At 67.9% G+C, this 115,343-nt stretch carries 101 protein-coding genes and 4 tRNA genes (2 of these 105 cut by a window edge); 32 read left to right on the forward strand and 73 right to left on the reverse strand.

Translation table 11 applies throughout. From position 1 onward, the window contains the following. On the reverse strand, positions 1–484 hold the 5' portion of the coding sequence (locus ABD770_RS03170; protein WP_344818048.1) for a hypothetical protein. The gene continues 428 nt to the left of window position 1, outside the view; the window shows 484 of its 912 coding nt (coding positions 1–484); the start codon lies at positions 482–484; the stop codon falls past the left edge of the window. Between the two features lie 63 nt (positions 485–547). After that, positions 548–835 (reverse strand): hypothetical protein, encoded by a 288-nt coding sequence (locus ABD770_RS03175; RefSeq protein WP_344818049.1) that lies wholly within the window; start codon positions 833–835, stop codon positions 548–550. 76 nt (positions 836–911) lie between these two features. Here ABD770_RS03175 and ABD770_RS03180 point away from each other — a divergent pair, with 76 nt between their 5' ends. Next, a complete protein-coding gene (locus tag ABD770_RS03180) occupies positions 912–1,787 on the forward strand; it encodes an AraC family transcriptional regulator (RefSeq protein ID WP_344818050.1) in 876 nt (291 codons plus the stop codon). A gap of 9 nt (positions 1,788–1,796) precedes the next feature. Here ABD770_RS03180 and ABD770_RS03185 read toward each other — a convergent pair whose 3' ends face one another. Both ABD770_RS03185 and ABD770_RS03190 read right to left on the reverse strand, forming a co-directional pair. Next, complete coding sequence (locus ABD770_RS03185; RefSeq protein WP_344818051.1) at positions 1,797–2,846, reverse strand: PqqD family peptide modification chaperone; 1,050 nt, start codon at positions 2,844–2,846, stop codon at positions 1,797–1,799. Further along, a complete protein-coding gene (locus tag ABD770_RS03190; protein ID WP_344818052.1) occupies positions 2,843–4,348 on the reverse strand; it encodes a tyrosine-protein kinase domain-containing protein in 1,506 nt (501 codons plus the stop codon). Before ABD770_RS03190 ends, ABD770_RS03185 begins: the two co-directional genes overlap by 4 nt. Positions 4,349–4,540: 192 nt before the next feature. On the opposite strand from ABD770_RS03190, the gene lepB reads away from it, so the two are divergent. Both lepB and ABD770_RS03200 read left to right on the forward strand, forming a co-directional pair. Beyond that, complete coding sequence (gene lepB, locus ABD770_RS03195; RefSeq protein ID WP_344818053.1) at positions 4,541–5,257, forward strand: signal peptidase I; 717 nt, start codon at positions 4,541–4,543, stop codon at positions 5,255–5,257. Positions 5,258–5,412: 155 nt separating this feature from the next. Beyond that, on the forward strand, positions 5,413–6,921 hold the full coding sequence (locus ABD770_RS03200; protein WP_344818054.1) for a sugar transferase: 1,509 nt from the start codon (positions 5,413–5,415) through the stop codon (positions 6,919–6,921). 228 nt (positions 6,922–7,149) lie between these two features. Here the strand turns inward: ABD770_RS03200 and ABD770_RS03205 are convergent, their stop codons facing one another. The 5 genes from ABD770_RS03205 to ABD770_RS03225 all read right to left on the reverse strand — a co-directional run bounded on the left by ABD770_RS03205 (position 7,150) and on the right by ABD770_RS03225 (position 11,719). Next, positions 7,150–8,199, reverse strand: coding sequence for a hypothetical protein (locus tag ABD770_RS03205; RefSeq protein ID WP_344818056.1), 1,050 nt, complete (start codon positions 8,197–8,199; stop codon positions 7,150–7,152). A gap of 234 nt (positions 8,200–8,433) precedes the next feature. Then, positions 8,434–9,495 (reverse strand): MauE/DoxX family redox-associated membrane protein, encoded by a 1,062-nt coding sequence (locus ABD770_RS03210; RefSeq protein ID WP_344818057.1) that lies wholly within the window; start codon positions 9,493–9,495, stop codon positions 8,434–8,436. Continuing rightward, positions 9,495–9,710: a hypothetical protein gene (locus tag ABD770_RS03215; protein WP_344818058.1), complete on the reverse strand. Its 216-nt coding sequence runs from the start codon at positions 9,708–9,710 to the stop codon at positions 9,495–9,497. Before ABD770_RS03215 ends, ABD770_RS03210 begins: the two co-directional genes overlap by 1 nt. Beyond that, positions 9,707–10,567, reverse strand: coding sequence for a hypothetical protein (locus ABD770_RS03220; protein ID WP_344818059.1), 861 nt, complete (start codon positions 10,565–10,567; stop codon positions 9,707–9,709). The genes ABD770_RS03215 and ABD770_RS03220 overlap by 4 nt, the downstream gene beginning before the upstream one ends. Positions 10,568–10,576: 9 nt before the next feature. Continuing rightward, the gene (locus tag ABD770_RS03225) at positions 10,577–11,719 is read right to left on the reverse strand and encodes a glycosyltransferase family 4 protein (protein ID WP_344818060.1); all 1,143 of its coding nucleotides are present in this window, start codon (positions 11,717–11,719) and stop codon (positions 10,577–10,579) included. Positions 11,720–11,854: 135 nt separating this feature from the next. Here ABD770_RS03225 and ABD770_RS03230 point away from each other — a divergent pair, with 135 nt between their 5' ends. From ABD770_RS03230 to ABD770_RS03245, 4 genes are read left to right on the forward strand one after another with little or no spacing between them, the layout of a single operon-like run. Next, positions 11,855–14,014 (forward strand): glycosyltransferase, encoded by a 2,160-nt coding sequence (locus ABD770_RS03230; RefSeq protein ID WP_344818061.1) that lies wholly within the window; start codon positions 11,855–11,857, stop codon positions 14,012–14,014. Continuing rightward, positions 14,014–15,135 carry a glycosyltransferase gene (locus ABD770_RS03235; RefSeq protein WP_344818062.1) on the forward strand — a complete coding sequence of 374 codons (1,122 nt, stop codon included), beginning with the start codon at positions 14,014–14,016 and terminating at the stop codon, positions 15,133–15,135. Before ABD770_RS03230 ends, ABD770_RS03235 begins: the two co-directional genes overlap by 1 nt. After that, positions 15,132–16,178: a glycosyltransferase family 4 protein gene (locus ABD770_RS03240; protein ID WP_344818063.1), complete on the forward strand. Its 1,047-nt coding sequence runs from the start codon at positions 15,132–15,134 to the stop codon at positions 16,176–16,178. The genes ABD770_RS03235 and ABD770_RS03240 overlap by 4 nt, the downstream gene beginning before the upstream one ends. Next, on the forward strand, positions 16,175–17,287 hold the full coding sequence (locus ABD770_RS03245) for a glycosyltransferase (protein WP_344818064.1): 1,113 nt from the start codon (positions 16,175–16,177) through the stop codon (positions 17,285–17,287). The genes ABD770_RS03240 and ABD770_RS03245 overlap by 4 nt, the downstream gene beginning before the upstream one ends. 168 nt (positions 17,288–17,455) lie before the next feature. Here the strand turns inward: ABD770_RS03245 and ABD770_RS03250 are convergent, their stop codons facing one another. Further along, on the reverse strand, positions 17,456–18,016 hold the full coding sequence (locus ABD770_RS03250) for a hypothetical protein (RefSeq protein WP_344818065.1): 561 nt from the start codon (positions 18,014–18,016) through the stop codon (positions 17,456–17,458). A gap of 205 nt (positions 18,017–18,221) precedes the next feature. On the opposite strand from ABD770_RS03250, the gene ABD770_RS03255 reads away from it, so the two are divergent. Next, positions 18,222–20,018: an ABC transporter ATP-binding protein gene (locus ABD770_RS03255; protein ID WP_344818066.1), complete on the forward strand. Its 1,797-nt coding sequence runs from the start codon at positions 18,222–18,224 to the stop codon at positions 20,016–20,018. 57 nt (positions 20,019–20,075) lie between these two features. On the opposite strand, the gene ABD770_RS03260 is transcribed toward ABD770_RS03255, so the two are convergent. Next, positions 20,076–21,092 carry a glycosyltransferase family 2 protein gene (locus tag ABD770_RS03260; RefSeq protein ID WP_344818067.1) on the reverse strand — a complete coding sequence of 339 codons (1,017 nt, stop codon included), beginning with the start codon at positions 21,090–21,092 and terminating at the stop codon, positions 20,076–20,078. A 95-nt stretch (positions 21,093–21,187) separates the two neighbouring features. On the opposite strand from ABD770_RS03260, the gene ABD770_RS03265 reads away from it, so the two are divergent. Both ABD770_RS03265 and ABD770_RS03270 read left to right on the forward strand, forming a co-directional pair. Further along, a complete protein-coding gene (locus ABD770_RS03265) occupies positions 21,188–22,252 on the forward strand; it encodes a glycosyltransferase family 4 protein (RefSeq protein ID WP_344818068.1) in 1,065 nt (354 codons plus the stop codon). 51 nt (positions 22,253–22,303) lie between these two features. Further along, positions 22,304–23,536: a hypothetical protein gene (locus ABD770_RS03270; protein WP_344818069.1), complete on the forward strand. Its 1,233-nt coding sequence runs from the start codon at positions 22,304–22,306 to the stop codon at positions 23,534–23,536. A 5-nt stretch (positions 23,537–23,541) separates the two neighbouring features. On the opposite strand, the gene ABD770_RS03275 is transcribed toward ABD770_RS03270, so the two are convergent. The 4 genes from ABD770_RS03275 to ABD770_RS03290 are packed head-to-tail and all read right to left on the reverse strand — an operon-like array spanning position 23,542 to position 28,694. Continuing rightward, positions 23,542–24,441, reverse strand: a complete 900-nt coding sequence (locus ABD770_RS03275) for a polysaccharide pyruvyl transferase family protein (protein WP_344818070.1) — start codon at positions 24,439–24,441, stop codon at positions 23,542–23,544. A gap of 11 nt (positions 24,442–24,452) precedes the next feature. Continuing rightward, entirely contained in the window at positions 24,453–25,631 is a 1,179-nt protein-coding gene (locus tag ABD770_RS03280) for a glycosyltransferase family 4 protein (protein ID WP_344818071.1), read from the reverse strand. Continuing rightward, a complete protein-coding gene (locus tag ABD770_RS03285) occupies positions 25,618–27,252 on the reverse strand; it encodes a tyrosine-protein kinase domain-containing protein (RefSeq protein WP_344818072.1) in 1,635 nt (544 codons plus the stop codon). Before ABD770_RS03285 ends, ABD770_RS03280 begins: the two co-directional genes overlap by 14 nt. Further along, positions 27,249–28,694: an O-antigen ligase family protein gene (locus tag ABD770_RS03290; RefSeq protein WP_344818073.1), complete on the reverse strand. Its 1,446-nt coding sequence runs from the start codon at positions 28,692–28,694 to the stop codon at positions 27,249–27,251. Before ABD770_RS03290 ends, ABD770_RS03285 begins: the two co-directional genes overlap by 4 nt. 211 nt (positions 28,695–28,905) lie before the next feature. Between ABD770_RS03290 and ABD770_RS03295 the strand changes: the two genes are divergently transcribed. The 7 genes from ABD770_RS03295 to ABD770_RS03325 all read left to right on the forward strand — a co-directional run bounded on the left by ABD770_RS03295 (position 28,906) and on the right by ABD770_RS03325 (position 37,304). Next, complete coding sequence (locus ABD770_RS03295; protein WP_344818074.1) at positions 28,906–29,556, forward strand: ligand-gated ion channel; 651 nt, start codon at positions 28,906–28,908, stop codon at positions 29,554–29,556. Between the two features lie 121 nt (positions 29,557–29,677). Continuing rightward, complete coding sequence (locus tag ABD770_RS03300) at positions 29,678–30,985, forward strand: UDP-glucose dehydrogenase family protein (RefSeq protein ID WP_344818075.1); 1,308 nt, start codon at positions 29,678–29,680, stop codon at positions 30,983–30,985. After that, positions 30,985–32,085 carry a glycosyltransferase gene (locus ABD770_RS03305; protein WP_344818076.1) on the forward strand — a complete coding sequence of 367 codons (1,101 nt, stop codon included), beginning with the start codon at positions 30,985–30,987 and terminating at the stop codon, positions 32,083–32,085. Before ABD770_RS03300 ends, ABD770_RS03305 begins: the two co-directional genes overlap by 1 nt. Then, entirely contained in the window at positions 32,082–33,131 is a 1,050-nt protein-coding gene (locus ABD770_RS03310) for a glycosyltransferase family protein (protein WP_344818077.1), read from the forward strand. Before ABD770_RS03305 ends, ABD770_RS03310 begins: the two co-directional genes overlap by 4 nt. Before the next feature lie 74 nt (positions 33,132–33,205). Next, complete coding sequence (locus ABD770_RS03315) at positions 33,206–34,333, forward strand: glycosyltransferase family 4 protein (protein ID WP_344818078.1); 1,128 nt, start codon at positions 33,206–33,208, stop codon at positions 34,331–34,333. Between the two features lie 243 nt (positions 34,334–34,576). Next, positions 34,577–35,989, forward strand: coding sequence for an O-antigen ligase family protein (locus tag ABD770_RS03320; RefSeq protein ID WP_344818079.1), 1,413 nt, complete (start codon positions 34,577–34,579; stop codon positions 35,987–35,989). A gap of 85 nt (positions 35,990–36,074) precedes the next feature. Further along, complete coding sequence (locus ABD770_RS03325) at positions 36,075–37,304, forward strand: oligosaccharide flippase family protein (RefSeq protein ID WP_344818080.1); 1,230 nt, start codon at positions 36,075–36,077, stop codon at positions 37,302–37,304. Here ABD770_RS03325 and ABD770_RS03330 read toward each other — a convergent pair. The 3 genes from ABD770_RS03330 to ABD770_RS03340 form a co-directional block, all read right to left on the reverse strand. Next, positions 37,260–38,441 carry a glycosyltransferase gene (locus ABD770_RS03330; protein WP_344818081.1) on the reverse strand — a complete coding sequence of 394 codons (1,182 nt, stop codon included), beginning with the start codon at positions 38,439–38,441 and terminating at the stop codon, positions 37,260–37,262. The two genes, ABD770_RS03325 and ABD770_RS03330, sit on opposite strands and share 45 nt — an antisense overlap. A 94-nt stretch (positions 38,442–38,535) precedes the next feature. Next, entirely contained in the window at positions 38,536–39,429 is an 894-nt protein-coding gene (locus tag ABD770_RS03335; RefSeq protein ID WP_344818082.1) for a glycosyltransferase family 2 protein, read from the reverse strand. Positions 39,430–39,438: 9 nt separating this feature from the next. Further along, positions 39,439–40,446, reverse strand: a complete 1,008-nt coding sequence (locus ABD770_RS03340) for a stealth family protein (protein ID WP_344818083.1) — start codon at positions 40,444–40,446, stop codon at positions 39,439–39,441. 366 nt (positions 40,447–40,812) lie between these two features. Between ABD770_RS03340 and ABD770_RS03345 the strand changes: the two genes are divergently transcribed. Next, positions 40,813–42,294 carry a sugar transferase gene (locus tag ABD770_RS03345; RefSeq protein WP_344818084.1) on the forward strand — a complete coding sequence of 494 codons (1,482 nt, stop codon included), beginning with the start codon at positions 40,813–40,815 and terminating at the stop codon, positions 42,292–42,294. Between the two features lie 94 nt (positions 42,295–42,388). Beyond that, the gene (locus ABD770_RS03350) at positions 42,389–43,450 is read left to right on the forward strand and encodes an acyltransferase family protein (protein ID WP_344818085.1); all 1,062 of its coding nucleotides are present in this window, start codon (positions 42,389–42,391) and stop codon (positions 43,448–43,450) included. Positions 43,451–43,472: 22 nt separating this feature from the next. On the opposite strand, the gene ABD770_RS03355 is transcribed toward ABD770_RS03350, so the two are convergent. The 17 genes from ABD770_RS03355 to ABD770_RS03435 all read right to left on the reverse strand — a co-directional run bounded on the left by ABD770_RS03355 (position 43,473) and on the right by ABD770_RS03435 (position 60,709). Beyond that, on the reverse strand, positions 43,473–44,309 hold the full coding sequence (locus tag ABD770_RS03355) for an alpha-1,2-fucosyltransferase (protein WP_344818086.1): 837 nt from the start codon (positions 44,307–44,309) through the stop codon (positions 43,473–43,475). Further along, positions 44,309–45,199, reverse strand: a complete 891-nt coding sequence (locus ABD770_RS03360; RefSeq protein ID WP_344818087.1) for a glycosyltransferase family protein — start codon at positions 45,197–45,199, stop codon at positions 44,309–44,311. Before ABD770_RS03360 ends, ABD770_RS03355 begins: the two co-directional genes overlap by 1 nt. 10 nt (positions 45,200–45,209) lie before the next feature. Then, a complete protein-coding gene (locus ABD770_RS03365; protein WP_344818088.1) occupies positions 45,210–46,223 on the reverse strand; it encodes a hypothetical protein in 1,014 nt (337 codons plus the stop codon). Between the two features lie 195 nt (positions 46,224–46,418). After that, a complete protein-coding gene (locus ABD770_RS03370) occupies positions 46,419–46,841 on the reverse strand; it encodes a VanZ family protein (RefSeq protein ID WP_344818089.1) in 423 nt (140 codons plus the stop codon). An 18-nt stretch (positions 46,842–46,859) separates the two neighbouring features. Then, entirely contained in the window at positions 46,860–48,224 is a 1,365-nt protein-coding gene (glmM, locus tag ABD770_RS03375; protein WP_344818090.1) for a phosphoglucosamine mutase, read from the reverse strand. Positions 48,225–48,242: 18 nt separating this feature from the next. Continuing rightward, entirely contained in the window at positions 48,243–48,728 is a 486-nt protein-coding gene (gene rpsI / locus ABD770_RS03380; protein WP_344818091.1) for a 30S ribosomal protein S9, read from the reverse strand. 26 nt (positions 48,729–48,754) lie between these two features. Next, positions 48,755–49,201 (reverse strand): 50S ribosomal protein L13, encoded by a 447-nt coding sequence (gene rplM, locus ABD770_RS03385; protein ID WP_344818092.1) that lies wholly within the window; start codon positions 49,199–49,201, stop codon positions 48,755–48,757. 186 nt (positions 49,202–49,387) lie between these two features. Further along, a complete protein-coding gene (locus ABD770_RS03390; protein WP_344818093.1) occupies positions 49,388–51,148 on the reverse strand; it encodes a DUF4012 domain-containing protein in 1,761 nt (586 codons plus the stop codon). Between the two features lie 298 nt (positions 51,149–51,446). After that, a complete protein-coding gene (locus ABD770_RS03395) occupies positions 51,447–52,163 on the reverse strand; it encodes an IclR family transcriptional regulator (RefSeq protein WP_344818094.1) in 717 nt (238 codons plus the stop codon). 128 nt (positions 52,164–52,291) lie between these two features. Next, on the reverse strand, positions 52,292–52,813 hold the full coding sequence (locus ABD770_RS03400) for a DoxX family protein (RefSeq protein WP_344818095.1): 522 nt from the start codon (positions 52,811–52,813) through the stop codon (positions 52,292–52,294). Continuing rightward, a complete protein-coding gene (locus tag ABD770_RS03405) occupies positions 52,788–53,969 on the reverse strand; it encodes a branched-chain amino acid ABC transporter permease (protein WP_344818096.1) in 1,182 nt (393 codons plus the stop codon). Before ABD770_RS03405 ends, ABD770_RS03400 begins: the two co-directional genes overlap by 26 nt. Further along, positions 53,962–54,855, reverse strand: coding sequence for a branched-chain amino acid ABC transporter permease (locus tag ABD770_RS03410; RefSeq protein ID WP_344818097.1), 894 nt, complete (start codon positions 54,853–54,855; stop codon positions 53,962–53,964). The genes ABD770_RS03405 and ABD770_RS03410 overlap by 8 nt, the downstream gene beginning before the upstream one ends. A gap of 1 nt (position 54,856) precedes the next feature. Next, complete coding sequence (locus ABD770_RS03415) at positions 54,857–55,657, reverse strand: ABC transporter ATP-binding protein (RefSeq protein ID WP_344818098.1); 801 nt, start codon at positions 55,655–55,657, stop codon at positions 54,857–54,859. After that, positions 55,654–56,451: an ABC transporter ATP-binding protein gene (locus ABD770_RS03420; protein ID WP_425562725.1), complete on the reverse strand. Its 798-nt coding sequence runs from the start codon at positions 56,449–56,451 to the stop codon at positions 55,654–55,656. The genes ABD770_RS03415 and ABD770_RS03420 overlap by 4 nt, the downstream gene beginning before the upstream one ends. A gap of 86 nt (positions 56,452–56,537) precedes the next feature. Then, a complete protein-coding gene (locus tag ABD770_RS03425; protein ID WP_344818099.1) occupies positions 56,538–57,761 on the reverse strand; it encodes an ABC transporter substrate-binding protein in 1,224 nt (407 codons plus the stop codon). A 105-nt stretch (positions 57,762–57,866) separates the two neighbouring features. Continuing rightward, entirely contained in the window at positions 57,867–59,504 is a 1,638-nt protein-coding gene (locus tag ABD770_RS03430) for an FAD-dependent monooxygenase (RefSeq protein WP_344818100.1), read from the reverse strand. Beyond that, positions 59,501–60,709: a hypothetical protein gene (locus tag ABD770_RS03435; RefSeq protein ID WP_344818101.1), complete on the reverse strand. Its 1,209-nt coding sequence runs from the start codon at positions 60,707–60,709 to the stop codon at positions 59,501–59,503. Before ABD770_RS03435 ends, ABD770_RS03430 begins: the two co-directional genes overlap by 4 nt. Before the next feature lie 148 nt (positions 60,710–60,857). On the opposite strand from ABD770_RS03435, the gene ABD770_RS03440 reads away from it, so the two are divergent. After that, a complete protein-coding gene (locus ABD770_RS03440) occupies positions 60,858–61,379 on the forward strand; it encodes a VOC family protein (RefSeq protein WP_344818102.1) in 522 nt (173 codons plus the stop codon). 29 nt (positions 61,380–61,408) lie between these two features. Here the strand turns inward: ABD770_RS03440 and ABD770_RS03445 are convergent, their stop codons facing one another. Both ABD770_RS03445 and truA read right to left on the reverse strand, forming a co-directional pair. Beyond that, positions 61,409–62,077 carry an endonuclease/exonuclease/phosphatase family protein gene (locus tag ABD770_RS03445; RefSeq protein WP_344818103.1) on the reverse strand — a complete coding sequence of 223 codons (669 nt, stop codon included), beginning with the start codon at positions 62,075–62,077 and terminating at the stop codon, positions 61,409–61,411. Positions 62,078–62,112: 35 nt separating this feature from the next. Beyond that, positions 62,113–62,955 (reverse strand): tRNA pseudouridine(38-40) synthase TruA, encoded by an 843-nt coding sequence (gene truA / locus ABD770_RS03450; RefSeq protein ID WP_344818104.1) that lies wholly within the window; start codon positions 62,953–62,955, stop codon positions 62,113–62,115. A 59-nt stretch (positions 62,956–63,014) separates the two neighbouring features. On the opposite strand from truA, the gene ABD770_RS03455 reads away from it, so the two are divergent. Beyond that, positions 63,015–64,871, forward strand: a complete 1,857-nt coding sequence (locus tag ABD770_RS03455; protein ID WP_344818105.1) for an acyltransferase family protein — start codon at positions 63,015–63,017, stop codon at positions 64,869–64,871. 262 nt (positions 64,872–65,133) lie between these two features. On the opposite strand, the gene ABD770_RS03460 is transcribed toward ABD770_RS03455, so the two are convergent. The 11 genes from ABD770_RS03460 to ABD770_RS03510 form a co-directional block, all read right to left on the reverse strand. Continuing rightward, on the reverse strand, positions 65,134–66,669 hold the full coding sequence (locus ABD770_RS03460; protein WP_344818106.1) for a bifunctional 3-(3-hydroxy-phenyl)propionate/3-hydroxycinnamic acid hydroxylase: 1,536 nt from the start codon (positions 66,667–66,669) through the stop codon (positions 65,134–65,136). A 2-nt stretch (positions 66,670–66,671) separates the two neighbouring features. Continuing rightward, positions 66,672–67,733 (reverse strand): nuclear transport factor 2 family protein, encoded by a 1,062-nt coding sequence (locus tag ABD770_RS03465; RefSeq protein ID WP_344818107.1) that lies wholly within the window; start codon positions 67,731–67,733, stop codon positions 66,672–66,674. After that, on the reverse strand, positions 67,730–68,932 hold the full coding sequence (locus tag ABD770_RS03470; RefSeq protein WP_344818108.1) for a VOC family protein: 1,203 nt from the start codon (positions 68,930–68,932) through the stop codon (positions 67,730–67,732). The genes ABD770_RS03465 and ABD770_RS03470 overlap by 4 nt, the downstream gene beginning before the upstream one ends. After that, the gene (locus ABD770_RS03475; RefSeq protein WP_344818109.1) at positions 68,925–69,905 is read right to left on the reverse strand and encodes a fumarylacetoacetate hydrolase family protein; all 981 of its coding nucleotides are present in this window, start codon (positions 69,903–69,905) and stop codon (positions 68,925–68,927) included. Before ABD770_RS03475 ends, ABD770_RS03470 begins: the two co-directional genes overlap by 8 nt. Before the next feature lie 22 nt (positions 69,906–69,927). Continuing rightward, the gene (locus tag ABD770_RS03480; RefSeq protein WP_344818110.1) at positions 69,928–70,833 is read right to left on the reverse strand and encodes an MBL fold metallo-hydrolase; all 906 of its coding nucleotides are present in this window, start codon (positions 70,831–70,833) and stop codon (positions 69,928–69,930) included. Further along, a complete protein-coding gene (locus tag ABD770_RS03485; protein WP_344818112.1) occupies positions 70,830–71,723 on the reverse strand; it encodes a fumarylacetoacetate hydrolase family protein in 894 nt (297 codons plus the stop codon). Before ABD770_RS03485 ends, ABD770_RS03480 begins: the two co-directional genes overlap by 4 nt. Then, entirely contained in the window at positions 71,720–72,784 is a 1,065-nt protein-coding gene (locus ABD770_RS03490; RefSeq protein ID WP_344818113.1) for an ABC transporter ATP-binding protein, read from the reverse strand. The genes ABD770_RS03485 and ABD770_RS03490 overlap by 4 nt, the downstream gene beginning before the upstream one ends. Beyond that, positions 72,781–73,773, reverse strand: a complete 993-nt coding sequence (locus ABD770_RS03495; protein ID WP_344818114.1) for an ABC transporter ATP-binding protein — start codon at positions 73,771–73,773, stop codon at positions 72,781–72,783. The genes ABD770_RS03490 and ABD770_RS03495 overlap by 4 nt, the downstream gene beginning before the upstream one ends. After that, entirely contained in the window at positions 73,770–74,633 is an 864-nt protein-coding gene (locus tag ABD770_RS03500; RefSeq protein WP_344818115.1) for an ABC transporter permease, read from the reverse strand. Before ABD770_RS03500 ends, ABD770_RS03495 begins: the two co-directional genes overlap by 4 nt. Further along, the gene (locus ABD770_RS03505) at positions 74,630–75,565 is read right to left on the reverse strand and encodes an ABC transporter permease (protein WP_344818116.1); all 936 of its coding nucleotides are present in this window, start codon (positions 75,563–75,565) and stop codon (positions 74,630–74,632) included. Before ABD770_RS03505 ends, ABD770_RS03500 begins: the two co-directional genes overlap by 4 nt. A gap of 133 nt (positions 75,566–75,698) precedes the next feature. Continuing rightward, the gene (locus ABD770_RS03510) at positions 75,699–77,204 is read right to left on the reverse strand and encodes an ABC transporter substrate-binding protein (RefSeq protein WP_344818117.1); all 1,506 of its coding nucleotides are present in this window, start codon (positions 77,202–77,204) and stop codon (positions 75,699–75,701) included. A 120-nt stretch (positions 77,205–77,324) separates the two neighbouring features. Between ABD770_RS03510 and ABD770_RS03515 the strand changes: the two genes are divergently transcribed. Then, complete coding sequence (locus tag ABD770_RS03515; RefSeq protein ID WP_344818118.1) at positions 77,325–78,074, forward strand: FadR/GntR family transcriptional regulator; 750 nt, start codon at positions 77,325–77,327, stop codon at positions 78,072–78,074. A gap of 553 nt (positions 78,075–78,627) precedes the next feature. Here the strand turns inward: ABD770_RS03515 and ABD770_RS03520 are convergent. Next, on the reverse strand, positions 78,628–79,290 hold the full coding sequence (locus ABD770_RS03520) for an FMN-dependent NADH-azoreductase (RefSeq protein WP_344818119.1): 663 nt from the start codon (positions 79,288–79,290) through the stop codon (positions 78,628–78,630). A gap of 81 nt (positions 79,291–79,371) precedes the next feature. Here ABD770_RS03520 and ABD770_RS03525 point away from each other — a divergent pair, with 81 nt between their 5' ends. Next, positions 79,372–79,722 (forward strand): winged helix-turn-helix transcriptional regulator, encoded by a 351-nt coding sequence (locus ABD770_RS03525; RefSeq protein ID WP_344818120.1) that lies wholly within the window; start codon positions 79,372–79,374, stop codon positions 79,720–79,722. 150 nt (positions 79,723–79,872) lie between these two features. Here the strand turns inward: ABD770_RS03525 and ABD770_RS03530 are convergent, their stop codons facing one another. After that, on the reverse strand, positions 79,873–80,457 hold the full coding sequence (locus ABD770_RS03530; protein WP_344818121.1) for a TetR/AcrR family transcriptional regulator: 585 nt from the start codon (positions 80,455–80,457) through the stop codon (positions 79,873–79,875). A gap of 108 nt (positions 80,458–80,565) precedes the next feature. On the opposite strand from ABD770_RS03530, the gene ABD770_RS03535 reads away from it, so the two are divergent. Then, complete coding sequence (locus ABD770_RS03535) at positions 80,566–81,648, forward strand: aldo/keto reductase (protein WP_344818122.1); 1,083 nt, start codon at positions 80,566–80,568, stop codon at positions 81,646–81,648. Next, positions 81,641–82,366 (forward strand): SDR family oxidoreductase, encoded by a 726-nt coding sequence (locus tag ABD770_RS03540; RefSeq protein WP_344818123.1) that lies wholly within the window; start codon positions 81,641–81,643, stop codon positions 82,364–82,366. The genes ABD770_RS03535 and ABD770_RS03540 overlap by 8 nt, the downstream gene beginning before the upstream one ends. Before the next feature lie 183 nt (positions 82,367–82,549). On the opposite strand, the gene ABD770_RS03545 is transcribed toward ABD770_RS03540, so the two are convergent. Further along, entirely contained in the window at positions 82,550–83,653 is a 1,104-nt protein-coding gene (locus ABD770_RS03545) for an MFS transporter (protein ID WP_344818124.1), read from the reverse strand. A 116-nt stretch (positions 83,654–83,769) separates the two neighbouring features. Between ABD770_RS03545 and ABD770_RS03550 the strand changes: the two genes are divergently transcribed. Further along, positions 83,770–84,096, forward strand: coding sequence for an ArsR/SmtB family transcription factor (locus ABD770_RS03550; protein WP_344818125.1), 327 nt, complete (start codon positions 83,770–83,772; stop codon positions 84,094–84,096). Positions 84,097–84,155: 59 nt separating this feature from the next. Here the strand turns inward: ABD770_RS03550 and ABD770_RS03555 are convergent, their stop codons facing one another. Beyond that, positions 84,156–84,851, reverse strand: a complete 696-nt coding sequence (locus ABD770_RS03555; protein WP_344818126.1) for an alpha/beta fold hydrolase — start codon at positions 84,849–84,851, stop codon at positions 84,156–84,158. 66 nt (positions 84,852–84,917) lie between these two features. Between ABD770_RS03555 and ABD770_RS03560 the strand changes: the two genes are divergently transcribed. Then, positions 84,918–85,490, forward strand: a complete 573-nt coding sequence (locus ABD770_RS03560; protein ID WP_344818127.1) for a TetR/AcrR family transcriptional regulator — start codon at positions 84,918–84,920, stop codon at positions 85,488–85,490. 252 nt (positions 85,491–85,742) lie between these two features. Here the strand turns inward: ABD770_RS03560 and ABD770_RS03565 are convergent. From ABD770_RS03565 to ABD770_RS03625, 13 genes are all read right to left on the reverse strand, one after another. Continuing rightward, positions 85,743–85,816: transfer RNA gene (locus ABD770_RS03565), tRNA-Met, on the reverse strand. Between the two features lie 243 nt (positions 85,817–86,059). Then, positions 86,060–88,612 carry a S8 family peptidase gene (locus tag ABD770_RS03570; RefSeq protein WP_344818128.1) on the reverse strand — a complete coding sequence of 851 codons (2,553 nt, stop codon included), beginning with the start codon at positions 88,610–88,612 and terminating at the stop codon, positions 86,060–86,062. 4 nt (positions 88,613–88,616) lie between these two features. Further along, entirely contained in the window at positions 88,617–89,612 is a 996-nt protein-coding gene (locus ABD770_RS03575) for an AAA family ATPase (protein ID WP_344818129.1), read from the reverse strand. Positions 89,613–90,122: 510 nt separating this feature from the next. Next, positions 90,123–90,196: transfer RNA gene (locus tag ABD770_RS03580), tRNA-Met, on the reverse strand. Between the two features lie 32 nt (positions 90,197–90,228). Continuing rightward, a tRNA-Thr gene (locus tag ABD770_RS03585) sits at positions 90,229–90,300 on the reverse strand. Between the two features lie 217 nt (positions 90,301–90,517). Continuing rightward, the gene (locus ABD770_RS03590; RefSeq protein WP_344818131.1) at positions 90,518–91,492 is read right to left on the reverse strand and encodes a M23 family metallopeptidase; all 975 of its coding nucleotides are present in this window, start codon (positions 91,490–91,492) and stop codon (positions 90,518–90,520) included. A gap of 303 nt (positions 91,493–91,795) precedes the next feature. After that, positions 91,796–92,587, reverse strand: a complete 792-nt coding sequence (locus ABD770_RS03595) for an inositol monophosphatase family protein (protein WP_344818132.1) — start codon at positions 92,585–92,587, stop codon at positions 91,796–91,798. Continuing rightward, positions 92,584–93,651, reverse strand: coding sequence for a hypothetical protein (locus tag ABD770_RS03600; protein ID WP_344818133.1), 1,068 nt, complete (start codon positions 93,649–93,651; stop codon positions 92,584–92,586). Before ABD770_RS03600 ends, ABD770_RS03595 begins: the two co-directional genes overlap by 4 nt. A 74-nt stretch (positions 93,652–93,725) precedes the next feature. Next, a complete protein-coding gene (locus ABD770_RS03605; protein ID WP_344818134.1) occupies positions 93,726–94,553 on the reverse strand; it encodes an enoyl-CoA hydratase/isomerase family protein in 828 nt (275 codons plus the stop codon). A gap of 110 nt (positions 94,554–94,663) precedes the next feature. Further along, positions 94,664–95,155 (reverse strand): FBP domain-containing protein, encoded by a 492-nt coding sequence (locus tag ABD770_RS03610; protein WP_344818135.1) that lies wholly within the window; start codon positions 95,153–95,155, stop codon positions 94,664–94,666. Positions 95,156–95,254: 99 nt separating this feature from the next. Next, positions 95,255–97,972, reverse strand: coding sequence for a multicopper oxidase domain-containing protein (locus ABD770_RS03615; protein ID WP_344818136.1), 2,718 nt, complete (start codon positions 97,970–97,972; stop codon positions 95,255–95,257). Continuing rightward, the gene (locus ABD770_RS03620; RefSeq protein ID WP_344818137.1) at positions 97,969–99,198 is read right to left on the reverse strand and encodes a hypothetical protein; all 1,230 of its coding nucleotides are present in this window, start codon (positions 99,196–99,198) and stop codon (positions 97,969–97,971) included. Before ABD770_RS03620 ends, ABD770_RS03615 begins: the two co-directional genes overlap by 4 nt. Further along, complete coding sequence (locus ABD770_RS03625) at positions 99,195–99,890, reverse strand: helix-turn-helix transcriptional regulator (protein ID WP_344818138.1); 696 nt, start codon at positions 99,888–99,890, stop codon at positions 99,195–99,197. The genes ABD770_RS03620 and ABD770_RS03625 overlap by 4 nt, the downstream gene beginning before the upstream one ends. Positions 99,891–99,948: 58 nt before the next feature. Here ABD770_RS03625 and ABD770_RS03630 point away from each other — a divergent pair, with 58 nt between their 5' ends. Continuing rightward, positions 99,949–100,263: a DUF2249 domain-containing protein gene (locus ABD770_RS03630; protein ID WP_344818139.1), complete on the forward strand. Its 315-nt coding sequence runs from the start codon at positions 99,949–99,951 to the stop codon at positions 100,261–100,263. A gap of 52 nt (positions 100,264–100,315) precedes the next feature. Then, entirely contained in the window at positions 100,316–100,711 is a 396-nt protein-coding gene (locus tag ABD770_RS03635; RefSeq protein WP_344818140.1) for a dihydrolipoamide dehydrogenase, read from the forward strand. A 163-nt stretch (positions 100,712–100,874) separates the two neighbouring features. On the opposite strand, the gene ABD770_RS03640 is transcribed toward ABD770_RS03635, so the two are convergent. The 4 genes from ABD770_RS03640 to rpoB form a co-directional block, all read right to left on the reverse strand. After that, a tRNA-Tyr gene (locus tag ABD770_RS03640) sits at positions 100,875–100,955 on the reverse strand. A 156-nt stretch (positions 100,956–101,111) separates the two neighbouring features. After that, on the reverse strand, positions 101,112–102,032 hold the full coding sequence (locus tag ABD770_RS03645; protein ID WP_344818141.1) for a PfkB family carbohydrate kinase: 921 nt from the start codon (positions 102,030–102,032) through the stop codon (positions 101,112–101,114). A gap of 344 nt (positions 102,033–102,376) precedes the next feature. Further along, the gene (gene rpoC / locus ABD770_RS03650) at positions 102,377–106,252 is read right to left on the reverse strand and encodes a DNA-directed RNA polymerase subunit beta' (protein WP_344818143.1); all 3,876 of its coding nucleotides are present in this window, start codon (positions 106,250–106,252) and stop codon (positions 102,377–102,379) included. 39 nt (positions 106,253–106,291) lie between these two features. Continuing rightward, positions 106,292–109,792: a DNA-directed RNA polymerase subunit beta gene (gene rpoB, locus ABD770_RS03655; RefSeq protein WP_344818144.1), complete on the reverse strand. Its 3,501-nt coding sequence runs from the start codon at positions 109,790–109,792 to the stop codon at positions 106,292–106,294. 333 nt (positions 109,793–110,125) lie between these two features. Between rpoB and ABD770_RS03660 the strand changes: the two genes are divergently transcribed. From ABD770_RS03660 to ABD770_RS03670, 3 genes are all read left to right on the forward strand, one after another. After that, positions 110,126–110,995: a spermidine synthase gene (locus ABD770_RS03660; protein ID WP_344818145.1), complete on the forward strand. Its 870-nt coding sequence runs from the start codon at positions 110,126–110,128 to the stop codon at positions 110,993–110,995. Positions 110,996–111,149: 154 nt separating this feature from the next. Beyond that, positions 111,150–111,680, forward strand: a complete 531-nt coding sequence (locus ABD770_RS03665) for a hypothetical protein (protein WP_344818146.1) — start codon at positions 111,150–111,152, stop codon at positions 111,678–111,680. An 87-nt stretch (positions 111,681–111,767) separates the two neighbouring features. After that, entirely contained in the window at positions 111,768–112,256 is a 489-nt protein-coding gene (locus ABD770_RS03670) for a SprT-like domain-containing protein (RefSeq protein ID WP_344818147.1), read from the forward strand. Between the two features lie 21 nt (positions 112,257–112,277). Here ABD770_RS03670 and ABD770_RS03675 read toward each other — a convergent pair whose 3' ends face one another. The 4 genes from ABD770_RS03675 to ABD770_RS03690 form a co-directional block, all read right to left on the reverse strand. Further along, positions 112,278–112,652: a DUF3054 domain-containing protein gene (locus tag ABD770_RS03675; protein ID WP_344818148.1), complete on the reverse strand. Its 375-nt coding sequence runs from the start codon at positions 112,650–112,652 to the stop codon at positions 112,278–112,280. A gap of 102 nt (positions 112,653–112,754) precedes the next feature. Beyond that, positions 112,755–113,417, reverse strand: a complete 663-nt coding sequence (locus ABD770_RS03680; protein WP_344818149.1) for a 2-phosphosulfolactate phosphatase — start codon at positions 113,415–113,417, stop codon at positions 112,755–112,757. Between the two features lie 25 nt (positions 113,418–113,442). After that, positions 113,443–114,951, reverse strand: a complete 1,509-nt coding sequence (locus tag ABD770_RS03685; protein WP_344818150.1) for an ABC transporter permease — start codon at positions 114,949–114,951, stop codon at positions 113,443–113,445. Then, positions 114,948–115,343 carry the 3' portion of an ABC transporter ATP-binding protein gene (locus tag ABD770_RS03690; protein WP_344818151.1) on the reverse strand. 366 nt of this gene lie beyond the right edge of the window, so 396 of the gene's 762 nt are visible here — the last part of the coding sequence; its start codon lies beyond the right edge, outside the window; the stop codon is at positions 114,948–114,950. Before ABD770_RS03690 ends, ABD770_RS03685 begins: the two co-directional genes overlap by 4 nt.

Consider the following 115,343-nt stretch of genomic DNA (forward strand, 5'->3'; position numbering starts at 1 on the left):
GACGCGCCGACTTCGAGTAGCGCACGGCGTGCAGCGCGGCGATCACCGCGCTCGCCCCGCGGGAGGGGACGTCGATGTCGACGTGGGCCACATCCATCGTGGACCTCGTGCGCCACAGCCGTTCGAACACGGTCTGGTCATCGGCGAAGAAACCGGGGAATCGCACGTGCACGTCGATGTCATCCGGCCAGTCGTCACGGATGAAGGTGACCGAGTGCGGGCCGAGCAGCGACGGCACCTCGCGCTCCACCCGCAGATGCCACCCATGAGCGGCCACCAGCGTGCAGAACTCGTCGAAGCGCGAGGGGTCGACGATGACATCCGCGTCCGCCGCCACGCGCGGACGGCGCAACCGGTAGCGGTCGGCGACCAGACCCTTGATGGACAGGAGCCGGATGCCGGCATCCCGGCCGATCCAGGACAGCAGGGCGTGCGCCAGTTGATTGGCCTCATTCAGCGAGAAGCTCGCCGATCGCTGCTCCACAGCATCCCTTCCTCAAACCCTGACGCGCATCGATGACCGCGCTCGGCGCGCAGCCCCGCCCCCTCACACGGTGAGCAGGCGAAGATCGGCGAGCTCCGAGATCAGGCCGTCGACGTGGACGCGGATGTCCCGGGCCTCGACGCCGAAGACCTCGGAGAGCCGGCCGAGCAGTGTGCTGTGGGCGAGAGGGCCGTCGGCGGCGATCCGCCCCCAGATCACCGCGGCGCTCTCCTCGAGCACACGGGGCACCGCCCCGGGCGTCGCCAGGCTCATCGCGACCACCCGGGAGTCCGTGCCCGTCCAGGCGACATCAGCGGCGATGGCCACTGTCGAATCCCCCCGCACGCTCACGATTGGTAGCCTAGCGAGTATCCGCCGTCCCCAGCGCCGGACACCACCGTCGCACTGCACACTGATGATCCCCAACATGACTCGCTCGAGCGTCGCCTCCCTGCTGGCCGCACATCTCGGCCTGCCCACGCATGTCGCAGGACTCGTCGCCACGCGCTCCTTCCGCTCGATCACCGTCACCTACCACCGGGTGCGGGACACGACATGGCGCTGGGCGCCCGCCGCGACCGGCGCCCACAGCACCGCCGTGCTGTTCTCCGCGGACGGCGCCGAGCCCCGCGCCCCGACCGGGGACGCCGACCACCCGGCGGCGCCAGTGGGACTGTTCCTCTCCCCCTCCTCCGAGCGAACGCTGCCCTGGCGGCCCCGCTCCGAGGTGCTCGGGGTGTGGGTACCCGAATCGCTGCTGCAGGACTTCACCGAGGGCATCACCCCCGACGCCGTCGACCTGGCCCCCACCCCGCTGACGATCGGGTTCCGCACGTTCGCGCAGGCGGTCGTGCGGCACGGCGACGAGGGATCCTCGATGTCGCAGTACGCGATCGAACGGCTGTTGGCCGAGATGACCTTCGGCGCGCTGGTGGAGCAGCAGTCCGTGGAGACCGGGCAGCGCCCCAGTTCGCTGCTGGAGCGGGCCAGGTCCATCATGCTGATGCGTCGGGAGGATCCGAACTTCTCCACCCCTCAGCTCGCCGCGGAACTGCACATCTCGCAGCGCCAGCTGCAGCGCGCGTTCGCCCGAGCCGGCATCCGGCCGGGCGACATGCTCCGGCGGATGCGGGTCGAACTGGCGGAGTCGATGCTGCGGAACCCGCTCTACTCGGGGCTCACTGTGGATGAGGTGGCCCACTACGCCGGATTCACCTCGGCCCTGCAGCTGCGCCGCGCCCTGCAGGTCGAGGGCGTCCCCTCGCCCACCGCGCTGCGCCGCTCCGAGACCCCCTCCCGCTGACGCGCATCGTCAGCGACGCCGCAGCACTCCCGCCTCGATCAGCTCCTCGAGCGCGCTCCGGACCAGCGCCGCCGCGTCGCCCTGCGGCGGCGGTCCGTACTCGGCCAGCACCCCCGCGACGATGCCGTCGATGTCCTCACCGCGTGCGCAGGACAGCCACACCTGCGGGGCGATCCCGTCCAGGACATGCAGGGTGGCCCCCACCATGACGATCAGGAACCCGTCGGTGAGGATGGCGTCCGCGGTGCCGTCGGCGATGAGGGGCGCGTCCGGGACCGGCTCCGGAGCCGGAGACCACCCCGATGCATGCGTCTGGGAGGTCAGCAGCTGCGGCAGCAGCGCGGGCACGGTACCGGCATCCGGGTAGCGCAGCAGGCGGATGCCGCCGACGGCGTCGGCGAGGGAGGCGACCGCCTGCAGGGGCCTGTCCAGGAACCGGAGGTAGCTCATCTGCGGCACGAGCTGCGGCAGCGCCTCCGCCAGCGGGATCGACGTGACCTCCGGGGCCGCCAGCCCCGCATCCCGCTCGATGAGCACGAGCGCTCCCAGCCGGAGTGCCGCAGCGGGGAGGTCTTTCAGCCCCGCCTCCTGAGCGGGCACTTGGCGCTTGGGTGCGCCCGGGCGCACCACCGACAGCGGCTTGCGATAGGGAGACACGCGCAGATCGGGCTGCACCGCGATCGTCTCGTCGGACACGTAGCCCCACTGTCGGCCGAGTTCGCGGCTGAGGGTCGTCTTGCCGCGGCCGGACGGACCGACGAACGCCGCCACGGTTCCCCGCTCGTCCGCGACCCCGGCGGCATGGAACATCAGGGCCCGACCACGCAGCGCCTCCAGGGCGGCGAGGGTGACGTCGACCGTGAGCCGCTCCATCGCCCTGTCATGATCGGCCCCCGCGGGAAACGGCACGGTCAGGTCGGGGTCTCCGTCACCGGTGCTCAGCGCACCGGACCACGCCTGCCGGACCCGTCGTCGCTGCGCACCGTCGAGCCCGGCGCCGAGCTCGATGCGGACTCTGAGTCCCAGCGCATCGACATCCAGGGCATCCCCGGCGATCATCGGTGCGTGCTTCGACGGCGCGGCGAATTCCCGTCATCGCCATCGACGACGACGGACGCCTGTCCGAAGATCCCGACGGCGTCCTCGGCGACGTCCTCCTTCTTCTCGGTCCGGTAGTAGTCGCCGTGATACTGGTAGCCGTAGTATGCGGCGCCACTGCCGCGACGCGGCACACGGTTGAGCACGATGCCCAGTGCGCGCGCATCCGCGCGTTCGAGGTTGCCGAGCGCCTTGCCGAGCACCTCGAAGGTCGTCTTGCCGACCGTGGAGACGACGATCGCGCCGTCGGTGCTGTGCGCGAGGACGGCGGCATCCGTGACGGGGATGAGCGGGGGCGCGTCGATGATCACGATGGCCTCGCGCGCGATGGCCTCGAGCAGCTCCCGCATCCGCACCGAGCCCAGGACCTCGCTGGGGTTCGGCGGGATCTTCCCCGCACCGATCACCAGCAGACGGCCGTTCCCGCCGACACGATGGGCGACGTCGACCAGCTCAGCCCGCCCGGCGAGCACATCGGAGAGGCCGGCCCCCTTGGGCAGTCCGAAGATCGTGTCGATCACCGGGCGGCGCAGGTCGCCATCGATGAGCACGACCTTCTGGCCGCTGGAGGCCAGCGTGATGGCGAGGTTCGAGGCCGTCGTCGACTTGCCGTCCCCGGGCAGGGGACTGGAGATGACCATGACGCGCGGCGGGTTGTCGACGTCCATGAACTGGATGTTGGTGCGCAGCTCCCGCATCGCCTCGGCGATCGCGAAGAGGTGCGCCTTGGCGCTGCCGACGGAATTGCCGCCGTCGAACGGGATCAGCCGGTCGTCCGCCGTGAAGGACTTCTCCTCCGGGACGGTCCCGACCACGGCGACGCCCGTCTCGCGCTCCACGGCCTCCACGCCGCGGATGCGCCGGTCGAGCGTGTAGCGCAGCAGTCCGTATCCGACCGCGAGAGCGAGCCCGCCCAGGGCCCCGACGGCGATCGCGAGCTTTGTGTTCGGCGAGGACGGGCTGCTGGGCAGGCGCGCCGAATCGATGGGACGGAGGAACACCGCACCCTGCTCGGCCGCATCGCCCGACTCGATGTCGTTGACCTCGGCCGCCATTCCGCGCACCCAGGCTTCCGCGATGTCACGGGCGTCCTCCGGCGTCGACGCCTTCGCCGTCACGCGCAGCGAGGTGGTGTCCAGCGGGTTGGTGACATCGATCGACGAGACCAGGGCGTCGGCCGACTCCTTGAGGGACAGCTCGTCGATGACACGGGTGGCCACGCTTCGGGAGCCGCCGAGCTCGACGTAGGTCTTCACCTTCTGTCTGGCGATGTTGTTGCCGAGGGACTGCATACCCAGATCATCCGACCCGGTGTCGGCCTGCAGGATCGCCGTCGCATCGGCGGAGTAGAGCTTGGGCTGCGTGAGCGTCCACCCGAACGCGAGCACCACGCCGGCGACGATGACGGCGAGCATGCCCAGCCAGTGCGCACGGAAGATCAGCAGGTAGTCCCTCAACTCCATGTGCGTGTGCACCCCTCAGTCTCACCGACGCAACGACCTCATCGAATCTAGCAGTCGAGGGCGGCGCGGCCGCGCCGGAATGCCGCCGATCGGGCTTCCAGGGCGGGCCGTGGCGCGTCACCCGCGCCGGCACGGGGCCGCCCTGCCCCCACCTGCTCCCGGCTCGACGCGTCATGGGCGAAGATGGAGGGCGTGACCCCGCACGAGACCACCGCAGCCGCCCCGCGTCCGTTGTGGCGGCGGATCACCGGCAGCACGTGGTTCCACCTGATCGCCGCGTTCGTCGTCGTCGGCGCGCTGCTGTCGTTCGTCGCCAAGCCGTACTCCGTCCCCTCCGGTTCCATGGAGCAGACGCTGGAGCCCGGCGACCGGGTTCTGGTGAACCGCCTGGCGTACGTCGGGTCCGCGCCGACCACCGGGGACATCGTCGTCTTCGACGCGGATGAGACCTGGGGCCCGGACGGCTCTGCCGACGACGGCCCGCTGAAGTCGGTCCTGCGCTGGGTGGGGGAGGTCACCGGCTTCGGTCCGTCGGGGCCGCACACCCTCATCAAGCGCGTGATCGCCGGCCCCGGGCAGACCGTGTCCTGCTGCGACGCCGAGGGGCGGATGCTCGTGGACGGCGTGCCGCTGGACGAGCCGTACATCTTCGAGGACTTCCCGTTCACCGCAGGTTCACTGGACTGCACCACCGCGCCCGTCTCACTGCGCTGCCTGCCGGAGGTGACGGTGCCGGCGGGCTCGTACCTGATGCTGGGAGACCACCGCGCGGCATCCGCCGACGGGGCGATGTCCTGCCGCTCCCCGGGCACGGATCCGGCGTCGTGCTGGCGCTGGGCGCTGCGCGACCAGATCGTCGGGAAGGCGGCCGTGATCCTCTGGCCCGTCGATCGCTGGACGGGACTGTGACACGCACTGTACGCGGCGGCGGTTCCGGCCTAGACTGAAGTCGTGTTCTTCTGTGGGAGAAGAACGTGTCGCTTGCTGGGGCAGCGACGACTCATCATCCATGCGTTGGGATCGCATGCGTGATGTGACGGATGACAATCCTCTGGGGAGGGATCGTGGCCGTTTCCGAGCCATGGGGGGTGCAGCTGGGGGCGATCTCGCCCAGCCGGCTCATCGACGCGCAGCACAGTGCTTCCACGAAGCAGGCGGACTGGCAGTCGGCGTATCGGCGCCGACTCGCGGTGACCGATCTGATCGTCGTCGTGGTGGCCGTCTTCGGGGCGCAGCTGCTGCGCTTCGGAGAGGACTCCGCGAGCCTGTTCATTCCGGGCGTCAGCGGCGCGAACTTCACGATCGCGTACACGGCGGTGTCGGTGATCTTCTCCGTCGCCTGGCTGCTCGCCCTGCACGGGTACGGGACACGCGACGCGAAGACGATCGGCACGGGGACGCAGGAGTACCGGAAGCTCGCCGATGCCAGCATCCGCGTCTTCGGCGTCCTGACCATCGCCGCCTTCCTGCTGCACATCGAGGTGGCACGCGCCTACCTGCTGCTGGCACTGCCGGCCGGTCTCTGCCTGCTCATCGCCGGCCGCTGGCTGTGGCGGGGCTGGCTCAGCCAGCAGCGCTCGCAGGGCCGCTTCCTCACACGCGTCGTGCTGGTGGGCGAGCACGGCAAGTCCGTGCACGTGGCCCGGGAGGTACAACGCGACCACGCCGCGGGATTCCAGGTCGTCGGCGCCGTCACCGAGCGCGGCAGCGGGCAGCTGCTGCCCGGCATCCCTGTCATCGGCGACCTGGACGAGCTCCTGCCGTCCATCGAGGCCGTCGAAGCGGATGCCGTCGTCTACAGCGGCTCCGACCAGATCAGCCCGCCGCGTCTGCGTGAGTTCGGGTGGGAGCTGCAGTCCCGGAGCATCGACCTGATCGTCGCCGCCGCGCTCACCGACATCGCCGGCCCGCGCATCCACGCGCGTCCCGTCGCGGGCCTGTCGCTGATCCACGTCGACTACCCCGAGTTCACCGGCATCCGATATGCGACCAAGCGCGCCTTCGACGTCATCGCCTCGGCACTGGCTCTGATCGTGCTGTCCCCGGTGCTCGCGGCCGTCGCCCTCGTCGTCCGCGGCGATGGCGGCCCGGCGCTCTTCCTGCAGGAGCGGGTCGGTCTGGACGGGCGCCGTTTCCGGCTCGTGAAGTTCCGCTCGATGGTCGAGAATGCCGAAGATCTGCTCGACGATCTGCTGCCCTTCTCCGACGGCAACGGGCGGTTGTTCAAGATGCACGACGACCCGCGGGTGACCCGGGTCGGTGCGTTCCTGCGTCGGCACAGTCTCGACGAGCTGCCGCAGCTGTGGAACGTCCTGCGCGGGGACATGTCACTGGTCGGCCCCCGCCCGCCGCTTCTGCGCGAGGTGCAGAACTACGAGCAGTGGGATCAGCGCCGACTGCTGGTCAAGCCCGGCATCACGGGGCTCTGGCAGGTGAGCGGCCGCTCCGACCTGTCCTGGGAGGACAGCGTGCGGCTGGACCTCTACTACGTGGAGAACTGGTCGCTCACGGGCGACCTGGTCATCCTGTGGCGCACGGTGCGCGCACTGCTGCACGGCCACGGCGCCTACTGACCCCCTCTCTACCTCTCTCCCTCCCCCCTCTCTCTCCCCGCCCCTCTCTCCCCGCCCCGCACCGCCGCGTGCCCTGCTCACCCCGCCGAGCCACCATCCGACCGCCGAGCCACCAGGCGAATCACACACATCTGCGTGGTGGCTCGCGGATCGCGTGGTGGCTCGACGCTGAATCGGCGGCGCACGAGTGTACGGAGCGAGCGCGGCGGACGCGGCGGGCGCGGGCGATCAGCGCCTGGCCAGGCGGAAGTCGCCGGTGATCGGCACGTTGAACGCGGCGAGACGGGTGGCGAGGGCGCGGCGGCTTCCGATGTGAGCCGCGCCCCATCGCAGCACGGGGCGGCCTGTGCTGCCGCGGATCCAGTCCTCCCGCCGCTTCTCGTCGAGCACGACGTCCTCGATGTCACGGCCGCCGCGCAGTGCGGGATCGATGTACTTGCCCTCGCCGTCGTACTCCCCGTACGCCTGGATGTCGTCGAGCCCGAAGTCGACGAACCAGCCGGATCCGTACAGGGAGGGCACGGGCACCTGCAGCTCGACCCTCCGGAAGCCCATCTCCTGCAGACGCAGCCTGCTCACGCTCTCCCCCGGCAGCTGTGCCCGCCCGTCGGCGAAGGCGACGACGGCGCGGGCCTGACGCACGCCCCGCGCCCCGACCAGTCGTGCGAGGCGCCTCTGCATGCCGTCGAACCAGATCCCGGCCCGCTCCTCGTCGAGGAGCTGATGGTGCACGCTGACGGCGCGCAGGGCGGCATCCGCGACGCTCTGCGCCGTCTCTCGTGAGCCCCTGCGGGCGATATCGATGACCGTCCGGGACGCGCTCGTCAGGCGCAGCCCGTCGATCTCGACGATGTCGGCGGCGCTCAGATCCGCCTCGTGACGCAGCAGATCACGCACGCTTCCTGCATGCCGCGGGTTCGGGACGATGACATGCACACGGTCCGTCGAGAGTCTGTAGAGCGGGAGGGAATGGGCCACCGCCGCAGAGACGCCGGAGAGGACCGGCGGCACCTCGGCATCCTGCACCACGGCCAGAAGGTGGATGAGATGCTTGCCCTCGGGCCACAGCCGATCCCAGTCCTCACGTGCCACGAAGTGTCCACGGCGGACGCGGTGCAGTGCGCCCTCACTCACCCGCGCCCGGATGTCCCGATCGTTCAGGCCGCTGTCTCGAAGGTCATCGGTGGTGCGGAGGAGCTCCCGCCCTTGACCGATCGTGATCCGGCGTCTGGCGGGCGGGCGGCGTCCGCCACCGTGCTGCGAAGCTTCGGTGCACATCCACCAACCCTGACGCCGCAGCGTGCCCTGTGCGGCCCATCCACAGCCTTCCCGTACGTCCACACAGATCCCCCTCATCTGTGGAGAGAGGTCGAGAACGCCCTCCGACAGCCGCCGAGCCACCACGCAATCCGCGACCCACCACGCAGAATCACGACAATTCGATGGTGGCTCGAGGATCGGATGGTGGCTCGGCGACAGGTCGGGAGGGAAGGGAGAGAGGGGACGCCGGCGTCAGGCGGGCGGACGGACGCCGTGCAGCGACTCGTACACGTCGCCGATGAAGTCCTCGATGGCCTCCACCCCGGTGACCGGGCCGCCCGCGAGGAGGCCGTCCACCCCCAGGAGGACCGCGGTCGGCGTGCGCCACTCCGCGATCGAGCCGCGCACGTAGTCATCCGGATCGTGCAGCGTCTGCGGTTCCTCGGCGCTGGTCAGCGCGCTCTGGTCGGGGCTGCTGCGCAGCAGCAGTCGCACCGAGACCTCCGGCAGCAGCTCCCGCCAGCGCGGAGCTCCCTCGATGACCGGCTCGCACGCACCGCAGGTCTCGGACACGGCGAGCAGGAGGATCGGCTCCCGCCCGGCGAGAGTGCGCAGGTTCTCCGTGGTTCCGTCGCCCAGCTGCACCGGCACGGCGGGTGTGCGGGTGCGGATGTAGTCCGCCAGTCCGTCATCGTCCACCGCGATGCCGTCACCGGCGGCGACCCCGGCGGAGGCGCCGCCCCCTGCGGCGGCCCCCGTTCCGCCGTCCGCCTCCTCCACGGCACCCGCTGCAGACGACGACCGCCCGGTCAGCACGAACGTGACGGCCACACCGGCGAGCGCCAGCAGCCACGGCCAGACGACGGGCAGGTCTGCGAACGCCGCGGCGACCGCCCCACCCCACAGCGGCGCCGCTCCGATGCCGACGAGCACGAGGGCAGACAGCAGCACCAGCCAGCCGTTGCGCAGCAACGTACGGGTGGTGATGGGCGTGCGTTCGCCGAAGCACGCGCACGAGGCATCCGGCGTGCGCCGTCTGGCGAGCCAGACCATCACGAGGTAGACGAGGAACAGCACGGTCGACACGGCGGCCGCGAGGACGCCGAGGACCCCGCCGAGGAGTAGGAGACACGCCGCCAGGACGATCTCGGCGATCGGATGCAGCCGGATCAGCCAGGCGCGTCGAAGCGCGGCGGGCACCCCCAGCTCCGCCCACCCGGCCTCGTCATCGGGGGTGCGCAGCTTGGCGACCCCGCTCACCAGCAGCACGGCGGCCACGATGAGGGCGGGGGCGATCGTGAGGGCAGTGGGCATCAGTCATCCTTCTCGATCGTGAGCAGTCCGGCCTCGATGAAGGCCGCGACGTAGTCCTCGGTCTCTCGGTCGCTCCCCGCCGCAGCGCCTGCCGCTCGCCAGGCGGCGGCCGCGTCGTCGGAGAGCACGAGGATCGGACCGTCCGGCAGCGTGGCGACGTACACGAGCCCGTCCTCTTCCACGACCCCCACGTTCTCGGCGATCGCGACCCTCATCCGGGCCTCCCGCCGGACAGCAGATCGCGCAGCGCGATGCGGGATCGGGTGACGGCCGCGGTGAACACGTCCCACCCGGTCGGGGTGCGCCCGAGCTCGTGTCTGAGCCTGCTGCGGTTCACCCGTGGAGCGCGCAGGACCACGCCCAGGGCCTCGGAGGCCGATCGCGCGGCGCGCACCCGACCCCACCACTCCTGGGTGCGGGTGCCCCCGGCCGAGATGACGTGCCACAGCCGGTAGTCGGGGCGATGACGCCACTGCTCCAGCTCCCCGGTCACGACCGACGCCGCGACCTCGGCCTCCAGCTCGGCCAGGAGCGCGTCGAGCTCGCGGTGCTGCTCCGTCGGCATCCGCTCGCACTGATCCCGCGCCGCCTCCCGCTCCTGTCGCGTCCCGCGCGCGGCGTTGAGCAGGAACAGCGCCCGCTGCACGCCCACGCCGGGGACGACGATGGCCCGACCCGCGGCCGAGCTCATCGCATGGCTCCGCCACAACACGTCGAACGCCGCGGCATCGTCCAGACGGATGCCGGGGAACCGCCGATGCAGGTCGACGTACCCCCAGTCCGGGTGCCAGTACGTCTGCGCGTGGCCGAACGGCGACCCTTCGTCGAAGGTGCTGTACACCTGCCATCCGCCGTCGAGGAGCTGCGCGTGCAGCTCGGCCACCCGCCCCGGATCGACGATCACGTCGACATCGCTGCCCTCGCGCACGTCGGGACGGATGCTCGGATCGACGGTACTCCCCTTGATGTGCAGCATCCGGATGCCGAGTCCGTCGGCCCGCACCTGCAGACCGGCGCGGCACAGCTCGATCCGCACGGACAGCGGAATCGGCTTCTCCTGCAACGCTCCCACGGCGTCAGCTTAGGCCAGGGCGTGCTGTCCGGCGCGCTCCAGCACCTCGCCGTACGCCCGGGCGTGCGCATGCGCGACGGCGATGTCGTCCATGAGCCCGGGGGTGCGCACGGCGGCATCCGCCAGCCGTTCCCGCAGGGCCGCGTCGTCGCCGAGACGGCGGAGCGCCCGGCTGAGCTGTGCGACGCTGCGCGGCGGGACACGCAGGCCGTTGCGGCCGTCGTCGACCCACTCGATCGGGCCGCCCTCATCCGCGACGACCGTGGCCACTCCCCCGGCGAGGTACTGCAGCACGTTCTGTCCCAGCGGCTCGGGCCTGGTCGAGTACTGCACCGCGATGTCCCAGCTCGCGATGCGGGCCGCCGTGTCGTCCACGTGCCCGAGCAGGTGGACGCGATCGCCGATCCCGAGCTGGTCTGCGCGGGCCCGCAGCGACGCCGCGAAGTCCTCGTGCGCGAACGGTGCGCCGCCGGCGAATTCGAGCTGCGCGTCTCCGGTGGGGAAGGCAGTGGCGAAGGCCTCCAGCAGTTCGCGCTGACCCTTCCACGGGTCGATGCGCGCCAGCATCCCGACACGCAGTGGCCCTCGCGAGCCGGCCCCTGCCGTCAGAGCGGTGATGCCGGAGGCGCTGGGGATGCTGACGGCGACGGCGCCGTCGCGCACGAACGGCAAGGCGCTGTCGAGCGTCGTCCGGGAGTTGGCGATGATGCCGTCCGCGCGGGGCAGGATCAGCTCGGTCATGAGCCGGTACCCGAACCCGCCCAGGCTCTCCCTGTCGATCAGATCACGGACGTGGACGACGAACGGCCGGTCGGTCCCCCGCACGGCGAGGGCACCGTACGCGGCGGCACGGGTGCTGTTGGCGACGACGAGGTCGCTGCGGCGCACGGCGCGGTGCCGACGGGTGGCGACGGCCTGCGCCAGCAGCCTCGCACCGAGCCCGAGCATCCGCAGCGGTGAGGAGCTGCTGCCGCCGGTGAGCTGCCGGACCCCGGAGAACAGCCGCGGCACGTCGTCGGGGAGCGCCGCGAACACGTCGTCCTCGTCGGATGCGGGCAGGAGGACCTCCGCATGCCAGTCCGGCTGAGCCGAGAGCAGGCGCACGAGCGCCAGCTCCGCGCCGCCTCTGACCGTGGTGTGGTCGAGGTGCACGATGCGTGGTCGAACGTCCCCAGAACGCGCGCTGTCCATTCCCCTTCGATCCCCAGAATCGACCGTCGCGGCGCACTCCCCAGTGCGTTCCCCGACGGATATGGTTGCTGAGGACAGCATACCTGGGGAGGGCTCGTGCGTGTACTCCGCATCTCGCACAGCGCCACGATCACCGCGTGGCGCGGCCGGGAGCGCGCCCTCAGGGATGCCGGGGACGACGTCGTGCTCATCACCGCCCGACGCTGGCACGCCGGCGGCGTGTGGGTGGATCTGGATGCCGGGCCCGAGGAGCAGGTGCGCCCGGCCCGCACGTTCTTCGGCAGGCATCCCGCGCTGTTCCTCTACGCCCCGGCGCCGCTGTGGCGGGCGCTCGGCGAGCGCTGGGACGTCATCGACATCCATGAGGAGCCCTTCGCGCTTAGCACGGCGCAGGTGCTGCTGCTGCGCGCGCTGCGCCGCAACCGGGCACCGGTCGTGCTGTACACCGCGCAGAACATCGACAAGCGCTATCCGGTGCCGTTCCGATGGCTCGAGCGCTGGGCGCTGCGGACCGCGCGCGGGGTCTCCGCCTGCAACAGCGAGGCCGCCCGCATCGCCGAGCGCAAGGGGTTCGCCGGGCGGGCGCGGGTGATCCCGCTGGGGGTGGACCCGGTCGGCTCGGACCCCGCACCCCGCCCGGTGGCGCCCCCGGCGGATCCCACGCCCACTGATCCGATCGAGGTCGGCATCCTGGGCCGCATCGTGACGGAGAAGGGCTTCCGGCCGCTGATCGAGGCGCTCAGCCGCACCCCGGGGCTCCGCCTGTGCATCGGCGGTGAGGGTCCGGACGCCGAGGAGGTGATGCGGTCTGCCGCTCGGGCCGGGGTCGCCGACCGGATCCGGATGGTGGGGCCGGTCCTGCCCGATCGGGTCCTCGACTTCTACCGGGCGATCGATGTGCTCGCCGTCCCCTCGATCCCCACCGCCCGCTGGACCGAGCAGTTCGGCCGCGTGGCCGTGGAGGCGATGGCGGCGGGGGTGCCCGTCGTCTCCAGCGACGCCGGCGCCCTGCCGGATGTCGTGGGCGGGGCGGGGATCGTCGTTCCTGCCGGTGATGCCGCCGCCCTCGCCGAGGCGCTCGTGGCCGCCGCCGGCCCGCGGCGCGACGCTCTCGTCGAGGCGGGCCTGCGGCGTGCGCAGGAGTGCTCGTGGGAGTCGGTCGCCGCGCGGTACCGCGCGCTCTACGCATCCGCCCTCGCGCCCGCCGCACCCGCCGCCGCCCTCGCCGCACCCGCCGCACCCGCCGCCGCCCTCGCACCTTCCGCCGAGCCACCACGCAATTCCCGACCCACCACGCAGATGGCAGCAAATTCGATGGTGGCTCGACACTCGGCTGGTGGCTCGGGGCAGGATGCTGAGAGGCCGGGGCAGGACGCCGAGGGGCCGGGACGGGATGCCGAGGGGCCGGGACAGGGCCTGGAGATCATCGTCGTGGCGTTCGGGGCGGTGGGGATGCTGCGGCGGGCGCTCGCCCCCGTGGCCGGGCTGCCCGTGACGGTGATGGACAATTCCTCGCTGCCCGAGATCGCGGAGCTGTGCGCGCAGCTCGGCATCCGCTACCGCGACTCCGGCGGGAACATCGGGTTCGGCTCTGCGGTGAACCTCGCCCTCCAGGACCGTCTGGTGCCCGGCGGCGACGTGCTGCTGCTGAACCCGGATGCCGAGATCGATGCGGACTCGATCTCCCGCCTCCAGGCGGCGTTGCGCGCTGCGCCCGACCTCGCCAGCGTCGGCCCCGCTCAGGTCGACGATGCGGGACGCGCCGCGCGGGTGGTCTGGCCGTTCCCCGCCCCGCATCGCAGCTGGCTGGAGGCCGTCGGCCTGGCCCGTCTCATCCATGGCCCGCGGTTCGTGATCGGTTCGGCGCTGCTGCTGCGCGCCGAGGCGCTCGATCAGGTCGGCGGCTTCGACGAGCGGTTCTTCCTGTACGCCGAGGAGACCGACTGGGCGTATCGGGCCCACCGGCTGGGCTGGCGGCACGTCGAGATTCCCGAGGTGCGCGCGGTGCACGCGGCGGGCGGCACGAGCACCGACCCGAGACGCCGGGAGGCGCACTTCTACGCGTCCCAGGAGCGCTACTACCGCAAGCACTTCGGAGCATGCGGATGGCAGAGCGCACGGCTCGCGGGCTGGCTGGGCTCCATCGTGCGGGCCGTCGTGCTCGCCGGCGACCGCCGGGCCGCGGCCAGACGACGCGCGACCCTGTACCGGCTCGGCCCGGTGCGCGTCGAGCGCCGCTTCCGGGAGGCCGGCTGATGCACATCGTGCAGATCGTCCCCTCGATCGGCCGCGGCAGCGGGGTCGCGGGAGTCGCCTGGGAGCTTCAGGAGCAGTTCCGGGCGATGGGGCACTCGACCGAGGCGCTCACCGCGCAGATCCTGGGCGGGGCACAGAGCGCACCCCGCTCACTGCTCACCCACCGTCTGTCGCGGCTGAGGGCCGCGGTCGCGGTCAGCGTCCTCGGCGGGCGGCGCGCACGGCGGCTGCTCGATGCCCGACCGGATGCCGTGTCGATCTGCCACAACGCGGCGCTGGCCGGTGACGTGTACGTGAACCATGGCGTGGTGGCGGAGACCATGCGCGCACGCGGGCACGGTCGGTGGCGGATGCTGCGCAATCCCCTGCACGTCTTCACGCATCTGCGCGACCGGCACCGGTATCGGGGCGACACCCACCGCGCGGTCGTCGCGCTCACGGCCGCCGAAGTGGACGTGCTGCAGCGGACCTACGGGCGGGTGCACCCTCCCGTGCATGTGATCGCGCACGGCGTCGACCTGGACCGCTTCCGCCCGCCCACCGCTGCGGAGCGCCGCGACGCGCGGTCACGGCTCAAGCTCGATGAGGATCACCGCGTGGCGCTGTTCGTCGGTCACGAGCTCGACCGCAAGGGCGTCGGGTTGCTCATCGACGCCCTGGTGGACGCGACGACCGTCCTGCTGCTGGTCGTCGGCGGATACCGGTCCGCCGTGGACCGGATGACCCGGCGGGCCCGGGCGAACGGGGTGCAGGACCGCGTGCTGTTCGTCGGGCCGCAGAACGACCTCGCCCGTTGGTTCGCCGCCGCCGACATGTTCACGATGCCCAGCGCGTACGAGTCCTTCGGGCTCGTGTACACCGAGGCTCTGGCATCCGGCCTGCCCGTGATCGCCACCCGCGTCGGCGTCGCGCCGGAGCTGATCGTGGACGGCGAGAACGGCTACCTGGTCGACGCGGATGCGAAGCAGATCGCCGATCGGATGGAGAGGCTCGCCGCGGAGTCCGTCGACGATCTGCGTGCCGCGTGCCGGGCCTCGGTGACGCATCTGACCTGGCGGCGCACCGCGGAGCGCTATGTCGGACTGCTCTCGGGGATCGCAGCGCGGAGAGGGCGCGGATGAGGATCGTGCATCTGGTCCGCTCGGACCGCTTCGCCGGTGTCGAGCAGTTCGTGCTCCGTCTCGCGATCGCTCAGGTGCGGGCCGGACACCGGGTCGAGGTGCTCGGCGGCGCTCCCGACCGGATGGCGGATGCGAGCCGGGCGGCAGGGGTCGCCTGGCACCCCGCATCCGCTGTCCGCACGGCGCTGTCCGCGCTGCGCGCTCGGCGCGACGACGCCGACGTCGTCAACACGCACATGACGGATGCCGATGTCACGGCCGTCCTGGCGCTGGGACGACGCGGGCCCGCCCTGGTGTCCACCCGGCACTTCGCCCTGCCTCGGGGCCGGGTGCTCGGCATCCCGCTCGACCTGTTCGTGCGCCGGAGGGTGGATGCCGAGATCGCGATCAGCTCGGCCGTGGCGGAGGCCACGGGCATCCCGTCGACGGTGGTGCACTCCGGCGTCCCCGCCGCAAGCCCCTCCCCCGCCACGACGCCCGCGCGCATGATCCTCATGGCGCAGCGCCTCCAGCCCGAGAAGCGCGCGGACATCGGCATCCGCGCCTTCGCCGCCTCCGGACTCGCCGACCGCGGCTGGCGCCTCGACATCGCCGGAGACGGGCCGCTGCGCGCGGAGCTGGAGGAGCTGATCGACACGCTCGGGGCGGGTGGCTCCGTGCGTCTGCGTGGGTTCCGCGACGACATGCCCGACCTCCTCCGTACGGCCTCCCTGTTCCTGGCTCCGTGCGACATCGAAGGGCTGGGGCTGGCCGTGCTCGAGGCCATGGCCGCCGGTGTCGCACCGGTCGCCGCGGCGGCCGCAGGGCACCTGGACGTGCTGGCGGGGCTGGACGAGCGCAGCGGGTTCCGCGCGGGAGACGTCGAGGACGCCGCTGATGCGCTGCGCGCGTTCGCCGGCGACGACGAGCGTCGTGCCCGGCTCGCCGAGGCGGCGCAGCGCCGGGCGCGCACGGAGTTCTCCCTGGACCAGCAGGTCGCGGGTTCCGACGAGGTCTATCGTCGTGCGATCGAGCACGCCCGAGCACGGGGGTGGCGGCCATGAGCGATCCATCGGCTCCGAAGGATCTCGTGGTGCTGTCGCTGGAGCGCTGGGACGGGGTCTGGCGCCGCAACCAGCATCTGCTGTCGGGCCTGCTCGCCGCCGAGCCTCGACTGCGCGTGCTGTTCGTCGAACCGCCCGACGACCCTGTTCACGACCTTCTCGGCGGACGTCGCCCGCGCTTCGGGACTCGACTGCGCCGCATCGACGAGCGGCTGTGGGGACTGCGGCCGGTGAAGCGGCTGCCACGGCGCGTCGACCGTCGAGTGGACGAGCGCCTGGCCGGCGCGGTGCAGCGTGCGGCCGACCACCTGGGCATGCGCCGACCTGCGCTGTGGGTCAATGATCCGGCCGCCGTGCAGCTCGCCCAGCGCACGGGCTGGCCGGTGCTGTACGACATGACCGACGACTGGCTGGCCGCCGACCGTCCCGATGCCGAGCGGGAGCGCATCGCGGCCGGTGAGGCCTGGCTGCTGCGGCACGCCCGGACGGTGGTCGCGTGCTCCCCCGAGCTCGTGCGGCGCAAGTCGGCCCAGCGGGCGGATATCGCCCTGGTGCGCAACGGCGTCGACGCGGACCGGTACCGGACGCCCCTGCCGCGCCCGTCCGACCTCCCCGACGAGCCGTACGCCCTGTACGTCGGGACTCTTCACCGCGACCGCATCGACGTGGAGCTGTGCGCGGCGACGGCGAGCGCCCTGCGCGGCAGAGGCCGGCTCGTGCTCGTCGGGCCGGAGGCGTGGGCTGCGGCGGATGCTCGGCGCGTGCGGGACGCGGGGGTGCTCGTGCTGGGGGCGCGCCCGCATGACGCCGTGCCCGCGTACCTGCAGCATGCGGACGTCCTGGTCGTCCCGCATCGGATCACGGAGTTCACGGAGAGCCTCGACCCGATCAAGCTGTACGAGTACCGGGCCGTGGGACGGCCGATCGTGTCCACACCGGTGGCGGGGTTCCGGGATGCGGACGGGGTGCGCATCGCCGACAGCGCAGCCTTCGCGGAGGCCGTGGCGGATGCGGTCCCCGCGACGTCGCAGTTTCCGGACGGCGCGGAGGACGGCGACGCGGACTGGTCGCTGCGGGTCGCAGACTTCCGGGCGGCGTCCGGGATCTGAGCCGCCGCCCCGCCTCGCGGCGCGCCCCCTCGCGGCGCCCCCGCCCCTTCGCGGCGTGCGAACCACCATCCAAGCGGCGAGCCACCAGGCAGATCGCGGTGATCCGCCTGGTGGCTCGTCAAATGCGTGGTGGCTCGTGAGCGGTCACGGCCCACACCGCAGGAGAAGTCAGCAGGATCCGGGAGGAGAGGTCTCGGAGTGCGCGACACCGCTATCGGCGACCGAGCAGTCGTCGGCACGTCGCCACTCCCAGGCCACGTCCTGCGTGCCCTGCGGGCTGGACCCGAGGGATCCAGACGAGACGAAGAAGGTCATCGACGTCGTGCCGGCGGGCACGCACACGGCCTTCGCACCGGGCGGCAACGTGCACGTCGAAGAACAGGTGGACGACACCGGCGAGCATTCCCCCGTGTACAAGCTGTTGATTCCGACCGCGTTCGTGCCGGCAGCATACGAGGTGAAGACGATGATGTAGTCCTCGAGAGACGGATTGGACACCGTCACCGGCGTTGTGTACGACTGCTTCGCCACGCAGGCGAGCTTGCAGCTTGCGCCCGGGTTCTTGAAGCCGCTGCCCCAGTTGAACACCGGCGGCGGCGGGACGACGATACTCGCCGCGGCGATCGGCACAGTGGCGGCGACGGCGATCGCGGGACCTGCCCACGCCATCGCCTTGGTGACAGTACGACGGCTGATCCCGTCGTTCGAGCCGTGCGTGTTCTCACTCATGAACGTTCCCCAAAGAATGCCCGCCCAGAGCGCGGCTCCCCCATAGAGCCGTGAACGCCAAGGGCCTCACTGGGACAGACTAACCCATGACGAGCCTGTGCGGAAGACACCGATATTACGGATCCGTGTCGGCTCGGACACGATGTTAGATTCGTCGGGAGTCGTCGGTCCACGGGCCGGCGATCCGGAGGGGATGGAGAAGAGCATGGGGCGTCAGTCCAGGATGACTGAACTGCGCCGGCTCCTTGAGACCACGGGCGCCGCGCCCGGGCGCTGGATCGCCACCACGGTGGCCGTGTCGCTCCTTCTCGCCGGGCTCGACATGGTCGGTGTGCTGGCGATGCTGCCGCTCATGCAGCTCATCACGAGCGGGGACACCGACGGCTTCTTCCTCGAGGCCGTCTCGCGGCTGGTCGGCAGCACGGATGTCGGGCAGCTGCTGCCGCTGGTGTCCGGGCTGGTCATGCTCGCGTTCCTGCTCAAGAGCGTCGGCGCGCTGGTGTTCCGCTGGTGGCTGCTGGGGCGGACGACGCGCATCTCCGCGCTCGCCGCGTCGGAGCTCATGCACCGCTACGTACTCGCCCCGTACAGCGCCCACCGCCGGCGCAGCGCCAGCGAGGTGTACCGCAACATCAACGACGCCACGATGCAGAGTTCGAGCGTGCTCCTGGCCACGGTGAGCATGGCGACGGACATCGCGACCATCGCCGCGATCGTCGCCGTGCTCACGTGGAGCTCGCCGATCGCCACGCTCTTCGCCGCGATCGCGTTCGGCATCGCCGTGTTCGGCGTGCAGCGGATGCTGCGGCGCCGCCAGCTGGCGGTCGGCGAGGTGACCGCGGCCGCGGCGCTGGAGTCGTGGCAGGCGCTGATCCCCGGCATCGAGGGATTCCGTGAGACGCGTCTGACCTCCAGCTCGGACGTGTTCGTGAACAGGTTCCGCAACGCCCGGCTGCGCGGAGCCCACGCGCAGCGGGTGATGGGCATCCTCAGCGACATCCCGCGGTACATGCTCGAGATCGCCTTCATCCTCGCCATCGCCGCGATCGCCGGTGTGCTCGCCCTCACGGGATCCGGGGATCAGATCCTCACGGTGCTGGGCGTCTTCGCCGCCGCATCCGTGCGACTCCTGCCCACGCTCACACGGATCACCGCGAATGTCGCGACCATGCGCGGCGGCAGCGCGGGACTGCGGATCATGGTGGATGCCCTCGACGAGCTGGCATCGGAGGGGCAGTACGAGGCCGGCGCCGCTGCGAAGCCGATCTCCGGTGAGATCACCGTCCACGACCTCGTCTTCCGCTTCCCCGACTCCTCGGAGAACGTGCTCGACGGCATCACTCTGACGATCCCCGAGAACCGCACGACGGCCTTCGTCGGCGCCAGCGGCGCAGGCAAGAGCACACTGCTCGATCTGCTGCTCGGGCTGCTGTCGCCGACGACGGGGGAGATCCGCTGCGACGGGCACCGGATCGACGAGGATCTCGCGACCTGGCACGCCGGTCTCGGCGTCGTCCCCCAAGACGTCTTCCTCGCCAACCTGTCTCTCGCTGAGAACATCGCATTCGGTCAGGAGCGCGACGCGATCGACCGCGAGCGCCTCAACGAGGTGGTGCGCCTCGCGCTGCTCGAGGATGTGGTCGAGGAGCTTCCCGACGGCCTCGACACGCTCGTGGGAGACCGCGGCGCGCGGCTGTCGGGCGGCCAGCGTCAGCGGCTGGGCCTGGCCCGTGCGCTGTACCGCCGACCGACCGTGCTGGTGCTCGACGAGGCGACCTCGGCGCTCGACAACGCCACCGAGTTCGAGATCTCGCAGACCCTGCAGCGGCTGCAGGGGTCGATGACGATCATCGTGGTGGCGCACCGGCTGTCGACGGTGCGCCATGTCGATCAGCTCGTCTTCCTGCGTCGCGGTCAGGTCGCCGCACGGGGCACGTTCGACGAGGTCCGCGCCCAGGACGCCGAGTTCGCACGGCTCGTGAAGCTGGGGTCGTTGGAGTAGGAGAGTTCCCGCACCGGGTGCCTGCGCGCTGCCCGGCTATGCCGGTCGCTCATGTCCTCACCGCTCACCTGCGGAGCCACCTGTTGTCCGGTGCGGTACGGCTCCCGTCGACCGCAGTGGCGCATTGACCTCGCGCGCACGGTCGTGAGGACGTATTGCGGCGAGCAGTCCGATCACCGTGCCTGCGATGTCCGCCCCGGCGCGCACGATGCCGCCGCCCACTCCGCGAAGCCGCGCACGCAGTCCACTCTTGGAGGACCAGTCCCGGAATCCCGCCGCTGCTGCCGCACCCGAGGACGCCGCCATCGAGGCGAGATAGCGGATCAGATGCGGATCCGTCCAGCCCAGTGTGGTCGTCAGGAGCAGGATGTGGTTGCGCGCGCCGTAGAACCGGTAGCGCAGGTCGAATCGCGCGCCTTTGGAGTACGCACCGGCGACGTGCAGCACCACCGCCTCAGGGGCGTATACAATGCGGTATCCCGCGAGCTTGACCCGGAAAGCGAGGTCGCTGTCCTCACGCAGACAGGTGCCGGGATAGTAGTCGTGGATGCCACCGAAGGAGCGCAGCACGTCCGTGCGCACCGACATGTTCGCTCCCAGCATGTGATCGACTTCGATCACGCGTTGAGGATCGGCGGCGAAGTTCCCCGTGAGGCGCCCGTTGCGCAGGAATCTGCCGATCCGCTCGATGCCGTCGCGTTCCTCGCCGTCCTGTCCCATTCGAGCACGGCCACCGACGGCGCCGACATCCGGCGGCTCATAAGCAGCGAGCAGCCACTCCAGCCAGTCCGGTTCGGCATAGGCATCATCATCGATGAACGCGATGACGTCCTCCGTCGCATCCACCGTCCCGATGGCGCGCGAGGCCGCGAGCGTGCCGAGCCCCAACTCGTTGCGGCGGTACTCGACGCGGTCGAACCCTGCCACGACCTCACGGGTCTCATCGTCGGGGGAGGCGTCGACGACGACGATCCGCCGCGGGGCGATCGTCTGGCGTTGCAGATGCTCCAGACAGATCCGGACGTGGTCCGGCCGCCGGAACGTCGCCACGACCACGACCGCGGTCCTCCGCATACGCCCTCCCCTGATCGGCTGACTCAATGCTAGTGGGGCCCCGGCCATAGACTTGAGCGGAGGAGGACGGCCATGGCGACTGCTGCACGGCACCTGTGACACGTGGACCCCGACTGAGCATCGCGACCATCGCGACGGCGACGCCGATGGGCGCCCAGGCGTACGAGCGGCGGATCATCGCGCAGGCGGAGGACGCCCTCGCGGCGACGTCGGCGGCGGCGTGGCGCTTCCGCGAACTCACGGTGCGGTCGCTGCGCTCCCCCCTGCCGGGTGCGCGTCGGCTGCCGATGCGGTTCGTCGCACGCGCCCCGGCGTCGGTGCGACGCGAGATCGGACGGATGCTGTTCTCGGGCGACGCGGTCTCCCACCGCATGGGGCTCGAGCTGCCGCCGTCTCCCCGAGCGGACGTCGTGACGCTGCACGACGTCGTCGCGTGGCGCTTCGCCGACGAGTCCTCCCCCGTCCCCGCCGCGGCTGAGGAGCTGCGCCGCGCCGCCGCGGTGATCTGCGTCTCGGAGTTCAGCGCGCTGGAGGCGGTCGAGGTGCTGGGCATCCCGCATCCGCATGTCGTGCACAACGGCGTGGATGCGCGCTACTTCGATGCGCCGCCGATGGACGACGACGCGCGGCGGGCGCTGAACCTGCCCGGTCCGTACGTGCTGCACGCGGGCGGCGCCGCAGAGCGCAAGAACCTCGCCGCCCTGGCCGCGGCCTGGCCGAGGGTGCGCAGCGAACGGCCCGGGCTGACGCTCGCGCTGGCCGGTCCGCCGCATCCGCGTCGCACGGCGCTCTTCGACGGGATGCCGGGAGTCGTACTGCTCGGGCGACTGCCCGACGAGGCGATGCCGGGTCTGGTCGCCGCGGCGAGCGCCGTGGTGGTGCCCTCGTTGTACGAGGGGTTCGGCCTTCCTGTGCTCGAGGCGATGGCGGCGAACGTCCCGGCCGTGGTTGCGAACACGAGCAGCCTCCCGGAGGTGGCCGGCGGTCACGCCATCCTCGTCGATCCCGACGCCGCCGCTCTCGCGGGCGGGTTGATCGATGCGACGTCAGCGGATTCCGCCCTGGCGGGGATGGTGCGCGGGGCGCGCACACACGCCGACGGGTTCACCTGGGAGCGCAGCGCCCTCGGTCACGCGCGCATCTGGGAATCGCTGCGATGATATGGATCATCGCCGTACCCGTTCGGCGGCAGATGAGGTGATCGTACGAAGATGGATCGCACAAGGGTCGCACGTGCAGAGGCGATGATCACCGCGCCGCCACGTTGGGAGAGAGCCGACGGCCACATAACGATCAGTTCGGCTGTCAGCGATCGCGCCCCTTTGTGGTTCTCGGTTCAGGAAGAGTTCTCAGATCTCCTCAGCGACCGCGCAGACCACGTGCTGATCTCATTGTTGATGCCCGCGATGAAGGAGGGGCGCGACCTGCACATCGGAGGGACAGTGACCGATGCGCTCCTCCACAACGCCAACACCGACCTGCAGGCATTGCTGCGGATGGAGAATCCAGAGTTTCACGCGATTCGGGTCACAGCTGACTCGGTCGCGGCCCCAACACCACGAGCCCTTGGGGTTGCAACCGGGTTCTCGGGCGGAGTCGATTCGTTCTCCACCTTGGTGGAGTACTTCTGGAGCGTGGATGCACCGAGGTCGCTAAGGGTGACGCATCTGTTGAACAACAACGTCGGAGCACATGGACATTCCGAGGCCGCTACCGCACTCTGGCGTGCCCGTCGAGCCCCTCTGGAACGGATCGCCGTCGAGATCGGGCTGCCTTTCGTCGCCGTCGACAGCAATCTCGACGAGCATTACCCTCGCATCGGATTCGTCGAGTCTGTGACGATGCGAAACGCCGCGGTACCCCACCTGCTGGGAGCAGGCATCGGGCATTTGCATTTCGCATCATCGCTTCCTTTCTCACACGTCCACGTCACCGGAACAGGTGACATCTCGCTGCTCGACACGATGCTGGTGCCGATGTTGTCCACGGCCGGCGTGACGATCACATCCGCGAACTCCGGGCAGACCCGCGTGCAGAAGACCCTGTCGTTGATCGATGTGCCCGAGGCACGACATCTTGACGTGTGCATCGACGGCGACCCCACCCGCACACGCAACTGCTCCGCCTGTCCGAAGTGCATGCGCACCATGCTCACCCTCGAAGTCGGGGGATACCTTGAGAAGTTCTGCCCGGACACCTTCTCATACGACCGGTACTCAAGGCGTCGCAACGACTTCGTCGCCGAGGTTCTGACCTCCGACGACCCGTTCCATCAGGAGATCCGCGAGTATGCTGCTGAGGTCGGCTGGCAGTGGAGCACCGCAGACCGCGTTCGTGCTGTCCGGACCGCGCTGAAGCAGCGTATCCTGCGCGCGGCCCGTGCAATTGCTGGGCTCCCCGTCCTGCGCCCGCTGCGGCGCGTTCTCGGACGTCTCCGGCGCTGACGCGCTCAGCTGCGCAGAAGCGCGCGCATCGCGCCCAGCGGGAAGTCACCTGATCCCAGACCGCGGACATCCGTGAGCGCGGTTTCGAGACCATCGCCGAGCCGCTGCACGACGGCGCGGTCGGCGGACCACGCCCCGTCCACGAAGTCGGCCAGTGAACCGGCATCCGCGAACGGCCGATATCGCGTGCGCCCGGGGGTGACTGCCGCCTCGTAGTCTCGGAACTCGAAGTCTCCGCCTCCCAGCGGGGGTTCCAGGGTGGTCCAGACCGCGGGGATCCCGTAGGCGTCGGCGGTGATCAGCCCGTGCAGCGATGTGGTGATCACCGCGCGCGCCGCAGCGATCGCGCGGACGGCCCCCGCCGCTCGCTGATGCACGTTCACCGTGCGCGCCGCATCCCCTGCCTCGGCGATCAGCCGCGCGAGCCGCTCGTGCGACCGGTGATGGCCGTGCGGCACGACCGCGATGCGTCCGTCCGGCGGAGGCTGCGTGATGTGTCGGGAGACGAGGATGCCCGGGTCGCCGAACGCGGGTTCGACTCGCAGACCGAGCCGCTCGGCAGTGAGCGGTCCCCGAACGGCGAGTGCCGCGGCGCGCGGAAGCGGATGCCGTGCATCTTTCATCAACCCCGCACCCCAGATCGCACCGGCGTAGTCGGCGGGCATGAACTCCAGCAGGCTGTCGACACCGACCAGGCGCGCTGCACGAGGCTCCCGATACAGCGGGACGATCCCGTACCGGGGCAGCAGCGCCGGAGTCAGATCATCGCCGAAGTTCGGATGCCCATCCCACCAGAAGGCGGGGACGATCACGCCTTCTCGACGCGCGCGCGGCACGGTCAGCGCGTCAGCGAGCCGGCGCAGCTGCCTGCTGCGCCGCCTCAGCGCGCCTTCGTATCTCGGCATCCGCATCCCGATCACCGAGGCCCCCTGCGCTCGCGGCGCACGATCGCACCGAGCATCGTCTCGTACAGCAGTGCGACCCGCGGCCAGCTGAACGCCCCGACGCGCTTCGCGCCGGCGACTGTCAGACGCTCGCGCAGCCCGGCGTCCGCCAGCAGACCGCTGATCGCCGTGGAGAGCGCGGCGACGTCGACGGGATCGACCAGCAGTCCGTCCTCGCCGTCGCGCACGAACTCCGCCGCGCCCCCGCGCGAGGTCATGAGGAGCGCGGCACCGCCGCGCCACGCCTCCAGGGCGACGATGCCGAAGGACTCCGATCGACTGGGCACGACGACCACGGCAGCCGCGGCGATCCGCTCGGCGACGCCGGCGGCATCCCTGGCGCCGAGCAGCTGGATCCGATCCTGCTGCCCTGCACGGTCGATGCGCTGCTGCAGCGCCTCCCGCTCCGGTCCGTCACCGACGATCTCCAGTCGCCCCGCGTCGAGGCGTGCGAAAGCGTCGATGAGCAGGTCGAATCCCTTCATCCATCCCAGTCTCCCGACGGCGACGACGAGGTCCTCCTGGCGCTCGACTGCGGGGAACGTCGGCAGCGGGCCGACCCCGTTGGGGATGATCGTGCCCTCTCCGGCTCCGAAGCGCTCGCTGAGATCGTCGAGCACGTAGCGGCTGGGTGCGGCGTGCGCCGAGGCGACGGCGAGCGACTCGCGCAGTGCGGAGCGCAGCTGCCGTGACCGTGCGAAGACGCTGTTGTCGTCACCGAGCGTCTCGCCGTGGGAGACCACGACCAGGGGGAGCCCGGTGCTCCGGTGCAGCCCGAGCGCGTAGACGCCGTTCGGGCCGAAGCACTGCACGACCAGCACGTCCGGTCGCAGATCACGCGCCGCCGCGCGCCAGCGTCGCCGCGCGCCAGCGCCGGTCATCGCGAATCGCAGCAGTGCGGGGAGGGTACGAGCCGGAAGCGGGGTGGGCAGATACCGCACCGGGAACGGGTCGGCGGGTCGCCCCGCATCCGGATCCGCCGGCTGGGGCCGCACTCCCCGGTCGACGGTCCACACCTCGACGACGTGTCCGTGGGCGTGCAGTGCGCGGGCGACCTGGGCGACGTGCTCCTCGACGCCGCCGATGTGCGGTGCGTACGAGGAGGAGATCAGGGCGATCCTCAGCGTCGCACCGCGGTCAGCGCTCCGCATCGACGCCGTGCTCGGCCGGTGCCGGGCCGGCGGGCTTGTCGTTGAACAGCTCGCTGAGCAGATCCGCATCCTCCGGCGATCTCCTGGTGGGCTGGCGGCGGGAGCGCGTCGCAGTCCGCGCCCCGGTCGATGCCGACGCGGGGCCCTTCGACGTGGACTTCCTCACCGTCTCGGGGGTCTTCTCCGGCGGCAGCGGCGCGTCGGGCACCCGCGCCTCCGACGGCGCCGTATCCGGCGCGGTGGCCTCATACGCGTAGACGCCGCCGTACATGCCGCCCGTCACGGGCACCCGGTTGAGCACCACACCGAGGACGTGTCCGTGGATCTTCTCGAGCATGCCCACGGCGTCGTTGACGATGTCGTAGCCGGTGCGGCCGGTCGAGACCACGACGAGCGCACCGTCGGCCTGACGGGTCAGCACGGCGCCGTCGGTGACCGACAGCAGCGGCGGCGCATCGACGATGACCATCGCGTGCTCGGCGAGGTTCCGCAGCAGGGTGCGCATGCGCTCGGAGCCGAGCAGCTCGCTCGGGTTCGGCGGCGGCGTGCCGGCGGGAAGGACGAGCAGGTTCGGGACGCCGGTGACCCGGCGCAGGGCGTCCGTGATCTCCAGTCGTCCCGCGAGCACGTCGGACAGTCCGACATCGCCGTTGATGCCCGTCGTCTCCGCGACGGTCGGCCTGCGCAGGTCGCCGTCGATGAGGATGACGTGGGTGCCGTTGGCCGCCAGGGTCCCGGCGAGGTTCGCCGCGACCGTCGACTTGCCCTCGCCGGGCATCGCGCTCGTGACGACGATCGTCCTCGGGGGGTCGTCGACGTTCATGAACTGCAGGTTGGTCCGCAGCATCCGCAGCGACTCGCGGACGGCGAAGTCCGCGCGCTGCGCCTTCGGCCCTTCCGCCACATCGGTCGGCCGGTAGAGACGGTTCCCGTCGGCCAGGGTGCCGACGTCGGGCAGGGTGCCCGCCACCGGGATGTTCAGGCGCTGCTCCACGTCGTCTGCGCTGCGCAGGCGGCGATCGGCGAGCGCCCGCACGAGCGCGAAGGCCACTCCGCCGCCGAGGCCGATCAGCAGCCCGACGATCATCGCCATCCGCGTGTCCGGGAACTGCGGCTCGGTCGGCAGCGACGCGGATTCCCCCAGCTGGAGGGTCATGTCCGCGCTGCCCGGTTCGCCGTCGCCCTCCACGCGGTCGATCTCCGCGGCGAGAGCGGTGACCCAGGCCGAGGCCAGGTCGCGCGCGACCGTCGGCGAGTCCCCCGTGGCGGAGATCTTCAGGATCGCCGTGCCGTCGGGGTTGGTCACGGAGATCCGCTGGACGAGGGCCTCCGGGGACGCGGACAGCTTCAGATCCGACGCCGCCTGCTCGGCGACGGTGCGCCAGGTGGCCATGTCGAGGTAGGTCGGGACCTTGGCCTTGGCGAGCGTGTCGGCCTGCCCCGGTGAGAAGAGGGAATCGTCGAACTTCTCGCTCATGCTGATGTAGCCGCTGGCGTCGGCCTGGTACACCGGAGTCTGCAGCTTCGCCCATCCCAGACCCACGCCGACACCGACGGCGATCATCAGGACGATCGCCGGCCAGTATCTGCGGAACGCGCCCGCGTAGTCACGAAGCCTCATCCCCCGCCCCTTCGTCTCGGTCGATCATACGCTGGCGGCCTGCGGGTGCCCACGTCGGCGCGGGCACGACGGTCGGCACGGGGACGGGCGGGTCTCGACCTCGCGGCGCGCCCGGACGGCATCCAGATCTCCTGGTCCGGATCGCGCTCCCGCGCGAACGCCTGCGCCCCGAGACAGATCCCCGCGACGAAGAACGGGACCGACACCTGAGCCGCCACCCAGAACAGGTCGAACTGCGCCTGCACGATGCGCGAGAGCAGCAGGCCGAACGCCGGCATCCCGAAGCGCGGACTGACCCGCCACAGCACGATGAGCATCACGCCCCACATCACCACGAAGCCCGCAAGGCCGACCAGCCCGGTGGACGCGGCCACCTCGACCTCGGCCTGCGGCGGCTGGAAGTCCGCGCTGGGGGTGACGTACCAGTACCGCAGGCCGTGCCCGAACACCGGCGAGTGCTTCCAGAGCGCGTACACCTCGCGCAGCCAGTCGACGCGCTGATAGAAGGAGTTGAACCTGTTCTGCGACTCGATCTGCTCGATGACGCTCTGCACCACCAGGTATGCGCCGGGAACGGCGAGGACGAGCACGAGCGCGATGTGGTTCCGGATGCCGCGGCGCAGGGTGTGCACGAGCAGGGCGATCGCGAGGCCGACGCCCGCCTGCCGCGACTGGGTGAGCACGAGCGCGACGAGGAACACGACGAAGGCCGACTTCGTCCAGCGCGTGTCGATCCTCGCCCAGTCCGGGTTCACATAGGCGATGAAGGCCGCGAACGCCAGCATCCCGCCGGCGAAGTTCTTGTGCATCGGCCACGGCCATTCAGGGTAGACAGCCGCGAGGGGCTCGCCGGAGACCGCCTGCACGATGGCGGTGCTGAACGTTCCTGCGGCGATCACCGTCGCCGCGCACAGGATGAGGATGAACGCCAGCCGCGCATGACCGGCGCGCCCGATCACCCATCCGGCGACCAGCGCGCCGGAGACGAGGACCCACGCGTGCACCCATTCGACGGTGTTCTGCGGGAAGGGGTTGACGATGACGGTGAACAGCGTGGCGAACTGATACCCGAGGTTCGCCCACAGCATCGCCTTCATCGGTGCGCTGTAATCGTGCTTGCCCAGCAGCACGGCGGTCCCCAGCGCCGCCGCCAGCGCCGCGTCCGACACGGTCAGGTCGACCCCGCCCAGGCCGAGTCGTTCGGTGATGAGAACGGCCGGCGTCGCCATCAGCACGATGGCGAGCGGTTCGGCGACGGTGAGCACGACGCCGACGGCGAGCGCGGCGACGACGGATGCCATGACCGCGCCGTTCGGGATGCCGCGGTCCAGCAGCAGGTAGACGGCGAACACCACACCGCACGCGAACAGGAACCACCTCCAGGCGTCGGCCCACAGCTCCCCCGCCCGCGAGCGCGTCGCCTCGCGTCGGCGAATGCGCATCGCGGTCCTCCCCATCGCCTCAGTATCTCAGGTCACCGATCGGGCGCTTTCGATCGGATTGCGTCAGCCTTCGATCATCCAGCGACACCTGGTGAGCACCCTCTCGACTTCTCCGGCAATGTCGGAGATGTCGTTTCGACGACGCGTCGCTCCCCCAGGAGCGGCATTCCTCTTCTTCGCCGGCGTCATGCCACGAATCCCCAGGAGAACCATGACAATCGAGAACACCGAACTCTCCCGCCGTTCGCTCGTCAAGGGCGCCGCCTGGTCGCTGCCCGTCATCGCGGTCGCCGCAGCGACGCCGATGGCCGCGGCGTCTCTCACCAACGCGACCGTCAGCTTCGACGGCACTACGACGAACCTCGCCGAGATCTCCCTGCTCGACGGCAGTGACGTGCTGATCGCAGATGTGCTGCCCACCTTCCCGAACAACGTCGTGATCGAGAACGGCCCCGGCACCCTCGAGGGGCCGCTGACCGGACTCGTGACGATCACCTGGGCGTCGGGTTTGCCCGCGAGCGTCCTGAGCAGCGGGGTCGCGCGCGGGTTCGGTGTCATGGACATCCCGGGCGCGACGCTCGGAGCACGCACGATCACCGAGAAAACGATCGTTGACCTCGGCCTCATCAAAGTGGGCGTCAATGAGACCTCGCAGACGTTCACCATCGACGACCCGAGCATCGCGGGCAACGCCCAGAAGGTGCTCGGTCAGATCGTCTACGGTGCGACCTCGAACTCCGGAGTGACGATCAATGTCTTCATGACCTTCACCGTCACCGTCACGATCTTCTCGAACGGCACTGTCGTCGACTCCCCGGCGAGCGCGACGATCACGATTCCGCTGGGTGCCGGCCTCCTCTGAGCGCCTGACTCACCACGAAGGGCGTGTCCTCCCGGAGGGCACGCCCTTCGCCATTCCGCCGTGCTCCGCGCCCTCCCGTCGTGGGGGATGATGGAGTCAGTGTCTCGGGGGAGGAACCCTTATGCGTGTGTCCGTCATCGGCTGCGGGTATCTCGGTGCGGTCCACGCCGCGGCGATGGCGTCCATCGGCCACGACGTCGTCGGCATCGACGTCGACCCGCACCGGATCGCCCTGCTCGCCGCAGGCGAGCCGCCGTTCTTCGAGCCCGGTCTGGCCGAGATCCTCACCGAGGGCATCGCCTCCGGTCGCCTCGCGTTCACGACCGATGTCTCCGCGGCATCCGGCGCGGCCGTGCACTTCATCGGTGTCGGCACGCCGCAGCAGGCGGACGGCCACGCCGCCGACCTGACCGATGTGCACGCGGCGATCGACTCGCTCATCCCGCACCTGTCTCCGGGTGACCTCGTCGCCGGCAAGTCGACGGTGCCGGTCGGCACCGCGGCATCCCTCGCGGAGCGCATCGCGCCGACGGGCGCGACCCTGGCGTGGAATCCCGAGTTCCTGCGGGAGGGCTGGGCCGTGCAGGACACCATCGACCCCGACCGTCTCGTCGCCGGGGTCCCGGCCGGCGCCGCCGGTGAGCGCGCCGCCGACATCCTGCGCGAGGTGTACGCCCCGGCGGTGGCCAAGGGCACCCCGTTCATCGTCACCGACTACGCGACCGCCGAACTCGTGAAGGTGTCCGCCAACGCGTTCCTGGCGACCAAGATCTCCTTCATCAATGCGATGGCCGAGATCGCGGAGGCGACCGGAGCCGACGTCACGCAGCTCGCCGACGCGATCGGCCACGACGCCAGGATCGGGCGCAGGTTCCTCGGTGCGGGCATCGGCTTCGGCGGCGGATGCCTGCCCAAGGACATCCGTGCGTTCGCGGCCCGCGCGGAGGAGCTCGGCAAGGGCGAGTCGGTGAACTTCCTGCGCGAGGTCGACGCGATCAACCTGCGGCGGCGCGACCGTGCCGTGCAGCTGGTCGTGGACGCCCTCGGCGGCGTGTACGGCAGGAAGGTGACCGTGCTGGGGGCGGCCTTCAAGCCGCACAGCGACGACATCCGCGACTCCCCCGCCCTCGACGTCGCCGTGCGCCTGCGGGGCCTCGGCGCGGACGTGGTGGTCACCGACCCACAGGCGATCGAGAACGCCCGCCGTGCGCATCCGCAGTTGACGTACGAGGCCGACCGCGACGAGGCGATCCGGGATGCGGACGCCCTGGTGCTGGTCACGGAGTGGGACGAGTACCGCCGACAGCTCACCCCCGAGCACGCCTCCGCGCTCACGCACGGCCGGGTGGTGGTCGACGGCCGCAACGGCCTGGACGCCGCCGCCTGGCGCGCGGCGGGCTGGTCGTACTACGGAATGGGGCGCCCGTAGTGACGGGCCTGCTCGTCCACGAATGGATCGAGTCCTCGGGCGGTGCGGAGAATGTGCTCGAGGCGATGGCCAGGGTGTTCCCGGATGCCGACATCCAGTGCCTGTGGAACGATGCACCCCACCGTTTCGCGCAGCGCCGCGTGCGCGAGACGTGGCTCGCGCGCACCCCGTTGCGCCGCCACAAGGCGCTGGCACTGCCGTTCACGGTCGGCGCGTGGCGACGGCTGTCGGTGCCGTGCGACTACGACTGGATGCTCGTGAGCTCCCACCTGTTCGCCCACCACGCGACGCTCGCCGGCCGCGACGTGCCCAAGTACGTGTACGCGCACACGCCGGCGCGCTACATCTGGAACCCCGAACTCGATGAGCGCGGGAACAGCGTCGCCGTGAAGGCCGTCGCGCCGATGTTCCGGCGGATCGACCGCCGCCGCGCGCAGGAGGCCACCGCGATCGCCGCCAACAGCGCGTTCGTGCGCGACAGGATCGCTCAGGCGTGGGAGCGCGATGCCGTCGTGATCCACCCCCCGGTGGTCGTCGAGCGCATCCTGTCGCAGAACGACTGGCGCACCCAGGTGACGGATGCCGAGGCGCTCCGGCTGCTCGAGCGGCTGCCGTCGCCGTTCATCCTGGGGGCGTCGCGATTCATCCCCTACAAGCGCCTGGACCGGGTGATCGAGGCCGGGGAGCGGGCCGACCTGCCCGTCGTGATCGCCGGCCGCGGGCCCGAGGAGGAGCATCTTCGTGCGGTCGCCGAGTCCGCTCGGGTTCCGGTGCACGTGGTCGCCTCCCCCTCGGATGCCCTGCTGTACGCGCTCATGCAGCAGGCCGCCGTGTTCGTCTTCCCACCCGTGGAGGACTTCGGCATCATCCCCGTGGAGGCGCAGGCGACCGGCACCCCCGTCGTGACCGGGCCTGTGGGCGGACAGGTGGAGACGTTCGTCGACGGAGTCAGCGGGATCGCCGCGGCATCGACAGATGCCGCCGATCTGGCGGATGCCGTGCAGCGGGCCGTCGCACTGCCGGCGTTCGACGCCCGGAAGCTCGTATCTCCGTACGCTGAAACCGCATTCACCAAACGGATCAAGGATTTCATCCGATGATGAAGAGCAACCGCAGGCCTCCCGCAACTGTCGTCTTCTACGATTCGAAGACCGGACGAGGCGGTGGACAGGCTGTCCTCGAAAGTCTGCTTATGCGGATGTCCGACGATGACGATGTGCGCCTTGTGATGCCGTCTCAGGGGCTGACTGCCGTATCTATTCCGCCTCACGTACGCACGTACACGAAGTTCGTCGAACTTGAGAATGACACAATCCCCGGCTCAGACATGCTTCTGATCTGCAACACCAACGCGGGTATGCCCGCGCTACTCCGCTTCGCACGGACACTGCGGGCAAAGTCGAACTCAGTCAGAACGTTCGCGATCGTGCACAATTATCCGATGACACTCGCCAAGAGTGCTGCGACCCGCCATTTCCTCAAGCAGTTCGACGATGCGGTAGTCGTAGAGCCCGGACTCCTCTCTCTGCACGGTGACGCACATTCGCCCGGTTGGCTCAGTTTGGACGAGCCGTTGACCCGGTCTGTCGACTACATCGATCGGCCCATCCGCCGCACCGGAAGAGTGAAGTCATACGGCAGGCCCGACCCGGAGAAAGGACTGGACCTGCTGCCGAAGATCTATTCTGCCCTCACTGCTCGAGGGTATACATGTGAGGTGGCGCTCGGTGGGTCCCTCGGCAGCAACAGGCGATATGCCGATCAACTGAGAAGCTCTCTCGCGCCCTGGCTCGTCGACGGTCAGCGAAACTCAGACTGGATCGATCCTGGAGACGTCTTCGTCATTGCATCACGCGCAGAAGCCGCCTGCCTTTTGGCGCAGGAGGTTCTGTCTCGAGGGGCGTTCGGTGTCGTCAGTCGCGTCGGCCTCATGCCCTATCTCTCGCCTGACGGCACCTCGATGCGTGGATTCGCGCCTGGGAAGACAGCGAGCGCGATCAGCGCCGCGCTCGACGCCCTGACGATGCCCGAGGAGCAGTTCTCTGCCGAGTGTCTGGCAGGAGTCGCATTGATCGAGCACCGCGCCGGCCTATGGCATGACAACGTCGTGAACTTGATCCGCCAGCGCAGACAGGTGTCTGCATGAGACCCAGGCCATTGCGCACGGCGCATATTGCGGACATCAGCAGCGCTGATCCGTCTGGCGGCGGAGCTGAGATCATGTTCGATATCACCCAGCGAGCGGCTTGCCAACTCGGCTACAGCGTGGCCGCGCTGACCGCGGAGCCGCGGAGAAATCCGCTTTCGTACGTGTATTCACTGCGCAATCGTCGGCGTGCGAAAAGATTTCTGCAAGAAACGCGTCCCGATGTGGTCCACGTGCAGAACTACTATCATTTTCATTCCCCAAGCATCCTTTCGGCGATCCGCACCTACAAACGCAGTCATCCAGAAGTCCGCGTAGTCTTCACCGCACACGACTATCATCTGATCTGCCCTAACAGCGGCTTCCAGCACTTCACACGTACCGGCGCTGTTCATTACGACGTCGACAAGCCGCGAATTCGCTTGTGGCACAACTTCGATGCCCGCTCCCGCGCGTACTCGCTGTTAAAGCTTCTGCAGCACATGGTCGCCTACCGGCTGCTGAAGCTGCAGAATGTTTTTGATGTGATCATCTCTCCCAGCGAGCTCGTGGCCCGCGCCTTCCGCGCCGCCGGCATCACCGCTGATATCAAGGTGATTCGGAATCCCGTGGACGTGCCAGGTCCATCGCCCGTCGCCGGCTCTGGGTTAGTCTTCCTCAACCGGCTCAAGCCCGAGAAGGGTCTGATCCCGTTCATCACCGCGCTCGAGAAGGAGCACGTGGAGTGCACGATAGACGTGTATGGAGATGGCCCCGAGAAGGACTCACTGATCAATCTCGCCAATTCGTGTACGTCAGTTCGCGTGACGGTGCATGGTCATATTCCGCACGCCGAAGTACCGTACGCGTTAGCCCGCCACCAGGCACTGGTGTATCCATCTACCTGGATCGAGAACGCACCGATGGCAGTGATCGAAGCGGCTTCACTCGGCCTTTCCCTCGTGGTACCGCACTGGGGCGGTGTGTTGGAGATGGCTGAGCTCGCCGAATACCAACATGCATTCGACCCGGCCTCCTCCCGCAGCATCGCCCAGAGCGTTGCAGCAGCACTGAACGATCCTCACCCCAATCGGCTGAGAGATCCTCGCCCTTTCGAACTGCAGACTTACGTGAACGCAATCCAGCGCACGTACGATCCTGACGCGCGTCACTCTGTCCCGATGACTGGCGCGCCCGGTGTGGACGGATCAACTGCTTCATGAGAACACGCGCCAGACCGATGCATGCGTCCCGCGAGGGCCGACTCGCATACTCGCCTCTACTCGGCGGCATCCACGCGATCGCCGCAGACATCGTCGGCCACATGCGTGTCCTCCCCGACGTCGGAGAGGTGAGCCACCTCGACAATGGCTTCGCGCCCTCCAAGTTTCGATACACGATGACCGCGGCTGTCACTCGGGCCCTCACGTCCGCAGTACAAGCGATACCGGAGCTTTAGGAAAGAAATGGGAATCGTCTCCGACGCCGCCTACGCCATCGTCGCCGTGATTGTGGCCTTCGTTGCCATTACGTTGTTGCTCAGCATCCCCATCAAGATCCTGTGGCGAACGCTCTCCATCGTGTCGTTCCTGAACCTGCCCGCAACCCTGCTGCCGATCGGCTACACCGAGAGCATCGGACTCTCCGGCATCCTGCGCAGCGCCCGCCAACTGACACCAATGCTCCGGCGAATGATCCCCTGGCTGCTCATCGCGCTCACGATCATCAGCCTTCTCATGTATACGCGATCTTCCACTCCAAACGTCGCCGTTTTCAGCGCGATCGGACTGGCCACGCTATTCACTTCGATTGCACTTGCCTCGGGCGCAGTGCGGCAGGGCATCGACGTCGTTCGTCTCACCGTCCTGCCGATCGCACCGATCGCCATCGTTCAGGCTGTGTCCACCATCGTCTTTCGATTCTCTCCGACCCTGGAGGAAACATACCTGCGATCAGCGGTGGCATCATTCCTTCTCGGCGATGACGCACGCCTGCTCTATACGACGAGGCCGAACAACGTCACGGATCCGCTGAAGGCTGGCGGAATTCTGTTCGTGAACGGCAACCGCGCGTCGATGGTCATGGCCGTTCTCGCGCTGCTCTATCTCTCGTTGTGGATCCGGCGCCGGTCGTTCACCCTGTTCGTTCTCTTCGCCGTTTGCATTGCGGGCGAGTTGACGACCAGTTCCAAGACAGCTCTGGTCCTCTCCATTTCCATCCCCTTCGTATTCCTGATCCTCCCCAACGCAATCCGCAGTGGACGTCGACAAGGGACTGCTGTCGCCGGAGTCCTCGCGCTCAGCGCCACGGGTGTCGGACTGTGGCTGTTGTACTCCAAGCTCCCCAGCTTCATCGCGGGTACCGACGAGGCAGCGCAAAGTCGGTCCGCCATATTCGCTGGGTGGATCACATATTTCCGCGAGCATCCGATCGCCGGGCTCGGCTTCGGAGGCTGGGCGGAACGCTGGGCACGCGACGCTGCCAGTTACGGTTCGTCACCGCGGTACCCTCCCCACAACTTTCTGCTCCTGGAATGGGCGAACACCGGGCTCGTCGGCTGCTTCACCGTCATCGCACTGATGCTTGCCTTGGTGTGGGGGTATCTGAAGCTTGTCCGTCGAGCGGAAACATCTCGAGATGCCCGAGTCCTCAGCCTCCAACTCGGAGCGATCGTCTGGATCTTCTTACACGGCATGTACGACAACACATCGTTCTACGGCACTTCCAATACCCTGATCATTTTCGCCGCCCTCATCGCTCAGATGCTCGTACTCACTGACGAGCGGACTGGCCGCGTCGCAAGTGAAGGCAGATACGCCAGCGGCGATCTCCGCTCTGCAACGCCCGCACGACTCCGGGGAGGACGAATTGAGCGGTGATTCTGAAGGAGCCCCCCTGCCGCCACCCCCAGGTTCAGCACGACACTTCGCGACAGCGATCTTCGGCAACATGTTCCCACCGTCCGTGTCCGTGCTCACCGCACCTATCCTCGCCCACGCACTGGGTGTCGATGGCAGAGGGGCCGTCGCTGCCGCCACGGCTCCGCTGCTGCTGATGCTGGCTGCTGCCACCTTCGGCATCCCCGAAGCCGCCACCTACTCGATAGCGCGCACCTCTCAAGTCGCGCGCTGGGTGATACTGCGCGGGAGTCTGTTGATGTTGATCAGCGGCGTGGCGGTCACTGCGGTCGTCCTCCTGTTGTCTCCATTGCTCTCCGCCGGTTCAGACGACATTCACCACAACCTCATCATCGCTTCCTTGGCCATCACGCCAAGCCTCATCGTCGCACTGCTGCGCGGCATCGCGATGGGTCTGCACCAGTGGCGCTTCGTGGCAGCATCACGCGGAGGTGACGCGCTCTTCCGGCTCATTCTCATCGCCGGTCTGGCACTTGCCGGTCACCTCACGATCTTCAGCGCAACGTTGGTGATCGCAATTTCACCACTCTTCGGCGGGCTGCTGCTCATCCCTGCACTGCGCCGCGTCAAGGGCCAGCTTCACCGCCGGGATCCTGCAGCCAGTTTCTCCTCGCTGACCAGTTACGGCGTACGAGTCTGGTTCGGGGCCATCTCCGGCGTGCTCTTGCTGCGACTCGACCAAGTGCTGATGAACCCGTTGGGAGGCGCGTACGAACTCGGCCTCTACGTTGTCGCAGTGGCGATCAGTGAAGTGCCGCTGATCGTGAACAGTGCCGTCCGTGACGTCACCTTCGCCTCCGATGCGGCACGAGCAGACACCGAGCGCCTGACTATGGCGTCCCGCCTCTCGACAACGGCCACCTTCGCGATTGCTGCCGTCCTCGCAGCCACGATCGCCTGGTGGCTGCCCGTCGTGTTCGGCCGGGACTTCGTCGGCGCCGTACCGATCGCGCTCGTCCTACTCGCCGCAGTGACCGTGGGGAACCCCGGTTCTGTCGCAGGAGCGGGGCTCAGCGCTCGGGGACGCCCTGGCCTGCGCAGCACATCCCTGCTCATCGCTGCCGTCCTGAACACTGCACTACTGGTCTCACTCGTGCCTCTCTGGGGCGCGATGGGCGCAGCGATAGCCACGTTTGTCGGCAACGTCACAGCGAGCAATCTCAACATCTACTTCCTGAACCGGAACTTCAACGTTCCATGGAAGCAGTTCTATGCGTTTCGAATCGGCGACCTAAGGGTCCTGATCCACGCGACGCGTCAGCTTCTGCGCCGATAGTGAAAATCGTCCCGGATATGTGGCAATCGCCCGATCGTAAAGCTCCTCCAAGACAGCTGTCTGGGCGACGATGTTGAACTTCTCCTCCACTCGGGCCCTGGCCGATCGCCCCATCCGCTCGCGTCTTTCAGGGTCGCTCACCAATGCGACGATATGTTCAGAGAGTGCCTCAACGTCTCCTTCATCGGCAAGAAGTCCGGTTTCGCCTTCAATGACGAATTCCGGAACTCCTGCATGTCGGTACCCGACGGCGGGCACACCAAACGCCGCGGTTTCCATATAGACCGTCGGTAATCCCTCGGCATCTCCAGTGGATGCACGTTTCGACGGACCGACGAACAGCTCGGCTGATGCAATCGCCTTCCGAACCTCCGAAGGGGTGCGTGAACCCTGGAACGTCACCGAGAGGCCAAGCGCATGCGCCTCCGCTTCAAGTTCGGGTCGCTGCGGTCCGTCTCCGACGATGGTCACGGAGAGTTCATAACCGAGCTTGTCGGTCGCCTTACGCGTAGCCTTCAGCAAGTCTGAGACGCCCTTTTTCTCGACAAGGCGACCGACGAACACAATATTCCATTCCTTGATCTCCGCAGCGCTGACGGAATCCGGCACGGGAATTCCAATATGATGCACGACGATCTTGCCTGGATCCGCGCCCCAACGGATGGCTTCCCCTCGGATGAACTCTGACACGGCGATGAGCAGATGCGCCTCCTTGAACACCTGACGGAGCCGCCGCCGTGCGCGTCTCCCCATGCCACCCGTGGCTGCGGGCATCTTGGTCACATCTTGGCCGTGCAGCGTGACCACCAGCGGCACACGCAGCTTTCTTGCGGCGGGGGAGATTCTCCATCCATCTTGCGCAAAGTGTGCGTGGACAAGATCGGGTCGTTGTTCGCGTAACGCGCTGAGCACCGCGGGAGAACGCCGTGTCACACGGAAGAAGCGGTACCGCAACGTATCGATGACGCTCCCACCGAACACGACTTTGTCGTCGGACGCGGAGAGCGGGGAGACCTCCCGCACGGCGCCCAACATCGACGGCGACCAGGACAGCAACTGGCCGACCTGGTTCCGGATGAATGTCTCCGACGCGGGCAACAGATCCGTCCGCCATACAGACACACGATGCCTGGTCATACTTTCACCAGGTCCAAGAACTCATCCGCGAATTCCCTATAGACCATTGAGAACCCGTGCCTCCCCTCAAGTGCCTTGGATCCATGCAACTGACTCACCCACGTCGACCGGGAGAATACGTGAACCCCCGAAGACGGTTCCAGACACCGACGACTGGTCGCACCGGATTCCCAGTAAGTAGCTGTCCGAACAAGTGATAGATTCTCTTCACCCAGGACGGATCGGCCACACGAAGCTGCGAATGAATCATGCGGCGCATCTCACGCTTCTGGGCCCGTGAGAACTTCGCCTCGTGCTTTGCGTAGAAGTACCTCAATGCCTCGACGCGCCCTAGCGACTTGGTCGTCAGTTGCCCGAGATCATGAAGATGGCGCCGAAGAAGTCTCTCCTCGACGACCACATAATCACGTCCGCTCTCGAGATAACGGATAAAGAAATCAGCATCATTCAGTCCGCGGGCGCGCGGGTCGAACCCACCGATGGCCGACCACGCCTCTCGAGTGATGAGAAAGTTGCCGCCTGACATGCCGGCCGGTGGGATTGCCGCGGAACTGGGACTATGACCCGCCCTGATCGTCTCCCCCGGCCACGTCTTGTCGCCGCGAATCTGCTCAACCCAGCTGACCGCAAGCTCAGCCCTGGTTTCAGCTTGGAGCGCGCGCTGCGTCGCCTCCAGGAACCGCGGGTGCCAGGCGTCATCGTCGTCGAGGCAAGCGATCAGCTCCCCCGAGGAGACCTCAACCCCCGCGTTGCGACTAGCCCCCGCCGAGTTGAACTCATTGCGGGCGTCCACGTAACGAACTGGTACTTCCGACTGAGCATCTATGCGCTCAACAAGCGCGCGCGTAGTGTCCGACCCGGTGTCATCGGCAACGATGACCTCTGCTGGTGACACGGTCTGTGAGAGCACCGAGTCGATGGCACGCAACAGCATGTCATCGCGCTGGTGGGTCGGGATGATGCAACTGATGGATGGGGCTGGTGTCATGACGCCAGATCACGCATATTCGTAATCGCTAACCTCCGGAAATCGTGCCTGGAACGCTCGCGCCAGCGTTGCTTCTCGTACATCTAGATCATCGATTGCCGCATCGTTGAGGCAGAACTGCGCATACTTTTCCGACTCGATTGCGGCGATGATCGGGGCTAGATCTCCAGATAATGAGAAGTATCTACCCAGCGTCTTCTTTGAGCGAGCGGTGTACGCGCCCCGCGCGAAATGCCACATGGATGCGTAGTACAGAGGGGCAACATCCAGAGGTGATCTGAAGACGGCGCGGCTCGCCGCGGCGATCGCCTCCGGCTCCGCAGCGAATGCCTCTTCGACGACTGTTCGCAAGAACGGCATTCCGACGTGCGGATCGGTCACAGGAGGAATTACGCTCGACGCGAGAAACAGAGGCGCGCGAGCAAGCATCGCTCCCGATGCTGGTCGCAACGTCCTCCGTACGACGTGACTCCAGTATTCCCGTCTGGAGAAGTGTCGGTTGATCAATCCAGAAGCGTTCAACATGGCATGAGCACGGTCATCACCGTCGGCGAGAATCGTGGGCACGTTGACCCCATATGGAAGCCCGCCAGGGAAGAAGAAGTCCGGCCGCAACGGTCTCCCGATATAGAAGTCATCGTTGAAGTAGACGAACTTCTCACTCAGACCTTCGAGGCGGAGCAACTGCGACTCAACGGCGTGGGAATTGAATGTCTGCACATCGTCGCCCAACAACTCTTGGTCGCTGACGACTGACAGACGAGGATGCGACACATCCAACCACTCCGGCAATCGCCCCGCGTGCACGAGGTATATCCGTCGAACCCATGGGCAGTGCTTCTCGATGGAGCGAAACCAGTATCGGAACAGACCCCACTCTCGATGCCGCTCTTCTCCTGCACCGCCACCACTGACCGACAGCCCGTGCTTTCGACGTGCGCTATCGCGACGTGCGCGCCATTCAAGATCGTCGCTGTTGACCCAGGTCACGACGAAGTCGATGGGGTCTGCCGACAATGATGTTCCTGACTCGTGCGGTAAACGAGAAGGATGCCCCATATGTCGTCCTCCCGTACGCGCGGGGCTACGTCCGCAACAGTCAAAGCCCCACACGATGCTATCAGCGGCTGCGTGCGACCCGCTCGTCTTCCAATCCTCCATCGCGACGTCGTGCGATCATTCCCTCTCCCGTACCGACGCTCTACGAAGTCGATCGTGCGGTGGAGCGGGCCTCCATGCCACAATGTAACTGGCTGGGCGTGTGGGGACATGCTCGGCCAAGAGTAGGACACAAGCCCTCGCGGGCTGTCGTCGGCTGACCTGGGGCAGACCGACGGATACACCATGCGTCCCGCAACGTAGTCGTTCAGGAGGCGGCTGTCGATGACCCTAGGAGAGAGTATTCGGCTGCTCACGGCCGCGCCTGTGAGCACGCGGGTGGAACGGCAGCAGCGTCGGTACGCGCACCTGGTCGCGACGACCGACGCCCTCATCGTCACTGCGGCCGTGTTCGGTGCGCACCTGCTGCGATTCGGGCTCAACGACGAGCCCCTCGCGATCGGCGAGCGGAGCATCGACTTCGAGGTCGGGTACGTCGTCACCTCACTCCTCTTCATCGCCGGCTGGCTGCTGTCCCTGCAGGTCTCCGGCACCCGCGATCCCAGCGTCCTCGAGGGCGGATCGACCGAATACCGGCACATCCTCGACGCCACCATGAGGGTCTTCGGCACACTCGCGATCCTGGCCCTGGTGTTCCAGATCCAGTTCGGGCGGTTCTACCTGCTGATCGCCCTGCCCACGGGGGTCGCGCTACTCATCCTCTCCCGCTGGTTGTGGCACCGCTGGCTTCGTCGACAGCGTTCCGCCGGCCATTACCTCCAGCGCGCCATCGTCATCGGCGACCGACTGAAGGCGACGCACATCACCGAGAAGATCCTGCGGGATCCCGCATCGGGCATCCGGATCATCGGAGCCGTCACCACGCACGGCACGCGAGAGCCCATCGCCGACGGCGTACCGGTGCTCGGAGACTTCGACGACGTGCACGACATCATCGACTCGCACCAGATCGACTCGGTGATCCTCTCCACCGCCGATGCGATCACCCCCGAGCGCGCGCGACGGTTCGGCTGGGCACTCGACCAGAAGCGCATCGGCCTCATCGTGGCGCCTGCGCTGACCGACATCGCCGGCCCCCGCATCCACACCAGGCCGGTCTCGGGGCTGCCCCTCATCCACGTGGAGTATCCGCACTTCGAGGGGCGCCAGCGCATCGCCAAGCGCGCCTTCGACATCATCGGCTCTCTCATCCTCCTCGTGCTCTTCTCCCCCGTGATGATCGCTGTCGCGCTCGCGGTGAAGCTCACCAGTCCAGGGCCGATCTTCTACGCGCAGGAACGCGTCGGGCTGCACGGCAAGCCGTTCAAGATGTTCAAGTTCCGCTCCATGGTCGTCGGCGCCGACGATCAGCTGAAGTCTCTGCTCGACCAGCAGGGCACGGCCGACAGACCGCTGTTCAAAGTCGACGACGACCCGCGGATCACACCAGTCGGCCGGTTCATCCGCCGGTACTCCCTCGACGAACTGCCACAGTTCGCGAATGCTCTCATCGGCACGATGAGCCTGGTCGGCCCGCGACCGCAGCGCGCAGCCGAGGTCGCGCTCTACGATGACGACGCCCACCGCCGTCTGTTCATGAAGCCCGGAATCACCGGCCTCTGGCAGGTCAGCGGCCGCTCCGACCTGTCGTGGGACGACGCGATCCGCCTCGACCTCTACTACGTCGAGAACTGGTCGATCACCACCGACATCGTCGTCACCGCAAAGACGGCCGGCGCCATCATCAGACCCTCCGGCGCGCAGTGACCCCGGGCGGCGGGCGGGCACCGTCCCCTCACAGCCTTCCTGCATGTCGCCAGGCCCGATAGCATGACCTCACTGGGGTCGAGGGGACATTCACATGGATCGTGTGGCTGAACGCGCCTCCGCGCGAGACGGTTACATTCCCGCTCTCGACGGACTGCGCGCCATCGCCGTCCTCGCCGTGTTCCTACTGCACCTGGCGGGCGCCTACTTCCCCGGCGGTGCCGTCGGTGTCGACATCTTCTTCGTGCTCTCCGCCTTCCTCATCACCGGCCTGCTGACCGCCGAGTTCGAGAAGCACGGCCGGGTGCGGTTCGGGGCCTTCTATCTGCGCCGGGCGTTCCGCCTGCTGCCTGCCCTGTTCGTGTGGCTTGTGATCGCATCCATCACGGCTGTTCTCGCCGGTGAATCGACGAAGGTGCCGTGGAGCGTCTCGGGCGCGCTGTTCTACTTCAACGACTTCCAACAGGCGTGGACCGACCGCGTCGCGGCGGCGTTCAACCAATCGTGGTCGCTCAGCGTCGAGGAGCAGTTCTACTTCGTGTGGCCGCCGTTGCTCGTCCTCGTGCTCCTGCGCACCACACGTCGCACACAGCGGTGGTTCCTGCACGCCTCTGTCGTCGCCGCGGCGGCTATCGCCTTCGCTGGACCGAACTACTTCCTGCCGACCGGGCATCTGCTGCCTCTCGTGATCGGATGCTGGGCCGCCGAGCAGCACGCCCACGGCCGCTCCCGCTGGGTCGAGATCGTGGCCCGTCAGCCGTGGCTCGGCGCCTCTGCCCTGGTCGTCTTCGCATTCGCGACGGTGTTCGTGATTCGCCCCCTGAACGTCCCCATGTTCCTGCTGATCAGCGCAGCGGGGGCTGCGATCATCCTCAACATCACCTCGGGCCGCGACAGCTTCGTCACCAGGATGCTGGCGAGCAGTACACCGCGCTGGGTCGGCGAACGCTCATACGGCATATACCTCTACGGGCTGACGCTCATGCAGCTCGTCCCGATCATCATCCCGGGGATCGAGCTGAAATGGGCGGCGCCGATCGACGTCATCGTGACGCTCGTGGTCGTCGCACTCTCTTATCACTTCATCGAAGCGCCGATCCGCGCGTGGGGCCGGAACCGACTGCACCGCCGACCCGTCGCGGAACAGGTGGGATGATGCACGCCTCGGCTCCGACCGATCAATGGAAACCGTCCAGCGCCGTCCACGCCGGATCCAGCTGGTGAGCATCACTCCCATGCGCCATACGCGCGTGGAAGCGCGGCATCACGATCCGCGTGTCATCATGCAACGCGTCCGCGATGTACGCACCCCAGTATGAGAAAGTCGAATTCGCGCCGATCAACGTGCGAGCGTGAGCGAGCACGAGCAGGTTCTGCAGCGCATCCGGTTCGGCGTATTCGACGTCTCCGACCGCTCCGCGCAACATCCGATCCAGATGCTCTCTGCACCACTCCGCATCACCCGAGACGACCAACGCACCATTCGACGATGAAACGTGCCGAAGCGCCTCCTCGAGGTACGACGCGATGTTGAAACCGTGCTTCGGCTCGAACTCCGTACCGTAGAAGTCCCCCCGGCGAACGTTCACGACCAGCCGCTCCTCACGGCCCGCATCCACCCGGTCGGTGAACACATCGCGGATGAAAGCGTGCAGTTGCGCCCTCGAGTAATCGACGCCGAACCGCTGATACAGCCAGTCCCGGTCCCACTCTCGTCGATCTGAGAAGCGCACCTCCCTTGGTGACGCCGTGAGGGCGCGCAGCGCGGGAAACTCCTCCCACCACTCCGCCATCCCCTGCGACTGGCGCACCACGACATCCGATCCATCCGCACGTCGAAGATGCACCTGCAGCCACAGATACAGCAGGTTGCCCAGCCGCATCCCTGCAGGCGGGGCATCCAGCAACACGCGATCTCCGCGACGAAGCACGTCCACTGCACTCGCTGCACCGCCTTCCGCGGCGTTGAGCGCGCGTCGGGCGAGACGCTTGGCCGCGCGCAGACCACCAGACATCAGCCGGCCTCACCGTCAGCGACCACACGGATCGGCTCACCACCCGGCGGCTCCGGGATGCGCGAAAGGCGGTAGCGGCCATCGTCCCGCCGCCGCAGCGGCGTGGTCGCGACGGTGAGTAGCGGATGCCTCGTCCGCCACACCCAGCGGCGATACACCTGCGGAGCCTGCATGTGCTCACTGTGCCCCGACCAGCCGAACTTGCGCTTGATCACATCTGGCTCGCGCACCCACGAGAAGTGCAGCACACCATCGTTCGGAGCGATCACAGCATGCACCTGTGCATCCGCGGGCCGCCACGGATCTGTGTTCCGCGGCGCGAAATCCACTCGGAACAACTCGGCATCCGTCTGCCGTGCGTGCCGAAGCTGGGAGCCCGCGCGCACGGCCAGCGGGCCCGGATACGAGGCAGCGATGCCCCAGAATCGTCGCGTCACCTCGAGGTAGCGTCCAGGGCTCGTGCGCGTGTACAGCCATCGCGAAGGGAAGTCCAGCCCAGCCGCCCCGCTGGTCTCGGCTCTGTGCAGCATGTCGAAGAACACGTCGGGCGAGCGCATCACCTCGTCGGTGTCGAGCTGCAGCACCCAGTCGGCGTCCTCCGACGCCTGCTCCAGCGCGATCTGGCGCTGGTGGGTGTCGTTGGCAAGGCCGGTCTCGCCAGGTCTCGCGAAGTCCCCAGGGGCGAGGACGATCTTGCGATCGGTGTCGAGCGCAGAGATGATCCGCAGACACTGTTCCAGAGGAAGCGGGGTGCCGTTCCACGACGTGTGGGTGCGGTCGTACGACGCCACGATCCGATCCACCCGGTCATAGTAGGAGCTGACGCTCTCACGCAGATAGCTCGGATCGGCCAGCAGCACATATGCTGTCCGCCGCACACGTGTGCCCATGGCTGTAATCCTACCGAGAGGCGTTGGTCCGAAGTACACGGCGCAACCGACTCAGCGCTGCACCTGGGGCCGCCAATAAGACGGCACCGATCACCCGCAAGAATCGAAGCCGAGGCGCCGCGATGAACGCCTCCCAGTTCAATCGGAGCACTCTGTCCGGGGCATATGCCGCCGCCGCGGCCGGCAATGCTGAGCGGACGCGTTCCGAGAGCTGCGGAGTGCGGCTCAGTGTTCGCAGCGCGTCGAGATAATCTTCAGCAGAATCACTCGATGCGACCACCATCGTCTCGCCATCCCGACCCGTCTCCAGATACCCGACATACGGGCCGCACACCGGGATGGCCCCTGCCCGCCAGGCCGCGACCAGTTTCGTGGGCGGCTTGCTAAGCGGGTCGGCCCGCGCGGGGTGCGTGCACAGCACCGCGTCGACGTCTGTGAAGTCCTCCCAGCGTCCGTCTCTCTCCGTGTCGATGCGCAGAGACAACCCAAGATCGTTGAGAGCGCGGATGAAGTCCGGGCCCATCCAGTCCGGAACATTGTAGGAATATGCCTTCAGCGCGATCACACGAAGACTGTCGCCCCGCGATGCATCACGCGGATGCAGGCCGCGCTGCGGAAGCAGCGGGAGCACGCGCTGACGCGACCGGTGCACACTCGCACGCGTCGGCATCGCCTCGAGCGTCGTGAACATCGGAGCGCGCACGCTGAGCTCCGTGTCCACGCGGAGCACTACCACCGCCGGTCGCCGCCTTGCCCGCAGCAGAGCTGCACCGAGACGCAACGTCATCCGTGCTGGAATCTGAGGCTGGTGCGCGACCAGCTCCTCCATCGAGACGACCACCGAGCTCGTCTTGCGCGCGATGACCGGTCCGATCGTCACGCTCCGGCCGTCGGCGCGCATCCGATGGAACAACTCAAGGAACGCATGCCCGTAGGCGGTCAGATGCAGTCCGGGTTCAGTATCCGGGTCCCACGGTTCGATCGCCTCCGGATGGCGCGTCCAGAAGTGCACATGCGCTGGCATCCGTCGCCTCCCCTCGCGCCATCGTATCCCACCGCCACGTTGAGCCACCACGCAAGCCCCGAGCCACCACGCGGGTGACGGTGATCCGCATGGTGGCTCGCGATTGGATGGTGGGTCGGGGCACGGGCACGCGATGGAGGGCGATGCGGGCACACGATGCAGGGAGGACGCCGGCGCGAGCAGGCGGCGCGCGGGTCAGGGCCCGGGAGCGCGGGAGGATCGGCGCCGTAGGGACTCGATCACGACGAGGCCGACGAGCCCCAGCGCGGCCCCGGCCGCATTCGCGAGGATGTCATACAGGCTGAAGGTGCGCTGCGCGAGGAAGACGGCCTGCCCCGCCTCGATGGTCAGCGACGCCAGCAGCGCCGAGGGCAGCACCAGGTGACGCTGCGACGGCAGCAGCAGCGCCAGCCCGACACCGAACGGGACGAACAGCAGGATGTTGGCGCCGAACTCGATCCTCGGGTACGTGAGCACGGGGAAGCTCGCCGTGATGGAACGCAGCAGACCGCCCGCCCCCGCATCGACGGGAACCGGCCAGAAGGCGATCAGCACGAGCACCACCCCGTACACGCACACCCAGATCGAGATCCGTCGCCGCCCCGAGGACACCGTCATCACCAGCCCCTGCGGGGGTCAGAGCGCGAGGTGCTGGCGGACCACCGAGGCGAGGGACTCCGCATGGGCGTTCGCGGTCTCGGCATCCGCCGCCTCGACCATCACCCGCACGAGCGGCTCCGTCCCCGACTTGCGCAGCAGCACCCGGCCGGAATCGCCGAGTTCGGCCTCGACGGCCTTCACCGCCTCCTGCACGCCGGAGTGATCGGAGACGGCGTCCTTGTCGACGCCCTTCACGTTGATCATCACCTGCGGGTACACCGTCATGATCGACGCGAGCTCGGCCAGCGACTTCTTCTGCCGGGCCATCTCGGCGACCAGGTGCAGGCCGGTCAGCACGCCGTCACCGGTGGTGGCGAACGCCCGCATGATCACGTGGCCGGACTGCTCTCCGCCCAGCGAGTAGCCGCCGGCGTTCATGTCCTCGAGCACGTAGCGGTCGCCCACGGCGGTCTGCCGCACGGTGATGCCGTGCTCGCGCATGGCCAGGTGCAGGCCGAGGTTGCTCATGACCGTCGCGACGAGCGTGTCGTCGGCGAGCCTGCCGCGGCTCTTCATCGCCACCGCGAGGATCGCCATGATCTGGTCGCCGTCGATGACGTTGCCGTCGGCGTCCACCGCCAGGCAGCGATCGGCGTCCCCGTCGTGGGCGATGCCGACATCCGCGCCGACGCGCACGACCTCCGCCGCCAGCTTCTCGAGGTGCGTGGAGCCCACGCCGTCGTTGATGTTGATGCCGTCGGGGTCGGCCCCGATGACGGTCACCTTGGCACCTGCCGCGCGGAACGCCTCGGGGGATGCTCCGGATGCCGCACCGTTGGCGCAGTCGAGCACCACGTGGATGCCGTCCAGGCGATGCGGCAGCGAGGCCAGCAGGTGCAGCACGTAACGATCCTCGGCATCCGAGAACCGCTCCACGCGACCCACCTCGCCACCGGTGGGCTGCAGCCTGGTGCGCTCGTCGATGGCCCTCTCGATGCGCTGCTCGACCTCGTCGGGCAGCTTCACGCCGCCGCGGGCGAAGATCTTGATGCCGTTGTCGGGGGCGGGGTTGTGGGATGCCGAGATCATCACGCCGAAGTCGGCGTCGATGTCGGAGATGAGGAAGGCGGCCGCCGGGGTCGGCAGCGTACCGGCATCCAGCACGTCCACGCCGGAGGAGGCGAGCCCCGCCTCGACAGCGGCGCTGAGGAAGTGACCGGAGATCCGCGGGTCGCGCGCGACCACCGCGGTGAGACGCTTGCCGGCGGCCTTGCGAGCCTCGGCGATACGGCCCTGGCCCAGGACGACAGCCGTCGCCTGGGCCAGGGTGAGGGCAAGCTCAGCGGTCAGGAGCGGGCCGTTGGCCAGCCCCCGCACGCCGTCTGTACCGAACAGAGCCATATGTTGCAGCTGTGCGGATCAGCGCTTGGAGTACTGAGGAGCCTTGCGGGCCTTCTTGAGACCGGCCTTCTTGCGCTCGATGACGCGAGCGTCACGCGACAGGAAGCCGGCCTTCTTGAGGGTCGGACGGTTGTTCTCGGCGTCGATGTTGTTCAGCGCGCGGGCGATGCCCAGGCGCAGAGCGCCGGCCTGACCCGAGTCTCCGCCGCCCGAGATGCGGGCGATGACGTCGTACGCACCGACCAGGTTCAGCGCGGTGAACGGGTCGTTGATCAGCTGCTGGTGCAGCTTGTTGGGGAAGTAGTCCTCGAGGGTACGACCGTTGATGGTGATCGTGCCCGAGCCGGGGATCAGACGCACGCGGGCGATGGCCTGCTTGCGCCGGCCCACGGCGGCCCCCGGCACGGAGAGCACGGGGCGGGGAGCGGACTCCACGACCTCGGCCTCCGGCGTGGAGGTGGAGAAGTTCTGCGGGAATTCTGCGGTGTCCTGAATGTCAGCCACGAGTATGTCCTTAGTCTGTGCGGCGCTTACTGGGCGACCTGGTCGAGGGTGTACGGCGTGGGCTGCTGAGCGGCGTGCGGGTGCTCGGCACCGGCGTACACCTTCAGCTTCGACAGCTGCTGGCGGCCCAGGGTGTTCTTCGGGAGCATGCCGCGCACGGCCTTCTCCACGGCGCGAACCGGGTTCTTCTCGAGGAGCTCGGCGTAGGAGGTCGCCGTCAGGCCGCCCGGGTAGCCCGAGTGGCGGTAGGCCATCTTCTTGTGGAGCTTCTGCCCCGTGAGGGCGACCTTCTCGGCGTTGACGATGACGACGAAGTCGCCGGTGTCGACGTGCGGAGCGAAGGTCGGCTTGTGCTTGCCGCGCAGGATCGCTGCGGCGTGCGAGGCGAGGCGGCCGAGAACGACGTCGGTGGCGTCGATGACGATCCAGTCACGCTGGACCTGCCCGGCCTTCGGGGTGTAAGTGCGCGTCACAATAGTGCTGCTTTCTTGGAATCGAACGGAGAGGTTCGTGAATCCCGCTCCGGGGTGGTTCTCAATGCGGAGAACACGCCAGTGGAGGGCTCACGTTCGTCGCACCCGATCCGCGCATGCGCACATCACGAGCACCAAGGGGCCAGCTTACCGCATCCGCTCCCCGTCCCCAACTCAGGGCTTCGGTCATGGAGCGGGGAACATCGATCCGCACGAGGCATCCACCGTGACCGGAGTCTCCGTCACGGTGGGCGAGTATCGCACCTGCAGCGGCTGATCGGCATCCGTCGGCACCGTCGTCGTGAACGAGACCGTCCTCGACTCGCCCATCGGCACCATCACGACCATGCTCCTGAAGTCGCGCCCCTTGTACGTGCCGACCCGCTCCTCCGCATCCCGATCCCCCTTCGCGGGACTCGAGCCCACGAGCTCTCCACCGGGGAGCGCCATGCCGATGACATCCAGCATGATCGTCGTGCGCGGCTGGCCCCAGCGCTCGTTGCGCATCCCCAGCGTGTAATGACTCAGGTCGTTGCCGGGAACGGCGCTGTGCATCGTGATCGACGTGGTCATGGTGCGCTTGTCCGCATCGCACGTGACCGCCATCTCGTTGCTGAGGTAGTACTCCAGTTTGGAATGCGCATCATCGTTGAGATAGATGCCGGTCTGCGTGACCTTCTCGTTGTCGGTGGTCACCGTGCCGTCCACGCCCAGTTCCGCCGCGACGGCCTGCTGATCGGCATCCGCGAACCAGGCGTACACGCGCTGCTCGTCCGCAGCCCTCTGCAACTGCTCGAGCATCGCCAGCGGATCCCAGCCGCCGCTCATCACGGTGCTGAACACCGCCGCCGACACCTTCGCGAAGTACAGGTCGGCGAGCTCACCGCGCGCGCCGAACCGCTCGTACGTGTCACTGAGCAGCAGCTTCACCGCGTTGTCCGCCGTGACGGGGGTGTCCTCCCCCTCCACCGTGACAGGGCCCGCCACCTTCAGCATGTACGAGAGCGTGACCGGGTCGACGGAGATGATGCCGTCCAGCCGGTCGCCCACCGTCTTGCCCCACAGCCCGCTCACCAGTCGCGCCGTGTCGGTGAAATCGGGCATCCGGGTGTAGTTCTGCGAGTACTTCCAGGTGTCGCTCTCGAAGAGCTTCTCCTCATCCGGATTCTCCAGATGCTGCGGGAAGAAGCCCTTGGGCCCCTTCAGCACGAAGTCCAACGCGGCCTGGTCCTGGCGCATCTCGACTTTGCCGCCGTCCACGCGCAGCACGGCGCCCGCGCCCGGGTTTCCGCCCGTCGCGCGCGTCTCGGCGTTGTTCTGGAACAGCAGCGCATAGTTGCGGGGGCCGTCTCCGCCCAGCATCGACAGCACCATCGGCAGGTTCTTCTCGGCGAAGTCGATCGCCGGCGTCGCCTGTTCGACGATGTCCACCAGCTGGCCGATGTTGTCTTCGACGAAGGGGTGGATGGCGTCCAGGTCGATCCGGTCGATGTGCGACTTCGCCTCGTCGAACACCGACTTCAGCTCGGGCAGCTTCGGCTGGGCGGTGCGGAAGGGCTCCAGGTTGATCCCGCCGCCCTCGACCTTGAAGTTGGCCGGGTCGGCCAGGGGAAGAAGCTCGGATGCCAGCGGCAGGGCGTCCCTGACCAGGATGTGCGTCGCCTGCGTCGTCTCGCTCACGGCCGTGACGTTGGCGCCCACCCACGGCACCGCGCCGGCGATCCCCCACAGCGGCCCGTTCACGATCTCGTCGGCGTCGGAGGTGAGCTTCAGCACCTCCTGGCTGAGCGACTCGACGCCCGCGACGTCGCCGTCCTTCATGAGCGGGACGACCTGGCCGATCTTCGATTTCGCACCCTGGAGGTCGTCCTTCACCTGCAGCGCCTGCACGAGCAGGATGCCGCCCATCACGACAGCGGCGACCAGGAGGAGGAAGATCCCCAGCACGACCCACGGCCAGACGCGGTGGCGGCGGGGGCCGTCTGCGTCGTCGTAGCTGCCGTACTCCGGGTCGAGGGCGGGGTCGAGGTCGGCGAGCGTACCGTCATAACGACGCTCGCGACGCGAGCGCGGTGCATTCGAATCAGTGATGGCAGCCCCCTCGGTGGCCTCATGCGCGCCGCCCGGTCGACACGCTCAGCAAAGGATACCGAGCATCCCTGGGGCTGACCCTGGGCGGTTCCGAGGCATCGTCCTCGATCCTCCGCTGACGGAGCGGCATTGCCGTACGCGGACGGCGGTTTCGTCAGCGCAGGAGTTGCTCTGAGATGCTCGCCGAAGTGCTCATAAGCGTCCTGGACACGTCGTCCAGGTCAGGCAACCCTCCCGCGACCGTGACCAGTCCTATGCTCCCGACCGCACGACGCTTGCGATCCAAGATCGGTACCGCGAGACCCGAGACTCCGAACCGGATCTCATCGCTGGAGTATGCGTAGCCCCTGCGTCGAATCTCGCTCAGAGTCTCGCGTAGCCTCTCGGCGGTACCGACATCCGACAGCTTCCCCAGCATCGCTTCGACAACCTTCGGCGGAGAGAACGCGAGGATGGCACGTCCGTGGCCGCCGGCCGCCAACGGGCTGCGGAAACCCAACGAGTACCTGATCTGCGTCGGCCCCGACTGGCTCACCCGCTGATCGAGAATGACACCATCCGTGCCGTCTGCGACCACGAGGACGCAAGTCGCGTCGTAGCGGGCTGCGAGCTGCTCAAGTCCGGACTGCGCCGCTGTCCGGATGTCGGACTCGATGGAGTCGCTGAGATTCAGAATCGTGAGACCCAGTGAGTAGCTGCTTCCATCACGACGTACGAAGCCTCGAGCCTCCAAGGTGGAGAGTGAGCGGTAGACGATCGTCCGGCTGAGGCCCGTGAGCTTCGCGAGTTCGATGGAAGTAGCGGCTCCCTGCTCACCCAGCAGTTGCAATATCCACAGCGCGTTATCGACGGTCTTGGAAACCTGAGCCACGCTTCTTACCTCCGCAACATCCACGCACCAGAACAATCCGAGCGTTCGCACACCCATGCCGCCTCAGCGATGAGTACCACCCTAGTGCGGCCAGGCGGGCACGAGCGCAGGGTCCGTCCGCACCGTCTCTACGACGCGGACGCTTCCGGCACGCGCGTCAACAGTGCGCCACCAGCGCCGATTACGCCCAGACCGAGAGCGACCAACCCGCCCACGGCGCCGAGATCCAGCGTCTGCCACCAAGTCGCCCCCACGGCGAAGGACCCCGGCCCCGCGAACGCGACTGCTGAAGCCAGCACGATGATCGCAAGAGGATAGGTGAAGCCGCCTTTCGCGTTGAAGTAGCCGTTCTTCCAATGCACAGCGAAGGTGGCGACGAGCATCGACGCGATGAGTCCCGCGGCCGCGAGCGGAATGAGCAGGCCGAGCAGCATGAGGATGGCCGCGCCCGCTTCGCACGCTGCGGATATCGGTCCGATGATGCCGGCCGACCTCATCCGCAACGAGCGCAGATATGAACTCCACCCCTTCAGCCCCGGCCCTCCGAACAGGCCGAAGAGCTTCTGCCCTCCGTATGCGATGAAGTTGACTCCGAGATACACCCTCACCAGAAGCATCCCGATGTCAAAGCCGAGATCGATCTCGTTCATCCTGTGCTCTCCTTCCATCATTCTTCTCTGCGCCATCCACGATTTCTGGCGTCTCACTCGCGTTGCCAGACCTGCTCGGCACCTCGGCCCAGTCACGAAGGCCGTGGAGCATTCCACTCAGACCGCGGGGCTGAAAGACGAGGATCGCCACCACCAGCAGGGCGTAAATGAGGTTGCTGACATATGTAGGTCCGAAAGCCGACTGTGTATCGGTGTCGGCGACGAACGGGAGCACGCTGGAGAAGTGATCCAGCAGTTGGGGTATGGCGGTCACGACGATCGCCCCGAGTGCGGCTCCCGTCACGGACCCCATCCCCCCGATCACGATGATCACCGTGTACGTAATACTCATATCCAAGCCGAACGCGTCGGGGACGACCTGTTCGTATGTGAGTGCGAGCAAGACTCCCGCCACACCCGCATACGCCGAAGACACAGTGAAGACCGCCGCCTTCGTACGCTGAACATTCACTCCCAGAACAGCTGCCGCAACCTCACTGTCACGGATGTTCTGCAGCTGCCGACCGAAGCGACTGTCACGGAGGTTGCGCGCGACCCAGACGCTTCCGACGGCGAGCACCACACCTAGCAGCCATAGTCGCTCCAGTCTCTCGAACGGAACCCCCAACAGAGAGAATGCCGGGTCGCCGGAGCTGAAGCTCCAGCCGAAGACGGTGAATTCCGGTGTTCGACGACCGGAAGTCCCACCCGTCAACGGACTTGCGTTCAGCATCACGAACTGGCCGATGAACACCAGCCCCAGAGTGGCAATGCCCAGGTACAGTCCGCGGAGCCGCTTTGCGACGGGGCTGAAGAGGACCCCGGCTGATGCCGTGATGGCCACGGCCAATACGGCCGCGATCAGGGGCGGCAATCCCATCCCCCACGACCCGTCTTCGGGCTGAGCCGCAAGGATCGCGTACGCGTACGCACCCACGCCGATGAAGAACGCATGCGCCAACGAGAGCTGACCCGCCAGGCCCGTGAGAAGGTCGAGGCCGACCGCGCCGATGACCGCCACACAGATGAACAGGCCGAGTTGCAGCCAGAAGGTCTCCAGATACACGGGCACGGCGGCGACGATGAGCGCCATGGCGATCCACACAACGATGCGGACCACGAAACGCACCGAGAACACGACACGGATGTCAGACACGGACGGCCTCCCGCGAGCCGAACAAGCCCTGCGGTCTCCACAGCAGAACCACGAACAGCACGACGTACGGCAGAACTCCGGAGAGCCCGATCCCCAGGAACGCGAGCTGGTGCTGATAACCGGCAGCCAGAGCCTCAACCACACCGATTATAAGCCCGCCCACCACCGCACCTCCGAAGGAATCCACGCCCCCGAGCATCACCGCCGGCAGCGCTCGCAACGCTGTCACCCCAACCCCGATCTCCAGCCCGGGTGTGGGAAAACTGACGAGAAAGACGCCTGCTATCACCGTCAACGCGCCACCAACCACCCACGCCGACGTCGAGATACGAGAGGTGTTGATTCCGGCGAGAGCGGCCGCTTCCTGGTCCTCTGCGTTGGCGCGCATGGCGACTCCCCACCCGGTGTATCGAAGCGCGAGGAAGAACACGGCGAGCAAGACGCTCGCCACGCAGACGGTGACCACACGGGACAGCGGAACTGTCGCGCCAAGGAAGTCAAGCGTCATGTCGCCCCACGGCGTGTGAACGGGGATGATCTGAGTGCCTATCTCCCGCCTTGCCTCCGTCGTCAGTGCGATGTCGACGGCGATCATCAGGATCGCCAGCAGCACCATCAGGTCCGGCCCCTTCACCCTCCGAGCCAGCACCAGATAGACCGCTCCCGACAGCATTCCTCCGAAGGCGACTCCCGCAAGCAGTGCGGGGAAGAAGCCGATGAGCGGCTCCAGGCGTGCCAGCACAAGAACGCTCATGACCAGTAGCGACCCTTGAGCCAGGTTGAATACACCGGTCGACTTGAAGATCGTGACGAATCCGAGCGCCAGGACGGCATAGACGGATCCCAGAGAAAGACCTGCTATCAGCAACGACGAGAGCGTCTCCACGTCACTCCTCTCCCTTTTCGTAGGAATCTGACGACCCCGCATCCAGGCCCAGATAGGAACGGATCACCTGCGGGTCACGTGTGACGTGCGCCGGCGTGCCCGTGGCGATGATCCGCCCGAAGTCGAGCACGGAGACCGTGTCGGCGAGCCCCATGACGAACGACATGTTGTGCTCGACGAGAAGTATCGTGAGATCGAGCGCGGAATGGGCTTCACGGATGGCCTGAGCCATCACCGACATCTCTTCTGCGCTCATTCCAGCGACGGGTTCGTCGAGGATGACTACCCGCGGCTCGGCACACAGCGCTCTAGCGAATTCCACTCGCTTCTGCACTCCGTAGGGAAGCGTTCCAGCCGGCCGGTCCAGCACATCGTCAAGGCCGAGGAACTCTGCCACTTCATGCACGCGAGAGCGATGAACGGCTTCGTCTCGCCGCGCGCGGGCGGATCTGAAGGCAAAGCCGACGATTCCGGCCGAGAAGAGATGATGGCGACCGTCCAACAGGTTCTCGCGCACTGTTCGCCCGCGCCCGAGCGCAAGATTCTGGAAGGTGCGCGCCACGCCTCGCCGCACGAGGTCGTCAGCCCTCAGATCAGACATCGGTGCGTCTCTCACACGGATCTCTCCGGCTGTCGGCCGGTAGATGCCCGACAACAGATTGAGCAGCGTGCTCTTGCCTGCACCATTCGGTCCGATGAGAGCATGGATCTCGCTCTCTTGAACTTGGAGGTTCACATCCGCGAGTGCGACAACACCTCCGAACTGCTTTGAGACACCGACCATCGAGAGCATCGAAGTCATGTCGAGCTCCAGCGGGTGAGTACGGGTCGGACTTCCGAGGTCGGCTGCTTCGCCACCGCATCCACCCCGCCGAGATATCTCTCGATCACTTCCGGAGACGTCGCCAATTCACTGCTCTCCCCCGAGAGCACAATCCTGCCCATATCCAGGACGTATGCGTACTCGGCGATGCGGAGAGCCATACCCGCGTTCTGCTCGACAAGCAGCACCGTTGTGCCCTCGCTGTTCACGGTCCTGATCGCATCTGCAACCCGTTCGATCGTCTGAGGCGAGAGTCCGAGCGAGGGTTCGTCGAGCATCAGCAGATCGGGATTGGACATGAGCGCCCGACCGATGGCGATCATCTGCTGCTCGCCGCCGGACATCAGTCCCGCGCGGATGTTCCTCTTCTCAGCCAGCTGGGGAAACAGAGCGAACACCCGATCCTTCGCCCGTTGTCGATCCCTCGCAGTCTTGGCGGCGAATCCACCCGCACGAAGGTTCTCTTCGACCGTGAGTCGTGTGAAGACTCTGCGTCCCTCCGGCACGTGGGCTATACCGGCCAAGACAGCCGCATGCGGGTTCCTCCCAGAAAGAGTACGTCCGAAGACCTCCATCGAGCCGGCGGCGATATGCCCACGACAGTAACCGAGAGTGAGCGAGAGAGCACGCAGTAACGTCGTCTTACCCGCCCCATTGCTTCCCAGCAGAGCCACAAGCTGCCCCTGTTCGACAGAGAGCGAGACGTCGGAAAGTCCGATGATCGACCTGTTGTAGAGGACCCGCAGGCCATCCACCGCAAGAGCACTCGTCATTCATGCACCTCTTCACTCGTCAGGATCGAGCACACGGGACCCGAGGAGGAAGCCGCACCGCGGCTCCCTCCCCCTGGTCATCGGCCTCACTCGTTCAGGGTCGCGGTGAGCTCACCGATGAAGGGCTGCTCCTCGATGCGCAACCCGTCGATCATGCTCGGATCAGGCCGCAGAACATAGCTCATCATCCCCGGCGAACGCAGATCGAACTCGAGCGGAACGATGGCACCGCCGGTTTCCACCTCTCCGAGACCATCGACCACCGCGAGAAGGCCTGCCCGGGTCAGGTCTCCGTCCTTGCACGCGGCACTGAGCGCCTGGTCCATGATGGTCGCCATACCCCATCCCAAGTTCATCCAATGCGATGGATGCGCGCCACTTCCGCTCTCCTCGAGAGCCGCTCTGTTCGCCGATGGGCCGTCAGATCCGTCGCCGAATGGGGCGACGTAGGCGACGAAGTACGTGTTCTCTTCAAGTCCTGGTCCCGCAGACGTCTCCAATGCAGAGGCATCGAACGCGCCTGCACTCGCGATGAACGGCACGTCCAGCCCCTGAGCACGAGCTATCGTCACCGCCGAGTTGAGGACACCGGCGCTTCCTGCCACGAACACGGCGCTCACGCCCGCGCCACCGAGGGCCGTGATCTGCGCCGTCATGTCCTTGTCCGTGACTTCGGCCGGCTGTGAGACGAGCGTGAGGCCGGCAAGGTCCGCCGCCTCCTCCACACCCACCAGAGACGCCTTGCCGAAGTCATTGTTGAGATAGATCGCTCCGATGACATCACCCTCCTGGACACCGAGGTTATCGACGGCGTACGAGACACCGTTCATCATCTCGACATCATTCAGCGTCCCCGCCAGCAGAATGTTGTCGTTCTCGGCGAGATCCGGCGCCGGCACGGCGATGACCATCATGTCGTCTTTCGCGAAGTCGTCCATGTTGACGACTGTGATCGGAGTGGCAGTGGTGGCTTGGATGGCAAGTACGTCGTCTCGCAGTTCCGCGTAAGCCGTCTTCGCCCGATCCGTCTTGTACTCCGTGTCCTTGACGACGAGCTCCACGGAGCGCTCGCAGACCTGGTGCGTCTGCCAATAGTGTTTCGCCCCCTCCACCGTGGGGACTCCCGTCGACGCGAAAGGTCCGGTCAGGTCGGCGATGATTCCCAGAGTGATGCTGTCTTCCGTCACTCCCGGAACGATTACAGCATCAGAATCGGAAGTCGCCTTGGAACTGGTGCAGCCGATTGTCGTGGCGAGGGTCACGCCGACGACGGCAAGCGTCAAGACGCTTCGCAGAACAGTCTTCTTCATTGAAAGTGTCCTTACTGTGAGCTGGATTACATGGGGTCTACTGTCATGTCACCGATACTTGAAGTCGACGCGCCCTGACTCGATCTGGCGCAGGAGACACAGCTCTCAACGGGGAGAACAGTCCCCAGAAGATCTGACTCCCCGCAGAGAGTCCACCAACAGATTGACATCGGTGAACTCATCGCCGCGCCATGCGACATGTCCGTCCGGCCGCACGAGCACCAGCCGCCGTTGATACAGCGATGCGAACCCCTGGTCGGTGAGGTCATGCACTTCGACGGGAACGGAATGAAGCGCGGCAGCACGAAGGAACTCCGCGATGTTGTCCCTGTCCGCGCCGAACGTGAGCAGCGCATATCCCGCGCCGAAGAGGTCTAGAGTGGACCGCCCATCACGCAACCAAGCATGCGGTGCTCGAACGCCCGGTATCGTGCTCGGTTCATACTCTTCTGACTCTTCTGATTCGGATTGCTGTGGTGACGCATCTGCGACGATCGCAGACGAACTGTACACATACCCGAGGTGCACGCCAACCGGACGCCACGCCTTCACATTCTCCGCTCTCAACCGACTGCCGAGTTCCTCGCGGATACGCTCGCCCTCATCCGTGTCGGCGTCCAAACCGTCGAGCGTCGTGTCCTCTGTGATGCGTGTGTAGTTACGCATCGCCTCGTCGACGGCGAACTGGACAACCGGCATCCGCTCCGTCTCATATGTGTCGAGCAAACCGGCGTCCGCCCAGCCCTCCAACACGGCGGCGAGCTTCCATCCCAAGTTCATCGCGTCCGCGAAGCCTGTGTTCATGCCCAATCCTCCGTTCGGCGGTGTGACGTGAGCAGAGTCCCCTGCGAGGAACACTCGACGGTCCTGCATGCGCTCGGCCACGAGCGCCCGCCTCGTCCATCTCGTGACAGAGAGGATCTCGTAGCGCAGGCCGGGAAGCCCGAGCCGATCGATCGCGTCGTCGGGGTCGAGCGCGTTGATCCCTGCGCCGTCAGTGCCGTAGACCGTCAACCGCCACACGTCACGGCCATCCACCGACCACAACGTGCCCCACGTCCCTTCTGGACCGATGAGTACGTACCGCAACGCATCAGCGAATGGCTGCGCGCCGCGCAGCGCACCGCTCCGGAAAAGGATATTGACCGAGTAGTCCACCCGCTGCCGTCCGGTCATGGAGACACCGAACGTCGGACGCACAGTACTGTGATATCCGTCACACGCCACGAGGTATTGCGCGTGAATCGTCTCTTCCGCACCGTCGACCACATCGCGCAGACGCGCTTCCACGCCGTTGTCGTCCTGGTCGTAGCCGATCAGTTCCTTTCCATACTCGAACCGAACGCTCGAATATGCTGCAGCCCTCTCTCTCAGAATCGGATCGAACCAGTTCTGAGGGCAATGTGTCGTTTCCTCGGGACTGAATGGGGAAGGGGGAGTATCAGCGATGGACGGAACATTGATCCGGGCGAGTTCATGACCTGTCATCGACGTGACGAACGCTGTATCCTGCGGATGCTCCTCCGGAAAACCCCAATGACGCACCGCCTGGGATATCCCCAGTCGCCGACAGAACTCCATCGTGCGCACGCTGACATGCATGATCTTCGGATCGCTCACATCAAGGCTCTCGAGCCGCTCGACCACCCGGCAGTCGACTCCGCGACTGCCCAGATCCGTGGCCAGAGCGAGTCCGATGGGCCCGGCGCCGACAATGAGCACGTGAGTCGAGATGACGCTCATCGAGTACCCCAATCGACGATGATGCTCGACATTCGCCGCGCGAGGTCGGGTCTGCCCTGGAAGTAGTGGTCCGCACCTTCGATCTCGACAAGCTCGACGTCGTCGTGGCGCACCGCATCAGCCATCCCGCGCGCATGGCTCGGAAACGCCGCGCAGTCCGCACTGCCGTACACGACGAGCACCGGTGCCTGCACCTTCGGCAACTGCTTGTACGCGTTCGCGCGACTGAGATCGTAGCTCCATTGACTCAACCAGGAGCGCAGGCTGGAGTAGTGGCCCAACGAGGCCGGACGGAAGTTCGCACTCCACGGTGCACCCCACAGCGTCGTGAGCTTGCGGTCCGACGGATCGATGGTGCCGTCGAGGAAACGCGGGTCCGCCGCAGTGCCATGCACGACGAACGGCAGATCGTCCAACGCATCGGCCTCGGAACCGCCCGACGGCTCAGCTTCCTCCGCGATCTCGATGAGTGTCTGCTGTGCCCATTCCGTGATGCGCCTGTTGCGTGCTATCTGCGCCTCACGGTAACGACGGATGAACTCGTCCGGGTACACCGGACCGTTACGCGGATCGAACATGTCCAGAGATTCATCTCGGGCGAACGGGTTCAGCTCGTCCACGATCGCCGCATCGAGGGCCTCTGTGTAGACGACAGCCCTCCCCGGGTGCGCCATCGCCATCACCAGGGAATCAGCCGGTGACAAGCCCGCTCCCGCGATGTCGACGGGATCCCCCGCCGGCGTCCGGGTGATATCCGGCGACTCCGCCTGCGCCTGATAAAGGGCGGCGAGCCCACCACCGCCGCTGTTTCCGACCAGCACGACGCGCTCGTAACCGAGGTCTCGCAGATGGGCAATGGCCGCACCGATATCGAGCAAGCAGTTCTCCATGATGAGCGCGGAGTCATTCCCGACGTAACGCGTCGCCAGCCCCGCAGCGTCCACCCCGAGCGTCGACATGTACTCCGTGGCATAGTGACCCATGAAATTGGACGCCGGGTGGACGAAGAGCACCACCGTGGATGCTCTCCGCGGCCCGCCACGCCAGAGCACCGCCCATGTCTTGCCACTCATACGTGCAACGCCGGAGTTGACATCCAACCTGCCCGACGCGACGACATCGATGGCCAGCAGCTCCCGAGTCGGCATCGTCCCTCGCTTCCCGTGACGGCATCGTTGCACGTCAACGTCGTCATATTCGCACATGCTGTTTGAATATTGCAACTATCTGTTTTTCAGTGATTACGTTTCACTTCTACTTGCATTATACGAACGTGTTGTGCGTATAGTGACCGTACTGGTATGCCAGATGCGGGCCGCCACCTCTTCGGCGACCCCGAATCAAGGAGCACAGATGACACACGAACGCCTCATACAGAAGCTCTTCCACTTCGCCTATCCGTGCCGCGATGGCGAAGAGACACGGCACTTCTACGAGGACTTGCTTGAGCTTCCTCTGGTCAACTGCATGCAGGCGGATGTCGTGCCCAGCACGGGGGAGGAGAAGCCGTACGCTCACATCTTCTTCGAGATGGGTGACGGCTCCTACATCGCATTCTTCGACCTTGGTGAGGACCAGATGCCTCTGCCGTCTCCGAACACACCCGCGTGGGTCCAACACCTGGCGCTGGAAGTGGGTGACATCTCAAAGGTCCTCAAACTGCGGGACCGTCTCAAGAGCGCGAACGTTCAGGTCACCGACATCGTCGACCATGGTTTCATCAAGTCGATCTATTTCTTCGACCCCAATGGTCTACGTCTGGAGATCACCACTCGCACCGAAGACCCGGGCTACCTCGAAGAAGCCGCGTCCAGCGCCCGGCCTGCCCTGGACGCTTGGACCGCAAAGAAAGCGGCCCTGCGCAGCACACGCTGATTGCATCGCCCGGAACGTGCACCGCCCCCCTACGCGGCCTCCGCCGTGATGAGGATGGGACGGTGGTCGCTCGTGCCCTGCGGGAGCGTGGTGATGTCGGAGATGTCGAAGCCCGCGGAGGTGGCGAAGTCGTAGTGCCCGCGGAACACCCGGTACCGCGTGTAGGTGCGATCGTCGCTGAGGGTCAACCGGTAGCCCTGCTTGCGCACGCTCTGCCCGAGGTTCTCCTTGAACACCGGGTAGTTGTAGTCCCCCACCATCAGCACGGGCTGCCCGGGCGCCAGTGACTGCAGGGCGTCGAGCGCCGCCCGGATCTGCGTGCGGCGCAGCGAGTTCAGCGCGGTCAGCGGCGCCGCGTGGAACGAGGCCACCACGACATGGCGCCCCGAGTCGATGTTGGTCAGCCTCGCACCCAGCACCCGCTCATCGGCGGGCTTGAGCACCCGATCGTGCAGCGACTTCTTCAGGCCGATCGTGCGCACCCGCTCGAGACGGAACTGGTTTCGCCGCAGGTACATCGCCAGCCCCAGCCGGTTGCCACTGGTGGCCTGGGCGAGGGTCAGCCCGCCGATCGCGTCCGGGAGCATCGACGTGTCGCACTCCTGCAGGCAGAGGATGTCGGGGTCGTGCTCGGCGACCAGCGCGGTCAGCTCGGACGCCGCGCGATGCTTGCGCAGGTTGTACGAGATGACCTTCATGCGGCAACGTTACCGCCGCGAAGCCGTGAGTCGGCTCACTCCCGGTCGCGTCGCGCACGGGTCTGCCGGGCTCGGGATGCCAGCAGATCGTCGGCCGGATACCCCACCTCGCTGAGCGTCAGCCCCCGCGCGGGGAGCACTTTGAACGCGCTGGTGCGGGTGAGCTCGTCACGCAGCCGCGCCACGTCGTCGACGGACAGCCTCCCCTCCCCCACGGCCGCGCAGGCCCCGACCAGTGCGCGCACCATGCTGTGGCAGAACGCGTCGGCCTTGACCTCGGCGACCAGCACGCCGTCGGCATCCCGAGTCCACCGGTAGTCCAGCAGCGTGCGGATGGTCGTGGCCTCCTCGCGCGGCTTGCAGTACGCCGCGAAATCGTGCAGGCCGATGAGGGTGCGGGCCGCCGCGTCCATGGCATCCGCATCCAGCTCCGCCCGGACCGTGGTCGTGTCGCGGCGCCGCATCGGGTCGTACCCCGCGGCCTGATCGGCGAGCCGATACCGGTACCGGCGCCACACGGCCGAGAACCGCGCGTCGAACCCGTCGGGCGCGAGACTCGTGCGGGTCACGGTCACGTCGGGGTACTTCCCGAGAACACCGCGGATGCGGTGGGCGAGCGACCCCGCCGGATCCGCGGCGGCACGGCCGTTGCGCACCTCGACGCGCGACCACTGCACGGGATCCAGGTCGACGTGCGCCACCTGTCCGGATGCGTGCACCCCGGCATCCGTCCGCCCCGCCACGACGAACTGCACCTCCGACCCGACGATGCGCGCCAGCGCGGCCTCCAGCACGCCCTGCACGGTGCGCAGCCCGGGCTGGCGCGCCCAGCCGTGGAAATGGGTGCCGTCGTAGGCGATGTCCAGGCGAATGCGCACGTGCCCAGCCTAGACTGGAGGGTCCCCGCCCTCTCTCTCGGAATGCACCTGATCCTGCCGTGACGTCCTCCTCTGCGCCCCCGGTTCCGCGGTACGCGGGACTCGACGGGCTCCGGGCCATCGCCGTCGTGCTCGTGCTGATCTACCACCTGTTCCCCGGCGTCGGTCTGGCCGGCGGGTTCGTCGGCGTGGACGTGTTCTTCGTCGTGAGCGGGTTCCTCATCACCTCGCTCATGCTGCGCCCCAGCACCCTGCCGCTGCGACACCGACTGGTGGACTTCTGGCGGCGCCGCGCCCGCAGACTGCTGCCGGCCGTCGCCGTCATGCTGACGGTCTGCGCGACGGTGGCCTGGGCGATCGGCGGGGACGTGCTGGTCGGCATCGGCAGGCAGCTGCTGGGTGCGTCGACGTTCAGCTACAACTGGGTGGCGCTGGCGGGCGGGTCGGACTACTTCTCCGGGACCGAGCCGGAGCTGTTCCGCAACATGTGGTCGCTGGCCGTGGAGGAGCAGTTCTACCTGCTGTGGCCGCTGCTGCTCCCCCTGCTGCTGATCGTGCTGCGGGTGCGCGGCGTGCTCGTGGCGTTCGCGCTGCTGGCCGCCGCCGCGTCGGCGTGGTGGATGTCGCAGCTCGTGGCTTCGGATGCCGTGACCCGCGCCTACTTCGGCACCGACTCGCACGCGTTCGGGCTGCTGCTGGGGATCGCGCTCGCGTTCGGCATCCGGGACATGCCGGAGCGGGAATGGATGCGTCGGCGGCTGGTGCGCATCGGTGGCGCCGTGCTCGGAATGCTGGGCATCGGCCTCGTCGTCGTCGCGGCGCTGCGGCCGGAGCTGCCCGGCGGCGAGGGCTTCCCCACCACGCTCGTGCTGGCATCCGTCGGGTCGTCGATGGCGGTGCTCGCGGGAGTGCTGCCCGGGTCGTGGTTCGGGCGCGGGATCGACGTGCAGCCGCTGCGGTGGATCGGCGACAGGTCGTACGGCATCTACCTGTGGCACTGGCCGGTGCTCGTGCTGGTGGCCGCATCATCGGGGCTCGGCGTGTCCGGCACGCTCGACGCCGTGCCGGCCTGGGCGGGCTGGACGGCGCTGGTGGTGTCGGTGACGGCGGCTGCGATCTCCTACCGGGTCGTGGAGACGCCGCTGCGCAGGCTCGGCTTCCGGCGGTCGCTGCGGGCGGTGCGGATGAGGTTCACGCGCGGCCCGGTGAGCAGGCTGGCCATGCTGAGCGCGACGCTGGCGGGCGTGCTGGCGCTCGGAGGGACGACGGCCGCCGTGGCGAACGCCCCGGCCATGACGACCTCCGAGATGGCCATCCGTGCCGGGCAGCAGGCCATGCGGGATGCCGCCTCCCGCTCCGAGCCCCGCCGGGCGGCCGCGCCGAAGGCCATCGTCGGGGACGACATCACCGCCATCGGCGACTCCGTGATGCTGGCATCCGCCCCCGCCCTGTACGAGAGGCTGCCAGGGATCTCCGTGGATGCCGCCGTCTCGCGCTCCATCTGGGCGGGACCGCGGATCGTCGACGCGCTGGCCGCATCGGGAACGCTGCGTGAGCACGTCGTCGTCGCTCTGGGCACCAACGGCCCCGTGGATGCGGGTGTGCTGCAGCAGATCGCCGACACCGTGGGGCGAGACCGCGACCTGGTGCTCGTCAACGCACACGCGCCGCGCGACTGGATCCCCGGCGTCAACAGCGACCTGCAGGAGTTCGCCGAGGCACGCAGCGGCGTGGTCGTGGCGGACTGGTCGGGCACCATCAGCGCGCACGAGGACCTGCTCGCCGGCGACCGCATCCATCCCGGCATGGCCGGCGGGCGGATCTTCGCCGAGGTCGTGGAACGGGGCGTCCAGGCCGCTCAGGCCGAGCGGCTGGCGCGCCGCGAGCCGCTCGCCCGCACCCCGCAGATCCCGTAGAGCGGGTCTTCCGGGTCTCCTCGCGAGCCTCTCCGCTGGGAACCGCACGCAGATTCCCGTGTGCTCACACCAGGCTTGCGCTCCCTGCGGAGACGAGCATGACGGGGACACCAGTGCACGGGCATGTCTTGGATGCGACCGTAACGTGCTCTGATCGTTTCCTCGGCACGGCTGGCGCCTCACCATCTCCCGGTACACTCCCCCGCGCCGCCGGGGCAGCGGGAGAGATGACCAGAACTGAACCGACGCAGTACTGACGGCCTCAGTGCGAGAGCGGGCCTCCCCCGGGGTGTGCGCCGGCCGCGCACGCGGGGAAGAGCAGACCTCGGAGTGCGGTCAGTTTGTGCTCGAGATCGGAGTCATCCGCCGCAAAAGCGTACGGATGACGGTCCGGACGCACGATCGCGTACGCGGCGTTCTGCTGTCGGAGCCACGAGCGCACCGAGGAGGATGAGGTCGCGTACCGGGGTATCGCGCCCGGCCCACCCGATGCGTCGACCACGCCTTCGGAGCCCTCGCCGATGATCACGAACCCGGCGGGGAGGGCATCATCGAGCAGACCGCCCTCATCGAGAACCTGCGGCAGTGCGGACGTCCCGGCCGGCAGACTCGGATGCACGAAACCGTGATCGATGCTGAGCGTCAGGGTGCTGTCGAGAGAGCTCCCCCACGCCGACCTCTCCGATACGGCCCGGTCGCGCTCGCGAGCGCGAGCCGGGTCGAGAATACAGATCTCGCGCCCCTTCTGCACTGCGCGGGCGACGATGCTCCTCACCTGGGGCTCGCGCTCGGCCTGGTACGTGTCCAGCAGTGCGGGGTCGGCGCCCGTCGCGACCTCCCTCATCCGCCAGGCCAGGGCGCGCGCATCCCGAATGCCATGGCACATGCCCTGTCCAAGGAACGGCGGCGTCTGGTGCGCGGCATCCCCCGCGAGGAACACTCTTCCGTGCTGCCACCGTTTCGCGATCAGGGCGTGGAACCTGTACACACTCGCCCGGATGACGGTGACCAGCGCCGGATCCACGTGGGCCCCGATAAGCGCCGACACGATCTCGGGATCGGGCATCCGATCCGGTTCCTCGCCGTCGAGGAGCATGAACTCCCACCGCCGGTGTGCGCCAGGGCCGGGAACCAGCGTGGTGGGGCGGGTGGGGTCGCAGAACATCTGCGAGGCGGACTCCGGGAGCCCGTGCCCATCCGCGACCAGTGCGTCGACGACGAGCCAGGGCTCATCGAAGCCCAGGTCGTCCAAAACGATCCCCAGGGATTTCCGAACGGAGCTGGATGCCCCGTCCGTGGCGATCACGTACTCGGCCCGGGCGGATCGCGTCTCCCCCTCCTCCTGCCAGGTCACCGAGACATCGTGCACATCGGACTCGACACCGACGACGTTCGCTCCGCGTCGGAACTCGACGGAAGATCGGGTCTCGAGCCTCCGGGTGAGTGCGACCTCCAGCGCGGGCTGGTAGAAGTTGTAGTGCGCGCCCCAGCCGTCGACGTCTCGTCCAGCGCTGCTGGAGGACAGCAACTGCCCGTCAGCGCCGTACGTGTCCATCCGCTCGATCAGTCGGCACTGCTCCTCGATCTCCTCCGCCATGCCGATCGACTGGAAGACGCGCATGATGCTCGCATCGAAGTGGATCGCGCGAGGGATGTCCATCGGCTCGAGGCCGCGCTCGAGGACCAGCACACGCAGCCCCGCATGCGCGAGAAGGTTGGCGGCAACCGCTCCGACCGGGCCGCATCCGACCACCACCACATCGAAGACGTCGAACCGCCCGTCGTCCCGGGTCGCCATCTTCAGGCCTCACCGGGCGCCACGCCGCGCTCGACATAGCGATACAGGGGGTCCTCCGGCCCGAAGTCTCCGAACGAGATGAGGTGCTTGTTCTCGTTGTCGTCCCAGAATCGGCGGACGGCGGGCTCCGTCCGGGACCAGTCGAAGGTCACCTCGCGATGCGCGATCGCCCACCGGCCGTCGATGCGTCGGAACGTGTCGAGGTAGCGGCCCCCGATCATCGTGTCGGTTTCCTCCTCCCCCGTGCCGCCCGACATGAGGCAGAGGTGATACGACTCGACGAAGGCCTCGTCGCCGCGCAGATCGATCAGCACATTGGTTATCAGATGCATGAGCGTGTGGCTCGGGGCCTCCTTCCCCGGAGCATAGAGGGACTTCTCGAGCAGGAAGTCCTTCGCGGTCGTGCTGTAACCTTCATGCACCTCGGTCGCGCCCTCGTGGTAGCACGAAAGCGCCAACGCATGATCGCGACGATCGGCGGCGCGAGCCCTGGTGTAGAGGACGCGTGTGATCGCATCCTTGTCGATGAGCTCGTCGAGCGCTGTGTTGTCTGACATGTCCTCCGACTCCTTGCTTGATCCTCTGGGCTCCTGTTCCCGCACGATCGATGCGCGGCGCGGTCGTGCCGGGTCCCTCGCATCGAGGCCGCGGGACCAGTCGTAGACGACGGTGCGCTTCTGGATGCGCCACTGTCCGTGGACCCGACGAAGCAGGTCCAGGTACCTGCCCCCGACCAGATCGTCGGTCTGGGTTCCGGTCATGCCCATGCGGTGATACGCGAGGTGGTAGCTCTCCGCGAACGCGCTGTGATCATCGATGAAGTCGATGATCACGTTCGCGAGGACGTGCTTCTGCGGGCCGTTGTCGGGGTCGCGGTACCGCGTGGCCGCGACATCCTCGATGAACCGGCGGGCGGCCGAGAGCCCGTCGCCGTGATCGTCCATCCCATCCTCGGTATGGCAGGCCACCATGCGTTCGACGTCGTGGTCATCGCTGGCGACCGCGCGGGAGGAAAGCAGGGCGGTGATCCGCCGGGCATCCAGCAGCCGTCCGATGTCACTCATGCCCACGGTCCCATGAAGACCTCCCCCTGGAACACGTCGTCGCTGGGGTCGATGACCGCCGGCCAGTCCGCGGCGGGTCCCACGACGGATCGACTCCCCTCCCGTCCGTCACCGGTGATGCACTGACGCATCTGGAAGTACAGCTGAATGATGTTCCCGTCCGGATCCCGCAGGTGCGCGACATGTCGGAAGCCGGGGACGAGCTCCGCGGGAACGGCGATCTCCTCGAGACCGTTCTCTGTCAGGAACCCGACGGCGGCGCGCAGTTGTCGGTGATTCGCCACCTGGAAGCCCGTGGCTACGAGACCGGCGTCGTCCGCGAGGCCCAGAACAGGTCGCACGGACGCCTCGTACAGCATCATCGCGTGATGAGCGGTGTTGCAGGCCAAGGCTGCGAACCGCACCCCGTTCCATTCCCCGCGAAACCGCAGATCGAACCCGAAGATCTGCTCGTAGTGGGCGACGGAGCGCTCGAAGTCCTCGACGACGATCGACAGCGGACCGAGTCCGACGATCTTGAACGGACGAGGCAGGCGCACCCCGTCGACGTCGTATCGACCGTCCTGGGGCGTGGGCTCGAATCCTGCGCGCAGATCGACTCCCGCGTCGCGCTGGCCCGCCATCTCGATGTTCTCCGGCTGGTGCGGCAGGTCGGGGAACTCCCCGAACCGGAGTGCGTCCCACGACGCCCTCGGCTTGCTGAGCCTGTCCCATCCGATCTGCTCCATCCCGAACGTGAGCTCGAACGTGTAGCCGTCGGGATCGAGGACGTAGGTATGCCAGTTCGACCCCGGCATGTCGCGGCCGGAGCGGGTGATCCGCTGCTTCTCGCCGCCCAGGCACTCGATCGCATTGCGCACCTCCTCCAGCGACCCGACCTGCCAGGACAGCTGATTGACCCGCAGCGTCGTGTGATCGGGATCCAGGATCTCCCAGAGTCGCTGATCCATGAGGACGAACTGGTGATGGTCGGCTCCGTACCGGTAGAAGTGGAGCCCCCGTGATCCGGGCTCGGGGATGATCCGGTGCTCAGGATCGAATCGGTCGGCGAGACCTTCCGAGACATCGGTCTGAACGAGTCCGAGCAGGTCGCCATAGCACCGTTTCATCTCCGGCATGTTCCGGGCGTTGAGCCCGACATGCGAGACACGCCGGATCTTGAACGGTCTGCGCATCCGCACGCCTCCGACCTCAAACATGATGTGTGCTCCTCTCGTGCGCGCCCGGCCGTGCGCCGGGCAGGGGGTGACGCGGTGCTGACGCCACGATCCGATGGGTCGCCCTCCCCAGGAGACCTCCGTCGATCTCGACGACGTCGCCGACAGCCAGCGGCGGCGCCGAGTCGGGGCCCTGGCGACCCCATCTCTCGGCGAGGCATCCGTCGTCGCACGTCCCGGAACCGAGGACATCACCGGGCATCACCCATGTCCCTCGGGATGCGTACGACACGAGTGCGGCGAACTCCCAGGCCATCTCACGCAGGTTTCCCGCACCGGTCCGCACTCCGTTCACCGAGACCGTGAGCGGCAGGTCCACGCGCGCGGAGTCCGTGAGCGCATCGATCTCGTCGGCGGTGACGAACCACGGGCCCAGGGTCGAGACGGTGTCCTTGCCCTTGGCCGGCCCGAGTCCGATGGTCATCTCATGCATCTGGATGTCCCGGGCCGACCAGTCCACGAAGAGCGAGTACCCGGCGATATGGCTCCGCGCCTCCTCCAGCGTGAGGTTGTGGCCCGCGCGGCCGATGATCGCGGCGACCTCAACCTCGTAGTCGAAGCGCTCCGTTCCCGGTGCGAGGGGTACATCGTCCTGCGGGCCGCAGATCGCGTACGGATTGGTGAAGTAGAAAGTCGGGATCTCCCACCAGGCCGGCGCGACCGCAGACGCGTCGCCCCTGCCCATCCCGCCGATCGTGTGCCCTTCGAAGGTCATGAAGTCGCGTACCGTGGGCGGGTTCGGCAGCGGCGAGGCCAACGACGCCTCGGCGATCGGAACCCGCAGCGCCGGATCGCTGAGCGCGTCGTCGGCGAACGCGTCGATCGCGTCGCCGTCATCGCGGAGGAGGTCGAGGAGGGTGCGTCCCCCCTCGGGAATCCGGAGCTCGTCGTCGACGAGCAGCCCGAGCAGGGCACCGCCCGGACGGTCTGATGCTCTGATCGCACCGAATCTCATTCTGTCTCCGATCTTCTTCTGTTCACACCCGAGTCCTGAGCGGACCCCCGTGGAAGGCGATGGCGTCGGTGAAGGCCCGTTCCATGTCGAATCCGTGCTCCGGGTTCACGTCGGCGAATGCGCGGTGCAGGTTGAGCACGATGCGCTCGCTGTCAGTCCGGTCGCCGAACTCGTCCAGATCGAGTTCACGGGCGACGCCGAGGGGGGTCATGCCCTGCTCGATCCCGGCCCTGGCCGCTTCCAGCACCAGACGCACGTACCGCTCATGCGCGTCCACCTCGTCCTGATCGCACGGCTCACCATGCCCCGGTACGAGGATGCGTGGAGCGAGCCGACGAAGCAGCGGAAGCGCCTCGAGGTACCCGGTGAGCGAGCCGGAGATGAACAGGGGCGTCCCGCCGCGGAACAGCAGGTCGCCTACGAAGGCGACCTCGTCGAGCACGATGACGAGATCGTGGTCGGTGTGCGCGCGCCCTCCGACGGGCCAGACCTCCACCCTCCGGTCCGCGCAGTGCACCTCCGTGTGTTCGTGGATGGTGATGTCAGGCAACCGCAGCGGCAGGTCCGCCCAGCGCGGGACGGGGGCCCACCACTCGCGGGCCGGCGACCAGCGGACCGGATCATCGGCCATGGCGGCCCGGCAGCCGACGTGGGCGATCACCGTGGCCTCGGGGAAGACTGCATTCCCGTAAGTGTGGTCGCCGTGCGCATGAGTGTTGATCAGCAGGCGGGGAGCGTGCGGCGTCAGCTCCGCGATGCGTTCGCGAAACGCGGACGTCCGCGGACGCGTGGCACAGGTGTCGATGACGGCGGCGACACCATCGCGCACCACGACCCCGGAGTTGTTGAGCCACCAGCTGCCATCCCGCTGAATGTGCGCGAAGATCCCTTCGCCCACCTCCCGCAGCTCCGTCCCGATCGGCTTCACGATCGTGTCACCCCTGCAGGCCACGGGGCCGACGTCGCGACCGGTTCCGTGACGCCGTGGGCGAGGGTGCCGACCCCTTCGATGGTGATCTCGACCCGGTCGCCCGCCCGCAGGAAGAGCGGCGGCGTCTGTCTGGCTCCGACTCCTCCCGGGGTGCCGAGGGCGATGACGTCGCCCGGACGCAGGACGGTGACGGCGGACAGGTAACTGACGACGTACCGGACGCCCCAGATCGCCTCGCCGACGGCGCTGGACTGCACGACTCGATCGTTGACCGCGGTCCGCAGCATCCGCCCATCGATGTCGCCGACGTCGTCGGCCGTCGTGATCCACGGTCCGAGCGCGCCACTGGCGAAGAAGTTCTTGCCCACGGTGATCTGATTCGTGTGCCGCTGCCAGTCCCGCACGGACCCGTCGTTGAAGCAGGTATATCCCGCGACATGCTTGAGGGCGTCCTGCTCCGAGACGTGCCGGGCCCGTGCGCCGATGATGATCGCCAGCTCCCCCTCGTAGTCGAGACGGTCCGAGAACCAGGGTTTGTGCACGCTCCCGCCGTGCGGTACGAGGGAGCTCGCGCTCCGGATGAAGAAGGGCGGGAAGTCCGGTCTCGCGAAGCTCCCCTCCGCGAGGTGCTCGGAGTAGTTCGCCGCCGCCGCCCAGAACGTCGCATCGGCATCCACGGGCAGGTGCCACTCGACGTCCTCGACGTCGTGGTACGGCGCTCCGTCCAACCGGGAGCGGACGTCGCCGGAGATGGCCGGCCAGGCCTCCCAGAACCCGGCGAACGTCCGGACCCGGATTCCGAGGTCTGCGAGATCGACGCATCCTCGCTCGGTCACGACTCCCAGGCGGGGCTTCTCGCCTTCGAGTGAGTAGAGTGCGATTCTCATGTGCTTGCCTTCTCCTTCGTCTGTTGACCGGTGTCCCGGCGTGTTGCCGAGCGCATCATCGCCGCGACATCGAGCATTCCGTTCGCTGCCCCGTCCCGCCCATGGAGGTGGCAGGCGACTCGTCGACCGTCGGCCACCGTCCGCCAGGCGGGCCGTTCTCTCGAGCAGATGTCCATCGCGAGCGGACAGCGGGTGCGGAACATGCATCCGGAAGGCGGATCGACCACGGAGGGCTGAACACCCGACAGGATGATGCGACGATTGGCCCGCGCTCGCGCGGGATCGGGGATGGGGGCCGCGGACACGAGCGCGGCGGTGTAGGGATGCAGCGGCTGATCGACCAGCCGTTTCGCCGGGCCCTCCTCGACGATGCGGCCCAGGTACATCACCGCGATGCGCTCGCTGACCCGGCGCACCACGTGCAGATCGTGCGAGATGAACAGGTAGGAGACACCGAGCCGGTCCTGAAGTTCCTTCAGCAGACCCAGCACCTGCGCCTGCGTGGACACGTCCAGGGCCGACACCGACTCATCGCACACGATCAGCTTGGGTTCGCTCACGAGGGCGCGGGCGATCGCGATCCTCTGGCGCTGACCGCCCGAGAACTCCCGCGGCCGACGGCCCAGGTGCTCGGCACCCAGTCCGACGTGACGCAACGCGGTCAGCACCTTCTCGCGCCTGACCTGCGCGGTGAAGTCTCCGGTGATCGTCAGCGGCTCGGCGATGATCCGCTGAATCGTCCACCTCGGATCCAGCGCGGAGAACGGATCCTGGAACACCATGGACACGTCGCGGAGGAATTGCTTGCGTCGTCTCGCGGAGAAGCGACTGATGTCCTCCCCCTCGAACCGAACGACCCCCTCATCCGGCTTCTCCATCCCGATGAGAACGCGTCCGACGGTGGACTTCCCCGATCCCGACTCGCCGACAAGCCCGAGAGTCTCCCCTGCCGGGATCGTGAAGGAGACACCGTCCACGGCGCGGAAACGACCTCCCGCCTCCCGCCCTCCACGGGCACGGTAGAGCCGACTGACCTCGGAGACACGCGCGATGTCCGTCATAGATCCATCTCCTCTGCACGACGGCACCGGGTGCTTCGAGTGCCGATTCGCCGGAGCGGGAGGGGCTCGGCCGTGCAGGCGCCCTCGACCGCGATTTCGCACCGCGGAGCGAACCGACATCCCCGCGGCCACTTCCCCGGCTGCGGCACACTGCCGGGAATGCCGCGCAGTGCCCCGTCGTCCAGTCGGCTGCAGGACAGCAGGGCCCTGGTGTACGGATGCCGTGGCCTTGCGAAGACCTCCTCGACCGTCGCCATCTCGACGATCTCGCCGGCGTACATCACGATGACGTCGTCGCACAGCTCCGCGACAACGCCGAGATCATGCGTCGCGATGAGAGTCGTCATGCCCAGTCGGTCCGCGAGCTCTTTGAGAAGTGCCAGTACCTGAGCCTGCGTCGTCGCATCGAGCGCGGTCGTCGGCTCATCCGCGAAGAGCACATTCGGCTCCCCCGCCAGGGCGAGCGCGATCATGACGCGTTGGCTCATGCCGCCACTGAGCTGGTGCGGGAACGCCGCCGCGGTGCGCGCGGGGTCGGGGATGCCGACGAGCTCCAGCAGCTCAGTCGCCCGGTGCCGTGCCTCGCGACCGCTGACGCGCTTGTGTCGTCTGACGACGGCGGCGATCTGGTCCCCGGCGCGGAAGGCGGGGTTGAGACTGCGGATCGGCTCTTGGAAGATCATCGACAGCTCGTTGCCCCGCCGGGCGCCGACCGTGCTCCGGTCGATGCTCTCGAAAACGTCATCGCCGATCCGCACTCTGTCGACAGCGACCTCGGCCTCCTGCGGGAGCAGGTCCATGATCGCCAGCGCGGTAACACTCTTGCCCGACCCCGATTCGCCGACCAGGCCGGTGATCCGGTTCCTCCGCAGGGAGAAGCTCACGTCGCTGAGCACCTCGACGGGGCGATCGCCCATGACGAACGACACTGTGAGACCGCTCACCTCGACGGCAGTATCCGAGTGCCGTGCCTCCGTCCCGATCGTCATCGCGCCTCCCGTCTCTCGAGCACGCGACGCATCTGCGCCGCCGTGCCGGTGAACACCAGGACGACGCCGACCATGCACACCCCGGGCAGGATCGCGAGATTGTTCGCGAGCCCGAGGTAGTCGTCGGACTCGGCCAACAGGGTTCCGAGGCTCGCAGCGGGCGGCTGGACGCCGAGTCCGACGAAGCTCAGCGTCGCCTCGCTCAACACGGCGACTGCCATCGTCACCGTCGCCTGAACAAGCGTCGCGGACAGCACCGCGGGCAGAACGTGGCCCATGATCGTGCGCCACGCCGGCGACCCCATGGACCGCGATGCCGTCACGTAGGTCTCGGCCGCCGCCGACAGCGCCGCGGCGCGGATGACCCGATAGAACCGCGGCACGAAGACGACCCCGATGGCGATCATCGCGTTCACGAGGCTCCTACCGGTCATCCCGACGATCGCCATCGCGAGGATGAGACCGGGTATGGTCTGAAGGATCCCGACAGCCTGCGTGAGGATGCCGTCGATCCTTCCTCCGGAGAACCCGGCGACGAGGCCGAGCGGCAGCCCGATGCCCAGACCGACGGCGACCGCGAGAGTCGCGGCGAGGATCGACGTCCGCGCTCCGGTCAGAGTTCTGCTGAAGACATCGCGGCCCACCGCGTCCAAGCCGAACCAGTGCTCCAGGCCCGGTGGCTGCAGGCCGGGCCCCAACCCCGTCTGGTTCGGAGGGTAGGGGGCGAACAGCGGCACGACGAGAAGTCCGGTGATGAGCGCGACGAGGATGAGGAGCTGCCAACGTCCGCGCATGGTCCGCGAGGACCCGTGTCCCGACGGGTCGGCGGGTGCGGCCGGTGTGGATCGGAGCTCGGTCATGATGCACGCAGCTTCGGGTTGAAGTACATGTAGGAGAGATCGACCAGCAGGTTCAGCAGGAGCACGAACGCCCCGACCACCACGATGATGCCCAGGAGCATCGTCGTGTCCGAGTTCAGCGCCGACGTCACGGCGAGCGAACCCACGCCCTGCATCCCGAAGACCGTCTCGACCGGCGCGGCGACGCCGATGAGTCGATCCATCTGCAGGCCCACGACCGTCACGACCGGCACCATCGCATTCTTACCTCCCCAGCGAGCGACGATGGAGAAGCCGGATTGCCCGGCGGCGCGCGCCGTGCGGATGTAATCCTCCGAGAAGACGTCCGTCGCCGCGGACCGCGTCTGCAGGAACAATTCGCAGATCGATGGAATAGCCAGCGCGACCGCCGGAAGGACGAGGTAGCGCAGATGGTCGATGAGACCATGCGACACAGGCATGTACCCATAGGGCGGGAACCAGTTCAGCCCCAGGGCGAAGACCGCCACGAAGACGAGCCCCAGCCAGAACGGCGGCAGTGCCTGACCGACCGAGACCGCGATGGCGGCGATCCTGTCGAAGATCGGATTGCGGGCATATCCGGCCAGGATGCCGGACGGCACGGCGATCACGATGATGACGACGACGGAGAGCACGACGAGCGAGATCGTGACCGGCAGACGCGCCATGATCGCCTCCAGAACCGGGGTGGCTCCCAGTAGCGATGTCCCGAAGTCCCCCTGGATCACCGACCCCAGCCAGATCAGGTAGCGCTCGACCGGGTGCTTGTCCAGACCCAGCTCTGCGCGCACCGCGGCCACGGCCTCCGGCGAGGCGGACTCACCGAGAATCGCGTAGACGGGATCGCCCGGAACCAGGAGCGTGAGGCAGAACGCGAACACCGTGACGGCGAAGAGCGTCGGGATGAGCATCAGCACTCGGAAGACGATCATCCCGGGTATCGACCCGGGCCGCCGGATGATCCAACGCCATCGCCCGCCGGGGGCGACGCGAAGTGCGTCACCCCCGGCTTCAGCGCGGAAACCCGGGTCTGCCTCCCGCGTACGGCTCGTCGTCATCGCGCGATCACTCGCCCATTGTCAGACCGCGGGGATCGATGTGCAGCGGCATCTTCACCTGGAGCCCCTCGACGCCCTCACGCACCATGTACGGAAGTGTGAGGTTGCAGAGGCCGACGCCGAAGGCACCCTCGGCGAAGCGCTCATTCCACTTCGTGTAGATCGCTGCGCGCTCAGCCGGGTCCGTCGCGTCAGCACCCTCAGCGGCCAGCTGGTCCAGATCGGCATCGGACCCGCCGGGGCTCATGGTGGTACTGAGCTGTGCGACCAGCGGAGCCGAGTCGAAGTCTCCCGTGTTCACGGTCCAGTACGCATCCGCACCGCCCTCCACGTAAGTGCTCAGCAGCTGAGCCCGGGCGAGCGGGTTGATGTTGATGGTGATGCCGACCGCCTCGAGCTGACCCTGGATCGCCTGCAGGATGGTCGAACCCGGCCCGGCCGAGCTGACGACCACGTCGAACTCGACACCGTCACTGAAACCGGCTTCCGCCAACAGTGCCTTCGCGGCGTCCACGTCGCGTGCCGGCGCCTCGATACCGTCAGCGCCCGGCAGCGCCTGGACGGCCGCCTGCGGAACACACGCCCCCTGAAGGACATCGTCACTGATCGACTGCCGATCGATGCCCAGAGAGATCGCCTGTCGAACCCGCGGGTCGCCGAGAGGACCGTCCTTGGCCATATACATCAGGTGCTGATAGGCCACCTCCGGGAACGTCTGCAGGGAGAATCCCGCCTCCTCGATCGTCGGGATCTGATCCGGCCGGGCTTCGACTGTACCGATGTCGATCTGGCCGCCCAACAGCGCGTTCGGCGCGGTCTGCGCATCCACGAGCTGGATCTCTATCCGGTCGACACCCTGGACGTCGGGGTTCCAGTAGCCGTCATACGCCGTGTAGACCATGCGCTGCCCGACGACGGAGTCATCGCTCACTGTCCACGGTCCCGCGCCGATCGGCTTGATCGAGTAATCCTCCTCCACGAACGCGGCCGGGGATCCGACCATGCCCGCGCGCCCGGCCAACGCCGCCAGCACCGCGCCGGAACCGCTCGGAACGATCAGCTCGACCTCGGTCGTCGAGACGGCAGTCGCGCTCTGAACAGTCTCGAGATCGCGGCGGACGACAGAGCGCTCGTCGTCCCGGGCGCGCTCCAGGTTCGCGACAACCGCCTCCGCGTCGACCGGGCTCCCATCGTGGAAGGTGACGCCCTCGCGCAGGTGCAGAGTGATGCGTTCTCCCTCGACATCCCATTCCTCCACGAGTCCGGGGCCGAGGGTGTCGCCGTCGGCGACCAGCAGAGTGTCGAAGACCGGCGAGACGTAGCCGGCGACGAAGGCGTTCGGGTTGGTGATGGGGTCGTAGTTGCTGCCGGCTTCGGTGGTCATCCCGATGCGGATGACCGACTCCGGTGCGTCCCCGTCGTCCACTGGGCTCTGCCCATCGGTGCTGCACGCGGTCGCGGTCAGGGCCGCTACCGCGATGAGGGCGATCACGCCCAGGAATTTCGATCTCATCAAGGCACCTCCTCGTGCTTCTCGTGAGTAATTAAACACGTTTAATTATGATCAAGCAACATCGAATGTGTTTTGTATCTAGAATCAAGTGACCGTACCGATGCGAGAGGGTGGGAAACTGTGGCGAACGAGACTGTGCCGACCACCCTTGTGGAGCCCCTCCGTGCGAGCCTCGCGCTCAACGGGTTGGGCAGCACCGGATCGTTGCCCGAGAGCATCGCGGATGTCATCGAGCGGTTCATCGAGCAGGAGGCCCCCGCAGTCGGCAGCCTCATCGGAACGAAGAGCGAACTCGCATCGGTGTTCCAAGTCGCGCCGTCGACGCTCAGCGAGGCGATGAAGATCCTCGCGAGCAGAGGAGCCGTACGTCTGCGTCCGGGCCCACGGGGCGGAGCGCTCGTGGCCGAGCAGCGGCCCGTCTTGAAGCTGGCGCGCTCCATGGTGCGTCTGACCGGTGGAGACAACAGCATCTCGGATGTCGTCGACGTACGTGACGCACTCGAGGAGGCCGTGGCGCGGGACGCGCTCCGAAACCGTGATTCCATGGACCTGGAGCGACTTCACGAACACCTCGACGCAATCGAGACGGCATCGGACGCCACCGACGTGTATCGCTCGGTGCTCACACTCCATGCAGCCATCGCCGAAGCGGGTGCGAACGAGTTCCTCAAGCTCGTGTACCTCACCGCGATCAGGACTCTCCTCAGGCGCACGCAGAAGGTGAGCCCGTCGACACCGGAGAACGATGCTGACGCGCTTCGCGTCGACCGCACGGCGGTCCATCGCGCGCTCGTGGAAGCGATCGAGCTTCAGGATGAACAGCTGCTCCGCGATGTGCTCGATCGTCATTCGACGTACCGCACGGCGTAGGTGATGCCGCACCTTCCATCAGCATCCGCATCTGGGAACCGCGCGCGGGTTGCACGGCGTTCCGACCGGCGTTGCACTCCCATGCGGAGTCGGTCGCGGAGCATGGCTGAGGGACACCGCCCGGATGGGAGCCGAACTCCGGCTCCAGGGCGCCCGGGACGGCGGGAGACGTACTGACACACACGAGCGGGTAGATCCGTGCAATGCCGCAGGGTTCTCCCTCGATGGTGCGGTTCGGTCATCGGAGCGGTCATCCGGAGCGAGGTGAATCCGGCTACCCGGCTGAATGCTTGTTCACGTCGCATGCCGCCGCCGCGTGGTCGCACTGGCCCCAGCGCATGCGCCTGTCCGTCAGCGAGCGGAGCCCCGAAGGTGTGTCCGCACGGGTCGTGGTCGGGCTGTTGTGGCATCCGCCGGTGCTCTGGCCGTTCGTCTCCGACGGTGTGCCGCTGCAGGCCGCCGCGACCACAAGCGCCGCGCTGGGGTGGCAGCGCGAGGCGCCGTTCCGGCGGCCGGACTCGCTGCCCGGCCGCCGGAGGGCATCACATATGCATCACGCGGCGGCGACGGTGGCAGTGGCGCGTTGCACCAGTTCGCGGCCGAGACGGCGTGCGCTGTCCAGGCTCTCCGTCCTGTGTGCGGCAGCGGCGTCGGCGAACCGGTCGAGCGCGGGATTGACGCCGACCAGCGTGTATGAGCGCTGGACGACCTGGAGCTCCAGTCCCCAGACATCTTCCAGCACGCGTCGGATCCACGGAGTGGAGTGGTCCCAGCCGTGCTTCGGGGTTCCCTCGTCGTAGTTGCCTCCCAGCGCGGTGACGAGTACGGCGGGCTTGCCGCGCAGCGCGGAACCGGCGGGGTCGATCCGGGGGTCCGTGTAGGCCATGTCGAACCAGCTCTTGACGTGCTGCGCGACACCGTAGTTGTAGAGCGGGAAGTCGAACAGCAGTGCTGTGGCGGAGATCAGCTCGTCCGCAAGCGACTCGGCCAGGGCGATGGCGTCGCGTTGCGCCGCGGTGCGCTGATCTTGAGGGGTCATGCCGCCCGTGACTGCATCTCTCCACGATTCGAAGCGGACCGGATTCTCCGTGAGATCCCGCCTGCGCACGAGAGCATCGGGGCGACCCGACGTCCACTCGGCCTCGACGATGTCTCCGAGCTCCCGCGTGGCGGAGCTGTGCGGGTGGATGCTCGCATCGATACGGAGCAGTGTCATCGAAGAACTTCCTTCCTGTTCGCATAGTTACTAGTAAAAACGCAGCAACCTGTCGAACACTAGCATGCGTACAATGGGCACATGACGGCGGATGACGAGGAGGAGCCCTGCGACCGCGCGGTCCTGCTGGCCTTCACGATCCTCGGCAAGCGCTGGAACGGCGCGATCATCGACGTGCTCAAGCGGGGGCCGCTGTCCTTCGGTGCACTGCGCCGCGCCGTCACCGGCATCAGCGACACGGTCCTCTCGGACCGGCTCGGTGAGCTCGCGCAGACTCGGCTGGTCGTCCGCCAGGTCGAGCCCGGGCCGCCCGTCGCCGTGACCTACGAACTCACCACGATCGGCCGCGAGCTGCTGCCGACGCTCCGCCTGGCGGGCGAGTGGGCCGAGAAGTACCTCGCCCCGCTGCAGCAGCGGGCGGTCGACGGCTGAGCGCGTCGGGCTCAGCCGCGCCTGCGCGGCAGGTATCTCGGGGCCCCGGGCAGGAAGCCGGAATACCATGCGTGTCGCTGCGGACGCCGTGATGAAGGTGCGCCACCGACCCTCCGCCGGGGCTCCCCGGCGTCGACCAGATCCATCGAATCAGCGTGATGCGGGCTCGGATTCGGTCGCGCGCAGGCCGACGACGACGATGGAGATCATCCGATCGAGCTGATCGCGCTGCTCGGGCGCGCCGGCGACCGACAGCAGCCCTGCCAGGATCCCACCGACATCGATCGCCGCGATGTCGGCGCGGAACTGGCCCATGGCCGAGCCCGCATCCAGCAGCAGCTGGAGGATGTGCTGGACCTCGTCGCACACCGGTCCGGTGCCGAAGCGACCCGATGCGCTCATCGCGACCAGGGCGTCGACGACGCCCCGGCGCTGCGTGGCCCACTCCGCGAAGGCGAGCATCCAGAGCTGCAGCGCTCGAGGAGGCTCATGCTCGGCCAGGAGGGACATCGCCTCCTCGCGAAGCGGTCGCACCTGATCGCGATACACCTCCTCGACGAGATCCTCACGGGTGGGGAAGTGTCGGTACAGGGTTCCGCTTCCGACACCGGCTCGACGGGCGATCGCATCCAGGGAGACCTCCCGCCCGGAGGTGAAGGCCTCCACGGCGGCGGCGATCAGGCGCTCCCGGTTCCGTTTCGCGTCGGCTCGCAGGTGCTGAGGGGCAGTGGTCATGGGATCTCTCCGAATCGTGACGTCATCGGAATAAAACGGAGAGGTCCCCGTTACTGTCTGATGTCCATCCGGGGAAGTCCCCGCTTAGAGCATCCTACTGGAGGATCATTGACTCTCGCACTTGACACGTACCGGCAGCTGGGAAGATCCGGACTACGCGTATCGCCCCTCGCGCTCGGCACGGCGACGTTCGGGCAGGACTGGGGGTGGGGAGCCGACAAGGCCGAATCCCGACGGCTGTTCGAGCACTACGCCGAGAGCGGGGGGAACTTCATCGACACGGCCGTCACCTACACCAACGGCACGTCGGAACGATTCATCTCCGAGTTCGTCGGTGACGCGCGGGACGACTTCGTGCTGTCCACGAAGTACAGCACTCTTCGCAACCCCACGGATCCGAACTCGGGCGGCGCCGGCCGGAAGAGCCTCTTCGGCGCCGTCGAGACGAGCCTCCAACAGCTGAACACCGATTACATCGACCTGCTCTACCTCCACGTGTGGGACCCGTCCACGCCGCTGGAGGAGATCCTCAGGGGGCTCGACGATCTGGTCCGACAGGGCAAGGTGCTCTACATCGGCATCTCCAACACCCCCGCCTGGCAGATCGCCCGCCTCGACACGATCGCCGATCTGCGGGGCTGGTCGCCTCTGGCCGCCGTCCAGCTCGAGTACAACCTGGTCGAACGCACCCCGGAGCGCGATCTGCTCCCCATGGCCGACGAACTCGGGCTGGGCACCGTGCTGTGGTCGCCGCTGGCCGGGGGGATCCTCACCGGAAAGTACAGCCGGAACGATCTCGCGGCGCAGCCGAGCGAGGACGACGGCACGCGTCGGAGTTTCAATCTCGCCCTCGGCGGTATCAACGAGCGCAGCCTGGCGATCGTCGAGACCGTCCGCGGGATCGCCGAGGAGGCCGGCGGCACGCCCGCCCAGGTGAGCCTCGCGTGGGCGCTGAGCCGGCCCGCGGTGACCGCACCGATCGTCGGGGCGCGCACCCTCGCGCAGCTCCAGGACAACCTCGGTGCACTGGAGGTCGAGCTCACGGATGCGCAGATCGCTCGACTCGACGCGATCAGCGCCGTCGACCTCGGCTTCCCGCACGACATGCTCGGCAGCGATCACATTCGGACCCAGACCCGGGGCGAGCTGACTATCGAGCCCCGTACCACAAGAGGAGGAAATCGTGCCTAACGCACTCATCACCGGCGGAACCAGCGGAATCGGCGCCGCCACTGCGCAGCTGCTCCACAGCCGCGGCTACCGCGTCGCCGTGACCGGCCGCAACCCGGAGACTCTCGCCCGCGCCCGCGAGGAGCTTCCCGACGGCGTGATCGTCGTGCCCGCGGACTCCGCGTCACTGAGCGACACGACGCAGCTCATGTCCGTGATCGAGGACCGTCTGGGAACGCTCGACCTGCTGTTCCTGAACGCGGGCGTGTTCACCCCGGCGCCGATCGCGGATGTCACCGAGGAGTCGTTCGACGCCCAGGTGGGCATCAACTTCAAGGGGCAGTACTTCACTCTCCAGAAGGCGCTGCCACTGCTGAACGACGGCGCGAGCGTCGTGCTGACCGTGGGGATCGGCTCCTCGCGAGGGGCGCCCGGCGCCAGCGTCGCGGCAGGCACCCGCGGGGCGCTGCTGACGATGCTCCCCTCGCTCGCTCTCGAACTGGCACCGAGACGCATCCGCGTCAACGCGGTCAGCCCCGGGGCCATCGACACCCCGCTCTTCGACAAGCTCGGGGTGCCGGACGAGGGCCGCGAGATGATGCGCAGCAGGATCCCCTTCGAGCGTTTCGGGACCGGGGAGGACATCGCGGGGATCGTCGCGTTCCTCGGCTCGGATGAAGCCCGCTACATCACCGGTCAGGAGATCGTCGGCGCCGGCGGATACGGTCTCAGCGCCTGAACCGGGAGACCGATGGGCGGGGGCGTCACAGGGTGGACGCCCCCGCTACGGGACATCGAAACCGTCGCGCACGTCGCGGCCGTCCGCGACGCCCCTTGGTCGCCGCGGACGGCCGGATCAGTACGACCGCGTCCCCGGCCCGGACGCGTATCCGAGCAACGGGTGCGGTCTACGCACGCTCGGTCACGACGTCCAGCGCGGGAAGGCGCGGCGACGGGCGAGACTCGCGGTCAGCGCGGTGGGGATCATGATGACAAGAGCCGCCCAGGGCAGCGAGAGAACGCCGAGCCCGTCGATGAGCAGGCCGCCCACGAGGCCGCCGGCGCCGATCATCAGATTCACGAGCGTCACCATGATCGCCGCGAGATACAGCAAGGTCGGGTGCACCAGCGCCAGGCACAGAAGAACGGCTCCGATTCCGACCAGCCACATGCCCGACACCGTCAGGAGCCGATGCTGCCGGTCGATCCACGCGCCGGTGATCCAGATGCTCACCATCGCCGCGAGTCCGAACACGAGCAGAAGCCACTGAATCTGCCGGCCGATGCCTGCTCGCCCCGCGAGGGGTGCGATGTAGGTGTACAGCACGTTGTGCGCGAGGAAGAACCCGCACATGACGAGCAAGATCGTGACGACGCCACGGACGCGGAGAATGCTGCCGAGCCGAGTGGGGTCCTGTGCGACGACCCCGGGGATGTTGGGCAACGCGAGAAACACCCACCCGATCACGACGATTCCCGCGATCCCGGTCGCTGCGAATGTGAACTGCCATCCGGTGGCGTCGCCCAACAAGGTACCGAGCGGCAACCCGATGGACAGGGCCACGGGGGTTCCGGCGTTCGCAATCGCCATTGCGCGCCCCTGCAGGGCGGGCGGTGCGATACGCGCCGCATAGGCCGCCAGATTGGTCCAGATCAGGCCTGCTCCCACTCCCGCGACGGCTCGAGCGGCGAGGATGACGACGAAGTTCGTCGTTGCGGCGATCGCGAAGTTCGCGACGACGAAGGCGGCCAGTGCGCCGACCAGCACCGTGCGGCGCCCGCAGCGCTCCAGCAGCGTGCTCAGCGGTACGGCGGTGAGTGCGGTTGCCAGGGCATAGATCGTGACCGTCTGTCCGGCTTCGGCTTCGGATACGCCGAGCCCGGCGGCGATCTGCGGAAGCAGGCCGGCCGGCGTGGTCTCGTTGATGATGCTGAGGAACCCGGCGGCGAAGAGCGCCAAGAGGCCGAACCAGGGCAGCTCGTTCGTCTTCTGAGTGCGCCGCGGGGCGGTGTCTGTGCTGGTCATGTGATCCTTTGATGGTCAGGTACGACTGTCGTCGTACCTGACCGATGATGCCACAGCGCAAGGTACGATACAAGACGTACCCTGCTGAATCAGAGGATCACCGGACGGAGTCGCGCATGAGTGAAGGGAAGATCCCCGGGCGCAACGAACTGGAGATCGGCAAGATCTTGAGCGCGCTTTCTGACGCCAATCGTCGCCGTGTCGTCCTCACCCTGCTTGCCGAACCCGAGGGAACCGAGCGAACCTGCACCAGCTTCGAACTGCCGGTCACGAAGGCCACGAGCACGTTCCACTTCCGAGTGCTCCGGGAAGCGGGGCTGACCTACGACGTCAGCTACGGCAACCGCAAGGGCGTGTCCCTCCGGCGCTCCGACGTGGAAGCCCGGTTTCCGGGGTTGCTGAAGGCGGTCGCCGACGCCGAGTCCCACCGCACGATGTCGTGATGAGCGGTGTCGTGCCGAGTGGCGATGCCGGCACTGAGCAGCAGAGGTGCTCCAGGCCGTCAGAGGCTGACGAGCAGGTCGCGGATGGCTTCCGGTTGTGACAGAAACGGGTGGTGCCCCGTGTCCAGTTCGACCACGGCATCGGCCCGCTGGGCGTACCTGCGCTGCAACTCGGCCGGAGTGCCACGATCCTGACTGCACACGACGTACGTCGTCGGGATGGCCTGCCACGATGCCGCGGCCACGGGCTGCGCGGTCACGCGCACGCTTTGGGCCGAAAGGTGTTCGAACGCTTGGGACTGGATGTCCGTGGGGCAGTCCTGCAGGAACGTCTCCACCAGTGCGTCGGGGTCGACCTGGAGCGTGCCGTTCACCGCGTCGACCTGCAGGAAGGGAGCGGGCTCCCCGTCCCCGAAATCCGCCAGGCTCTGCCCGATCTCGGGGAGGTAGCTCGAGATGAGGACCAGGTGACGGACTGCATCGGCGCCGGCCGCGGCCTGCGCCGCGACGATGCCGCCGTAGCTGTGGGCGACGAGAATCGTCGGCTCGTCGCTGCTCTGCAGTGCACGTCGTACGGCGGCCACATCTTCGTCGAGGCCCGCCCCGTCGACGCCGGCGGGAATCCCCGACTCCCCGCAGCTCGGCAGCTCGGGTGTGACGCTCCTGATCCCGTGTGCATCCAGCAGCCTCGCGGTCCGATGCCACCACCAGTGCCCGTCCTTCACGCATGCACCGTGCACGAACACGACTCTCATCTCGACTCCTCACGTTCAGGCGTATCTCGAATTGACGTAACGAGTATTACATGAAACGATGCGGGGATGGGCAGGAAGGCGCAACCTCAGATCAAACAGAATCTGCTCGACCGCTGCACCGAGTACGCGCTCGCGCATGGTCTGCCCGACCGGGTCGAACCCCTCGCCAAGGCCAGTGGCACCTCGGCACGCATGCTGCTCTACCATTTCGGCACACGAGACGATCTGCTGCGCGAGATTCTTCGGCAGGCTCGGCAGGGCCAGCTCGACATGTTCACGAGTCTGCTGAAGCCGCGCGGGGGTGAGCCGTACACTGTCACGCTGGAGCGGGCATGGCGGCAGATGACGAGCCCGGACGGCCAGCCCTATCTGCGGATGTTCGGGCAACTGCGCGAGAGCACGGGGCAGCGGCTCTGGCCCGGCTTCAAGCGGATCGCCACGACCGACTGGATCCCACCGTTGGAGGAGGGGCTGGCGAGCCTCGGCAGGCCGGAGCTGGCCACGCTCACCCTGGCCGTGATCCGGGGCCTTTTCATGGATCTCGACGCAACCGGGGACAAGACCCGTGCAGACCTGGCCTTCACCGACTTCATCGGGATGCTAACCTGCGACGGGCCTGACCGAAGCACGCCTTCCTAATCATCGACAGTCACGAGTCGAAAAGGCGAGACCTTGCCGATCTGCTGAAGCCAACGTAGCGGTCAGGTCATGGCGCGGGCAGGACGCGCCGGCCGGCCGTGCCCACACCACGAGGTGCTCGAGGACACGCACACCTCATCGACCGAGGCGGCACTCGCTGTGCGCGACGCGGTCGACCTCTCGAATCGTGAGGTCTCGAATCAAGGAGGCGATGGGGCGAAAAAACCGGCTATGACCAGGTCTTCTGATCTGTAGCAGGAGCGGGGCTCGAACCCGCGACCTCACGATTATGAGTCGTGCGCTCTCACCAACTGAGCTATCCTGCCGCTGCCTAGAGTTTTCTCGCTCTGACCAGGTAATCCTTGCCTGGAGTTTTTCTCTGACTCATCGATCATACCAGTCAGTTAGAGCGGTTTCGGACGATCTCGACCGAATAAACGTCGAATAAACGTCGACTGCTCAAATCTCGCCGACGCACCTTCCGTGGCCGCCCGCGCGCGGGTGTCGGCATGATCCATGCCAGTCAGAGATGCCGCGTACAGCAGGCTGGCGCCCTGTTCGATTATTGGTCAGGTCGGGATCTCAACGCTGCCGTATACCTGCTGATAGACCGGGGTCCAGAGATCGACCTCGATCTCCGGGGACTCGATGCTCACGATCAGCGAGTAGTGGACCCCATGTTCGCTCTGGTCCTCGTGTGGACGGTTCTTCCACCACCCGGCTACCGGGTACACCGCGATCGCACCCTTGCTGGCGAGATCAACGGCATTCCCTGACCAGATATCGGTGTGGAGTGACCCGGCAGCCTGCTGTTGGTTACTGCCGAACATCCAGCCTTGCTCCGTACGGAGCTTTAGCGGCTTCTGCTCATCCAGACGGGCGCGTGCGTTGACCCGTTGACGGAACGCCTCAACACTGTCGTCAGGTCGGCGTGTTGCAAAGCGCAGTCCATGAGACGGGTAGATGTAACGGCCGGTCCATCCGCGGCTGGAGGGGTTCGGTTCGACGAAGTACGAAAGAGTCACCCGCATTCGGACCTGAGCAGAGCCGAGCGCTTCCAGCTCCGCCGTGGGCCACGGCAGCTCGTGAAGATTCATCTCACGTGTCCTGCCGGCGCTGCTGTTTCCTTCGCGTTCGTAGGGATGGATCGTCGCTTCGGCGACCAGGGTGAGTGCGTCGGCGGCACTGTACAGGGCCCGGTCAGCATCGGGGACACCCATGCCATAGCAACGCAGCAGCGCGGCCAACGCGGTCTTGTTCGATTCCGCATCGAAGCGGGTTTGCATCGCGTCCGTCCATTGCGCGGAATGCACGATGAGCGCGCGTACCGTCTCCGGTCGAAGGTCCGGATAGGCGGCATAGATATCAGCGGCGATGGCAGCCACGGTCGCGGTCGCGGCCGAGGTGTCACGTGTCGTTGTGAAGAACCCCTCACCTGGCATCCGGAAACGGGTGGTGAGCAGTGCGAGGTTTTCGGGCGTATCGGCCGTGCTCTTATCGGGGGATGCGGCAAGGTTGCCGCCGTCAGCGACAACATCGGGTTTGAATGGCCACTTCTTACTGTCAAACAGCACCGAGGTGCGACTGACCGGGGAGAGTTCACCGCGCGGAGCGATGGGCTTGTATCCGGCGAACTCCTGCGGTGCCCCGGACATATCATCCTTCGCGGAGTAGGCACCAACGGTGAGCGCGTTCCATGCCTGTGCGGGATCTTCTACCGGCTCGAGAATGCTGCGTTCGAGGTGGTCATCGGTGGCGGAGACGTTTCGAATGTTCCCTGCGGAGACGACGAAGAGTCGTGGTCGGGGCGGCTCATCACGGTCCAGATAGGTGAACTTCGGGTCAGTGTCGTCGATCGCGCGCCCGAAGGCCAGTGCATCGATCGCCGCTGACCAGGAGGTCGGTTTTCCTGCTTCGGCTTTCACGTTCTTGTCGTCGCGAGCCGGTGCGCGGGTTTGTTCCGCGGTGACGGCGAGCATGAACACGCGTGGACGGTCAGCCGCTTGGATCTCGGGCCGGTCAACGGCGCGAGCAGTGATCGCTCCGTAGAGGTCTTGATCGGTGTTGTCTCGATCGGGCAGGATCTTCACCGACTCCAAACGGTGGCGAAGTTCTACGACTGCCTGCTCCTGAACCGCTCGGTGTACGTCCCCGTAGAGCGCCAGACCTGCCATTTCGGTGCCATGTCTATGCACCGGCGGTAGCTGCCACAGCGGATGGGCGACATGCATGTCGCTCTCTGCGATCGAGTCCGTCAGAAGCGGGTGGCTGTCCTGAACGCCTGTGTCAAGAATGCAGACGACAGGGGCACCGGGACCGGCTGGTCGCAGACGGCCACGGAGGTCTTCGACCCACTCTGCTTGCTCTGATGCTGGCAGTTCACTGAGGAAGCTCTGGACGTCGTGCGGCTGCCGTAGCTCCGCAATGTCGTCAAGGGACCGGAAAGCATCAGCGAGTTGATCTGCAGTCGAATGGACCAGCACAACGGTCCTGTCTCCGAAACCGAGATAGTGCTCACTCGTGCGAAGACCGCGGGCGGCGGCGAAAGCCGTGAACCGTTCGAGTGCGTGACCGTCACGTTTACGGAGCCAGACCTCCCACCAGCGCATCTGCGTCGGGTCGGCCGGGTAGGCGTCGTCCGCATCCGTCCACAGCTGTCGGATTGTTGCTCTGCGGATCTCTTGGATGCCTTCCACAAGGTCCGCATGACGTGCTTTGTCCGCATCCGCCGTCTCGACGTACTGCGTCAGTCGTTTCAGGAAATGCTGTTTCTTTCCGTCCGGGATGTAGACGGTTGCGACTTGCACGCGGCCGTCGCCCGCGTCCATCTCGCTGACAACGACCAGCTCAGGCTGTTCGCCGCTGCTTTGGACGTCGAGGCTTTTCAGCGCGAGTTCGAGTCCGGGGAAGGAGAGGAAGGACAGGTAGGTACCTTCGGTCGGCGGCTCATCCGAGGTGGGGCGTACCGCGCTTTCGTACTGCCGGATGAGGGCGTTCCCATGCGCCCGCCGATCACGCGAAAAAATGGGACGCTCGGTGCTCCCGCCGCTGCTGGGAATCGTGAACGGTTCAGATCGGGGCGTCATCGGCACAACGATGTGCGGACGGTCACGCTCAGCCATACCTCTATGCGCTCCGGTCACCCAATACCGATCGGGAACGTTCCCCGAGAGCGGCAACAAGATCGTCGGTCAGGATTCGAGTGCGGCCCGCAAGAACACTTCGCTTCGCGGCGTTCTCGGCAGCAGTCGCGATCTCTGCATGACTCAGCCCTCGCCCGGCGTCGAGCACCCTCGACCAACTGAGGTTGCCGATGCGGAAAAGAGCGAGCCGGTTCTTGATGACCGCTTGCGCAGCATCGTCGTCAGGCAGGGAGAAGTCCATGACCGTGTCGAACCGCCGGTACAACGCGCTATCCAGAAGCTGCGGGTGATTCGTCGCTGCTACAATCACGCTCTCCGATGTGTCTTCCTCAAGGAACTGCAGGAACGAGTTCAGAATCCGACGGATCTCTCCCACATCGTTTCCGGCTGCTCTGTCACCAGCGAGGGCGTCTACCTCATCGAACAGATAAACACCACGCGTCTCGATCAGCGCATCAAAGATCAGCCGCAACTTCGCGGCGGTCTCGCCCATGAACTTGGTGATGATCGTGTCCAGGCGGATGGCGAACAACGGAAGACGCAGTTCTCCGGCCAGCACACGCGCCGTCGAGGTTTTCCCGGTGCCGGGCGGGCCGATCAGCAGTAGCCTACGCGCTGGTCGGAGTCCGTGGCGGGCAAGTACGTCCCGCTGGCGTTGTTCGTGCAGAACCTGATGTAGCCGCTCCCCCAGGTCGTCCGACAGAACTAGATCGTTGAGTCGGGAATCGGGGTAGCTCACCGTCAGCAACGAACTGAGTTCCCCCCGAGGCTGCGCAACCGGCACGACCGATGCGCCCTGTTCCCGCGCAGCACCGCGTTGGCGGAGGTCATCAACAAGATCACGAAGGTCCTGCGCGAACCTTGATTGACCCGAGCGTGCTGCTTTCGCCGCTACCTGCATCGCGACCGCGTAGAACTGAGGGTCGTCGCCGTCAGCGTGGCTTTTCACGAGCGCCTTGAGCTGATCGTTCGTTGCCATGACCAGCCAGCCTCCTTCCGCGACTCCCCTTGCCCGCGACGGACCCGACAGGCTTACCGCTGAATTCTACCCGCGCGCGTAGGCATGATACGGAGGCACGCTCCACACTGATGGCGGCACTATGCGGCACATGCTCAACTCGTACCCGGCACTTCCTTCGTACCGTCAGCCCGGTGTCAAGATCTCTCCTGAGAACGAATTGCCAAGCATCGGCGAGTTCGCCGCAGCAGGCTCAGTGAGCCCAGAGCGCATAAATCGCTTCAGACAACGCGCCGAAGTACGCGGCGAGCGCGAGGGCAATGAGCGTGGGTCCAAGGCAAGCCCGGTTCGACGTTCACTATCCATGTCGAATAGGTGCCGATCCGAGAGCGCCCGAGGTCGCTCGACCTGCACCCTATGCAGACGCCAGGACAACGACCTGTCGCGGAATAAGCGTCGAATAAACGTCGACCCAATCAATCTTCCGTCCCTCCATAGGGACAAAAAATCCTGATCAGACGAGAAATCTAGTAGCGGAGGCGGGACTCAAACCCGCGACCTCACGATTATGAGTCGTGCGCTCTCACCAACTGAGCTACCCTGCCGCACGGCATCCGCTCGGTGAGCGAACACTGCGAGCCCCGAGTCAGGATTGAACTGACGACCCCTTCCTTACCATGGAAGTGCTCTGCCACTGAGCTATCGGGGCGTGCTGCTCCTGTCAGAGCAACCAGACGAGACTATCATCTGCGGGGCCGTGGCACGAAATCGAACCGGCCGTCTGCGCCCCTCGCGACGGCGCCTCTGCGCACGGTCGCGATCACGCGGCCCGTGCACCCCGGCTCGGATGTCACAGCCGGCCGCTGCAGGCCGACGGATGCGACGATGCGCGCCGCACGAGGACGCGGGACAGGCCCCGACGGGGCTCAGTACTCGTAGCGGCCGGCGTTCTTGCGCATCCACGGCAGCGGGTCGACCGTGGAGCCGTTGATGATGATCTCGAAGTGCAGGTGCGCGCCGTAGGAGCGGCCGGTGTTGCCGACCTTGCCGATCGTGTCGCCGACCTTGACCTTCTGCCCGGCATGCACCGCCAGCGAGCCGTACTGCATGTGCGCGTAGTGGCTGGTGACGACCTGGCCGTCGATGATGTGGTCGACGTACGCGGTCACGCCGTACGCGCCGCCCGATTCGGTCGCGATGCGCACCGTCCCGTCGGCGATCGCCTGGATGGTCGCGCCGGCGCCCGGCACCAGGTCGATGCCGGCGTGCAGCCTGCCATCGCGCATGCCGTACGGTGAGCTCATGGCCACGCCGACCATGAACGGCCACTGGATGGCGGCGTTCGGATCGTTCGTGTAGAGGCTGTCGGAGAAGCGGATGTGCTCCTCGGCGGCGACGTCCAGCAGCGACACCGTCGAGTACTCGGCATCCCTGGCGACGGACTCGTCCTCCACGTCGGAGGCCGCGACGAACGCCTGGATCTCGTCCTCCTCCACCTTCTTCGCCGCCGGTGCGTCCGCGGCCAGCAGCGACGTCGTCGCGCGTGCGCCGCCGGCCTGCGCGGCGGCGACAGCACTCGCGGGAAACGTCATCGAGACGGCGATGAGCCCTGCCACACTCATCACGCCCAGCGTGGCGGCTGCGGCGGCGATGCGGTGACGGATGCGGCGCGGCCGTGCCACGTGAGCAGAGGACGCGGGCGATGAATCAGCCACGACGTCGTCGACCCTCGGCGCCTCCCGGTCGGATTCGTCCTCGACGGGCGAGAAGCCGAAGGCGTCGGATGCCAGCGCGAACGCGTCCACCCCGACGGGCCGGTCGGATGCTGCTGGACGGGCGTCGGCGGCCGCGGCCTGAGCGAGGCGCCGCGCCCGCCGGCTCAGCGGAGCCTCCGCACTCACCGCCGGAGTCTCCTCGGGCACTGCGGAAAGCGCGGTGGATCGCCCGGCGGACTCGGGCGACGACTGCACGGCATCCGAGGTCGCCTGTGCCGCCGCGGCCGCGCGGAGCCGGTGGGATCGGCGCGTCAGCGCGGGCTCGATCTCAGGGCGTGCAGGAGGCAATTCGGGTCTTTCGGGTCATCGTCAAGCTCGGGCAGCTTGTCCACTCTCCGTCCTCGGGGGAGGAAAGTAACGAACAGGTAAACACTGTACAGGTTCGGAGCCGATAAAGCTACGAACGGGTACCGCCTCCGCGGGACGTTCTCACACCTGCCCCTCGACGAGCGCACGCAGGCGATCGTGCACCGCTGGACCACCGGCCACGACCATGGGCCGGGCGTTCTCGATCTCGAGCCTGCTCACCGCGCCGCCGGCCTCCTGCACCAGGATCGCCCCGGCCGCGAAATCCCATGGTTTGAGCCCTCGCTCGAAGAAGCCGTCGAGCCTTCCCGCGGCGACATAGGACAGGTCGATCGCCGCCGACCCCATGCGCCGCAGATCACGCGCGATCGGCATGATCCGCCGGACCATGGCGAGGTCGCCGTCATGCGTGGTGGGGTCATAGCCGAACCCCGTCGCCAGCAGGGCACCGGCCGGGTTTCCGTCGGAGACGGTGAGACGGATGCCGTCGAGCCACGCCCCCTCGCCCCTGGCTGCGGTGAACAGCTCGCCGAGCACGGGCGCGGACACGGCGCCGGCGACGCCGTGCCACTGCTCCGGGTCGGGCTCCCCCTCGACGACGGCCACACTGACCGCGTACGCACCGATGCCGTAGGCGTAGTTGACCGTGCCGTCGATGGGATCGACGACCCAGGTCAATCCGCTCGTGCCGTGCTGGGCCCCGGTCTCCTCGCCGAGGAAGCCGTCATCGGGTCGCTCGGTCTGCAGGCGCTCGCGGATCAGCCGTTCCACCTCGCGATCGGCCTCCGTGACGATGTCGGCCAGGGTCGACTTCGTCGCCGCCAACGACACGCCTTCCGTGCGTCGCCGTTGCGCGAGTTCACCGGCTTCCCGGGCGATGTCCGCGGCGAGTTCTCCGAGGTCGGCGGGGTTCACCGTCCGGCCTCGGACTGCCCCGATGCGTCCTGATCCGGGCCGGGCTGCGTCGCGGCGTCGCCTTCGGCGGGCTCGGACGCGGGAGGCGGCGGGAAGGCGGCATAGGCAGGAGGAGCGGGAGGCACCGGCGGCACGGGCGGAGCGAACGGCGATACCTCCGGCGCGCCGGAACCCGCCTGAACAGCATCCGCAGCACCCGCATCCGTGCCGTACTGCTCCTCCCCGCCCAGCGCCGGGAAGCCCTGCTGCTGCGCGTACGTCGGGTGGCCCGTGTAGTACGCGTTCCAGTCGGGCGAGCCATCGGGCATGACCGGCAACGGTGTGCGGCCGTCGGCATAGGTCGGCCATGCGGCGACCGGCTGTGCGGGGGCGGCGTCCGGCTGCGCGCCCACCACGCCCGCTGCCCGAGGCATGGCCGCAGGCGTCGCTCGAGGCGAGCGGGGTGCGAACAGCGCGTTCAGGAGCGGAATGAGCGTCGTGCCCACTGCGGCGAGGATCGCCAACGCGATGACGATGCGCCAGTACAGGTCCGAGTAGTCGAACTGATCGGGGAAGGTGAGGAAGAACACCAGCATCAGGACCAGCAGCGCGAGCATCGTCAGCGTCACCATGACGATGACGCGCGTGAACGTCGTGACGTAGCGCTTGGCGGCGGTCAGGTACAGGCGCACATGCAGGAGCGCGAGCTGCAGGATGCCCACGACGAGGAGCAGCTGCAGGAACCGCGCGAACTGCCAGCCGCCGTAGGCGTACGCGCTGGGCAGCCAGATCTTCACCGCGCCGACCAGCAGCGCGACGATCCACGTGATCATGCTCGTCAACGCCAGCCAGTCCGGACGCCGCGATGCGAGATTCGACTCGACGATCGCGATCCCCGCGAACACCGCCAGCAGCAGGATCGTCAGGAACGCCCGCCCGATGATGCCGTCCTGGTTGCCGACCAGCACCCAGACGACGCACACGAGAGCTGCGGCGATCAGTGAGCCGATCGCGATCCAGATGGCACCCCGCATGAGTCGCGATGTCGTCTGCTGAGAATCCGAACGCGACGTGCTGTCAGTCATGGTGTCCCTCCGGCGGTCGTGATCTCTCATCCTGCCACGGGAAGCCCGCACCGCGAGGAAGACTGTGGATAACCTCAGGCTTCGGCCTGCCCGCCGCGCGCGGACTTCCTCGACGCCGCGGCGAACGCGGCGACCCGCGCCCTGGCATCCGTCGTCTCGAATGCGACGCCGATGGAACGCGCCTCCTCGGCCAGCTGCTCCGCGTATGTACGCGAGCGCTCCGAGCGGATCAGCCGTTTGGCCTCCCCATACGCTCCCGCCGCGCCCGCCAGCCAGAACCGCGCGACCTGCTCGGCGCGCTCGCGCACGGCATCCGCCTCGGCCTCCGCCGTCTCCGAGCCGGCCGGGGCGGCGACGGCCTCGGCCACCAGCCCCCACTCCACGGCCTCGGCGGCCGACAGCATCCGGTCCTGCAGCACGAGCTGCAGCGCACGGCGCTCACCGACCGCGCGCGCGAGCTGCGCGGTGACCGACAGGTCGGGCGTCAGGCCGATGTTCGCGTACAGGCTGCCGATCTTCGAACCGGCGCCGACGATCGCGTAGTCGCTGCACATCAGGATGCCCAGCCCGCCGCCGGCCGTCGTGCCGTGCGCGGCGGCGACCACCGGGATCGCCGACGTCGTCAGCGACAGGATGCCCTCGTTGATCACCTGCGCGAGTGCGGTGATGTCGTCGCCCTCGCCCATTCCGGTCGCCATCGCGAGCACGTCGCCGCCGGCGCAGAAGGCACGACCGTTGGCATCGAGAAGGATGGCGCGCACATCGTCGCGCGCCACGGCCTCGGCCGTCGCATCACGCCACGCCACCGCGAGATCGGCGTCGAACGCGTTCAGACTCGCCGGGCGGTTCAGAGTCAGACGGGCGAGGCCCTGCTCGACCGTGAGCAGGATGGGATCGGTCATGGCTCTCCTTCGATGCTCAGGACTGCCGCGGTGGGGTCGGACTCCGTTCGCGAACTCGGACGGGGTCTCAGCATACCCGCGACCGGGGCTCAGCCGGTGAGCACGGATGCTCAAGACTCGTCGAGCACGCGGACGACGAACGCCTCCATGCGGTGACGCGCGCCGTCGAGGCGCATGTCGGCCTGCCCCGGCGCGCGCACCTCGTTCGGGGCGAGCGGATGCGCGAGCCGGACGTTGTCGTGACACGAGAGGTCCGCGCAGATGTACGTGCCCGCGCTGTCTCCTCGACGCCCCTTCGCTCCGCCGCGCCGCGCGGTCAGCAGCGCCACCTGGTTGCCGGGCTGCAGCGTGTGGCAGATGTTGCACATGCCCGAGCGCACGCGCGCCGGATCCGTCGCACGCAGCACGATACCGCGCGGACGCCCCTCGTGTTCGATGACCACCACCGCCCGGCGGCTGGATTCCGGGTCGCGCCAGGCGAGGAAGTCGATGTAGTCCCAGTCGGTGAGCACGAAGTCGTGCGGCATCCCGATCTGCGCGATCTCCTCGGCATCCGCGTTCCCGATCGATGCTCGAACCTCGGCCTCGGTCAATGGTCGCATCGATTCAGTCTAGGAAATCCCGGGGAGCGACGGGCGACCGGATGCCGACCGCCGACGGCACGATCTCCGAACGAGGTGCACCCGCCCGGGGATGCGGGGCTACGGCGCCACGTCGAAGATGCCGTGCGCGCCGCGCTCCGCGTCGATCATGTAGTGCGTCACGAAGGGGTAGTGCCCGGCTTCCGGGAACACGAGCTCGACGAAACCGCCCTGCGCGGGCTGGAGCCCCAGCGCCTGCGACCCCGTGTCCTCCGAGCGGTTCAGCAGGTACGCTCCCTCCGACCACACCGTGTCGAACTGGCCGCCGATGACGTGGAAGCTCGTGGGACGGTCGATCCCGGCATCCAGCACCCACACCCGCACCCGTTCGCCGACGGCGGCCGGCAGGGGTGCGTGATCGTACTGGTACGCGTAGCCGTTGAACGTCACCAGATCGGGGTTGCGGGCCGCGATCTTGTCGACGTCGACCTCGCCGCCGTCGTGATCGCCCAGATAGTACTCCCCCTGCACGAGCACGTAGCTGCGGTCCACGGCGGGCAGATCGTCCGGCTCGATGATGACGGCGCCGTACATGCCGTTGGCCATGTGCGCGGGCATCGGCATGGTCGCGCAGTGGTACATCCAGATCCCCGCGCGCGTGGCCGTGAACGTGTACGTCAGGCTCTCCCCGGGGGCGATCGTGCGCATCGGCCCGTCGGGAGCGAGGGCCCCGGCGTGGAAGTCGATGGAGTGCCCCATCGACGCCCTGTTCTCCAGCGTGATGACGAATCTGTCGCCCACCCGGCCGTGCAGCACGGGTCCGGGGGCGGAGCCGTTGTACACCCACAGCGTCTGCGTGATCCCCGGCGCGACCTCCCGCTCCTCATCGCGGACGGTCAGCGTGATCTCACGGGTCACGGGACCATCGGATGCCGGAAGCGGGTCCAGCACCGCCTCGTACGGCGTGAAGTCCGGGCCGGGCTCCGCGTCCATCCCCGGCATCGCGCCCATGTCGTGATCGCCGTGACCGCCGTGGTCACCGTGCCCGGCGCCCTCGGCGGGTGCGGCGTCACCGTCGCCCGCACCCGCCCCCGTCGCGACGATCTGCATCGTCATGCCCATCTGACGGTGCCCCACGATCGAGCACCACCCCTCGACGTCGGCGGTGATCACGCCCACATCGATCGTGTCCGACTCGCCGGGCGCGAGCCGCTCGCCCGTCGCCCCGTTGGCGAAGACGAGGTCGTGCACGAGCTCGTCGTCGGTGTTCGTGATCTCGATCACCAGACGGGTCCCCGCCGGCACCTCGATGCGGTCCGGGGTGAAGCGCATGTCGGCCGCCTCGACCTGCACCGTCTGCACGGGGGCATCCGCGTCTCCCGTCGGCGCACCGCCCCCGCCGAGCCCGATCGGATCGGCCGCCGCGGCACCCGAGGTGACCAGCAGCACGGCGAGCAGGCCCGCGACGGCCTGTCCGGCGCGGCGTCCGGGGGGCTGCTCGCCCTCCGGGGTGATCGGCCCGTGCCGACGCGGGGGCTGCTCCCCCGCATCCGTCGCCCCCTCCCCCGAGGAGCCGCCGGGTGAGGAGACGGATGCCTTGGCACGGCGCTGCGCGCGCATGGCCCGCAGCATGACGAGCAGGAACGACGCCATCGCCAGCAGGTACATCACCGACGCGACCACCCGGATCAGGCTCGACACCGGCAGCGCGCACACGGCGAGTGCGGCGTTGGCGACGGTGACGCGCAACGGCCCGAGGGAGTCGAACCCTGTCGTGCCGGTGCGCACCGGTGTCGGGCCGCCGCCGAGCACCACCGGGATCAGATAGCTGAGCGCGCCCACGAGCACCTGCGCCGCGAAGCCGGCGGCGAGATAGGGGACCGTCTGGTCGACGAGGCCCGCCAGGGCGGCAAACCCGCTGCCCGTGAGGAAGGCGACGATCGCGCCGACCACGACCACGGCGACCGCGCCCGCCCACCACACCAGCGCCATGCCCACCGACAGCGCCGCGAAGCTGCGCGGCGCCTTCTGCCTGGCAGCGCGCAGCAGCGAGACGCCGATGATCACGAGACCCGCGAGATAGCCCAGCAGCCCGACCGCCACGACCGGGAGCAGGGCCAGCGCCGCGCCCGTCGCCGCGACGACGACTCCCGCGGCCAGCAGCGGCAGGGCCCGCAGCGCCCCCGTGGCGGCGTGCTCGTCGGCGCGGGTGCGCAGGATCGTCGGCCACAGGGTCACGACGGTGCCCGCGACGGTCAGACCGATCCAGCCGAGCACGTTGAGGAACGCGTGCGCGAGCACGAGGCCGGGCTCGCCGTCGCCGCGCGCCAGCCAGGCCCCCAGCGCCGCACCGATCGTCAGCAGTGCGGCGGAGGCGACGTAGTACCGGATCGTGCGGCCGAACCGGCCGGGCATGCTGCCGCGGGCCCGGCGGACGAGGCTGATCCCGTGCCAGACGACGGCGGCGATGAGGGACGCGGCCCCGGCGATCGTGACCGGCCAGATGCCCGACAGCACTCCGGCGATGACCGCGGCGGACCCCGCGTTGGAGAGGATCAGCCGGTACGTCTGAGTCCGGCGGTCGGCATCCGTCGACTTGCTGCGCAGCAGTGCGAAGGAGAAGAACTGACTCCAGGTGAGGATCGCGTGCGTCACTGCGCCCAGCAGCAGCAGGTGCAGCATCAGCCAGCCGGGCATCGGGAGTGCGCGGTGCCCGATGGCCGCCACGACGGTCAGCAGCAGCCAGGCCAGGGTGGGAATGTCGCGGATCGGCCAGAAGCCGCGGTTCTTCGCCGGGGCCGCGGGCGCGGCGGGGCGGCTGGTCAACTCGGGGCTCATCGAGCACCGTCCGTCTCTGAGATCTCGGAGGCGGCAGGCCCCTCAAGCGCCTCCTGCGTCCCCGCACCGGTCTCCGAGGCCGTCGCGCGCACCTGTTCCGGCGCGCCGTCCTGCGCGGCGTCCGGGTCGGCGGATGCCGACGGGCGGGCCTTCACGGGCCCCAGGATCGCACTGGTCACCGCCGTCACCACGAACAGGAGCAGGGCGATCACCCCCAGCACGCCCCCGATCTGCCATCCCGCCGGGATGCCGAGGCCGTCGCCGACCCACACCCGCACGATCAGCGCGACCTGCAGGAGCGCGATCGGCGCCCAGAACGCCCTCCGGTACGGCAGGGCGATGTGCAGCACGGCGGGGAGGATGGTCGTCGCGTGCGCCATGATCATCGAGAACGTGTAGCCGAGGAACACGGAGTGGATCACCGCGTCGTACGCGGGCTGCTCGGAGGGGTAGCCGAGCAGCAGCACCAGTGCTGCGACGGCCAGCCACACGTATCCGGCGAGGATGCACGCGGCCATGTACCGCGTGACGCCGGATGCACGGATCGTGCGCCGGGCCACGTCGTGCACGACGAGCCAGCCGGTCAGCGACAGCAGTGCGATGCCGAGCAGCATCGCCCCCGCGTCGGGGAGGAACAGGCCCACGGCGAGGGCGGCGGTGATCGCCCAGGCGTGCAGGAGCAGACGGATGCCGGCCTGCGGCCCCATCGTGATGCGTGCGAGCTCCACGCGCTCGGCGGCGATCGTCAGCACGAGGAAGCCGATGAGCCACGGGATGATGAGCGTCAGCTGCTCCTGCCCGATCCACACCACGGCGCCGCACATGGCGAGGCCCGCGGCCAGCAGCTGAGTCAGCAGCGCCGCGTCGTACTGCCGCCGCCACAGCGGGATGTACAGCAGCACGAAGGATGCCGCACCGGCGGCCAGCACGACCTTCGCGACGATGAGGGGCACGGGCGATACCAGCAGCAGGATGCCGCCGACGCCCAGCAGGGCGGGGGTGACGAATCCGGCCGGACGCGCGTAGGCCGTGGCCCGCTCGAGACTGATGAGCGTGCCCACGAAGCCCAGCGTCAGGAGCATCCCGTGCACCTGCGGCAGGCGGTCGGTCGTGACCGGCGCGGGCAGGCCCAGCAGCAGCATCCCGGCATCGAGCCCCGCGAGCAGCGCAAGCCCGGCCGGCAGCATCCACAGCATCCGCACCGGGATGCGCTCGCGCCGACTCACGACGCGGCGTGCAGGTGCAGCACGCACCCGCCGTCGGCGCGGAGCGGCAGCAGCGCGGCATCCGTGTGGTCATCGCGGGAGCTCAGGATGCCGGCGATCATGCCCTCGTGCACGGCGCAGACCACGTCGGTGCGGCGCGCGGCGGCCGCCAGCAGCGGGCAGCGGCGCAGCACGATGTCGGGCTCGTCGCCCCCCGCCGTCACGGGCTCCTCGGACGTCTCGGGCGCGAACCCCTGCTCGCGCATGAGGTCGATGACGAGCGTGCGGGCGTCCTCCTCGGCATCCGGATGCTCCTGGGCGATCTCGGCGCCCCACCGCACGCCCGAGGTGCGGGCCAGCGCGACCGGGTCGTCGACAGCGCGGGTCAGGGAGTCGGCGAGGGCGAGGGCGAGGCCCGCGTACGGGTTGGCGACATCCGCCCGCGGAGCCGTCCAGCGCCAACCCGGGCGTCCCCGTCCGTGGGCCGCCGCGCGGGTGCGACGGAGCCTGCCCTCGCACCGCAGCCGCTCGAGATGCTCGCGAACCGTGTTCTCGTGCAGGCCCGTCACGGCCACCAGATCGGCGGTGGAGACGGCGCCGCGCACCTCGACCTCGCGGAGGATCCGTTCGCGCGTGGAGGACCGGGGACGGGCATCCTCACCGCCGCGGTCGCGCGCGCCGCGGCCCTGTTCGACACCTCGACTCTTTCCCACGGTTTCCATTGTAATAAAATGATCTGCGAAACCCCCACCCTCAGATTCGGAGAACATCATGGGCCACATCGAGATCCACCGCTCGAGGTCGGAGGCGACCGATCAGTCGCCCACCGCAGGATGCACCTGCGGCGAGGTCGACGAGGACCTGCCCGAACTCGACGTGCAGACCATCCCGCACGCCGTCCGCCATGCCGCCATCTTCGGCGCCATCGAATCGCTGCGTCCGGGGGCTGCGATGGTGATCTCCGCCACGCACAACCCGGTGCCGCTGCTCACGCAGCTGCAGGCCAAGCACGGCGGTGCCTACAAGACGCGCTACCTGGACGAGGGCCCCGAGCGCTGGCGCATCCTCGTGCGCAACGCCGCCTGAGCATCCGCTCCCGGGACTCCCCGAGACTCGCGCCGTCGACTATGTTGGGCCCATGAGCCTGACCTGGTCGGCGGCGTCTTTCGTCGTCGGCGGCGTCCTGTGCGGTGCTGCCCTGGTCCTGACGGGGTGCGCCTCCCCGTTGCCGTCGTCGGGTCCGGTCGCCGTGTACCCGCGGCCGGACAGCGGGATGGACGCCGCGCTCGAGGGCGTCCTGCGGGCGGATGACGACTGCGTGGCGGTGTCGACACACGACAGTGCGGTCGTGCCGCAGTTCCCGGCGGGCGACGCGAGCTGGAGGGACGGCGTGCTGACCTGGCGCGGCGGGGAGTACCGCGACGGCGACGCGATCTCGCTCGGCGGCGGGATGGGCGGCGAGGACGGCTTGGATCGCGGCTACTGGCCGGACGGATGCCGAGGTCTCGTCTCCTTCACCGTGTCGCCGTACTGACCACCGTGCAACGGCGCTCGATCCCGGCCGCCTCCCGCCCGGCCGCCTCCCGCCCGTTCGCTCGCGGCCGTCCGCGTCTGATGACGGCGAAGGCGGCCTCATGCTCCTTCCGGGCGACGGCGGAGACAGATGAAGACCCCGACAGAGGGGCCCCATCCTGCGGTGGCAAGTGAGGGATTCGAACCCCCGAAGCTTACGCGGCTGATTTACAGTCAGCTCCCTTTGGCCGCTCGGGCAACTTGCCGAAGCACCCCCGTCCGGCTTCTCCAGTCAACCGGGGGCGCGAGTTCCAAGCATACTCGCACGTGGTACCGCTCAAGAAATCGGGAGGCATCCCGCGCGAGCCGTCCCGTCGCGGTGCCGCTCGTCACAGTTCTCCCGCTCCGTTCCCTCTCCGGGGTCAGCTGCCGTAGAGGCCGTGATCACCCGCAGCGAGCGACTCGGGCGTGCGCAGCAGGCCGCCCTCCGCGCGCACCGTCGCAGCGGCGACGGCCATGGCGCGATCCAGCAGGGCCCGCCACCCGGCATCCGTCGTCGGATGACCGTCCAGAAGCCCCTCGACCACCGCAGCCATCGTGGCGTCCCCCGCTCCGACGGTGTCCACCACCCGCCCCGGCAGCGCGACGATCGGCGCTGCGAACTCACCGCTGTCGGATTCCAGCACCGCGCCGTCCGCACCGGCGGTGGCCAGCACCGCACCGGCGCCGAGGTCGCGCAGACGGCGGCGCAGCGCATCCAGATCGCCGTCGTACAGCAGAACGGCGTCGTCCGCGCCGACCTTCACCAGTTCCGCACGGGCGGCGAGGCCCTCGAACCCGCGCACGAACTCCGCCCGGTCACGCAGCATGCCCGCCCTCGGGTTCGGGTCGATCACCAGGTGCGAGTCGGCGACGGCGTCCGTCAGCGCCGCGACCTCCGCCGCGGAGTCGAACGGGAAGCAGCTGATCGCGATCAGCGCAGCATCCGTGATCGCGTCCAACGCGTCGTCGGAGAAGCGGATGCTGCGCCGCTGCGCCGCCTCGTTGAACGTGTACTCCGGCTCGCCCTGCGGCGACCAGTGCACGACCGCCCGCGAAGAGCCGTGCTCGGAAGGACTGTCGATGAGAGGGACATCATGGTCTGCCAGATACTCGCGGATGTGGTCGCCCGCGGCATCCGCCCCGACCATCGCGATCAACGTCGCCGGCACGCCGAGACGGCGCAGCCCCACGGCCACGTTCAGGGCCGCCCCGCCGACCAGCTCGCGGACCCCGGCGGCATCCCGGATCTCATCGATCAGCGCATCGCCGATCACCACCACTCCACGGCGCCTATCACTCATTCCGCGAGACTATCGCGCCGGTCGTTCCTGCGCCGTCCGCCGGCCCGGCCGCCGCACACACGCATCCCCCATCCCCATGCCCCATCCCCTCATCCCCCATCCCCTCATCCAGCACAGGAGATTCGTCCGGAACAGGACGGATTCGGCCGGATTCTCCTGTCCCCACGAAATCTCCTGTTCTCGATGAAGGGAGAGCTGGGCGAGGAGAGCTGTTCGAGAAAAGCTGGGCGAGGACAGCCGGGCGAGGAGAGCATCGGGAGCACGAAGGCCCCGGCCCTCCGAAGAGGGGCCGGGGCCTCCGCGGCGGAGAGCCGGACGAGCAAGCTCGCCGGCCCTCACCGGGGTCAGTTGTACGTACCGGGGGTGATGTCGTCGGTCGAGAACGCGTCGAAGTCGACATAGCCGAAGTCGCCGTCGGCGTACGCCCCGTCGGAGGCGAAGATCCGGTTCGGGTAGCGCTCGCTCTTCGCCTCCTCGGTCGCCTCGACCGTGATGTCGCGGTACTTCGTCAGGCCCGTCCCGGCGGGGATGAGCTTTCCGATGATCACGTTCTCCTTGAGGCCGACCAGCGGGTCGCTCTTGCCCTCCATGGCGGCCTGCGTGAGCACGCGGGTCGTCTCCTGGAAGGAGGCGGCCGACAGCCACGACTCCGTCGCGAGCGACGCCTTCGTGATACCCATCAGCTCCGGGCGGCCGGATGCCGGGCGCTTGCCCTCGGACACGGCCTCGCGGTTGAGCATCTGGTAGCGCTTGAGGTCGACCATCTCACCCGGCAGCAGCTTGGTGTCGCCGTGGTCGACCACGGTGACCTTCCGCAGCATCTGACGGACGATGACCTCGATGTGCTTGTCGTGGATCGGCACACCCTGCGAGCGGTACACGCCCTGCACGCCGTTGACGAGGTAGCGCTGCACCTCGCGGGCGCCCATGACGCGCATGACCTCCTTGGGGTCGAGCGTGCCGACCAGGAGCGGCTGACCGACGGAGACGTGCTGGCCGTCCTCGACGAGGAGCGTCGCCCGCCTCAGGACGGGGTACACGACCGGCTCGTCACCGTTGTCGGGCGTGAGGATGACCTTGCGGCCCTTCTCGCTCTCCTCGATCTCGATACGGCCGTCGGCCTCGGCGATCGGGGACGCGCCCTTCGGGGTGCGGGCCTCGAACAGCTCCTGCACGCGCGGCAGACCCTGGGTGATGTCATCCGCCGACGCCGACCCGCCGGTGTGGAAGGTGCGCATCGTCAGCTGGGTTCCGGGCTCGCCGATCGACTGCGCGGCGATGATGCCGACGGCCTCGCCGATGTCCACCGTCTTGCCGGTCGCGAGCGAGCGTCCGTAGCACTGCGCGCAGACGCCGACGGCCGAATCGCAGGTGAGCACGGAGCGGACCTTGATGGTCTCCACGCCGGCGTTCACGAGCTTGTCGATGAGCACGTCGCCGACGTCCTCACCGGCGGTGGCGAGCACCTCGCCGGACTCGCTGACCACGTCGGACGCCAGGGTGCGGGCGAACACGGAGTTCTCGACGTTCGCATCGCGCACCAGCACACCCTGCGAGTTGGGCGCGGCGATCGGGAGCTCGAGGCCCTTCGTCGTGCCGCAGTCCTGCTCGCGGATGATGACGTCCTGCGAGACGTCCACCAGACGACGGGTCAGGTAACCCGAGTCGGCGGTGCGCAGCGCGGTGTCGGCGAGACCCTTGCGGGTGCCGTGCGTGGCGATGAAGTACTCCGCCACCGACAGCCCCTCGCGGTACGAGGAGATGATCGGACGGGGGATGATCTCACCCTTGGGGTTGTTCACCAGACCGCGCATGCCCGCGATGTTGCGGATCTGCAGCCAGTTGCCTCGAGCACCCGAGGACACCATCCGGTTGATGGTGTTGTCCGCCGGGAAGTTCGCCCGCATGGCCGTCTGGACCTCGTCGGTCGCCTCGGTCCAGATCTTGATGAGCTCCTGGCGGCGCTCGGCATCCGTGGTCAGACCCTTGTCGTACTGGGACTGCACCTTGGCCGCCTGCTTCTCGTAGCTGGCGACGATCTCGGCCTTGTTCGGCGGGGTGAGGATGTCGCTGAGCGCGACGGTGACACCCGAGCGGGTCGCCCAGTGGAAACCGGCATCCTTGATGCGGTCCAGCGCCGCGGCGGTCTCGACCTTGGGGTACTCCTCGGCGAGCTTGTTGACGATCTGGGACAGCTTGCCCTTGTCGGCCACGCCGCGCACGAACGGGTACCCCTTCGGCAGCGTGTCGTTGAAGATCGCCTGGCCGAGCGACGCGTCCACGAGGCCGTGGCGCTCGTACCCCTCGGGGGCCTCGCCCTCGAGGAAGGTCAGACCCGGGATGCGGATGCGGACCTTCGCCTGCAGGTCGAGAGTGCCCTCGTCGTTGGCGAGGATGGCCTCGCCCACCGACCCGAACGCCCGTCCCTCACCGGTTGCGCCCTCCTTGACCGTGGTCAGGTGGTGCAGACCGATGATCATGTCCTGCGAGGGCAGGGTCACCGGGCGGCCGTCGGACGGCTTGAGGATGTTGTTCGACGCCAGCATGAGCACGCGGGCCTCGGCCTGGGCCTCGACCGACAACGGCAGGTGGACGGCCATCTGGTCGCCGTCGAAGTCGGCGTTGAACGCCGCGCACACCAGCGGATGCAGCTGAATGGCCTTGCCCTCGACGAGCTGCGGCTCGAACGCCTGGATGCCGAGGCGGTGCAGGGTGGGGGCGCGGTTGAGCAGGACGGGGCGCTCGCGGATGATCTCCTCGAGCACGTCCCACACCTCGGGGCGGGTGCGCTCGACGGCGCGCTTGGCTGCCTTGATGTTCTGCGAGTGACCGAGGTCGATCAGGCGCTTGATGACGAACGGCTTGAACAGCTCCAGCGCCATCTGCTTGGGCAGACCGCACTGGTGCAGCTTCAGCTGGGGACCGACGATGATGACCGAACGGCCCGAGTAGTCCACGCGCTTGCCGAGCAGGTTCTGACGGAACCGGCCCTGCTTGCCCTTGAGCATGTCGCTGAGGGACTTCAGGGCGCGGTTGCCGGTGCCGGTGACGGGGCGGCCGCGGCGGCCGTTGTCGAACAGCGCGTCGACGGCCTCCTGCAGCATCCGCTTCTCGTTGTTGACGATGATCTCGGGGGCGCCGAGGTCGATCAGACGGCGGAGGCGGTTGTTGCGGTTGATCACGCGACGGTACAGGTCGTTGAGATCGCTGGTCGCGAAGCGGCCGCCGTCCAGCTGCACCATCGGACGCAGCTCCGGCGGGATGACCGGGACCACGTCGAGCACCATGGCGGCCGGGCTCATCCCGGTCTGCAGGAACGAGTCGACGACCTTGAGGCGCTTGATCGCGCGGATCTTGCGCTGGCCCTTGCCCTCGGAGATCTGCAGGCGCAGGCTCTCCGCCTCGCCCTTCAGATCGAAGGTCTGCAGGCGGCGCTTGATGGACTCGGCGCCCATGTAGGCCTCGAAGTACTGGCCGAACCGGTCCTGCAGCTCGTGGAAGACGTCGTCCTCGGGGCGCAGCGCGCCCACCTCGAGGGTGCGGAAGTCCTCCCACACGCGCTCGAGCCTGGCGATGGCCTCGTCGGCGCCCTTGCGGATGAGGGACATCTCCTTCTCGGCGGCGTCCTTGACCTTCTTCTTCGCGTCGGCCTTGGCGCCCTCGGCCTCGAGCGCCGCGAGCTCCTCCTCCAGCTTCGCCATGCGCTCCGCGATCTTCGCGTCGCGGCGCTCGCCCAGGGTCTTCAGCTCGAGGCGGATGTTGTTCTCCTGCGTGGCGAGGTCGCGGTGACGCGCCTCCTCGTCGACGGAGATCACCATGTACGCGGCGAAGTAGATGACCTTCTCGAGGTCCTTCGGCGCCATGTCCAGCAGGTAGCCCAGGCGCGAGGGGACGCCCTTGAAGTACCAGATGTGGGTCACGGGCGCGGCGAGCTCGATGTGCCCCATGCGCTCACGACGGACGGAGCTCTTGGTGACCTCCACGCCGCAGCGCTCGCACACGATGCCCTTGAAGCGGACGCGCTTGTACTTGCCGCAGGCGCACTCCCAGTCGCGGGAGGGTCCGAAGATCTGCTCGCCGAAGAGGCCGTCCTTCTCGGGCTTCAGCGTGCGGTAGTTGATCGTCTCGGGCTTCTTGACCTCGCCGTAGGACCATCCGCGGATGTCCTCAGCGGTCGCGAGGCCGATTCGAAGCTCATCGAAAGTTGTTGCGTCGAGCACTTGTTCTCCTGTGTAGAAAATCTGTCGAATGAGCCGAGATCAGATCTCGTCGATCGATGCCGCTTCGAAACGGCTGGAGATGTTGATGCCGAGCTCCTCCGCGGCGCGGAAGGCCTCGTCATCGGTGTCTCGGAGGTTGACCGCGGTGCCGTCCGCCGAGAGCACCTCGACGTTCAGGCAGAGCGACTGCATCTCCTTCATGAGCACCTTGAAGGACTCGGGGATGCCGGGCTCCTGGATGTTCTCGCCCTTGACGATGGCCTCGTACACTTTGACGCGGCCGAGGATGTCGTCGGACTTGATGGTGAGCAGCTCCTGCAGCGCGTAGGCGGCGCCATAGGCCTCGAGCGCCCACACCTCCATCTCACCGAAGCGCTGACCGCCGAACTGCGCCTTGCCGCCGAGCGGCTGCTGGGTGATCATCGAGTACGGGCCCGTCGAACGCGCGTGGATCTTGTCGTCGACGAGGTGGTGCAGCTTCAGGATGTACATGTAGCCGACCGACACGGGCTCAGGGAACGGCTCGCCGGAGCGGCCGTCGAACAGCTGCGTCTTGCCGGAGCGGTCGATCAGGCGCACGCCGTCGCGGGTGGGGAGCGTCGAGTCCAGCAGGCCGGAGATCTCGCTCTCGCTGGCGCCGTCGAACACAGGGGTGGCGACCTTGGTGTTCGGGGGGACGTCGCGGGCGTCGTCGGCGAGCTGGGCGGCCCACTCCGGGTTCCCCTCGACCTTCCAGCCGGTCTTGGCGATCCACCCGAGGTGGGTCTCCAGCACCTGGCCGAAGTTCATGCGACCCGGGATGCCGAGCGGGTTGAGCACCACGTCGACGGGGGTTCCATCGGCGAGGAACGGCATGTCCTCGACCGGCAGGATCTTCGCGATGACGCCCTTGTTGCCGTGGCGGCCGGCGAGCTTGTCGCCCTCGGTGATCTTGCGCTTCTGGGCGATGTAGACCACGACACGGCGGTTGACGCCCGAGCCCAGCTCGTCGTCGCCCTCCTCGGCGTTGAACTCCTTGACGGCGATGATCGTGCCCTGCTCGCCGTGCGGCACCTTCAGCGAGGTGTCGCGGACCTCACGGCTCTTCTCGTTGAAGATCGCTCGCAGCAGGCGCTCCTCGGCGCTCAGCTCGGTCTCGCCCTTCGGTGTGACCTTGCCGACGAGGATGTCACCGGGACGGACCTCGGCCCCGATGCGGATGATGCCGCGCTCATCGAGGTCCTTCAGCAGCTCCGGGCTGACGTTGGGGAGGTCACGGGTGATCTCCTCCTTGCCGAGCTTGGTGTCGCGGGCGTCGACCTCGTACTCCTCGATGTGGATCGACGAGAGGGTGTCCTCCTTCACCAGCTCCTGGCTGAGGATGATGGCGTCCTCGAAGTTGTGACCCTCCCACGGCATGAACGCGACGAGAAGGTTCTTGCCGAGCGCGAGCTCGCCGTTGTCGGTGGCGGGACCGTCGGCGATGACCTCACCGACCTCGACGCGCTCACCGGCGCTGACGATCACACGCTGGTTGTAGGAGGTGCCCTGGTTCGAGCGGTCGAACTTGCGCAGGTGGTACTCCTGGGTGCCGCCCTCGTCGAGCATGACGACGACACGGTCCGCGGAGACCTCGCTGACCACACCGGCCTTCAGCGCGGTGACGACGTCACCGGCGTCGATGGCGGTGTAGCCCTCCATGCCGGTGCCGACCAGCGGCGCGTCCGAGCGCAGCAGCGGCACGGCCTGACGCTGCATGTTGGCGCCCATGAGCGCCCGCTGCGCGTCGTCGTGCTCGAGGAACGGCACGAGCGAGGTCGCGACCGACACCATCTGGCGCGGCGAGACGTCGATGTAGCCGATCTCCTCGGGCAGGAACAGGTCGACCTCGCCGGAGCCGCCGCGGGGGCGGGCCAGGACGGACTCCTCCAGGAAGCGGCCGTCGTCGTCCAGCGGAGCATTCGCCTGGGCGATGTTGAAGTCGGCCTCCTCGGCCGCCGTGAGGTACTCGATCTCATCGGTGACCCGGCCGTCGACGACGCGGCGGTACGGGGTCTCGATGAAGCCGAACGAGTTGATGCGCGCGAAGGTCGCCAGCGCACCGATCAGACCGATGTTCGGGCCTTCAGGAGTCTCGATGGGGCACATGCGGCCGTAGTGCGAGGGGTGCACGTCGCGGACCTCGACGCCGGCGCGGTCGCGGCTGAGGCCGCCCGGGCCGAGGGCCGACAGGCGGCGCTTGTTGGTCAGACCCGCGAGCGGGTTGTTCTGGTCCATGAACTGCGACAGCTGCGAGGTCCCGAAGAACTCCTTGATGGCCGCCACGACGGGACGCACATTGATCAGCGTCTGCGGGGTGATCGCCTCGATGTCCTGCGTGGTCATGCGCTCGCGGACCACGCGCTCCATGCGGGACAGACCGGTCCGGACCTGGTTCTGGATGAGCTCGCCGACGGCGCGGATGCGGCGGTTGCCGAAGTTGTCGATGTCGTCGGTGGCGATGCGGATCTGCGTCTTCTTGCCCGAGCGGATGCCCTCGAACGACTCGTCGCCGCGGTGCAGGCGCACCATGTACTTGATGGTCGCGACGATGTCCTCGACGGTCAGCACCGAGTCGGTCAGCGGAGCAGCCAGACCCAGCTTCTGGTTGATCTTGTAACGACCCACCTTGGCCAGGTCGTAGCGCTTCGGGTTGAAGTAGAAGTTGTCCAGCAGGGCGCGGGCGGCCTCGGCGGCCACCTGCTCGCCCGGACGCAGCTTGCGGTAGATGTCGCGCAGCGCGTCCTCCTTGGTGAGGATCGTGTCCTTGGACAGCGTGTCCTCGATGGAGGGGAAGCCGGCGAACTCCGCGAGGATCTCCTCGCTGGTCATGCCCAGTGCCTTCAGGAAGACCGTGACGGACTGCTTGCGCTTGCGGTCGATGCGCACGCCCACCTGGTCGCGCTTGTCGACCTCGAACTCGAGCCAGGCGCCGCGGCTGGGGATGATGCGGGCGGTGACGATGTCCTTGTCACTGGTCTTGTCGGGGGTCTTGTCGAAGTAGACGCCCGGGGAGCGCACGAGCTGCGAGACGACGACGCGCTCGGAGCCGTTGATGATGAACGTGCCCTTGTCGGTCTGCAGGGGGAAGTCGCCCATGAAGACCGTCTGCGTCTTGATCTCACCGGTGAGGTGGTTCATGAACTCGGCCTCGACGTACAGCGGGGCGGCGTAGGTCTTGCCGCGCTCCTTGCACTCCTCGATCGAGTACTTCTCGGGCTCGAGGTACGGGTTCGTGAACGAGAGCTGCATGGTCTCGCCCAGGTCCTCGATGGGGGAGATCTCCTCGAAGATCTCGCCCAGGCCGGAGACCTCGGCGACGTCGGTGCGGCCGGCCTTCTTCGCCTCGGCCAGTCTGGCCTTCCAGTCGTCGTTGCCGACGAGCCAGCCGAAGGACTCGGTCTGCAGCGCGAGCAGATCCGGTACTGTCAGCGTGTCGGAGATCTTGGCGAAGGAGAGGCGGGAGACTCCGCGTCCGTTCTTCTTGGTGGTGGATGTGGATGCGTTGCGAGCAGCAGCCAAGGGAGTAACCTCCGTGAGCCCGGGCAAGGGGCTGGTCGATTCCTGGACGTCGATGGAGTGCACGCTCGAGAACTCAACGATTGCCGACCACCATATGAGGGCACGGAGAAGCGAGCGCAACCACTAACTATAGGTGTGATGTTGCGACATGGCAAGTGCAGTCCTTGACCAACTCGCGAAGCTGCGGTAAAGGCATCCGCTCGGCGGCGGTTCCCGGCACCCCTGCGCCGACGGATGCCGCGGAGCTGTCGCGCGGGATCAGCGGCGTCGACCTGAACCAGAGCGCCTGCACCAGCCGGAGGTGACCGGCCGCCGCTGGGTAGGCTCGATGCCATGGGACGGTCACGGGCACGGGATACCGCGAATCCGCGGGCACGGCTCGACCACGGCGGCATCGCCGAGATCGTCCCGAGCGAGTTCACCAGTGGCTTCGAGCTCATCGTGGACGACACCCCGCAGTCGCACGTCGACCTGGACGACCCCACCCACCTGCATTTCGAGTACGTCGTGCGGATGGGCGCCGTGATCGATCAGCTCGGGGCCACGGCATCCGCTCCGCTGAGCGCCGTGCACCTGGGCGCCGGCGCTCTCACGATCCCCCGCTACATCGCCACGACCCGGCCCGGCTCCCGACAGCAGGTGATCGAGTGGGAGGCCCCGCTGGTCGAGCTGGTGCGCACGCACCTGCCTCTGCCGCGCGGCGCGGCCATCCGCATCCGGATCGGCGATGCGCGGGAGGGTCTGCAGCGCCTGCCGCCCGCCCTGCGCGGGAACTGCGACCTCGTCGTCTCGGACGTCTTCTCCGGTGCGCAGACGCCCGCGCACCTGACCAGCAGGGAGCTGTACCAGGAGGTCGCGGACCTGCTGGCGCCGTCCGGGGTGCTGCTGGTGAACGTGGCCGACGGTCCCGGGCTCGCCTTCGCACGCCGCCAGGTCGCGACCATCTCGTCGGTGTTCTCCGATGTCGCGGTGCTCGCCGACGCGCAGGTGCTCAAGGGGCGTCGCTTCGGCAACCTCGTCGTCGCGGCATCCGTCGCCGACCTGCCCGCGGAGTGGCTGCCGCGGGTGCTGGCCGCCGGGCCGCACCCGGCGAAGATGGCGCGCGGCGAGGAGGTCGTCGCGTTCTCGCGGGGTGCGTCGGTCGTGACGGATGCGGATGCCGTGGCCTCGCCCCGACCGGACGCCGGCCTGTTCCTGCGCTGAGGCCGGCGCCGACGGACGGGTCGGGTCGCGGGTCGACGTGCGCGAGCCCTGCGCGAAGACGCAGGCCGACTCCTGCGTCGAGGGCGTGGCTTCGGGAGGTTCGGCGTCCGGGGAGGCAGACTGGGACGACGGTCGCGGAGAGGAGCAGACAATCGTGAATTTGATCCATGGTTACGACCCCGAGACGCTCCGCGAGATCGTCGACGAGCGCGAGTGCACGATGCGGCTGGCCGAGCTCGAGAACCAGCGGAGTCTGCCGGTGCTGCTGGAGCGGGTGTGGCTGTTGAAGGTGCTGGGCCGGCTCGACGAGGCTCTGGAGACGGCGGAGGAGACCGTGCGCCAGGCGCGGATGGCCGGGACCCGCAAGAGCCTGCTGCGCGCACGCGTGCTGCACGCCACGGTGCTGCAGAATCGCGGCGCGCACGCCGCCGCCGCTCTGGAGCTCTCGCACTGCGCGAGCGAGGCGGAGGGGCAGGGCTGGGCGGCGATCGCCGCCTTCGCGTACCGCCATCAGGGGCGCAACGCGTATGAGGCCGGGGACTTCGAACGGGCGCGGGAGAGCTTCAAGCAGTCGCTGTTCCTGCGCCGTGAGGCCGGCGCCGACGACGCGGAGCTGGAGATCGCGCTGCGAGCGATCGAGACGGCGGAGCGCCGCGGTTCGACCGCACCCGGCGTGCTGGTCTGAACGCCGAATGCGGCCGCATTCCCCCGGACTGTCCGGGAGGGGCCGGCGGCGGGCGGTGATGTCGGTTCCGTGCTCTACTCTGATCTCATGGCCGATCTGAACCGTGTGCGCGTCTGGGCACAGGCGCTGATCGTCATGCATCTCGACGACTCGTGGACGTTCGACTTCGATCATGCCAAGCGCCGCGCGGGGCAGTGCGACCACCAGCGCAGGCGCATCACCGTCTCCCGCTATCTGGCGGCCCGGTTCGAGGACGACGAGATCCATCAGACGCTGCTGCACGAGGTGGCCCACGCCCTCGCCGGGCATGCCGCGGGTCACGGCCCCGAGTGGAAGCGCGTCGCGCGGGATCTCGGCTACGTGGGCGGCACCACGCATCACGGCGAGACGGCGACGGAGCTGGCGCCGTGGGTGGGCCGGTGCCCCGCCGGGCATGTCACCTACCGACATCGCCGGCCGTCCCGGGAGACCTCCTGCGCGATCTGCTCGCGCCGGTTCGACAGGAGCCACCTGTTCACCTGGACGCGTCGCGAGATCACGGCAGCGGATCGTCGGGCCGCACAGCTGCCCCGCTGACCCGCCGCCGCGGCACGCCGGTCAGGCGGTTCGGCGCGGCCCCCGGTAGCGGCGGATGAGAAGGGCGGCGAACCGCCAGCCGAGCAGGAGGGCCCCCAGCACGAGCGTCGCGACGACGATGAACGGCGTCTCGGCCGTGTCTCCCGTCACGACGCGCAGCAGCATCCCGCCCGCGACGGTCACGATCCACGCGATCGCACCCCACCCCGGTGACCAGGGCCTGCGGGGGCGCATCGGCACGAGGGCGGCGAGCGCGTGGCCGACGAGCAGGGCGATGAGGAAGGGCCAGGCCGTCACGGGGAAGCCCATCGGGTCCTCGCCGTGGGAGGCCCGCCCGACGACGGCGAACACGAGAACGAGGACGGCGTCGACGAGGAGGGCGGGAAGGTACCTCATGCTCCGACACTATGCGCATCCTGCACGCCGTGGCCATGACGCGCGGATGCGACCGCGGACGCCGACACGGATCTCCCGGCGCAGGGAGCAGGTGAGGACGCGTCAGACGAAGCGCTCGAACACACCGTCGCGCAGCACCGGCACGGCATCGACCGCATCGAGCTCCGCGGCCTCCTCGGCCGTGGCAGGGCGGATGCCCGATTCCCGCATCCGCGCGGTGGAGGCGACCCCGGCGGTCAGCTCGCGGCCCGAGCCACTCGCGACGATCATGTGCCGCAGCGCCCGGCGCAGGGACCGGAACGATTCCGCTGCGACGGCGCCGTCGGGCGCGCAGTGGTCGATCCCCAGGTCGGTCAGCGCCGAGATCACGGCACCCGCGCCCAGCTGGTCCTCGACGGCGAAGCGCAGCGCGCCCTCCGGCGTGCGCTCGCCCGCGGCGATGACCGCGACCGAGGTGCGCTCCGCCCGCCGCTCCTGCACGGCCATGACCGCGCGGGCCGTCGCCGCCGCGTTGCGGATGCCGCCGACCAGCACCACGGCTCCGCCATCGGCGACGGACGCCGCGACCGCCGCGCCGTCGGCGGACCAGTCCCCGGCATCCGTCAGGGCGACCCGGCCACCGTCGGCGACGATGTCGGCGATCGTCGACGAGAACCGCAGCACGTCGACGATCACGACGACGTCGGCGGGGGCGAGGCGGGCCAGGCCCTCCGCACCCCACTCGACACGGACCTGGTAGTACGACTGATCGAACGGCGACGACATCCCTCCAGCCTATGTCCGACCCGGCTCAGACGGCGGCGAGGGCCTCCACGGGAGCGACGCGCGTGGCCAGCCGAGTGGGCGTCACGGCGGCGAGCGCGGTCAGCACGGCCGTCGCGACGACGATCACCGCCACCGGGCCCCACGGCACCGCGGGGAGCACGAATCCGGCGGGCTCGAAGTCGGGGGGCAGCCGGATCGAGCCCAGCAGCGACTGCGCGGCGATCCAGCCGTACAGGTTGCCCACGACGAGGCCGGTCAGCGTCGCGGCGACCGTGATGTGCACGGCCTCCAGCAGCACCATCCTGCGCACCTGCCTCGCGGTCAGCCCGATCGCCCGCAGCAGTCCCAGCTCGCGGGTGCGCTGCACGACCCCGATCGTGAGCAGGTTGACGAGCCCCACACCGGCGATCACCGCCGACACCGCGACGAGCACCATCATGACCGTCACGAAGGCGTCGATGGGGGCGAACATCTCGGCCGGAACCCCCTCCGTCCCTCTCACCAACAGGGCTTTGACGGACTGCAGCGCGACGGCGAACATCGTCACCAGTGCGACGCCCATCACCACGCCGATGGTCATCCGACTGGAGCGCTCCGGGTGGCGCAGCGCGTTCTCGGCGGCGAGCCGGGCCGTGGCGCCGCGTCCGAACATCCGGCCCACCAGGCGCAGCACCGGCGGCATGACCCGGTCGGCCCCGATGACCAGCCCCGTGAACGACAGCACACCGCCGAAGAACGCCACCACGACGCCCAGCGGCAGGTACAGCCCGATCAGCACGCCCCCTGCCAGCAGCGCCGACCCCAGCACCAGCATCACGAGCGACGCGATGCGGGCGCCACGCCGCGTCGAGACCTCCTCACGGGTGCGCTCGACGGATCCGCCCAGCGCCTCCAGCGGAGTCACGGTCAGCACCCGCCGCGAGCCGACATGCGCCGCCAGCCACGTGGTCAGCGCCACCCCGACGGCGGGGGCGAGGATGCCCGGGGTGAAGAGCGTGAACTCGTCCGGGGTGAGCGCCAGCATCCGCTCCCCCGCCACGACGCCCAGCCCCGACACGCCCAGCCCGACCCCCAGACCGATCACGGCCCCGATCAGGCCGACGACGAAGCCCTGACCGGCGACCTCCGCGCGCTGCGCGCGGGCGGAGGCCCCGATCAGCCGCAGGAGCGCGATGCGGCGCATGCGGCCGGTGATGATCGTGGCGAAGGTGTTCGCGGTCACCATGGCCGCCACGTACATCGCCACCCCCACCAGCAGCACGGTGAGGATGCTCACCACGAGCGCCAGCGTCTCGCTGTCGCCCAGGAACGGATCGGCCTGCAGCGCGCCGCCGATGTACCCGGTGACCTCGACGAGGATCACGCCGAAGGCCGCGGTGAGGGCGGCGACGAGGATGGTGGCGCCCATGCCCCGCTCGCGCAGCCAGGACAGCCGCGATGCCCAGGTCGGCTGGGAGGCGCGGGCGGGCTCGACCGTGCGGGTCGGCTCAGCCGTGCGGATGCCCGCAGCCGGGCGATCCGAGACGCCGGTCATGCCGCCACCTCCGCCGCCAGCATGTGCGCGGCGATCTGCTCGGCACTGCGTCGTGGATGGTCCGCGGTGATCCGCCCGTCGCCCAGGAACAGCACGCGGTCGGCGTAGCTGGCGGCGACGGGGTCATGGGTGACCATCGCGATCGACTGGCCCTGCTCACGACTGGCGTCGGAGAGCAGCTGGAGCACCTCGCGTCCGCTGCGGGAGTCGAGGTTGCCCGTCGGCTCATCGGCGAACACCAGGTCCGGTGCGGTGGCCAGCGCCCGTGCGATGGCCACCCGCTGCTGCTGGCCGCCGGACAGCTCGTGCGGGCGGTGATGCAGCCGTGACTCCAGCCCCAGCCGCTCGACGAGGCCGTCGATGCGGGCGCGCTCGATCGCGCTCGGGCGCCG

The sequence above is a fragment of the Microbacterium soli genome (genome assembly GCF_039539005.1).
In the GTDB taxonomy this organism is placed as follows: domain Bacteria; phylum Actinomycetota; class Actinomycetes; order Actinomycetales; family Microbacteriaceae; genus Microbacterium; species Microbacterium soli.

Bases quoted from the DNA above. Each gene is read 5' to 3' on its own strand.
- ABD770_RS03180 (WP_344818050.1), top strand. From the start codon at position 912: ATGACTCGCTCGAGCGTCGCCTCCCTGCTGGCCGCACATCTCGGCCTG.
- ABD770_RS03185 (WP_344818051.1), bottom strand. From the start codon at position 2,846: ATGATCGCCGGGGATGCCCTGGATGTCGATGCGCTGGGACTCAGAGTC.
- ABD770_RS03190 (WP_344818052.1), bottom strand. From the start codon at position 4,348: ATGGAGTTGAGGGACTACCTGCTGATCTTCCGTGCGCACTGGCTGGGC.
- ABD770_RS03205 (WP_344818056.1), bottom strand. From the start codon at position 8,199: ATGTGCACCGAAGCTTCGCAGCACGGTGGCGGACGCCGCCCGCCCGCC.
- ABD770_RS03210 (WP_344818057.1), bottom strand. From the start codon at position 9,495: ATGCCCACTGCCCTCACGATCGCCCCCGCCCTCATCGTGGCCGCCGTG.
- ABD770_RS03215 (WP_344818058.1), bottom strand. From the start codon at position 9,710: ATGAGGGTCGCGATCGCCGAGAACGTGGGGGTCGTGGAAGAGGACGGG.
- ABD770_RS03235 (WP_344818062.1), top strand. From the start codon at position 14,014: ATGCACATCGTGCAGATCGTCCCCTCGATCGGCCGCGGCAGCGGGGTC.
- ABD770_RS03240 (WP_344818063.1), top strand. From the start codon at position 15,132: ATGAGGATCGTGCATCTGGTCCGCTCGGACCGCTTCGCCGGTGTCGAG.
- ABD770_RS03245 (WP_344818064.1), top strand. From the start codon at position 16,175: ATGAGCGATCCATCGGCTCCGAAGGATCTCGTGGTGCTGTCGCTGGAG.
- ABD770_RS03250 (WP_344818065.1), bottom strand. From the start codon at position 18,016: ATGAGTGAGAACACGCACGGCTCGAACGACGGGATCAGCCGTCGTACT.
- ABD770_RS03255 (WP_344818066.1), top strand. From the start codon at position 18,222: ATGGGGCGTCAGTCCAGGATGACTGAACTGCGCCGGCTCCTTGAGACC.
- ABD770_RS03260 (WP_344818067.1), bottom strand. From the start codon at position 21,092: ATGCGGAGGACCGCGGTCGTGGTCGTGGCGACGTTCCGGCGGCCGGAC.
- ABD770_RS03270 (WP_344818069.1), top strand. From the start codon at position 22,304: ATGGATCGCACAAGGGTCGCACGTGCAGAGGCGATGATCACCGCGCCG.
- ABD770_RS03275 (WP_344818070.1), bottom strand. From the start codon at position 24,441: ATGCCGAGATACGAAGGCGCGCTGAGGCGGCGCAGCAGGCAGCTGCGC.
- ABD770_RS03280 (WP_344818071.1), bottom strand. From the start codon at position 25,631: ATGCGGAGCGCTGACCGCGGTGCGACGCTGAGGATCGCCCTGATCTCC.
- ABD770_RS03285 (WP_344818072.1), bottom strand. From the start codon at position 27,252: ATGAGGCTTCGTGACTACGCGGGCGCGTTCCGCAGATACTGGCCGGCG.
- ABD770_RS03290 (WP_344818073.1), bottom strand. From the start codon at position 28,694: ATGCGCATTCGCCGACGCGAGGCGACGCGCTCGCGGGCGGGGGAGCTG.
- ABD770_RS03295 (WP_344818074.1), top strand. From the start codon at position 28,906: ATGACAATCGAGAACACCGAACTCTCCCGCCGTTCGCTCGTCAAGGGC.
- ABD770_RS03300 (WP_344818075.1), top strand. From the start codon at position 29,678: ATGCGTGTGTCCGTCATCGGCTGCGGGTATCTCGGTGCGGTCCACGCC.
- ABD770_RS03310 (WP_344818077.1), top strand. From the start codon at position 32,082: ATGATGAAGAGCAACCGCAGGCCTCCCGCAACTGTCGTCTTCTACGAT.
- ABD770_RS03315 (WP_344818078.1), top strand. From the start codon at position 33,206: ATGTTCGATATCACCCAGCGAGCGGCTTGCCAACTCGGCTACAGCGTG.
- ABD770_RS03320 (WP_344818079.1), top strand. From the start codon at position 34,577: ATGGGAATCGTCTCCGACGCCGCCTACGCCATCGTCGCCGTGATTGTG.
- ABD770_RS03330 (WP_344818081.1), bottom strand. From the start codon at position 38,441: ATGACCAGGCATCGTGTGTCTGTATGGCGGACGGATCTGTTGCCCGCG.
- ABD770_RS03335 (WP_344818082.1), bottom strand. From the start codon at position 39,429: ATGACACCAGCCCCATCCATCAGTTGCATCATCCCGACCCACCAGCGC.
- ABD770_RS03345 (WP_344818084.1), top strand. From the start codon at position 40,813: ATGACCCTAGGAGAGAGTATTCGGCTGCTCACGGCCGCGCCTGTGAGC.
- ABD770_RS03350 (WP_344818085.1), top strand. From the start codon at position 42,389: ATGGATCGTGTGGCTGAACGCGCCTCCGCGCGAGACGGTTACATTCCC.
- ABD770_RS03355 (WP_344818086.1), bottom strand. From the start codon at position 44,309: ATGTCTGGTGGTCTGCGCGCGGCCAAGCGTCTCGCCCGACGCGCGCTC.
- ABD770_RS03360 (WP_344818087.1), bottom strand. From the start codon at position 45,199: ATGGGCACACGTGTGCGGCGGACAGCATATGTGCTGCTGGCCGATCCG.
- ABD770_RS03365 (WP_344818088.1), bottom strand. From the start codon at position 46,223: ATGCCAGCGCATGTGCACTTCTGGACGCGCCATCCGGAGGCGATCGAA.
- ABD770_RS03370 (WP_344818089.1), bottom strand. From the start codon at position 46,841: ATGACGGTGTCCTCGGGGCGGCGACGGATCTCGATCTGGGTGTGCGTG.
- glmM (WP_344818090.1), bottom strand. From the start codon at position 48,224: ATGGCTCTGTTCGGTACAGACGGCGTGCGGGGGCTGGCCAACGGCCCG.
- ABD770_RS03400 (WP_344818095.1), bottom strand. From the start codon at position 52,813: ATGAACGAGATCGATCTCGGCTTTGACATCGGGATGCTTCTGGTGAGG.
- ABD770_RS03415 (WP_344818098.1), bottom strand. From the start codon at position 55,657: ATGACTTCGATGCTCTCGATGGTCGGTGTCTCAAAGCAGTTCGGAGGT.
- ABD770_RS03420 (WP_425562725.1), bottom strand. From the start codon at position 56,451: ATGACGAGTGCTCTTGCGGTGGATGGCCTGCGGGTCCTCTACAACAGG.
- ABD770_RS03425 (WP_344818099.1), bottom strand. From the start codon at position 57,761: ATGAAGAAGACTGTTCTGCGAAGCGTCTTGACGCTTGCCGTCGTCGGC.
- ABD770_RS03430 (WP_344818100.1), bottom strand. From the start codon at position 59,504: ATGAGCGTCATCTCGACTCACGTGCTCATTGTCGGCGCCGGGCCCATC.
- ABD770_RS03435 (WP_344818101.1), bottom strand. From the start codon at position 60,709: ATGTGCGAATATGACGACGTTGACGTGCAACGATGCCGTCACGGGAAG.
- ABD770_RS03440 (WP_344818102.1), top strand. From the start codon at position 60,858: ATGACACACGAACGCCTCATACAGAAGCTCTTCCACTTCGCCTATCCG.
- ABD770_RS03445 (WP_344818103.1), bottom strand. From the start codon at position 62,077: ATGAAGGTCATCTCGTACAACCTGCGCAAGCATCGCGCGGCGTCCGAG.
- ABD770_RS03460 (WP_344818106.1), bottom strand. From the start codon at position 66,669: ATGGCGACCCGGGACGACGGGCGGTTCGACGTCTTCGATGTGGTGGTG.
- ABD770_RS03465 (WP_344818107.1), bottom strand. From the start codon at position 67,733: ATGAGTGACATCGGACGGCTGCTGGATGCCCGGCGGATCACCGCCCTG.
- ABD770_RS03470 (WP_344818108.1), bottom strand. From the start codon at position 68,932: ATGTTTGAGGTCGGAGGCGTGCGGATGCGCAGACCGTTCAAGATCCGG.
- ABD770_RS03475 (WP_344818109.1), bottom strand. From the start codon at position 69,905: ATGAGATTCGGTGCGATCAGAGCATCAGACCGTCCGGGCGGTGCCCTG.
- ABD770_RS03485 (WP_344818112.1), bottom strand. From the start codon at position 71,723: ATGAGAATCGCACTCTACTCACTCGAAGGCGAGAAGCCCCGCCTGGGA.
- ABD770_RS03490 (WP_344818113.1), bottom strand. From the start codon at position 72,784: ATGACGGACATCGCGCGTGTCTCCGAGGTCAGTCGGCTCTACCGTGCC.
- ABD770_RS03495 (WP_344818114.1), bottom strand. From the start codon at position 73,773: ATGACGATCGGGACGGAGGCACGGCACTCGGATACTGCCGTCGAGGTG.
- ABD770_RS03500 (WP_344818115.1), bottom strand. From the start codon at position 74,633: ATGACCGAGCTCCGATCCACACCGGCCGCACCCGCCGACCCGTCGGGA.
- ABD770_RS03505 (WP_344818116.1), bottom strand. From the start codon at position 75,565: ATGATCGTCTTCCGAGTGCTGATGCTCATCCCGACGCTCTTCGCCGTC.
- ABD770_RS03510 (WP_344818117.1), bottom strand. From the start codon at position 77,204: ATGAGATCGAAATTCCTGGGCGTGATCGCCCTCATCGCGGTAGCGGCC.
- ABD770_RS03520 (WP_344818119.1), bottom strand. From the start codon at position 79,290: ATGACACTGCTCCGTATCGATGCGAGCATCCACCCGCACAGCTCCGCC.
- ABD770_RS03525 (WP_344818120.1), top strand. From the start codon at position 79,372: ATGACGGCGGATGACGAGGAGGAGCCCTGCGACCGCGCGGTCCTGCTG.
- ABD770_RS03530 (WP_344818121.1), bottom strand. From the start codon at position 80,457: ATGACCACTGCCCCTCAGCACCTGCGAGCCGACGCGAAACGGAACCGG.
- ABD770_RS03545 (WP_344818124.1), bottom strand. From the start codon at position 83,653: ATGACCAGCACAGACACCGCCCCGCGGCGCACTCAGAAGACGAACGAG.
- ABD770_RS03550 (WP_344818125.1), top strand. From the start codon at position 83,770: ATGAGTGAAGGGAAGATCCCCGGGCGCAACGAACTGGAGATCGGCAAG.
- ABD770_RS03555 (WP_344818126.1), bottom strand. From the start codon at position 84,851: ATGAGAGTCGTGTTCGTGCACGGTGCATGCGTGAAGGACGGGCACTGG.
- ABD770_RS03560 (WP_344818127.1), top strand. From the start codon at position 84,918: ATGGGCAGGAAGGCGCAACCTCAGATCAAACAGAATCTGCTCGACCGC.
- ABD770_RS03570 (WP_344818128.1), bottom strand. From the start codon at position 88,612: ATGGCTGAGCGTGACCGTCCGCACATCGTTGTGCCGATGACGCCCCGA.
- ABD770_RS03575 (WP_344818129.1), bottom strand. From the start codon at position 89,612: ATGGCAACGAACGATCAGCTCAAGGCGCTCGTGAAAAGCCACGCTGAC.
- ABD770_RS03600 (WP_344818133.1), bottom strand. From the start codon at position 93,651: ATGACTGACAGCACGTCGCGTTCGGATTCTCAGCAGACGACATCGCGA.
- ABD770_RS03605 (WP_344818134.1), bottom strand. From the start codon at position 94,553: ATGACCGATCCCATCCTGCTCACGGTCGAGCAGGGCCTCGCCCGTCTG.
- ABD770_RS03610 (WP_344818135.1), bottom strand. From the start codon at position 95,155: ATGCGACCATTGACCGAGGCCGAGGTTCGAGCATCGATCGGGAACGCG.
- ABD770_RS03615 (WP_344818136.1), bottom strand. From the start codon at position 97,972: ATGAGCCCCGAGTTGACCAGCCGCCCCGCCGCGCCCGCGGCCCCGGCG.
- ABD770_RS03630 (WP_344818139.1), top strand. From the start codon at position 99,949: ATGGGCCACATCGAGATCCACCGCTCGAGGTCGGAGGCGACCGATCAG.
- ABD770_RS03635 (WP_344818140.1), top strand. From the start codon at position 100,316: ATGAGCCTGACCTGGTCGGCGGCGTCTTTCGTCGTCGGCGGCGTCCTG.
- ABD770_RS03645 (WP_344818141.1), bottom strand. From the start codon at position 102,032: ATGAGTGATAGGCGCCGTGGAGTGGTGGTGATCGGCGATGCGCTGATC.
- ABD770_RS03660 (WP_344818145.1), top strand. From the start codon at position 110,126: ATGGGACGGTCACGGGCACGGGATACCGCGAATCCGCGGGCACGGCTC.
- ABD770_RS03670 (WP_344818147.1), top strand. From the start codon at position 111,768: ATGGCCGATCTGAACCGTGTGCGCGTCTGGGCACAGGCGCTGATCGTC.
- ABD770_RS03675 (WP_344818148.1), bottom strand. From the start codon at position 112,652: ATGAGGTACCTTCCCGCCCTCCTCGTCGACGCCGTCCTCGTTCTCGTG.
- ABD770_RS03680 (WP_344818149.1), bottom strand. From the start codon at position 113,417: ATGTCGTCGCCGTTCGATCAGTCGTACTACCAGGTCCGTGTCGAGTGG.
- ABD770_RS03685 (WP_344818150.1), bottom strand. From the start codon at position 114,951: ATGACCGGCGTCTCGGATCGCCCGGCTGCGGGCATCCGCACGGCTGAG.